Origin of the sequence: Bacteroides sp. K03 (genome assembly GCF_019734355.1) — a bacterium.
In the GTDB taxonomy this organism is placed as follows: Bacteria; Bacteroidota; Bacteroidia; order Bacteroidales; family Bacteroidaceae; genus Bacteroides; species Bacteroides nordii.
Map to the genome: position 1 here is coordinate 230,686 of NZ_JAASHC010000002.1, position 115,343 is coordinate 346,028.

Here is a 115,343-nt window from a genome sequence, read left to right on the forward strand (position 1 = left end):
TCTTTTTTATTCTTTCAAAATCACACTCTTTGGTATTCAATAAGACAAAACCGACCAAAGTGCCGGTATTTCTACCTTCTTCAGCATCTCCATATTTAACAACCTTCTGCGTCATGGATTCTAAGATGTCTTCTTCTTGTTTGTTCATATGCCTTAATTATAGATTTATATGCCTTAAAGCCCGGTTCAGCATAGAATACATATATTCTCTTTGCGAAGATACTGATTTTAAGTATAACAGATAATCAAATACTATAAAATCTACGGTAAATGGCCTCTTTATCACAAAAACTCATCCTGAACTCTAAAATAACACTAAATAAATGACAACGAAAGAGAAAACAGTTGTATCTTTAAGAGCCTGTAAAGATGGTTATACATAAACATCAGAGAGCGTACTTGAAAACAGAAAGGAGAGTAAAAGTATGGCATTAAATTTTGATTTTGTATTAAGATTGTTAGTAGCCGGTATATTGGGTGCCATCATCGGACTGGACAGAGAGTATCGTGCCAAAGAAGCAGGTTATCGTACCCACTTTCTTGTATCGCTGGGCAGCGCTTTGATAATGATTGTTTCTCAATATGGCTTTCAGGATATTATAAAAGAGAGTAGTGTTACTCTGGATCCAAGTCGTGTAGCAGCACAGGTAGTCAGTGGAATTGGTTTTATCGGTGCCGGTACCATTATTTTTCAGAAGCAAATAGTGCGGGGGCTGACCACTGCCGCCGGATTATGGGCTACAGCAGGAATCGGTCTGGCTGTAGGTGCAGGTATGTATGTGATAGGAATTGCTGCAATGTTGCTAACACTCGTCGGGCTCGAAGCACTGAGTTATATATTCAAAAGTGTAGGCATGAAAAGCTCCATGATCACTTTCTCTACAGAAAACAAGAATATACTAAAGTTAATTGCAGATAAGTTCAACTCCAAAGATTACCGGATTGTATCCTATCAGATGGATACCATAGGACACGGAGAAGCATCTCTCTACCAAGTGACAATGGTAATAAAATCGAAACGTAACTATGACGAAGGACATCTGTTGTCACTTATACAGGAATTTCCGGAAGTGACAGTAGAAAGAATAGAGTAAAACTACTTTTGCTTTTCTGTCAGATACTTCCAGTAACGTACCGGCATATCTTGTTTGTGCTTCCTCGGGTTGAGCCGTTCTTTTATCGTAATAGATTTAAAATAAGTTTTCCATAGCTGCTGAAAAAGTTTTTCATCCTTATCCATCAGGCTCTCGTCCAACATACCGGTAATGAGATGGGAAGCACTACTATCATCATCAAAAGTAATCTCTTCTACGGTTTTCAGGTCATAATAAAAACCGTAACGGCGCTTCATATCATAGATCAACCACTTCTGATCGGCAAAACGATCTCTGAAGTGCTCTATGGTAAGTGGTAACGCATTATGCTGAGGTTCAAAAGCAGCAAAAAAAGTACCATCCACAGCCTTCTGAAAACGAACGAACTGAAGCATACGTAGCCGCTCCCAATCTACCTTTTTCCATATTTTTGCAAGTTCCAGTACATCCGGGTCTCCAAAATTAGTTTCAATGGAACGGGGTGCATCAATTGCTTTACGAATATAGCGGAACAGCAACATGTCTACCTCCGGAAGTTCTGAAAGCCAGCACCAGGTAATAGATGACAGAGCAGAAACCGAGAGTTTCTTTTGTAATCCACGCCACACACGTCCGGATTTCTCTTCATCGGTATGTACAGTAAAAGATTCATTATAAAACAGAGGTAAAGTATCTCCTTCGGACAGTAACATATCCGGAAAAGTTTTACGATAATAAGCATCAAAAACAGCTGTCAGTAAACCTTCAAAAGTTTTATCATATATAAATAAATTCATAGGCCGGTTTGTAATCAGAGTTAATCAGAAAAAGTAAATGTCAGTTGATTCTCATCTATCTTCTTCCTGGGTTTGGGAAGCAACAGGCTACGCACAGTATGTGGGGTCATTTCATTGACAGTCTTCATCGGAAGCTCACTACAAGTAATAAAATACTGCGCCTTCTTCATCACTACACCTATCTTTTTAAGCTGATAGAATCCTAACTTTGAATAACGCCGCGAAGCAATAATCAACTTTGCAGACTTTACTCCAATGCCCGGTACACGAAGTATCATTTCATAATCTGCCCTGTTTATGTCTATCGGAAACTGTTCGGGATGACGCAATGCCCACGAAAGCTTCGGATCTATTTCAAGATCAAGATCAGGATAAGCATCATCTACAATTTCATCAACTTTAAACTGATAAAATCGCATTAACCAGTCTGCCTGATACAACCGGTTTTCACGGACAAGAGGTGGTTGTTTCAAAGCCGGCAAACGGGTATCATAGGTATTGACGGAAACATAACCGGAATAATAAACCCGTTTCATGGTGGGACGCTGATACAAAGCAGAAGAGAGGAAGAGAATGTCTTTATCTGTTTCAGCAGTAGCTCCAACTATCATCTGTGTACTCTGACCTGCCGGGGCAAAACGAGGAGCATACCTGAATTTCTTCCGTTCTTCGCTACTCTCCAATACCCCCTGTTGAATATACAACATAGGAGCAAATACACTCTTATGGTCTTTCTCCGGAGCAAGCAACTTTAAATTCTCTTCTTTAGGTATTTCAACATTCACACTCAAACGATCAGCATAACGTCCGGCTTCAGTCACCAGTTCACGACTGGCTCCGGGGATACTTTTCAAATGGATATATCCATTGAATCGATGCACTTCACGCAGGTCTTTGGCTACCCGTACCAGACGTTCCATCGTATAATCGGGATTGCGTACAACCCCCGAACTAAGAAATAAACCCTCTATATAATTACGGCGATAAAACTCAATGGTCAAGTCAACCAACTCAGAAACAGAAAGAGTAGCACGTGGCAAGTCATTACTACGCCGGTTGATACAATAGGCACAATCATAAATACAATAATTGGTAAGCATTACCTTCAATAAAGAGATGCATCGCCCGTCTTCGGCAAAACTATGGCATATCCCCCACCCTCCTACAGTATTACCAAGCATTCCCGGTTTGTTGGCACGCACTGTTCCACTGGAAGCACAAGACACATCATATTTGGCAGACTCCGCCAATATCCTCAGCTTTTCGAGTACGTTTGCATTCATAATCAGTACAATTTTTGCATCTTTTCTATTTCAGCCTTCATCAAATCACGCAAACTTTGAGGTTCAAGAACCTCCACCGTCGATCCTTTAGACAACAACTCCTGAATAAAATCATAAGTATGCGATATATACATTTCAAAATCAGTATAAGTATCTGTCGTTATTATCTCTTGCTGACTGGGATGCAAAGGTAGGTTACGCAGATAAGGAGCCTGCTCGGCAACAACCCGCAAAACAGTACGTTGCGGTTGTTGTGCCTCATCACGAATGATACCGAAACAATTCTGAAAATAATCCTGTGGAGTGAATTTCCGGGGAAAGCGGAACGTATCATTCCCTGTCCTTACCGACTTAATCCTATCTAAAGAATAAGAACGGAAAGCTTCATACTTCCGGTTGACTCCTATCAGATACCAGCGATGACGGAACAGTTTCAGGAAGTAAGGTTCCAGACAAACCTCTTTCGGTTGCCCCCAGTTATAAGCCTGATACTCCATGTGAAGCACAAACCCTGCCCTCATAGCATCTATTATGACATCCATATATTGCAGTCCCAAAGGAGCCTCCTCAAAAACAATCCGGTTCTTCATATCCACATTTTCCTGCAAAATATTGTTTAATGAAAAGCTGTTGAGCAACCACATTTTGAGCTTATCTCCCAACATTCCCTCGGCATCAGCTATATAATAAGTATTTGTACACTTATCACATTCTATATTAATGTCGAACATCTCTTCGATAGCCTGCCGGTGATTATGAAAAGTACGCAAAGGAATATCCGTACGAGTACTATCTCCTGCCCGCCAGCGACGATTGATCTCAGCAAACGTAATGCGCCCGCTCCGATAGATCGTATCTACCAGCCAGATGAGTTTATTGAATTGTTGCTTAGCCATATCTGCTTTTATTTATATCTGCTGCAAAATTAAAGATAGTTTGTGCCAAAAATAAGCATAATAAAGAGAAGATATAGTGAAATAACTAAAAAAGAGTTGAATGATACAAGTGAAACACACCACTATTTTGTTATATACTATATGAAAAGTATGAAAACAATCGTTATAACTATACTGCTCTTCATGGGCTGTTCGCTGACAGGTAATGCACAGAGCGTGCAGGGTACTAAACTCAAAAAACAGGAGAATAACAATATGAAAGATCAAAAGGAAATATATTTTGCCGGTGGTTGTTTCTGGGGTACAGAACATTTTCTGAAACAAATCAGGGGTGTAGAGAGCACTCAGGCAGGTTATGCAAACGGAAATATTGCCAACCCCACATACCAACAGGTGTGTAGCGGAAATACCAATTTCGCCGAAACGGTAAAGGTAACCTATAATCCACAGGAAGTAGAGCTTCCTTTACTAATAGATTTATACTTTAAAACAATAGACCCCACCAGTGTCAACCGGCAGGGAAACGATCGCGGATCACAGTATCGTACAGGTATTTATTACACGGATAAAGCTGATCTGCCGATTATACAAACTGCTGTAGAAGCATTGGCAAAGAACTATTCAAAGCCACTCGCTATTGAAATAAAACCATTATCCAACTTTTATCAGGCAGAAGATTATCACCAGGATTATCTGGATAAAAATCTGGGAGGGTATTGCCATATCGACCCGGCTTTGTTTGGACTGGCCAAAAAAGCGAATGCTCCCAAAACGACAGCAAAACCTGTTTACAAGAAACCGGATGACGCCACACTTCGTGCCAAGCTCACCAACGAGCAATATGTCGTAACACAAAAAAGTGCTACCGAGCCAGCCTTTCATAATGAATATTGGGATGAGAAACGACCCGGTATCTATGTAGATATCACTACCGGAGAACCATTGTTTATATCTACTGATAAATTTGATTCAGGATGTGGTTGGCCCAGTTTCACAAAACCAATAGATAAAACATTGGTGAAGGAAAACATGGATACCTCTCACGGCATGAGACGTATAGAGGTACGCAGCAAGACCGGAGATGCACATTTAGGACATGTTTTCACAGACGGTCCTGCAGATAAAGGAGGGCTACGTTATTGTATCAACAGTGCTTCCCTGCGTTTCATCCCCAAAGAAAAGATGAAAGAAGAAGGGTATGGCGAATATCTGAAACTGCTTCCCGCAAGGGAAGGTACGGCAAGCGGTGGTTAATTGAAACACAGATAAACGCAGATTTCCGCAAAGAAACAAATATAGAAGAGAAAATAATTGCCTTTTAATCTGCGTCAATTTGCGTTAATCCGCGTTTCGTCAGATCGGATTACTCCATGCGACTCTGTGGTGAATTTCAGTCATAAACGCCCTATACCAACAGCTATAAAATAAAAAAGCCAGTCCTCACAAGGTCTGGCTTCGCATTTCTCTTTATTCAAAAAATTACTTTTTTGATTCTTCCAAAGACACTTTACGGAATTCTTTCATTGCTTTTTCAATTTCCAATGAAGCCTTACGTGCACGTGTTCCAGCAGCTTTATTACCGTTTTCGATCTGTGCATTTGCATCCTTGTTGAAATCAGCTACAAGAGCTGCGATTTTTTCTACTAATTCTTTCATGATCCTTTTTATATTTTCTTCGTTAATAATGATTGGCAAAAATACATTCTTTCCCGAAATAAACACATAAAAACAATATTTTTTTTGAAATAATCCGCGAAAAATCATCTAAAAAAGGCGGTTTCGGCTTTTTTCTTTACTTTTGCAGCCATGAAACCACTTACAGATACCGAATACATACATATTTTAATAGCTGAGGGAGAGCACCAGCAACAGGATTTTAAATTTGAAATTTCGGATGCCCGCAAAATAGCCAGAACATTGTCGGCCTTTTCCAATACCGATGGCGGGCGTTTACTCATCGGCGTTAAGGACAATGGAAAAATAGCCGGTGTACGTTCAGACGAAGAGAAATATATGATAGAAGCAGCGGCTCAACTCTACTGTCTGCCCGAAGTTCACTACTCCATGCAAACATTTCATGCCGAAGGACGTTCTATATTAGTGGTACAAATAGATGAAAGTGCCCAAAAGCCGGTATATGCAAAAGATGAAACCGGCAAACCACTGGCTTATATTCGTATAAAAGATGAAAATATACTGGCTACTCCGGTACATCTGCGTGTATGGGAACAAAGTGATAATCCGGTAGGAGAACTGATACAATACACCGAACGGGAGCAACTGTTGCTTGATCTGCTCGAAGCGAACACCTCACTTTCATTAAATCGATACTGCCGCCTGGCAAATATCCCGCGTCGTGCTGCCGAACATTTGCTGGCTAAATTTATCCGGTTTGATATAATAGAACCGATATTTGAGAATCATAAATTTTACTTCAGACTGAAATAGATAAGATGAAAGATATAGAAAAGGATATTGAATGTTGGTAGACGGTTTAATTACGAATTTTAAGTGATGAATGATGTAATAGTTGGTGTAAATCAACTTATTTAGTACTTTTGCAATCGCAAACCCGAATTCATAATTCAAAATTTATAATTAATATATATGAGCATATTTGCTAACTTATTCAAGAAAAAAGCCGAAGCCGACGGAAAGGCTGTAGGTAATGTAGAAGATTTCGTGTCATTGACACGCGTATATTTCCAATCGGTAATTGCTGTAAGTCTTGGTATCACCAATATTCGTTTTCTCCCGGATGTAGCGCAATTCAAACGCCTGTTCAAAATACCCACTCAGGGAGGAAAACTGGGATTAGGCGAAAAAGCAGCAGCCCGTAAAATGTTAATGGAAGATTATGGAATCAGCGAATCATTTTTCAAAGAAATCGATTCTTCAATAAAAAAGAACTGCCGTACACAAAACGACATACAGGCCTATTTATTTATGTATCAGGGTTTCTCTAATGACCTGATGATGTTAATGGGTAACCTTATGCAGTGGAAATTCCGTATGCCGTCTGTATTTAAAAAGACGCTTCGCAACATGACAGCAAAAACCGTGCACGATGTGTGTACCAAAACGGTGTGGAAAGCAGATGACGTACACAAAACAGCAACTTCCGTACGACAGTACAAAGAACGTCTCGGCTACTCCGAACAATGGATGACAGAATATGTCTATAACATTATCTTATTGGCCAAGAAAGAGCCTAAACGTAAGAACGAAGATGTCAAAGCATAAATGTTACGAAACAAAAAATAATCGTAAAAGAATGCAGCTATAGAAAAGCGGAAGTCACGTACTTCCGCTTTTTTTTGTATATTTATGCCTAATAATGCGCCAATAAATGACTCGTTTCGTTAAATATACCGATTTATCCGGGAATATTTAGCGTAGATGTTTGGTGCATGTACATTGACATATTGACCACCAATAAAAGAAAAATCGCTTATGAAACAAAAGAAAATGCTAACCCTCACTCTTTCACAACTGAAACAACTATACCAACAGGAGTTACCGGAACTCTGCCAACTGGCCGGTCAAAGTATTAACGATAAAGACTTTAGAAACAGCCTCGAAAGATTCCTGTCACTCCATCCGCAAGCTGAAAGCAACCCGGGTAAGCAAATTCGACTCCTTATCAATTACGACGGAACAAATATCCACGAACTCTCCACAGGACAGGACATGCCTGTACAGACTCTTTCAGTACTCCACCAGTTTCTCATCGGGCAACTGGAAAATACAGATCTGACAACAGACTTATTCATAGACTTATTCTATCTCTTCAAAAGACTGGATACTCCCGAAATGCCCCTCCCCTCTCCACAACGGATAAAAAGCCGTACCGAACGCTGGGTCACCGGACTGGATGAAGAAGTCATGGAACTCCGTGCACAAAACAAAGAACGAATGCTGCACGTACTGATACAGAAGATTGAAAACCGTAAATCCGGTTCCACCCGTTTCAAATTTGACGAAGGACTGAGCTATGACGAGAAGTATCAACTCGTCAGCCAATGGTGGAACGACTTCCGTTTTCACTTGTCAATGGCCATAAAAAGCCCTTCCGAATTAAACCGCCTACTGGGAAATTCACTTTCCAGCGAAACGATGTATCTGCTTTCGCGTGCACGTAAAAAAGGAATGCCCTTCTTTGCTACTCCTTATTACCTATCACTACTTGATATTACCGGAGACGGATACAATGACGAAGCAATCCGCAGTTATATTCTTTATTCCCCCCGTCTGGTAGAGACATATGGCAATATCCGTGCCTGGGAAAAAGAAGACATAGTAGAAGCCGGAAAGCCCAATGCAGCCGGATGGTTACTTCCGGACGGGCACAATATTCATCGCCGTTATCCGGAAGTTGCTATCCTGATACCGGATACCATGGGACGGGCTTGCGGCGGATTGTGTGCTTCTTGCCAGCGTATGTACGATTTCCAGAGCGAGCGTCTGAATTTTGAATTCGACAGCCTGCGCCCCAAAGAATCCTGGGATAAAAAGCTACGCCGCCTGATGAGTTATTTCGAAGAAGACACGCAACTGCGTGATATCCTTATCACAGGTGGAGATGCACTAATGAGCCAAAACAAAACATTACGAAACATTCTGGAAGCTGTATACCGGATGGCCGCCCGCAAACGGAAAGCTAATCAGGAACGTCCGGAGGGAGAAAAGTATGCCGAACTACAACGTGTACGTCTCGGTTCGCGCTTGCCAGCCTATCTTCCGATGCGTATCAATGACGAGCTCGTTGAGATTCTTCGTGAGTTTAAAGAAAAGGCTTCAGCTATTGGTGTGAAGCAATTCATCATCCAAACACACTTCCAGACACCATTGGAGGTCACTCCGGAAGCACGGGAAGCCATCAGCAAGATACTTTCTGCCGGGTGGCTTATCACCAACCAGTTAGTTTATACCGTAGCAGCTTCCCGGCGAGGACATACAACAAGACTGCGTCAGATACTCAACTCCCTTGGAGTCGTTTGTTATTATACCTTCTCAGTGAAAGGCTTCAATGAAAACTACGCTGTATTTACCCCCAACAGCCGCTCCTTGCAGGAACAGCATGAAGAAAAGATATACGGTCAGCTGACACCGGAGCAAGCTACAGAACTGTACACCCTACTCGAAAAAGGAGAAGACACAGCAACTCGTATCCGTCGCTTCATGAGGAAACACCACCTGCCTTTCCTGGCTACCGACCGAAGTGTACTCAACCTCCCTGCCATAGGCAAGAGTATGACGTTCAACATGGTAGGTCTTACTGAAGACGGAAAACGTATTCTCCGCTTCGACCATGACCGCACACGCCACCATAGTCCGATCATCGATAAAATGGGAGAAATTTATATTGTAGAAAATAAATCGCTTGCCGCTTATCTGAGACAATTGGGTAAGATGGGAGAAGATCCCGAAGACTACGCCAGCATATGGAGCTACACAGAAGGTGAAACAGAGCCCCGGTTTAGTTTATACGAATATCCGGAGTTTGAGTTTCAAACCACTGACAGAATGAGTAATCTGGAAGTAGAAGGATAAGCTACCCAACTACAAAAATAAAAAACCTCCGGAGCAATGGGCTCCGAAGGTTATCCACTATAAATGGCAATATTCTTTCATAGTCATAACAAACTAACTTACCAATTACGCCCGGTATCCCACCAAAGACGCGTACCTCCATTGTCTTCTCCGCCCAACGCATCCACTAACTTACGGTATTGTTCTCCGTCCTCCGTCTCTAATGAACCGGGAAAGTTCAGACGACGAACCATTGTTTCCGTATCAATACAATGATTCCGGCTATTATTAAATCTTACAGGGAAAAGACGCGGATAACCTGTCCGACGCTGTTCTGCCCATGCCTCACAACCTTCGGGAAACATAGCCAACCATTTTTGAGTAATGATCTTTTCCAGTTTAACCTCCCGATCTGCACTTTCTATCCAGCGTGGAGACACCTGACAACGAGCCTTTATATTATTATCGGGATCATACGTATCAACAAAATCAGCAGCCCGATTATCACTGTTCAGATAATCGTCTGTCGCAGTCAGATTGTACTGGCGGAAAGAGGAAGCCACTCCTTGCTTATAGCATTCTCCCGCATCCTCTGATGTCCAGCCACGCAATGCCGCCTCCGCACGAAGAAACCACACCTCGGCGGCAGTCATTAAAACCGCATCTGTAGACTGATCTACCGCCAGCTTCGACAAAGTGTTATAACGATTGTGGGCAAAACAAGTCCCCTGACGAATGCCGCGATACTCTCCCTTTAAATCCGGAGCCGTACAATGTTCAAAATAAAATTCCCGCCGGGGGTCACCGTAACCATTCATTATAGATTCTATAGAGGCATTCATATAAGTTTCATTCCACACACGGTTGAGTTCACCAAGTGGATTGGAGTATCCACTACCGGTAGAGACAGACGCCAATTCGGTAGCATACTCAAAAACGCCATACGCATTATCTAAAGCTTTCAAGAACTCCGAGCGGGCTTTCAACGGACTCACCACAGCTAAACGCATGGCAAGCCTCATCCGCAAAGAGTTGGCAAACTTAATCCAGGAGCAATATTTCCCATCAAGCAGAATATCAAAACGGGCAAACTCTGCAGCTTCCGGCATTCGTTCTATGTAATCAGAAAGAACGGTAACCGCCGTATCCAGTTCATGGAAGAACTCATCATATACTTCCTCCTGCGTATCGGGCTGATAATTGTTTTCCGGATTCGCAAAATTGGTATATACTACAGGGCCATAATAATCTGTCACACGATGCATCACCTCTACTTTCAGAATCTTTGTAATGCCAAAGAATGCCGGCTGCCCTGTACGGGTATGGATTTCCGACTGATAAATCTGAGGAAAGATATAAGCATACGTATGTCCCCACATCGCACTATTCCAACCGTCCTGCATATTATAATCGGAATTATGGCTACCTCCATTCAGTGGCTTGGCATCGTGCATATATCCACAGAACATATCAGCATTAAGATTCTGCGTCAATTGAAAGGGCCAGTTCTTGCCTTTGCCATAATCATAATTAAAATAAATACCCTGCTGAATAATGCCCAGACGAATACCATGGTCATTGTTATCCGCTTTCAAATCTTCATCGGTAATGCCTGCCAAATCGGTATTGTACTCTCTGAATTGGGAAGTACAGGATATCAGTATCGACCCTATAAACAAAAACAGAAGAATCATATTCTTTTTCATCATTTTACCCCTCCCCTGCTTTAAAATTCACATTTAATACTGAATCCCCAACTACGTGTCGTGGGCATTCCATAGACTTCGATTCCCTGGTTATCATTTCCGGTAGAAAGTACCAGATCGGGATCAAAAGGCGCTTTCTTGTAAATAAAAAAAAGATTGCGCCCTACAAAAGAGAGCTGTATATCTTTGAAAACTTTCGTTTTAGCTATCCAGCCGGCAGGCAACTGATAGTTTAGAGAAAGTTCTCGCAGACGCACGTTTGTGGCATCATACATATAGTATTCCGTCACACCCGCACGTCCGCCAACTACGTTCTTGTAGAATCCCTTTACATTCTCTACACGATGTCCCTCCAGCACGATATATCCATCGTCCCTGGCGTCGGCCGTAGTTTTGGAAACTCCATACATATCCATATCGGCCTGGGTTTGTGAAAGAATATCTCCACCATACCGGCAGTCTATCAAAAAATAAAGGCTGACCCCTTTGTAAGAAAGAGTATGGCTCCACCCCATCGAAAAGAGAGGATTGGCATTGCCTACCTTCACCGTATTTCCGTCTCCCTCAACCTGAGGCAATCCTTTATTTTCGCCCCCGGCCTCGTAAACGATATTTCCACTGCCATCACGAACAAAAGCTTTTCCGTAAATATCGCCGATAGAACCACCTTTCACTAACTTCATGGCATAACTCGACGAAAAACTGGTAGGACCGTAAACAAACTCCTTTAACTGTTCATGCAGTTCGATAATCCGGTTCTTATTGGAAGAGAAATTGAGTGTTGTTTTCCAGATGAAGTCCCGCTTCATCACAGGTGCGGCATCCAGTGTCAGCTCCCAGCCCTCATTCTGTATATTACCGGCATTGACATACCGATAGGCATATTTATCTCCGGATAAAGCCGGCAGCTTGAAGAATTGATTGCGAGTATTGGTACGGTAATAAGTGGCATTAATGCCCAGACGATTACTAAGGAAACGCCACTCGGTACCTACTTCCACAGAGTATGTCATTTCAGGCTCCATCTCTTTAAAAGGAGCCGCATCACTGGCCTGCACTTCACCGCCGGCAGTAACGTGTGAAACCGGATTAGTGATAAACAGTGGGATATCATTACCCACTTTACTGTATGTACCGCGCACTTTACCAAAAGAAACCCATTCCGGCAAAGCTATCAGTTTATTCAGAATAAGAGAAGCACCAACAGAAGGATAGAAAAACCCCGTCCGCTCATGCTGGGTGTAAGCTAAAGTAGAAGCCCAGTCATTACGGGCGGTCACATCTACAAAAAGGCTTTCTCTGTATCCCACCTGTGCTGTAGCAAATACCGACTGCAACTGCCTGTGAGCATCAATCTTCTGATCGAGGCTGGCCGAACCGTTCATAATAATATTGGCCAGATTAAAGACATTGGGAAATTTCAAGGAAGCCGTCTTAGAGTCGTAACGGACAGAATTTACGATCTTGTCATTAATGCTGGCACCCATAGCGGCATCCAGTGAGATGTCACCCCACTTCTTCTTTGCCGTTGCCATCACATCTCCATAAAGCAGTACCTCCTGATAATCCATTTCAATATAGCGACCATTCACTCCCGCCAATGCCGGAGCTGTAGAAGCATAAAACTTCTGCCGTAATTTGTCATTTGCATAATCCATAGTACCACGTGCCTGGATATCGAGCCAATCATTCACCTTCACACGAGCGGACAAAGACGTAATGATTCTGGAACGGGTGTCTTTACTCTGGATACGATTGACAATCCAATAAGGGTTTTGCTCAAAATCTTCAAAAGACGTATGCCAATTCTGTACATTGAGCTTACGATCTTCATCATATACTTCAAAATGATCTTTATAATAAGACAGATCTTCGCCACGAGGAAAGCGATACAATCCCACCAGGGGATTCATATAAAAGCCTCCGGTAACAGGTTTATTCTTTACTACCTGACGCATCACATTCACACTGCCATCCAGTTTCAACCGGCCATTGAACAAAGAGGAGGTTTCTCGGAAATTCAGATTGTGTTTAGAAAGCTGATTTTTATCTATAATGCCCCTTCCGCTGGTATTGGCATAAGAGAAATAATTTTGTAACTTCTCGTTTCCATGGCTCACAGATATAGAAGTAATGGAAGTAAAACCGGTACGAAAGAAATTCTTCAGGTTGTCCCGATCCGGCAGTTCGGCCCTTGCTCCCCAACTATCTACATCATCACTCACCCCATAGCGGTTTTGCATTTCAGGAAGACTAAAAGCATTATCAACGGTCAGGCTGGTAGAGAAAGATACTTTATGAACTCCAGACTCGCTCCCTTTTTTAGTGGTTATCAATATTACCCCATTAGCAGCCTGGCTACCATACAAAGCTGCAGCCGGAGCACCTTTCAGAATCGTTATACTCTCTACATCCTCAAGATTCAGATTAGAAATGCCGTCGCCTCCGTCACGATTGCCGGCATTGGCTGTACCTCCAATAGCCGAATAGGCTTGTTCGGAAGTAGAGTTTAGCATCGGAACACCATCTATTACATATAAAGGCTGATTATCACTGACTACAGAACGTATACCACGAATACTGACCTTAGCTGATGCACCCGGTCCTGAGGAATTCTTACTAATTTGCACACCTGCTGCTTTTCCTGCCAGTGCAGTAATCATATTAGGGTCCTTCACCCGGTTCAGTTCATCACTTTTGAGCTGCATAGCCGAATATGAGAGAGAAGATTCCTTCTTTTCAATGCCAAGTGCAGTGACAATAATAGGATCAAGCATCACGGCATCTTCTTTGAGTAGTATCTCAAATTCAGTTTGTCCCCGTACAGGCACCTCCTTAGTCTCACATCCCATAAAGGAAATTTGCAGAACAGCATCCTGTTCTACTACTAAAGAAAATTCACCCTCTGCATTAGTAATGGTTCCGTCGGGCTCCCCTTTCACTTTTACAGTAGCTCCAATCAAAATTTCCCCTTTAGAATCGACGACGTGTCCTTTTATCTTTTTTCTTGAAGAAAACTGGTCTGTGTGTTTATCATATTCTATATTAATAGCATTACACTCTTCTATTCCCAAAGGGGGTAAGAGTATTAAAAATAAGTATAAAAGAGTCCTTCTAGTAAGTAATATGTTCATTTCAAATAGATTGTGCTTATACAAAAGTACACAATAAATTCTAAAAAAATATTTTTTAGGTAACGTTTAAACAAAAGAGTTCTCAGAAATAGGTATTATCACTATTTTTGTTGCAAATAAACTGTAAATATGGAAATAGAGATAGAAAATCATCCCCTGGAACCGTTTTTACCTCCGCATGCAAAATTGTTAATGCTGGGCAGTTTTCCGCCACAAAAGAAAAGATGGTCTATGGATTTTTATTATCCAAATTTAAATAATGATATGTGGAGAATTGTGGGACTCCTGTTCTTTGACAACAAAGATCATTTTCTGAATGAGTCAAAGAATGCTTTTTGTCGTGAACAAATCATTGATTTTCTCAATAAAAAGGGGATTGCCTTATTCGATACAGCTTCTGCCATACGACGTTTGCAGGATAATGCTTCCGACAAATTCTTAGAGGTTGTTCAGTCTACTGACATAGCTGCTATGCTCCGACAATTACCGGAATGCAAAGCCATCGTAACCACCGGGCAAAAAGCCACAGATACCCTTCGCATGCAATTCAATGTAGAGGAACCCAAAGTAGGCGACTTTTCTGAGTTTGTGTTTGAAAACCGCCCGATACGGCTCTACCGGATGCCCTCTTCTTCCCGTGCTTACCCATTAGCATTGGATAAGAAAGCAACTGCTTACCGTATCATGTACCAAGATTTACAAATGCTTTAGAATAATAGAAATATGAAACCAATCTTTTTGCAATACCCAGCGTGTAGCACTTGCCAAAAGGCAAAAAAGTGGCTGACTGAAAATAATATTGAGTACACCAACCGTCTCATCGTAGAAAACAACCCCACCGTAGAAGAGCTGAAAGCATGGATTCCACTTAGTGAACTACCGGTAAAAAAGTTTTTCAACACCAGCGGACTGGTTTATAAAGAGCTGAACCTCAAAGAGAAGCTTACCACAATGAGCGAAGAAGAACAGATAGCCCTGCTGGCTACCAATGGTAAACTGGTGAAACGCCCATTGGTGGTGACTGATAATTTTGTATTAGTAGGATTCAAACCCGACGAATGGGAAAAACTAAAATAGTTGAAAACTTCTTTGCAGAAATACTTGCAGATTCGGAAGATTATTCTACCTTTGCACCCGCAAACACGGGAGTAGCTCAGTTGGTAGAGCACCGGTCTCCAAAACCGGGTGTCGGGAGTTCGAGCCTCTCCTCCCGTGCAGATGAAAAATCCACTTAAATAATGTATTTAAGTGGATTTTTCTTTAGAATTTAATATTCAGTGTTACTTCTTTATTTCCCACTAACCAGTCAGGCCCGTCTTCTACAAGACGTATTGCTTCTTTATCAGCAGAAGCACATAGGCTGTTCTTTATTTTTATATTGACCGGGCGCCCCTTTTTATCTACATGGAAAGTCAGTACCACTTCCCCTTTTACCTTTGCGCATTCTTCATCTGTTGGACGGATCCTATTCTTTTTCAGGTACTTCTTATATGCTTTGAACCCTATCACAGGAACAGGCTCCGGCATGGTCAACGGCTCAACGCGTACTACCGAACCTGTGAGATTCTTTTTCCTTTCAGTACCATAGCCCACTACCACTACTTCGTTTAATGCCTCTTTGCTTTCATTCATGGCAATCAATATTTCTTTGCCGGTATCTGCAGGAAGAGTTATCGGTTCATAACCGATATAGTTGACCGCAATCTCTTTGTTTCCGTCTGTATCTAATGTGAAGTTTCCATTTACATCCGAAACCGTACCCTTACCGGTTCCTTTTACAAGAATATTAGCTCCCATAAGAGGTTCTCCGTTTTCATCAGTCACACGTCCTTTTATCCCACCGACCTTTAGGCCTTCTACCCTATCCTGCAACTTCCGGGCAAGATTATTATCGTCTGCAGCGATTGTAGTATCAGCCAGTTTTAATTCTTCTGAAAGGGCCACACTCATCTCTACTTCTACCGCAGATTGCTCTTTCACTTCGGGAGCAATGGTTTTGGCAGTAACTGCAGGTTTCACTCTTCGTTCCTGACTGATGAGTGGTCTCATCGAATCCTTTTTCAGTGTCTTCGCCAACTTCACCTCTGCTTCAGCAGGTATCTGTGAAGGTGTTTGTAAAATAGTATCCCGTTGCAATTGTTCCAGAGCCATGAGAGTTTCTTCCGGTAATTTATCTTTTTGGAACAGAAAATAACCACCCAAACAAACACCTAACAGGAGACTGGCAGCCACACTCCAGGCTAAAGCATGATTCTGCTTCCTTTTCACCCTCATTGTAATCCGGCGGCGAAGTAACTCTATCTGTTGCTCCTGACTTTCCCCTGCGCCGTCGTAACCATCCATAGCGTCGGCAAGAAAAGGATCTCGCATCGCTTCCTTTTGCAGGCGATGAGCTTCCCGCCCTTTACGGGTTCCTCGTATGTAGTCTAATAGCTTCATTGGGTCTGGTTCTTTATACAAATCTTTAAATTACGTTTTCCATTCTGGATATGGCTTTTCACGTTATTCAGTGTAAAGCCTGTTTGCTCTACAATATCGGCATAAGACATTTCTTCCATAAAAAAATGCATGATGCTGATACGCTGAAATTCGGGAAGCTTTTCAAGACAATGCTTCAGGGCATTCAGTTGTTCTTCCGAAGTATCTTCTTCAGATAAAAGATGCAGAAATTCATCAGATTCCACAAGGTTAATCGTATAATCGAGAGGAATTTCTTTATTTTCTTTTCTCAGTATTTGTAGACAGTGGTTCTTTGCTACCCGATATAGCCAGGGTTTGAAAACCTTTATTTCATAATGGGGTATTTTAGGAAGCAGATCTTCAAAAAGTTGCATTACTGCATCCTGTGCACGTGCTTCGTCGGTCAGATACTTGAGACAAAGACCATATAATAACGGAATATATCGGTTGTAAAGTTCACCAAAATATTCTGTTTTACCAGACGTGGCATACTGATGTAATAGCTCTTCGTCGGTCAGTTTTAATATGTTCTTTTTAAAAAACAGGACTTCTTTTTGGGCAAAGTTAAAAAAAATAAGTAAACGTAGGGATATATGGAAGGATTAAGTAATCAATCCACCACAGAGCACACTGAGTAATTATATAGTTCATTTTAAATAATTAAGCCCCTGCATACTCTGCAGTGAAATACAAAAAAAGGCTACCGAAATATCCGATAGCCTTCTTACCCTATTCGTTATCCTTTTACCAAACAATCACCTTTTCTGTTATTGTTTCATTAGCTAATGTAATCTTTACAAGATAAATCCCTTTCGGCAGATTTACAGTTGTATTATTCAATGATACTGATTCTGAATATACATTACCTCCATCCATGGAATAAACATTGATTATACCGTTCAGATCACTGGCAGCAGTAATACGGATGGCGTCTCCCTCGCTCATAACCTTTACAGAGGTCTTCTCCGGTTCGTTTGTTATTCCGGTTCCTGCACCAAAAATAGCAAACGGGCCACCTACTTTAGCATTATCAACCGCTTGTACTCCCCATGTATACTCGCCAGTCAGTCCTGTTACCTTATATAACACTCTCTTGCTGATTAATCCGGAAACTTCGGCTACTTTCAACCGTCCGGTAGTAATATCAGCCGGAATTGTCATTCTGATAACATCTCCCTGTTTGATATACAAATTATATTTCAGAGCACTGGCCGGAGTTACATCATCAGCCGGGGCATCCCATGAGAACATTACAATGCCATTGGAACCCGACACTGCTTTCAAATTGGTAGGTGCACCGGGAGCCTTATTTGCAGTAATTCCTTCGCCTAAATTATTCTTCATCAGGCGGGTATGTGATCCTCCCGCATCGCCATAACCCACAAGAAATGCATCCAAATTACCATCATTGTCAAAATCTACCAGATTGGCTGTTCCACCCCTCTGTGCTTTTGCACCAGCATACACTAACGGAGAAGCAGTAAACATAGGAGCATCCAGTTTGCCTCCATTGTTCAAATAAACCATATCAGTCTCCTCTGTAGCATTCATATACAGGATATCGCTAAAACCGTCATTGTTAACATCGCCTGCATCGACAGAAAGCGCCTGTCTGCTATTTGGCAACCCCGTTGTAGCAGCACCATATTTGGTAAATCCTCCTACAGAATTGATATACACGTCACCGCGCCAGTTCCAGCTCACAGCTTCGTCCCATCTAACTCCGGGAACCATAAAATCCTGTTTTCCATCATTATTATAATCAATCCAGACAGGATTGCCTTCTTCTATACCTTCAAATTCAATGGGTTCGGCAAAAGTTCCATCACCATTGTTTTTGTAGACTGCACCATTATAACTGCCATGATAACCATAGTCGGCATCATACTTGTCAACGTCAATTCCTTCACCCGAAACAATCAGATCCAAGAATCCATCACCATCATAGTCAGCCCAGGCAGCCCCACCACCAGATAACTGAACAAAGGGTTTAGCCGCACTGCTACCCATTTTGTTTTTTACCGGCTTGTCAATACGTTCAAAATTCTCCCCATTTACATTTCTGTATAAGTATGAGATTCCGGTATTCTTGTCACCTTCGCTTGTACGCCCCTGAATATAAAGATCCGTCCAGCCGTCACCGTCATAATCAGCAGCTACTACATATCGGTTAGAACGATTTTCCTTTCCGTTATTAATCAAAGGGAATAGCCCTGTAAAGACCTCTTCAAAACCGGCATCTCCTCCTTTATTTTTCCATAAACCAGCATAGTATTCTCCATTACTTTTCTTTCCGGCCAGAAACAAATCCAGATTTCCATCATTATTATAGTCGAACCAGGTGGCACTGGATGTCCTCAAACCCGGAAAATTATGCGCAACTTGCTCAAATTGCTTTCCATCTTTATTTTTATAAAGTAATGTTTGCTCTCCTTGTGAAGTTACACCGGCTATAATCACATCCAGAAAACCATCGTTGTTATAATCTCCCCAGGCAGCAGCAGCTTCATACACCATAGGAATACTCTCTGTTCCACCGTCTACTACAACAGGATTAATGATCTCAGAAAATGAAGCATGTTTCACCTGAGCAAAAGCAGAGGTACAGGCAAGTCCGACCAACGCACATGTGCATCTAAAAATTTCTACGTTTTTCATAATACATTTGTTTTTCATTAATAGATAAAAGTTGTCGAGGCCAATGCAGCTTCTGTCTTCACAGAAACTACATATACTCCTCTATTGAAGCCCGAAATATCTATCTGCTCAGAATAAGAACCATCCTTAAAATTCTTCGCAAATAAAACCTGTCCGGAGATATTGTTTATTTTCACTGCCTCAATTATTTTCTTTGTCTTTACATGAAGCGTATCGGATTCTTTCTCCACATACACAGTGAGAGGATTCTCCTGATTGACCTTTGCAATACCCGAACCGGAGGAATGGAGCAAGCGAATGGCAAAACCGCCTCCTTTGGCCATGTTGATAGAAAGTTTAGTATCTTTAGTGATTTCCATCTTTTCACAAACATACTCTTTGGGCTGTTCACCCGATGCAGGAACATCCTTAAAGATGTCAGCCTGATAAGAGGCACCAGCTTCCAGAAAACTGAAATCAATTTCTACCGTTCTTGGAGTCCAGTCGGTCATACCACCTACATACCAGTCTTTTCCCTTTTGTTTAGCCATCAGAATATAATCTCCCAATTTGGCATCCAATGGTACTGTTTTATCCCAGATTGTAGGAACTGTTGACAAGAAACTAAGTATATCCGGATATTTATTGTATTCTGTTGGAGAGTCACATAAATATCCCACCCACTGGTCATAGATGACATACATTGACAGTTCGTGAGCTCTGGTACCCATACTCATTGGTGGAGTGTTGTCCTTGTCAATAGGTTTGAACTCCTCCTGAGTTACATTTCTCATAGACCCCGGAGTATAATCTTCGGGACCAGCCAATGAACGTATAAAAGGAAATTGTGTATGATATTCAGGCGTCAGAGTGCTTTCCCAGAAATTACACTCAGCACCACGGACAGCCTCAAAATTCAGGATGTTGGGATAAGTACGATTGATCCCGGTTGGAACCGGACAACCATGGAACAGGGCAACCATTTGATTGTCTGCCAGGCGTTGTGCAAACTCCCGTCCCCAACGCATAGCAATCTGATCACTGCGTTCAAAGAAATCGATCTTTGCTCCGGAAACACCATAGTCTTTCATCTTCTTAATCCAATCCTGCGGATTCTCTCTAACACAACTTGCCCATGTCCAAACCAAAATTTTCACATTCTTCTGTTTTGCATAAAGGCATAATGTACGTATATAATCTTCAGACCAACCGGCATCAAGTGTCATATATTCAATACCATGCTGAGAAGCCCAATCAACATAATATTTATATAATTGAAAAGACAGATTCTTATTTCCTGATGGAAAATCGACTCCTTCTAAAACGGCTTTGTGCCACCATTCCCAAGCACTTTTACCCGGCTGTATCCAAGAAGTATCCGTCAAACGGCAAGGTTCTGCCAACATATACACCAATTCATTGTTAAGCAGAGATTTGTCATCATCAGAAACAATAATAACTCTCCAGGGGAATGTGCGGCTTCCTTCTGTTTTTGCAATATAGTTTTCTCTTGAAATAACCAGATGATTAGAATACCAGTAGCTGGAATTTGAAGGATCAGAATCCATAACCTCTTTAGGGTATTGAGCCCACTTTCCACGCATAGAATTCACGCCGTTTTGCTCCATATACAATCCCGGATAATCATATGTATCAGATTCCGTTACAACAATCTTGTAAGGAGTATCAGGATACGAAAACAGTACGGGAGATACAGAAAAGCGATTGTTCGTGATATCAGTCGGTGCATTATAAGTTTTATAGAGCCGTTCAAAGTTTCTATATCCCTGATGAATCTGGTGTACTTTCCCCTGCTGGTCTTTTTCTCCGGAATAATTAGTATCGCACTCCGGGAAATAGATTGTCGGGGTTGAAGTAAAATTGAACACAGCATCTTCACTATTGATAATAATCTCTCCACCCAGACGGGTGATAAAACGATATGCTATCCCCTCATCGTAAGCTCTCACCAAAAGGTCATAGTTTTCATTAAATGATATTAACAGCTCATTATAAGCCTCTCTCAGAGTTTTATTTTTTCCGGCTACAACATCAATTGTTTGATCCACATGATTGGTCGTTGTACTTTTTACCGTTCCTCCTCCCACAATTGTCCCGTTAGAAAGATTCAACCCTATAGACGAAGGGGATATCAACTGCTTATCGCCATGCCATACCTCATAGGTCGTACCATTATCTACCCGTAGCTTTATTTTCAACGTGCCGTTAGGCGAGGTCGTTTCATATTCTTCTGCCTGCACACCGAATGTGCAAAAGAACAAAAGCAATAAAGATAAAATTGATTTTTTATTCATACTATTTTATGCATTAAATGGTCATTAATTATAGATTCTAATATCCCGGATTCTGATCCTCTTCGCTGATATCTTCATTGTTTTTAATCTCTGTATCCGGTATAGGATAGCGCATATGGAAATCTTTGATTGTTCCCGACATCTTAGCCCAAGGATTGCGTTCTTTGATTAACTCTACAAATTTACCGGTACGAATCAAATCCATTCGTCTCCATCCTTCAAAACAAAGTTCGCGGATACGTTCATTCATAATCTGTGTGCGGAATTCATCCTGACCATAGCTCCAAGCCATTTCATTAGGTAAAGTTCCACCCCAAGCACGGGCTCGTACCTGATTTACAATCGTATTTGCCTGTCCGGTTTCTCCAAGTTCATTTAGACATTCGGCATAACACAACAAAACATCAGCATAACGCAACACAATAAAATTCTTGCCGGAATACCATTCGTTAGCCAAATTCCCGTTGAACTGGTCCGTACGTTCGTCTTCATACTTCTTGATATGTGGATCTAATTCGTCAGCTCCCCACGAAACCTCAGTAGGTGTAATGCCCAGATAGGTAAAATCATAGCGTATACTTTCATCTCTGCGCAAATCACCTTCTTCCCAAATACCTCCTTCGGATTTTGATTTATAAGCATATTCTGTAGGTAATGCCACATCATAGCCGGCAAAATAACACCCCTCGCCAAATGTAGCAACTACTGTACGAGACCCCATATCAAACTGCCAATGATTAATACGGTTCACATTGTCATAATCTAACTCAAAGATCGATTCAGGTGAATTGAACTCTAATTTCTCATCGAAAAGATTTGCAAAATCAGGATCCAGCTGATAACGGTTCATCATTGCTTCAAAACTCTCTTTCGCCAGTTTGAAATCTCTCATTCCTGTCTCTAGGGGAACTGACATGTACGCTTTACCCAACATGGCATAGGCTGCGCCGGAAGTCGCACGTGTTTTATCACCGGATTCTGTATACTTTTCTTTCAAGGATGTTGAAGCAAACGTAAAATCATCAAAGATTTGCTTCCAGACCTTTTCCAATGGTTGGCGGGCTGAATTTTCCATCTTTGCAATATCAACTACCGGAATTTCTCCCCAATACATAGTAAGTTCCATCATCACCATAGCCCGTATGAAACAAGACTCACCCTTCAGACGCTTAATTCTGTCTAAAGTATCTTCATCCTGAGTTGTTTCGGACAATACATCAAGCGCATAAATCGCATTAGCGGCAGAAATAACAATCGGCCATCTTCTTGACCACATCTTATCTACCTGTGTAGACATCGAATTGAGTAAACCGTTGTAAAGATCCAGACTTGCCTGTGCAGCATCATCCATCTGCACGATACCCTGCTTGCTCTCATCCAAGCCTAAAAGTGAGAAAGTCAGTCCTTCGCGCCCGGATTTCGAGTCACGAAATGCTGTATACAAACCATCTACAGTTGGTGCTATATTTTCCAGATTAGAAAAAGCCTCCTGCTCTGTCAAGGATGTTTTAGGCTCCTGATTCAGGAAATCGGAACAAGAAAACATTGTTAAAGAACCTGCCAATATCCAGGCCGTTGCCAATTTATTTATTTTTATTACGTTTTTCATAACTAAACTATATTTTAAATACCTGTGTGAAGACTATTTACAATGAAACACTCAAGCCAAAAACAAACATTCTTGTAGGAGGATACCAATCTCCGGTTTCCGGATCATAACCTTTATAAGAGGTCCAGCAGAACACATTGGAAATGGTTGAATAAACCCGTAAATTTCCAATCTTCATCTTTTCCACAATTGTCTTAGGGAATGTATATGCTAAACTCAATGTAGACAAACGTAAGTATGAAGCATTCTGTACGGAGAAATCCATCTGACTGGCGGAGAATGTGTTATAGTACATTGTTTCGGTATCCGTAGGGTCATTATAGATAGGACGGGGGAATTTTGCATCTGTGTTTTCCGGACTCCAACGATCAACCAAATCAACAGAAGCAACTCCTGTACCCCGGCTTGTGATTAATGATTCATAGTAAGGACTTAGTTTCTTGGCTCCGTAAGAGTAGTTGAAGACAGCATTCAGCGTAATTCCTTTATAAGATAAGTCTGTAGAAAAACCGCCATAAAACTTAGGATCAGGAGAACCTACAATCACACGGTCTTTATCATCAATCACTTTATCGTCATTCACATCCAGCGGATAGAGATCTCCGGGATTAACCTGACGTCCTGAGAAATCAATATTCTTCAAACGATCCATATCTATCACCTGAGCAATACCACCAGTTCTCCAGATGTAGATTGTATTACGGGATTCACCTAAGAACAGATTACCCTCTTTCTGCATGTTACGATTATCATCAATTTTGTAAATAGCATCATTGTTTCCATAAAGCTGCGTAACCTTGTTCTTATCAGCAGAAATATTTGCAGAAAAATTCCACAAGAAATCTCTGGTTTCAATCAATTTAGCATTCATTGAAAACTCAATACCCTTATTTTCAATAGCTCCGATATTTTCTACAGCCGAGCTAAAGCCAGAAGTTAATGGCAGGGAACGTGTCATCAGCAAATCCTTATTCTTTATCACGAATGCATCCAATGATGCAGTAATACGTCCGTTCAAGAATCCCATATCCACTCCCACATTAAACTGTCTCTGAGATTCCCAGGTAATATCTTTTGTTCCCCGGCGTCCTTTAGGTACATAAGTTACTTTGCCATCTTCTAATTTGGCATCGTAAAGTGTATAAAATGCAAAATCATCAATATTCTGATTACCTACCAAACCATATCCCAAACGTAGTTTCAACTGGCTAAGCACATCTTGTTCCTTCATAAAGTTCTCCTCTGCTATATTCCATGCTGCAGAGAAAGAAGGGAACAGCCCCCAGCGTTTACCTTCGGCAAACTTAGAAGAACCGTCATAACGGGCCGTTGCAGTCAGATAATACTTACTTGCATAATTATAATTGGCACGTACTACATATGACATCAAGGTAGATGTAACAAAGTCAGATCCGATAGAACGTTCGTCTGTTTTATAGGAAGATCCTATATTATAATAAGAGAACTTATCAGTACCAAAACCTTTACCGGTTGCATACGTATAATCACGATTCGTTTGAGTAGCACTGGTACTAAAGAGAGCATTAATCTTATGTTCGCCAAATGCACGGTCATAAGAGATAGAGTTATCCCATTGCCAAGTCATTCTTTGATCACGTGTATGTTCGGCCTGACCATCTTGTGAATAACGAATAGATTCCTGAATATCCTTCGGAGTGTATTTGAAACGATCTTCCTGAAAATAGTCAATAGAGAATGAAGTACGAATATTCAGTCCTTTAATAGGATTGATATTCAAGAAATTAGTAGAAGATAACCGATTACGTCTACGGTTATTTTCTATTTTTAAGGTACGAATCGGATTGAAGTAATTGTCATCCTGTACTCCACCATAGTTCAACGTATAAATCTCAGAATTAATAGGTAACATCGGATTCGCACCACGAGCTTTATCATAAACACCATCATCTGAGAAAATATCAGAATCAGTATGTGTAAATGCTGTATTGGTACCAACTTTTAACCAGGATTTTATCGCATAATCTGAATTAATACGTCCACTATATCTTTTATCTCCAAGATTTTCAACCATTCCGGTTTTATTAGAATAGCCTAAACTAAAATAATAAGCACCTTTTTCGGAAGCTCCGCTAAAGCTCAATGCATGATTTTGTTCTACACCAGTACGGGTCACCGCATCCAGCCAATTATAATTATCATTATTATTATAAGCATCAAACTCATATTGAGCAAAAACATATCCTCCTGATCCGTCTTTTGAATAAGGTTTCATTACCCGATTATTCAGAAATGCATTGATTTCATCTTCAGTTGCTCCCGGATGACGTGCAGTAAAGGAGTTCATCGCTGCATCTTTTCTCAACTCAAAAAGGTCTTTTGTTCCCATAGTCTTGGGAAGTTTAGCATCTGTCTGAAAACCGACCCAACCATCATAAGTAACTTTTCCGATACCGTTTTTACCTTTTTTAGTTGTAACTAAAATCACACCGTTGGAAGCACGAGAACCATACAGGGCCGTAGCAGATGCATCTTTCAATACCTCAATAGAAGCAACGTCATTCAAGTTGACTGAATTAAACCCACCTCCGAAGTTATCCATAACCTGGCCATCTATTACATAGATAGGGTCAGTACTTCCATTAATAGTATTAATACCACGGATTTTAATCGTTGCGTCATCACCAGGTTTAGCAGCATTGGAAATAAATACACCAGCAACACGTCCTTGCAATGCCTGATTAATGTTAGTAACCGGTTTCTCTTCCAATACTTTGGCGCTCACACTTGAGACAGCACCAGTCAAATCACTCTTCTTCAGAATAGTACCAACCACTACTACTTCTTCCAAATCCTGAGCATCTGCTTTCAAAGAGACATTTATTAATGATCTGTTTTTTACAGCAACCTCTTTCGTTTCATATCCAAGGTAACTGAATACCAATGTAGCATCAGCTGCTACGGAAAGTGAATACTTTCCATCCAGGTCTGTAATAGTACCTTGAGTAGTACCTTTTACAGAAACACTTGCTCCCATTAGCACTTCAGAATCAGGAAATCCTGTAACAGTCCCTTCAACTGTCACTTTTTGAGCAGCTAATAGAGTACAACAAAATAACAGGGAGAAAAACCAAATTAATCTGTTTCTTTTCATAATACATTAAGATTAATAATTAAATGAATTTTATATTAATATCCTGTCATCGGCTACCAAACAAATACATAGCCAATAAATAGAATTAGATCAGACTGTTATCAAATCGTAGTTTTATACTTTGCTGTTTCTCAATAAACTATTGATAACATAAAATCTATTTCACATATGCAAAATTAGGCGAACGCATAGGAGTACACAATGGAGAAATATACTATAAACATGGACAATCTTACGATAAATAAAAAAAAGAAAGTATAAGTATTCTCAACTCTATAAATAGATGTAATATATGGGCTCATCAAGCATTCGCGTCCATCCAAGAAATCTTTTTTAGAAATAAATTAAAAAAAAGAAGAAGACATTTATGGAATCTTTCCACTAATAGTATCTATAGAGTAAAACATCGGATTTATGTATCACATTAAAACAATAAAATGTATGAAAACAAATCAATTAAAAGCAATGATGCTGGGATTGCTGATAGCAATCATTTCTTTGGGAACAGTAAATGCACAGACACTCACAGTAAAGGGTAAAGTGACCGACGCCGCAGACGGTTTTGGCATTACAGGATGCACGGTACTGGTAAAAGGAACTACGCGTAGTACAATAACCAATGTAGACGGCGAATATACAATCCGTGCTAATAAAGGTGAAAAGCTGATATTCTCCTACATTGGTTATGAAACACAAACAGTGAAAGTTACTTCTGAACGGCTGAATATCACCATGCAGGCAAATAGTCAGATACTTGAAGAGTGTGTTGTAGTAGGTTATGGCATGCAAAAACAGGTAAGCATGTGTGGTGCTGTATCGAACATTATGCCTGGAATAATGACAAGAAGGGCCTATGCCTACGATATGAATACGGAAGAATATAAAAACATTGAAGAAAACGGTTTCAAAAAAGTAAACGAAAATCCATTATCAACTTTTTCTATCGATGTAGATGCCGCCTCTTACAGTAATATGCGCCGTTATCTAAACAGAGGTGAACTACCGCCTGCTGATGCTATCCGCACAGAAGAGTTAATAAACTATTTCTCGTATAATTATCCCCAACCTACGAGTAAAGATCCGGTAAAAATCACTACTGAGGTAGGTTCTTGCCCATGGAATAAAAATCACCGCTTAGTACGCATCGGGTTAAAAGCTAAAGAAATTCCTACCGAAAAGCTTCCGGTATCCAATCTCGTTTTCTTAATTGATGTATCGGGATCCATGTACGGACCACAGCGGCTGGGATTAGTTCAGTCTTCTCTCAAACTATTAGTAAACAATTTGCGCGATGCAGATAGAGTGGCTATCGTTGTTTATTCCGGTTCAGCAGGAGAGCGTTTGCCGTCAACCAGCGGAAGTGATAAGCAGAAAATCCGTGAAGCGATTGATGAATTGACTGCCGGAGGTTCTACAGCCGGAGGCGAAGGTATAAAACTTGCGTATAAAATTGCGAAAAAGAATTTTGTGAAGGGAGGAAACAATCGTATTATACTTTGTACGGACGGCGATTTTAATGTAGGGTTATCTTCTAACGAAGGTCTGGAAAATCTGATTGAACAGGAAAGAAAAAGTGGTGTATACCTCACTGTTTTAGGTTACGGCATGGGTAACTATAAAGATAGTAAAATGCAGATACTTGCTGAAAAAGGAAATGGGAATCATGCCTATATTGATAATCTGCAAGAAGCCAACAGGGTATTGGTAAATGAGTTTGGAGCTACTATGCATACAGTAGCCAAAGATGTAAAATTACAAATAGAATTTAATCCATCTCAAGTGCAAGCATACCGCCTCATCGGTTACGAGAGCCGCCTATTGAAAGATGAAGATTTTAATAATGACGCAAAAGATGCCGGTGAAATGGGAGCCGGACATTCAGTAACTGCTTTTTATGAAGTAGTACCCGTAGGTGTGGAAAGTAATTTCGTGAACAAGGTGGATGATTTGAAGTATCAGAAGAAGGTAAAACCTGCTCTCCAGCCAACAACTGGTTCAAAAGAACTACTTACAGTCAAATTGCGCTATAAAGCACCGGACGAAGATATCAGCAAGAAATTAGAACTCCCACTTGTTGATAATAAGGGAAACAATGTATCCTCTGATTTCCGTTTTGCTACGGCAGTAGCCATGTTCGGGCAGTTACTTCGCGATTCTGACTTTAAAGGAGATGCAACATATGCACAGGTTATCGCAATGGCAAAAACAGCATTGGATAATGATGAAAGAGGGTATCGAAGGGAATTCCTCAGACTGGTAGAAACAGCAGATGGATTGAAACAATAAAGTATCAATAAGAGCGAACGCAGATTAACGCTAATTTTCGCAAATTTAATCTTTGCGTAAATTAGCGTTAATCTGCGTTTCTAAAGTTACATATTAATAACTTTATGAGACTTTTAAGTCATCTACTTCCTTGTCAAATAAGCTCATAACTACTACTCTGAATAGGCATATCAAGATTATGTAATACTTTTTCCAGAAGAATACCTTCACGATTATCGTACTCGTAACCAAATGTAGCACGGATACCCTGAAGGATAAATTGTGTAGCACGATCAAGAGCAATAGGCAGGCTGTCACCTTGTAATAAAGCTCCAGTAATAACACTGGTGAAAGTATCTCCCGTTCCCGGATAATGGGCCGGTAGATAAGGACAGGTTATTTTCCAAAAACGATTCCCGGAACGATTATAGGCATATACAGACGTCTTATGGATATCGTTCAGCACAGGGACGCTGGTAATAATCACTACCTCCGGTCCCTGATCTGAAAGTTGACGGAGATAAGATTTCAGCTCTTCATCTGTATTCTGTTCTTTATATGGTAAATCGAGCAAATAAAATAATTCAGTAAGATTAGGAGTGATGACATCAGCTTTAGTTATCAGCTGGCGCATCTCCTTTATCATAGAATCATGAAAGTTGGCATACAGTTTACCATTGTCACCCAAAACAGGATCTACTACCACAAGACTCTCCGGTTGACGAAAATCGTCAATGAAGTCCGACACAATTTGTATCTGAAGCGGAGAGCCGAGATATCCTGTATAAAAAGCATCAAACTGCATACCCAGTTTTTTCCATTCGGAGATAATCTTAGGCATCTCTTCCGTCAAATCAAGGAATGAGAAACTGGGATATTGTGTATGACTTGATAATACAGCCGTAGGCAACGGACATACCTGAAAACCCATAGACGAAAGAATGGGAATAACAATTGTAAGAGATACCCTTCCAACTCCCGAAAGGTCATGAACAGCAACTACTTTCTTTACTTTATTTGCATACATAGATACTAATTTTTCAATGTGCTAATATGCCAATGTGCCAATTGGCCGCGCTATCAACAGACGATAAATCATGCCGCATTGCACATTGGTACATTATTTAAGAATAACCAGCACATCTCTTGCCCCATGTGCTCCCATCACCAAAGCCTGCTCTATATCAGCTGTTTTGGAAGGGCCGGAGATAAATGTACCGAATTCATATTTTTCATTTTTTACTATTTCATAAGCCTCATGCATATTGCTGACAATCCGGTTACGATCAAGAATTATCACCAGTTTTTCTGCTATGAAGTAAAGGGCTTTATACTTTACTGTCTGGGGTATCCATACAGCAGCATTTTCAGCAACACCCAATTCTCCTGCTACTACAGCTATGTCCGTACCATCCAGATCTTGTGCACGATCTAATTCATCAGGATTGAATGTAGCACAAGTCACTTCATCTAAATCCGAAGCAATACGTGTAGCCTCAGGATAGGTTCGGCGGATGACAGCATTGACATCTTCTTCTTTTCCCAGAAGCATCGCCTCACCACCTACTGCACGAGTCATTTCACAAAATTCAGTTACCACATCAGGATAGACCGTTGTCTTTATTTGCCACTCCGGATAGTCAAAACGCTTTTGCGTATTCTTGCGAATATTGGCTAATATTTCTTCTCTGCTACTCATTTCGTATCCTCCTTTCCTTGTACTTTATTCTTCTTCCACATCTCATTGAATGACTCACCGGCAAATTTCGGAAGTTCACGCCCTTTCCCCCATGCATCGAGATTATTATACTTGATGAAACGTGGTAAATGATTGACCACCGGAGCTGCCCACAAAGCTGCATTAAACAACACAGGCCGATCCATCAATGCCTTCATTCCGCCAGACATGATCTTCTTTCCGGTATCCGCTTTTCCAATTTTATCGAGTATCTGACGCCATTTATAAATTTGCTCGGCAAGATCTACTTTTACCGGACAAACATCAGAACAAGACATACAGAGTGAACAGGCCGAAAGATTATCATAATACTTCTCCGGATTGTGTGCCATCCCCAGATTGATACCGATAGGACCGGGAATAAAATACGTATACGAATAACCACCACTACGACGGTATACCGGACAAGTATTCATACAAGCACCACAACGAATACAGTTCAATGTCTTGATATGATCGGGATGGGCAAGAATCTCACTACGTCCATTATCCACAATGATAATATGATATTCACCCCCTTCACGAGGTTTACGATAATGCGAAGTATAAGTAGTCACAGGCTGTCCGGTAGCCGAACGAGCCAATAACCGGGTAAATACTCCCAATGACTCCATATCAGGAACTATCTTTTCAAGACCGAATGCAGCAATATTCAGTGTAGGACAAGAGGTTCCCATATCAGCATTCCCCTCGTTAGTACATACCACAATATCTCCGGTAGAAGCTACGGCGAAGTTGGCTCCTGTCATGGCAGCCTCCGCATTCAGAAATATATTTCGCAGATTCTTACGCGCAGCATGTGTCAGATAAGTAGGGTCAAAATTGCCTTTCTCCGTCCCCATCTCCTTCTCAAAGAGCTCACCTACCTGTTCACGTTTAATATGAATGGCAGGCAACACGATATGACTCGGTGGCAAATGCATCAATTGCAGAATACGTTCACCAAGATCGGATTCCACAACATCAATACCTCTCTCTATAAGGAAAGGGTTGAGTTCGCACTCTTCGGCAAGCATGGATTTACTTTTCACAAAACGGTGTACCCCATGACTATTAAGAATCTCATAAACAATAGCACAGTATTCATCGGCATCTTTCGCCCAATGAACGATAGCACCATTGGCAGTCGCATTCTTCTCAAACTCTACCAGAAGCTCGTCAAGGTGGCTATTAGAATAAAGTTTCAGCTCACATGCCTTTTCCCGCAAATCTTCCCACTCGGGGACCTCTTTGCTCATCTTATCTCGTTTGGCACGAACCATCCAAAGGGTTTCATTGTGCCACGCTGCCATTACAGGATTCTCTAAGAATTTCTCGGCAGCCTTTGCATGTTTGGTACTCATAATTGCGACGCTAAGATTTCTACTACGTGAATAATTTTAACAGGCAGTTTATCACGTTCGATAACGCCTTGCATATGCATCAGACAAGAACTATCGGCTCCGGTAATATATTCCGCTCCGGTTTCCATATGGTGCCTTATCTTATCACGGCCCATACAGACAGATACGGCCTGCTCTTCGACAGCAAACATACCACCGAAACCACAGCATTCATCTACATGACTGGGCTCAAAGATTTCTATTCCTTCAACCAGCTGAAGGAGATCGCGCAGTTTATTAAAGTAAGGAATATTCAGCTCGCTCGGAGCAGATAACATGAGTTCGCGCACACCATGACAACTATTATGGATACTCACTTTATGCGGAAAACGGGCTTTCAGTTTTTCGGGCTTAATCACATCATGAATAAAAGCACAAAGATCATAAATTTTGCCAGCACTTTCACACTGATGCCCTTCCTTCGCCAGGATACCCGGATGATTCAATTTGACAAAAGCCACACAACTCCCGGAAGGACCTACAATGTAATCGTACTGTTTAAACAGATCATCAAAACGAAGCGCCAGTTTAGAGGCTTCGTCCTCAAACCCCGCATTTGCCATCGGTTGTCCACAGCATGTCTGATCTAACGGATAATCAACATCTACCCCCAAACTCTTCAGAAGTTTATACGATGCCACCCCCACATCAGGATAAATAGCATTAATGTAACAAGGAATAAATAAACCTACTTTCATAATTAGTCAGTTATTAGTTATGAGCTATGAATTACGAGCCGATAACTTGTAACTCATGGCTACTGAATATCTATCAGTTTGTGCGTTTGCAGGCTTAGTCTCCATTTGGGATGTCGCATCACGCAGTCCACCGTCAATGCGGTGTTACTACAAGAACAAGGTTGGAGGAAAAAATGTTCGGCGGGAAGTAACTCATAAACGTCAATATTTTGTCCTTCATAGACAACTTTCACTTCATCTATCTTGTTTAAGCTTAATTTTACACCCTGCTTGGGCGAACAAGTTATCCAGTCGATAGAATCCGGCAGCGGACGAGTACCATTCGTTTCAATACAAACGTACTTCCCTGCCTGATGTAAAAGATCAATAAAATTATCATCAATCCACAGAGAAGGTTCACCTCCGGTAAGTATCACCATAACTGCCGGATATCTTTTCACTTCAGCTATGATTTCTTCATCCGTCATCATCGTACCTTCTTCATGGCGGGTATCACAAAAGCTACACTTCAAATTGCATCCGGAGAAACGGACAAAAACAGCAGGGGTACCTGTATGATACCCCTCACCTTGCAGACTATAAAAAATTTCATTAATCTTTCTCATAGATAGCCGTGTTTGATTCAGATTCCTGTACTTCTACCTTAAAACAATGCGGAACTCGTTCACAAACCCAACGGGCTATATTCTCAGCGGTAGTATTAAAAGGAAGTACTTCATTCAGATTCTGGTGATCCAGCTTTTCTTTTACAGCCTTCTTGATATGGCTAAAATCCACTACCATCCCATCGGCATTGAGTTCCGCAGAGCGACAGTAGACTGTGATAACCCAATTGTGACCATGAAGATTCTCACATTTGCTGCTGTATGAAAGGTTCAGGCTGTGCGCAGCCGACACTTCCAGGCGTTTAATTACTGTATACATCGTCATATATATTTAAAAAGTCCTGCATCTAATGTCACCTCGATGCAGGGGCAAAGGTAATACAAAATCATATTTCCATTCTGCAAACATCGTTATTTTTTCTACATTTGCAGAATGAAAACTATCTGTATCATTTTAGGAACTGTATCACTGGCACTGGGCATTCTGGGTATTTTTCTACCACTGCTCCCCACAACCCCTTTCCTGTTGCTTACTGCGGCACTCTATTTCAAAGGGTCACCACGTTTGTATCAATGGTTACTGAATCAGAAACACCTCGGCCCTTATATTCGTAATTTTCGCGAAAACAAGGCAATACCGTTACGGGCAAAAATCATCTCATTACTACTAATGTGGGGCACTATGCTTTATTGCATCTTTTTCCTCATCCCATTGGTATGGGTTAAGATACTACTATTTCTGATTGCTTCAGGAGTTACCTATCATATACTTTCTTTCAAAACATTAAAGAAATGAGATAATCCGGTACGGGCATCAGCCAGTTTGTCTTCCCAATGTTTTACAGAGTTCTGTCCAATCACGTCCGATACATATTTCACTGAAATAAAAGGGATCTCTTTGGAAGTACAAACAAACGCCTGTGCATAGGCTTCCATATCAACCACATCTCCTTCAATATCGGTCAATTCGGTAAGAAAACTATCACCGGTATTACAGGTAGCCGATTCAGTCCAATGCCGACAGAAACCTTTCTGCTCAAGCAATGCAGAGGTATCCAACTCATAACTTAATCCCAATCCTGCAAGTTTATGCATATCCCGATCAATGAAATGGCGGCAAACAAATACATCTCCTACCTGATGATTGATTGTCCCTGCTGTACCCATATTTATCACAATATCCGGCTCTACCTGACGAATTGCTTCGGCCAGATGAAAAGCTGCTTTTACTTTACCAATACCGGTACGCACATAATACACTTCCACATCGGGCCATTTAATCTCCGCAAATTCGCCTTGTACGGCGTAGGTTACTAATATTTTCAACATACTATATTTATTTTCTTTATTTTGTCATATAACACTTCTTTTCATTAAGTTAGCAGATACATGAGAAAAGAACCTGTTTAACTAAAAATAGAACAGTACGAAATTTGAATTATCTATTTTACAGGCTCATAATTAATCTCAGCTTCTTCATCCGTCCGTTCTACCTTTATAATCACAGGTCGTAGCCCATCATTGCACGAACAAATAGCAACTCCTTCTTTAGTTACCCAGTCTCCATAATAAAAGATACCGGAACCATGTGCCAAAGCAAATACATATTGATAAATTGCTTTCCACGCCTCATCACAAAAACCTTCGGGCTTAGCATAATCCGCATAAAACACTTGTCCTTCCTTCATCATCGGACATTTTGTAAAATCCGGACCGGCATATTCTTTAGCCAGTTCTTCATTAAGAGTTGTTTTTAAAATCGTTATCTTACAGCGTTTCATATTTATTCCCATTTACTATTGTATTCTACATAGAGAAAAACAGTTCGTTATTTCCACAAAGATAGTGAAATTAATTTCTTATTTTAGAAATTATAATTTTAACAATCAGATAAAAGGCATTATAAATAAAAAACAGTTTATCACACATCGGATAACGGATATATCCGAATGCATCATTCTTTTGATTGAAATTTCTGAATAAATACTTCATTCTATTGCAATGTATTTTCTTTTCGCTATATTTGCAGTGATGCTTAAATAAAGTATCATTTTTATTCAGTTTAGTGTTCACCTAAAAGCTGCAATTTTTTAAATGAATACACCTGAGCTGAACAGGGATTCGTATGTTGTTTTACAACGATATGCGCACCCGTTCAGTATAAGTGTATTCGGGTTGTTTGCAGCACCCAAGGTGGACTATATTGGATTGGGTGCGTTTTTTTATGCCCCAATTAAAACTTTAAAAGAAGTATATATGGGGCACATTTTTTATTTATCTAAAGAAAAGTACTATACTGTTGGTACGACAGTTACACTGTTGTTCATTATATTCTCACCATTATTGCTTTCATGTGGATACACATTGAGCAACAAGACGACATAATTTCAAACTTACACATGAAAATCTCAGAGAGGGAACGTTCCAGATTAACTGACAAAGATGCAATTCGAGCAATGTGCTGGAAAGAATTATTCGACAGAATAGACAATTCTCAGAAACAAACAATACCATGAAAAAAAGGATTTATGATAATGAGTACCCATGTCCCTGCTCTGCAAAAAAAGATATGGAAACGTCTGAAGATGTTTATACATTTCTACAAAATCTCTATGAAAGATTAGACACTTTTGATTGGAACAAATTCGGCCTTGCAGATTTAGAATGCGCATATTGTTTACTACAGTTCGCCGTAAAACTGGCAGAATCTGACAGGCAAAAATATAATAAGAATAAAATATCCATTCTAACAAATACAAAAAATAATGTTACAGAAAAATTTCTGGAACTAATACTTGATCGCATTCGTCTATTTATAAAGGACACATAAAGAATTATCTCAATTTAATCTGATCCTAACCTATCTTTAGAGAAATCGCCGTTCACTCACGTTATTTCAAGTTGTGAGGAACGGCGATTGTTTTTTAGTACATTGTTATATCAGAATGCTTCACGCTTGTGCATGTCTCATATTACGTAGTTAGTTTCCATTTCCTCCCACTTACTTTTAATATTCTCTTCTCCATCAAAATAACCTAATTGAATATCCTTATCAAATATCTCTCCCGATGGAACAAGATATATCTTATTTGAGTCCGGATATTCACACACATCGTATCCCAAGAAAGTTCGTATATCCAAATAAACGCAAGGTTCTGTAGTGTGATTATACAGTTGATGCGCCCCTGTTTCACCCTTTTCAAAAAACACAAGATCTCCCTTGTTCACAACTTCCAGACCTTTAGGAGTTCTCAAAGTAGCAGCACCCGAAATTATCATAAATAACTCTTCTGCAAATCTATGATAATGATATGCCGAACAATATTGCCCGGGATTTAACCGGCGCAAATCAAAGTTTAAATTTTGAGGTTCTACTCCTTTACTCATCCTGGAGATATCAGTAAATAATCTGAAGTTATCTATTCTGTTTTCATTCTCTTTAAACTCTCTCTCGGTTGATTTCAGAATTGTTGCCATAAGTTATTTCTTTATTAAATTATTAATCTGTATGTGGGGATTAATTCAAATCTGAAAATAATAAACTATTACATTAATAACTATATTGTATCAGTACAACTTCCGTTAGAAATTATTTACTTTATAATATAGCTCTTCAACGCCTCCACATACTCTTCAAAAGCATCTACCCCTTGCGGCGTAATTTTACAGATAGTACACGGCATCTTCCCTTTAAAAGTCTTTGTCACTTCCACATAACCCGCTTTGTTCAGTTTATCAATCTGCACACTCAGATTCCCTGCCGTAGCTCCTGTCTGCTGACGGATATAGACAAAGTCCGCTTCCTCTACAGAAATAAGCAACGACATCACCGCCAGGCGAAGTTCGGAATGGAGTAACGGATTCAGTTCTTTAAACATTGTTTCTCTTTGCTTTATGATTGACAATATGTCCCGGAATGATCATCACCACTACAATAGCAAGGGCAAAAGCAAAAACCTGAGGTAAAGGACCTTCTACGATGGTGTTAATATTAAAAAGCATACCCAAAGAAATAGCGATACCAAAAGCGGCACAGTTATAGAATGACTTTTCCTGAATGACAGAGCCTGTTATGCCTGCACCAACGGATAACACAAGTAACAGCAGAGGTAATATAGCAATGTTGTTTCCATAATTCAAGGCCAACAGAGCAATAATGGCACAAGTTCCCCCCACTATTTGCCATACATTAGAAATCACTTTATCGACATAACTCATAGTTCTTTTCCCATCTCTCCGGGACATCCACCAGATATACAAACATCCTATTACCGGAATGACACTTCCAAGCCAGAACCAACTCTGACTTCCTGTGAAATAAAGTAATACAAAAATTGCAATAGAAACGGCAAGCGTTAAATATCCCCAGAACAAAAAGGAGTTACCACTTCCTACTACCAAACCTTTTTTACTATTTTGAATCATCTGTGCTATCAGCGCCAGGCTCTCTTGTTCATTCAATTTCTTATCTTCCATTTTTCTTAACTATTTATTTCAGCCGTTTGCTACTCAACAATGCATATAAAGAAACAAGCAACAAAGGTAAATGATACATTCCTAAATAAAAACCCGCAGGGGAAGCAAATTGCCCTATATTATAAACTCCGATAATGAGTCCTACCATTGCTGTCACCCTGTAAGTAGTCATATTAATTCGGGGACGACATAGCGTAAGCAATGTCAGAAACACAGGAGTCATTGGGCAAAAAGCCAGCGATGCATAGCCCGAAAAGAGATAGGCCGGATTAAAATCCGGTTTCACATTCAACAAATCCATAGGAAACCATAAGCAGAAAAAAGCTACAGGAATCAGCCATGATGTTCTCCAATTGAGATTGGAAAAATCATACTCATTCTCCCCCTTCCAGCAATCCCGAAACCAGACAAAAGCAACAAATGACATCATTACCAGATTAACCGTTACCACGCTGACTCCATATTTATTGGTAATGGCTATGCTCTGAATAACTGCATACAACAAATAACAGGCCCCCACATAAGCCGAGAAAAAACGCCCGATTCTATTTCTAAAAAACAGCAAGGCTACAATCAATGCAAGTGCCATCCACTGAAATATAAAGGAATAAGGATAAAAGCGGTTTATCAAAGCATGTCCCAGTGTAGTAAAAATAATCTGCCCCATCTCTTCAAAGCGAAAACCTTTAGTGGCTATCGGCATTAATATAAACTGCAAGACTATCAGTACCAGAAAGAATTTCCAGGAAGTGCAAAAACGCTCGAAACGTGTCGAAGTATCTTTCATAATCATTTCCCCTTCTTATTTCCTTATATTTGTACTGTAATTTATCATATGTCCGGGAATAATCATCATAAAGATGAAAGCAGGAGCAAAAGCAAGTATCTGATTTACACCTGTTACCCAAATGCATCCCAAAGAAGATAGCACCCCCAGCAGACCACCTATCAGTGCTATTTTAGAGTGTATCAGCATTCCGGTCAATATCACTCCCATTCCCATAAGCAAAAGAATAATAAACAAAATAGGAAGAGGATAGACAATAGAAACACAAGATACCAAAAAACCAGCACTCCCAAATACAATCCAGATATAGCTTACAACCCGATCTATATAAGTCTTTACAGCCGATTCATTCTTTCTGCTCACCCAAAGAGTGCCAGGAAATCCGATAGCCGGCAAAAGAAACCATAAATATTGCCACTCATACTTTCCGGTCGACGCAACCATATACCATACCAGTAATGAAATAATCACTGTTCCATACCCCCATATCAAAAAAGGAGTACCACCGTCCTTTTCAACTCTTGTCCGCGTGTTTTGAATCATTTGAGAAATAAGCTCTAAACTTTCTTTCTCATTCAGTTTTTTGTTTTCCATATATCTTATGTCCTTTAAATTATTCAACTACCTGTTGTACTCAAAACTATAATATAAGGCTACGATAACCATAGCACACCAAACTCCCAATATTTTCAAAATAATGTCTTCCATCGTATTTTCTGATTTAATAAACGAATTAAATACATTGCATCAAAGATTTAAATCCGATGCAAACATAAGTAGTTTATTTTATAAACCAAACTATTTAATAAATTAATTTATAGAAATATTAGTTCATCCAATTTCAGTAACAATAAAGAGGGCGATTAAGTATAGGTTTAAACTACACTCAATAACATACTTTATTAGCAACTGTATACCAGTTTATTACAAGTATAGCTCGTGTAGTAAGAAAGTAAAACACCCGGATGTTATACACTACAACATGGGGATGTTTTCAATAAGAACATCCCCATGTTTTGATAGCAGACTTCAGAAGTTAATGATAGCAGGATATAAAGAACGAACCACTAAAAAGTATGCACTTTGTCTCTACTTAACTCCGATAGTAAACATCCATCTAATAGCTATTTTCGCCCCAAACGACTAATTTCTGCAGAAAAGTTTTTGTAATCTCAGACTTAATTGTATTTTTGTGTACAATTTTGGTGTAGTAATGACAGAAGAAGCAAAAAAGCTATTAAGTACCTTTGAAGCGAGACTACGGCATTTAATCTATCTTCACGATGAATTAAAGCGTGAAAATGCTGAACTTAAGCAACTTCTCGAAGAGGAGAAGAAAGAAAATGAAAGGATACTGGCTGAATATAAAGAATTGGAAACAAGCTACACGAACCTAAAAACAGCTACGGCAATCAGCCTTAACGGCAGCGATGTAAAAGAGACAAAGCTGCGATTGTCTAAATTAGTGCGTGAAGTCGACAAATGCATCGCTCTGTTGAATGAATAAAAGAAGAGATGTATGAACGATAAAATAAAGATAAACCTGCAAATTGCAGACTCATATTATCCTATCACAATCAATCGTGACGAGGAAGAATTGATGAGAGAAGCAGCCAAACAGGTAAATATCAAGCTCAATGCTTATCGGGAGCATTACAAAAGCCTGGAACCTGAGAAATTAATAGCTATGGTAGCCTATCAGTTTTCACAGGAGAATATAAAACTAAGGCAACGTAACGATACCGGTCCGTATACAGAGAAGATAGAAGAATTGACGGAAATGCTCGAAGAGTATTTCAAGGGTGAGTGAAAACACGCCCTATCAACAAATTTATAGAAAACCCACGCACTGCAAGATACTCGGGAGAAAGAATTTCCTCGTATTTGCGGTGCGTTTTTATTTATACTTAAATTAAATTACAATGTTAGTAACAATAGTAGCATCCATTGCTTGCTTCATCGTAGGTGGCATATTGTCATACGTATTATTCCGATACGGACTAAAGGCCAAATACGATAACGTCTTGAAAGAGGCGGAAACCGAAGCGGAAGTGATAAAGAAAAACAAATTGCTGGAAGTTAAGGAGAAATTCCTCAACAAAAAGGCAGATCTGGAAAAAGAAGTAGCGCAACGTAACCAAAAAATTCAGCAGGCTGAAAATAAACTGAAACAGCGCGAAATGGTATTAAGTCAACGTCAGGAAGAGATTCAGCGTAAGAAAGCAGAAGCTGACGCCGTAAGAGAAAATCTGGAAGCTCAACTGGGAATTGTTGATAAGAAGAAAGAAGAACTGGACAAACTGCAACATCAGGAGATAGAAAAGCTGGAAGCACTTTCCGGTTTGTCTGCCGAAGAAGCAAAAGAACGCCTGGTAGAATCTTTGAAAGAAGAGGCCAAAACACAGGCACAGTCCTATATCAATGATATCATGGACGATGCCAAGCTGACAGCCAGTAAAGAAGCAAAACGCATTGTGATACAGTCTATTCAGAGGGTAGCTACGGAAACAGCTATTGAAAACTCTGTAACCGTATTCCACATTGAATCTGACGAAATCAAAGGACGTATTATCGGTCGCGAAGGACGTAATATCCGTGCACTGGAAGCTGCTACAGGTGTAGAAATCGTAGTAGATGATACTCCGGAAGCAATCGTTCTTTCTGCATTTGACCCTGTACGTCGTGAGATAGCCCGCCTTGCTTTGCACCAGTTGGTAACCGACGGACGTATCCATCCTGCACGTATTGAAGAGGTAGTATCCAAAGTACGCAAACAGGTTGAAGAAGAAATCATCGAAACCGGTAAACGTACCACTATTGACCTCGGTATCCACGGATTACATCCGGAATTGATCCGTATCATCGGTAAGATGAAATACCGCTCTTCTTATGGTCAGAACTTGCTGCAACACGCTCGCGAAACTGCGAATCTCTGTGCTGTAATGGCATCGGAACTGGGCTTGAACCCCAAAAAAGCAAAACGTGCCGGACTATTGCACGATATAGGTAAAGTGCCTGATGAAGAACCAGAATTGCCACACGCATTACTTGGTATGAAGTTAGCCGAGAAATTCAAAGAGAAACCGGATATCTGCAATGCTATCGGTGCTCACCATGACGAAACGGAAATGACAAGCTTGCTCGCTCCGATCGTACAGGTGTGTGATGCTATCTCCGGTGCACGTCCGGGAGCACGCCGCGAAATTGTAGAAGCGTACATCAAACGTCTCAACGACCTGGAGCAATTGGCTATGGCCTATCCGGGAGTTACAAAAACTTATGCCATCCAAGCGGGACGCGAACTTCGCGTTATCGTAGGTGCAGATAAGATTGACGATAAGCAAACAGAAAGCCTGTCGGGTGAAATTGCGAAGAAGATACAGGACGAAATGACTTATCCGGGACAGGTGAAGATTACCGTAATCCGTGAAACACGTGCGGTTAGCTTTGCTAAATAAAAAAACGAATAAAGAAGAATATCAAGATAAGGGCGAAGCAATTCGCCCTTTTTTAATAACGTTTTCCTGCTATGAGAAAGTATAAATTCGAAATATGTACCAACTCGGTAGAGAGTTGCCTGGCTGCACAGCAAGGTGGAGCAGACCGCGTAGAGTTGTGTGCCGGAATACCGGAAGGAGGAACAACGCCTTCGTATGGTGAAATTGTTGTTGCACGGGAACTATTGCATATCAAACTCCACGTAATAATCCGTCCTCGGGGAGGTGATTTTCTCTATTCACCCTTAGAAGTGAAAACGATGTTGAGGGATATAGAAATGGTAAAGAAAACAGGTGCAGATGGTATTGTATTGGGCTGTCTGACACCAGACGGAGAAGTTGACATGCCTTTAATGAAGGAGTTGGTAGCAGCTGCTGACGGGTTATCGGTTACCTTTCACCGGGCTTTCGATGTATGCCGTAATCCACAGAAAGCATTGGAAGAAATTATAGAATCAGGTTGTAACCGCATACTGACTTCCGGACAACAAGCAACCGCAGAAGCCGGGATTCCTTTATTAAAAGAGCTCCGGAGACAAGCTGCCGGACGGATTATCCTACTTGCCGGCTGTGGTGTAAACGAAAAAAACATAGCACGTATTGCCTCAGAAACAGGAATTGAAGAATTCCACTTCTCGGCACGGGAAACAGTGATCAGTGGCATGCAATACCAAAACCCTACCGTTTCAATGGGAGGAACAGTACAAATTGACGAATACACCAAACAGATAACTACCGCAGAAAGGGTGGAAAAGACGATAAAAGCAGTGAGTAGTGATAAGTGATAAGTGATTAGTACCATGGCAATACGATGGCGCAGTTTACTTATCACTACTCGCTTATCACTAATCACTAACTACTAATCACTTATCACTAATCACTCCCCCCCTATCTTACAAGTATGGTATAATCGTTATATAGATACCAGTTATGATAGCAGAGGTGATGACGCCGGAGATATTGGCTCCTAAAGCATCACCAAGAATAAAAGAGTTAGGATTGTCTTTACTTACTATCTTCTGTGCTACTTTTGCAGTTGTCGGCACACAACTTACAGCAGCAATACCAATCACCGGATTATAATTACCCTTTTTGATAAAGTACATAACATACCCTCCCAAGATGCCTCCTATGCCAGAGAAAAGCAGGGCGATAACACCTAAAACCAGCAATTTCAGAATCTTTGGATCAAGTAACAAATGGGCATCACAAAGTACCCCCAGTAACAATCCAAGCATAAAAGTAGAACCATACAGTAACGGGCCACTCACAAAGTCATAAATATGCTTCATCCCGGACTCACGCACAGCCACACCTATAAATAAAGAGAAAAACAAAGGAGATGCTACCGGAAATAAGAAACACAACACTGCGCACAGAATAGCAGAGAAAGCCAGTTTTACTTTTGCATCGTAATTTTTAGGGGCCTTCTTTGTAGTCATCTTAATAGCACGCAGACGTTTGGGAACCATTAGTTTTACTAAATAAGGATACCCACCATACGTCAACCCCAAATAGAGATAAGCTACTACTGTGATAGGAACAAACAGATGCTTTGCCAGTGCCAGTGAAGTAAAGAGCACCATTGGTCCGTCTGCTCCGCCAACCATAGCTACCGAAGCACTCTCTTTAAGCGTCAGTCCCAAAGCAGAAGCAATAGGAACGGTTAGGAAAGTACCCAGCTCAGCACACAATGCCAGAAATATACTTGCAAATGGTTTCTGGAGCAGAAAACCTACATCAAGCAACGTACCGATACCCATAAACACAAAACAGGCTATCAATCCATTACTGAAAGTCAATGTATAAACCGGTTGCAAAAAGTCAATCTGCATGGTATTCATCAACTCATCTGTATCTGAGAGCATCGGATCGAGAAATAAGTTTCCCAATGTACCGTCCGGCATTATCAGCGTACCACAGTTGATAGCTACCATTCCCAATCCCATCGGTATCATTACCATCGGTTCCAGCACACCTTTCCAGCCCAGATAAATAAGCAGAAAACCTAAAGCGACAAGAAACACACGGGCACTTGCGAGTAGCCAGCCACTCTCCATCATTGTTCCCACTCCTTGGAACAAGCTCATAAAGTCTATATTTTCCATGATATGATAAGTTTATTATTTGGTATTGGCAGATGATTTCTTACTGTTATCTTTATGCTGTTGGAGCATTTCTTCTCGTTTTTCAAGATAAACGATGTGGGTATCTTCAGGGTAATAATACTCCAACAGATTATCATCGGATGCACCCGGACTTACCCCATGATAATATCCGTGGTAACGAATGATATCCCGATTAATACCACGACTGTAATCTTCCCGTTTATCGCCCGAACCATCCTGTTCAGCTATGGCATTGTGCCACAACAAACGCTCCACATTCTGACGTACTTTCTTTAAACGCCGCAATCGTTGGAGTTCTACCTGATGAGAGCTATAGAAATCGAGTGAATCGGCTGCACTTGCAATAAGTTTTATCACTGCAGCTACCAAAAAGCCTATGACGAACGTAAGTCCCATCATGGCAAAAGTGGCTAATAATAATTTTAACATAGTAATATATTTTAAGTTATTAGTTCGTTTCAAAGTAAAGAAGAGGCGCCCAATGGTAAACCATTATTTAGACACACATGAAATTCTTTTAATTCCATTGGGCTTTCCTCATTCATCCACATAAAGGCAATCGGCTGATGCACTGCCTGAATCACTTCGGTTACATCTTGTCCTTATATGATGCTTATCCCGTTATCACAACGGAACTACAATATCTTTTATCCCCGGATACCAATTAATATTCGGGAGGTATATCATTCAATTCTGCTTTCGTGAATACCGGGCCGTCCTTACAAACATAAAGTTTCCCGACATTACAACGTCCGCACTTACCTACACCACACTTCATTCTGTTTTCCAAGGTGGTATAAATATTCTCGTCTTTAAAACCTAACTTCTCCAATACCGGAAAAGTGAATTTAATCATCACCGGAGGACCACAGACAATAGCCACCGTATTCTCACTATCGGGAGCTGCTGCTTCCAGAACCGAAGGAACGAAACCAATCTTACCTTTCCAGTCGGATGTTTCGCCTCCCGGATCAACCGTAGTAATCAGATTGACATCCGGACGACTCTCCCACTCCTTCAGTTCTTCTTTATATACCAGATCGTTGACAGACTTTGCACCATAAACAATCGTAATATCTTTAAAATTCTCCCGTGTATCCAAAGCATTCCAGATGACACAACGCATAGGAGGAAGTGCAATACCACCGGCTACGAACAACAGATTCTTACCCTTCCATTCATCTATGGGGAATGTATTTCCGAAAGGTCCCCGAAAGCCCACCGTTACTCCTTCTTCAAGTTTAGATAACCCGGTAGTCACCCTTCCCGCCTGGCGGAAAGTACATTCTATATATCCCTCACGCGTAGGAGAAGAGGCAATACAAAAGGTAGACTCTCCTTCACCAAAAGCAGAATACTCACCAAACTGTCCGGCTTTGAAGTGAAAGTTTCGCCCTTCCTCTTCATTCTTAAATCTCAACCGGAAAGTTTTGACTCCCGGAGCTTCCCGGGTTATCTTTTCCACCACCATCAAGTGTGGAAGATATATGTTTGACTGCTCATTCATGATTGGCAATAGAAATTAAATGTTCAAGTATATTCATATCTACAGGACAGGCACGGGAACAACGTCCACACCCTGTACAACCTGTTTCGTGTATCCTCTCGGGCATATAAGAAAACTTGTGTAATATCCGCTGACGCCAACGGGTACTTTGCGTAGGACGCGGATTATGCCCGGAGGTATGTTGTGTAAAGAGAGAAAAGCCACATGAATCCCAACAACGGATACGTCTGCCGGATGATCCTTTGGCATCTTCCTGAATATCAAAACAGGCACAAGTAGGACATACAAAAGCGCAGGCTCCGCATCCTAAACAACGTTCCGACTGTTGTTTCCAAACCGGACTATCAAAGGCATCAGTAAGTTTCTCACGAATTACTTCGGGAGTGAAATGTGTTGTAACGGTAGCTAAATATTTATCTTTATCGATATCACCGGCAGGTTCAAATTCTACAATATAGAGTTTTGCCAGTGCCTTTCCTTTCATTGTCAATATCTCCACAAAAGCACTTCCATCAGGCAGGAGTGTTACCTGTATATCACTTCCGTTGGTATTTCCCGGTCCTCCGTTCACCGAAGTACAAAAACAGGACTCATCACAACGGGAGCAACTAAAGCTGATCAGCGTAGTTTTAGCACGCCGTGCATTATAAAGTTTATCTTTATAATCCCAATTAAATATCCCGGAAAGCGGGGCAAAGCCGGCAGCATCACAAGGACGGATTTTCCATAACACCGTTTCAGGGAGAGCATCGGGATTAGAATCTTTCAGCGTAGTATCTTTGCCTTCTTTATGATAAGAGAACAACACTTCGGCTGTCGGAAAAACAACCCGTTTTACCGATTGAGTAGTCTGTACATAGTCTGTTGCCACCTCATCCGGTGAAGTAATTTGCCGGAAGTCTATTTTATCTCCGTGCTGTACGGGAGCGAGTACACGCATTCCTTTTTTCAACATCTGGTTCAGCCACTGTTCAAGGCTATTCTTACTTATATGTAGATTTTCCATGACTGCAATTTAATGTATAAAGTTCTCCTTATCCCCCACATTGAATGTAGAGAGTACATTCCCATTCTGAGCAGTTTGTCCGGGAGTAAGTCCGAACTCACTTCCGATATCCTCCATCATCTTATGAGTCAGAAGATGTATCGGAATACCTACCGGACAGGCTTCACCACAAGCACCACAACCAGTACAACGTCCGGCAAGGTGCATAGCACGATTTATCTGCCATTCAAAATTCCCTATCGGAGCAGCCCAGGGTTGAATCCATTGAGGACAATTCACCTCAACAATACAACGTGTACAATAACACAAAGGACAGGCTGCCCGGCAGGCATAGCATTTGAAACATTGAGAAAGTTCCTGCATCCAGAAAGCCCAACGTTCCTCACGGGTCATCCCCTCCAGTTTGAGAATCATTTCCTGTTCCTTCTGTTCCATTGCATATTGAAACTGAACCAGGTATTCGCTCATTGCATCAAAACCTGAAAATTCGATCACTTCCCCCTTCTGATTCACCGTAAGAAAAACAAAATTATCTTCTTTCAACTGGTGTTCTACTGAGAGTTGAACAATACTGCGCAATACCGGAATAGTGGCTACTACTGCTACTTTTCCGGTTCCCAACAGTTCCGGTTTAGTCAGATATACAGCCAGGTTATTTATGCAACGACTATCATAGATGAGGCGTTGTGCATCTTCGGCACTTTCACAAAAAAAAGGACGGGGTTTCTTATTTCCCTCTTCATAACCTATCACTTTGGTTACAATACCTTCGGACAGCAATGCTGCCGCTTTTTCAGTTAACGCACTCATTGATAGTCTCCTCTCCCAAATAGTTTGTAACTTTCTGATACTCTTCATAAGGTCCCAGTTCACGTATTTCTGCTACTGTACTATTCACCAGGTCCGCCCACTTGGCTCCTTCGGCAGCCGACACCCAGGAATAACGGATACGACGTACATCAATGCCCAGAAAATCCAACAATCCACGGAATACAATCCAGCGACGACGGGCATGGAAGTTACCGGAAGTATAGTGGCAATCATTAGGATGACAACCGGAGACGATAATTCCATCGGCACCTCCTGCAAAGGCTTTCAGCAGCAGCATAAAGTCAATGCGTCCCGTACATGGGAAACGTACTATTTCCACATTTGTGGCATATTTCAAACGGCTTGTTCCCGCGAGGTCTGCTCCGGCGTACGTACACCAGTTGCAGACAAAGGCAACAATCCGGGGTTCAAATTCAGTTTTATTTTCGTTCATAGCCTGTTCTTTTTTAGTTTTGCAGCAATGCCATCACTTCGGCATAAACCTGTTCATTGGAATACCCTTGTATATCTATTGATTTGGAGCGGCAGAAAGCAACACATGTTCCGCATCCCTGACAAAGACCGGGATTGACCCGCGCCACTGTCTTAATCACATTGCCTCCACGGTCTTTTATCTCTTCACGCTCAATGGCTTGATAAGGACAGGCAGTCTGGCACATGAAACATCCTACACAAGTGCTGAACATCGGCGGTGCCGTACGATTGACCACTGCAATCAACGGTTCACGAACCAGATTGGCTTGTGAGAACAATCCGGCAACCTTAGCGGCGGCTCCTGATGCCATTCCTACTGTTTCGGGAATGTCTTTCGGTGCCTGACAAGCTCCGGCAAGAAAAATACCTGCCGTATTTGTTTCCACCGGTTTTAATTTGGGATGTGCTTCGGCAAAGAACTTGTAAGGATCATAAGAGACATGCAGCTTCTGCGCCAACTCCTCAGCACCTTTATTGGCAACTCCGGCTGTGGCAAGTACTACCATATCGGCTTCTATCTCCACAGGCGAAGCTCCCAGCAAAGTGTCTACTCCTTTTACAATCAATTTACCATTTTTCTCATAAATGCGCGAAACACGTCCACGTACATAGTTCACCCCATCTTCTTCGATGGCGCGGCGTACAAACTCTTCATAGTTTTTACCTCCGGCACGAATATCCATGTAGAACACATAAGACTCGCCCTCATGCACTTTGTGCTGATAAAGCATGGCATGTTTAGCCGTGTACATACAGCAGATTTTAGAACAATAAGGGATTCCTTTGGCCGGGTCACGCGAACCGGCACAGGCCACAAATACTATTTTCTTAGGAATCTGTCCGTCAGAAGGGCGACGTATTTCCCCCAATGTAGGACCGGATGCCGAAGCCAGACGCTCAAACTGAATACCTGAAATCACATCCTTATATTTTCCATAACCATATTCCGGAAAGAAGTCCGTATTTAATACATTGAATCCGGTGGTCACTACCACTGCTCCCACTTCTTCGGTGATGATACGGTCTTCCTGATCAAAACGGATAGCACCGGTAGGACATAGCTTCTCACAAACCCCACACTTCCCGGTGCGATAGTGTGTACAATGCGCTCTGTCAATAACCGGTTTATTGGGTACTGCCTGAGGGAAAGGGACATAAATAGCAGTACGCATACCCAAACCTGCATTAAATTCACTTGGAATCTTCCTGGTGGGACATTTAGTAGTACAAAGCCCGCAGCCGGTACATAGTTTTTCGTCGATACTCTTTGCTTTCAACCGGATACTCGCTTTGAAGTTTCCAATGAATCCTTCTAAAGAGTCCAGTTCGGCGTATGTATAAAGAATGATATTGGGATGTTGCGCAACTTCCACCATCCGGGGGGTAAGGATACATTGAGAGCAATCCAGTGTCGGAAAGGTTTCGGAGAGTTGCGACATATGCCCACCAATAGAAGGTTCTTTTTCCACCAGAATCACCTGATGTCCGCAGTTGGCTATATCCAGACTGGCCTGTATACCGGCAATACCACCCCCAATAACCAATGCTTTCTTTGTGATAGGCACCTGAATAGGGGTCAGCGGATGATTGCGCTTTACTTTCTCCACCAGGCTCTTTACTATATCGATGGCTTTATGAGTGGTATTCTCCCCTTTCTCGTGTACCCATGAACAGTGTTCACGTATATTAGCTATTTCACAGAGGTAAGGATTCAACCCTGCTTCTGTACAAGCTCTGCGAAATGTAGGTTCGTGCATACGCGGTGAACAAGCTCCTACCACAACACCGTCCAGCCCATATTCCTTAATCGCTTGTTTGATCAGTGTCTGTCCCGGATCGGAACACATATATTTATAATCAATAGCATAAGCTACTCCATCCATCTTTGCAGCTGCTTCGGCCACCTTTTCACAATCTACCGTAGCACTGATATTCTCGCCACAATGGCATATAAAAACTCCTATTTTTGACATACTTCTGCTTCCTTTAGATTGACGGTGATAAAATGGCGGTTCAAACCCAACTCAGCGGCAGTAAGGCCGATAGCCAGCCCGATAGCCTGAGTGATATACAGAACAGGAATATCAACCGGCTTTTTAAGATAACTATTAATGGCAGGACGCCGCATATCCAAATTGGAATGACACATCGGGCAAGCTACAATCACAGCTTCTGCCCCTCTGTCGTCCGCATCTTTCAGTATATTACCAGAAAGACGTCCGACAAGATCTGTACGAGAAACCGACAAACCAGCTCCACAACATTCGGTCTTAAAAGCCCAGTCCAGAGGGATAGCACCAATCAGAGACATTAATTTGTCCATACTCTGAGGATCTTCCAGACGATCAAAATTCAAAATCTTATGAGGACGTACCAACAAGCAACCATAATAACAGGCTACATTGTGGGCAAACGGATGTACAACTTTATCAGGAAGTGTACCCAACATATATTTCTCTATCATCTGAATGACATTGAGTATCTTTACAGTACCCAGATAAGTCATACCGATAATTTCCAAAACTCTCTCTTTCAGTGTTTCATCACTTGCCAGTTCATGCTGGACTACACTCAAGCGGTTATAACAGGAAGCACATGGAACAACTATTTCATCCAGCCCCTGCAATTCAGCCAATGCCAGCACCCGGGCAGGCAAAGAAAGAGCAAGCTCCTTATCCATAGAGTGAGCCGCTGTTGCACCACAACAGTTCCAATCTTTTATCTCTACCAACTCAAGTCCGAAAGCCTTTGCCAGTGCTTTGACCGATTCATTATATTCCCGTGAAGTGCCTGTAAGCGAACATCCCGGATAAAAACCTGTTCTCATAGTCTGCATATTATCTGGACTTTTCAATGGTTCGTGCAAATATCTTTTTGATTCTTCCGGTATCTTTTATTGAATCAGGAAGCATATGTAACTTTCCTTTCATCAACATAGAAGGAACTACATTCAGGTCTTGTGTCAAACGGAAAGTACGGACCTTGAATCCAACCACTAATCCTACTTCGTACAACCTCCCCGTATACTTCACCGAATCAAGAAAAGCGGAATAAAAAGCAACCACTGGTTTTGCTTCTTTATTAATAGCTCTCGTTTTACGGGCCTCTTCGCGCAGATAGTCCATAACTTTGGGGATGTCAACTTCTTTAGGACATCTGGCAATACAATTTTCACAGTTTAAGCAAATCCAAATGGCATTGGAACTCAAAACGCGACGATCGTTCGCCTCGTTCTTTGTTTGCAACAGTCGTATGATGTAGCTGGGGGCATAGTCCATATCCTGAGCCAGTACACACCCGGCAGTACACTTACCGCATTGATAGCAATAAGATACTTTCACACCATTTTTCTGCTCCAAACCATTGGAAATACATTTTTTGTTTTCCATGTGGGCATGAATAAAAATAGGTAATAAAAAAATAGATTATCGAAATCGCAGAGAAACTGAGAAAGTATAGAAATTACTTACTCTGCAAATGGATAGAATAGTGAATTGACTAAATAAGAATATGAGCTAGCGTATAGATATAGTATCCACACGAATACTTCATGCAACTGGTACTGCAAGGTAAATTCCTGTACTTGTTCTCGGGTAACTGAACACTGAGTGCACTAAGAATCTGTATAACAGAAGTTGGCTTATTAAATTTCAAAAGTTTAAACGGTGCCACATTCCTTGAACCGGAGAGGCTGGAAAGAATCCCGTCACAAACCTTATAATCAGATGATTCATCATGAAATACAGAATGCGTATCTCTGACACAATCATTATCTGTTCTGGAAGATAGAATGCAAGCAGACTTTACAGATTGAGAGGTATCACCTACCCGGACTTCAATTTCATTCTGAAGTCCGGATAATTCTTGTCCGGGAGCGATGGTCAGTCCCAATACAAAAAATATACCTATCAATATGTAAAATGCATACTTTATCATAATCGCTGCAAACGTAATAATTATTTTTAATGAAAAACACACTCTACACAAATAATTAACTATTATTGCAACTTGTCTTTCCTATAAACCATGCACCACCTTCATCAATTGTTCTCCCAATCCAATAGTATATCCCTGAGACACAAAGACTACCCTGTCAAATGTATCGGCGATGATAAATATCGGCAATGTTTCGGAATTCGACAATTTCATAGATTCCGCAATTTGCTTTTGAATACTTCCGTTCACATCCACCCCATAAAGGATAGTAGAAGGTAATCCTGGGAATTCTGCCGGATGAAACTTTTTATACTGTTCTTCATCGGGGAAAAGAAATACCATTTTACGTCCCCACTTCTCGAAATCGCTACCCAATGCAGCAATATCTTTCAGAGCATGATTGGTGGGCTCCTGCCCTGCGCCCAGTATACCCACAACAAAGTAACCACGTCCACAGGCTTGCAAGATACTTTGCATATCACTACCCTCTACCGGACGATACATAGACTCAGAATTAAAATTACCGATAACCTGCACCTGAGTTTCACTTTGCCGCATTGTCAAAGCAGTCGTTGTCACCTGGTCTTTCTCTACATTGAAGAAAGAGAGATTAGCAAGTACAGAGCCATTGGCAAGGCGGGTCCCGGTGGTAAGCATATAATAACCGGCATCCAGTCGTGTACCGTTCTTCAACAGATTTTCCCAGGAAGTAGTACCTTCATCATAGTTCAACAGATGAAAAGTACCCTCTTTAAAACGTGACAGTGTAAAATGAGAGTAATACTTGGGATTATCGAGTGAGCGGATAGGCCGATAAGTGGCTTTTACAACACCCGAAGGTGCCAGGGTCTGTTCGGCCACCTCAAAATCCACATCGAAGGTTTCTCCATTCTTCAATCTGTTATTAGCAAAATCTTTATACTGTATTTTCCCCGTCACCTCGTCTATCCAGGCAGGAATGCCTAAAGCACGTGCCAAGGCTACAAAGAAAATATCCCTGGATTTTTCATCAGCTACCGATGCTTTCCATACACCTGCAGGCGACATAGGAATACGTTGTGAATTCAACTCATTATTAATAGCAATATTCTTTTTGCACCAAGCTACCAATGCTTGTGGATTTTTTCGATAGTGTTCCACTTCATCAGCCGAAACAGCTTTCTGGAAAAACTCCTTATAAGGAGTCAGCATTTCATTTGCTATCCGCGGATTGAGAATAGAATAATAATAATCTCCGCAATACCCGGCAACGGAATGGCGGAAATGATCTTCCAGAACTTCCGGTGTTACATCGCGCAAATCCTTATCCGATACCAACCTGAGCAAACTAAGTGCAAGCTCTGCCTTCTTCTCTTTGGCAGCAACCGAAAGAAAATCGGTCAGCGTTTGATGATTACCCCTCGAAGCAACCAACAGACGAGATACAGACTCAGCATTCATAGCATACTCACGGGCAAATGCCACTCCTTGCTCTTCTGTGGTAAAGGTAGCCACATATGCATTACGAATAGAATCCTCCTGTGCCATACGACGATTGTTTTCTGCCCGCTGTTCCGGAGTTACTTCAGGCAAATCCGTACCTTCGGCAGGAGGAACAATATCCAGTGTCAGTGAATACGTCTCACCCGGTTTCTTATCAAGGACAAGCGTCAGTTCACTCTCTTTTCCAAAAGATAGTTTACTGAATCCGAAATTATCTCCTTTTGAAGCCCACACCAGCATATCTCCTTTACCCGCTGTCAACGAAACCCGGCCGGTGTCATCTGTATACTTGGTAGCTACTGAGTAGAACTCGGCATAATTGTATACCTTAAACTCCACCTTAGCCTCCGACACAGGATTACCCCCGGCATCTACCACCGTAACAACTGCTTTTGCCGTAGGGGCATAGTTCTCAATAACATTAATTTCAGTATAGTTGGGTGTTTCATACATGATTTCTTCTGCTCCTTTATAACGTCCAAATACTTTTGTATGCATCAGCATCCCCCGGCTGGCAGGTGCGTTAAACCATCCCAGATTCAAGACAGGCTCCGGTTCGCAAGCTCCGAAAAAATACCATTTACCATCTGCCCAAGCCTCTACCCAGGCATGATTATCATCTGTGTGTGCCCAACGCGGAGTATATACCTGCCGGGCAGGAATCCCCACCGCCCGAAGTGCAGCTACGGTAAAGGTAGATTCTTCACCACAACGTCCGTAAGCCGTCTTGACAGAAGCTAACGGTGAACTGGTACGGGCATCACTTGGACGATAAACTACCTTCTCATGGCACCAGTGATTTACTTCAAGAATAGCATCCTGCATCGAAAGTTTTTTAATGCGTTCTTTCAGCTCACCATAAAACACACTACGGGAATTATCCAGGTTCTCATTATTCACCCGGACAGGAAGTACAAAATGACGAAAAACATCTTCTGGGATCTTCTTTCCCCAGGGCATTTCTTGCCGGGCCTGTTCAGACAAACGGATATTTTCCAGATAATAGTCTCCCGAATAGTCAGTGATATCTCCTATAGGCATATAAGCATACAAAAACATCAACGCTTCCCGTTCCGCAGTAGTCAACGTAGAATCATTAAAGATAGCAAACAAGTTACCCAAAGGAAGTTGCAATTGTTTTATTCCGAAATCAGCTTTCACCTGATTACGATATGCTTCCTCCTTCAAGAAATGAGTTTCACCACAGGATAATAAGAAAACAGCCAACAACAGGCACGAGAAAAAGTGAATCGATGTTTTCATTTTATTTCTATATTATATAATAAGGTACAATCAAAATCTGCTCAGCTGGAATAGTATCATAGAGCACAAAGTTATGTAATATATTTGTAATATCCACTTGTCATTTCGGCCTCTTTCAAGAAAAAAGAGGGTAAAAAGCATAATTTTTATGTTGCACAACATGTTTTTCGTGAACTTTTCGTATCTTTGCAGTGTTAATAGAGAAAACAAGATATAAAACCGCTCTTCAAAACGTGGAGGGCAAAAAAAGATGAAGATTATGAAAAAGAATGCAAATGAAAAAATTATGATGTTGCAGTATCGTATTAAACGTTATCATGCAATGGGAAACGGAACAATGTGCCAGACTTTGAATGGCCAACTTCAAAAACTGCTTTCAAAGCAGATTGCCATGTAATAAACACACCACTATATTATATGTAACAAAAGCGGAGAGTCTGAAAAGGTTCTCCGCTTTCTTTTTATCTACACAATTCATTTATGCGCAAGAGTTTATTGCAAACTGATCTGTACCGTAACAGATTTTATCCCCAGTCACTAAACTCAAAACTAAGCTGCTCCCACACTCCGTGCTGTTCTTCTATTTCATCTTTCGGATTGGAAACAGAAAGCCCTATCAACCGAATGGGGTGATGTTCATAATCCACCTCTTTTAATAACTGTTTTGCTAAGGGAAGAATCTTATCCAAATTTATCAGTTCATTAACCTGGGTGATACTACGCGTTATCTGACTAAAATCATGAAACTTAATCTTTAACGTCAATGTATTTCCTTTAAATTCCTTTCGGTGTAACCTCTCTACCAGCTCCACAGCCACATGATACAGTTCAATAATAACTGAAGAGCGTAAAGAGATATCTTTCTCTAATGTTCGTTCGCAACCAATCGATTTACGGATGCGAATAGCTTCCACCGGGCGAAGGTCTATTCCGCGGGCAAAATCATAATACAATGTACCAACCTTACCAAACTGCCGGATAAGCATTTCCACCGAACATGTGCGTAACTGTAATCCATTATGAATACCCAAAGAATGCATTTTTTTTGCTGTCACCGGCCCTACTCCCCAAAATGATTCAATAGGTAGAGTACCTATAAAATCCATAGCCTGATCCGGATGAATGGTACACAACCCGTCGGGCTTACGATAATCCGAAGCAATCTTTGCCAAAAACTTATTGTAAGACACACCGGCAGAAGCTACCAGGTTCAATTCTTCCCGAATACGTTTTTTTATTTCACAAGCTATGTCTACAGCAAGCCGGATCCCTTGTTTGTTCTCCGTCACATCCAGGAAAGCCTCATCCAGTGAAAGTGGTTCAATGATGTCTGTATAATCATGAAATATTTCATGTATCTGACGTGATACAGATTTATACACTTCCATTCGTCCGGGAACAAAGATCAAGTGCGGACACAAACGTTTGGCCTTCTGCGATGCCATGGCCGAATGTACTCCATAACGACGAGCCTCATAACTGGCAGCCGCCACTACACCCCGCTCTTCCGAATGCCCCACAGCAAGCGGTTTACCACGCAGTTCCGGATTATCCCGCTGCTCTACGGAAGCATAAAATGCATCCATGTCAATATGAATTATTTTTCGTTCCACAGTCTTCAGTTTCGAAGATCAAATATAAGAAAATCCGCATATATCCTAATAGGATTTACACGGATTTTCATTTCACTAACCTCCGGTTATAAACTATTCACAAACTTTTTGGGCGATTCTCCGTAATACTTCTTAAAAACCTCCCGGAAGTATTTCGGATCACTAAATCCTGTAAGATCTGCTACCTCGGCTACCGTATATTTTTTACTCATCAATAGAATCAAAGCTTTATTCAGCTTCACCGTACGAATATAGTCGGCCGGTGCCTGATGAGTGATCGATTTGATCCTGGTATAAAAACCGGATCGGCTCATATTCATCTCAGCACTAAGTACATCCACATTAAAATCGGGATTGGAAAGATTCTCCTCTACGAGCCTCCGTACTTTATCAAGAAAATTTTGTTCATCTCCGGAGAAAGCATCTTCAAGATCGGATTTAGCCTCATCTTTACCGCCAAGCACTAATGTTATATATCTTTTTCTTATAATCCGACGATTAAATATCAAGTTGTTTATCTCTACCCGCAGGCGAGATATATCGAGAGGCAACGCCAAACAACAATCTGCCACTCTTTGAGAATCATCTTCCACATTCACAGGATCTTTGAATAGAATAACAGGAATATGAGCAGTTTTCACATCAGATTTTATTTGAAGACAAAGTTTTTCTCCCGAAATCATATCAAAAGCCTCAGCCAAAAGTACAACCTCCGGTCGTTCTTTACGCATTACATCACAGATCGACTCTGCTTTAGATACCGTATGAACATTGTATTCTTCTGATAACACCTGTATTAAGAACGAACTGAACTCTCGATTTTCTTCCACCAACAGGATAGAATGCTTCTCTCGATTTTCTCTTTCTGAAAACTTCCCGCGAACGGTGTCTCTTAACAAAAAAGCCTCCTCATCCGGATGTTTTTTATAAGTAGAAAACGAAGTTCTGAATAATGAAGTAACTGACAATGAATGCTGCACACTTGAGAATTTTCTGAAAACGATAGGGAAAGTAAGCATGACAGATGCTTTTTTATTTTTGTTTGAACAGAAAAGAATTTTTCCTTTATGTAATTGTATTAATCTGCGGATTAGTAACCAACTTATTACGCCAAATGAGTAAGTTTCCGCCCCTTTTTTGTGATATAGCATTTTTTTTTAATACAGTCATTATCTGTAAATTCTAATTTAATTTTCCAGTTTCGCAAAGTATATACAGTAACTATTTCGATACTTTCTCCCTCATTCATACAATCAACTATCATTTCTAATAGTCCCTGTAATATTGCCGTCATCTTTTCTTTATCAATCCAAACATGTACAAAACCGGGGGTTCCTTCCCAATGCAGTTTTATTTTTTTCTGCTTTACAGAAGAAGATATGGATTCTATTGTTTCACCCAAGTAAGTATTCAACTCTGTTTCAAGTAAAGAGAGGCGCCGGGAATGAGAAGTTATACGCCCAACAGTAACTAAATTAGTAAACATACTATCAATACCTTTGATCTGTTGCAAAATATTTTTAAGAGTATCCGAAGAGTACTTCCGACATAGATTTTCCAATGGATTTTTAATCAATGTCAATGGCATGCACACATCACGGGCGGCACTAACAAAGACTTTCACTGTTTCCCGGGATAAGTTTCTCTGTCTCCATACCAACCAAACATAAACAAACAGAAAGCCCAATAACACGATCAATATGCCGTAGCATAAAAAAGCCCCTCTCGTTTGCCACAAGGGGGGATGTATGATGACCCGCATATTTCTTTGTGAAATCGGATTACCATTCTGCGCGGATACTGCCCGCACAGATACCAGATGTTCTCCCGGAGTTAGATTAGAAAAAGAAATAAGATTTTTTCGGGTAAGTGGAGTCCACTCCCGATTATTTAATTTCCATGAATACAAAATCAAATCAGATGCATCATAATTTATAGCAGCAGCTGTAAATGAGAATGTATTTTGATCATAACTCAAATTCAGCACTTTCGTATAATTCAGAGCATGGTTTAGGGGAGTATTCTTCGTGGTAGTAGTAATCAGTTGATGTAAAATACTAAAATTATCCAGATACAGATATGGATGAATGCTATTCAACGAAAATGATGCCTGCTTATCAAACCGGAATGCTCCCATAGAGGTGCCCAACATAAAAATTCCGTCCTCCAAAGAGCTTCCGGAAGTAAGATAGTCAATTCCCCCCAACAGTAAATGAAATTCCTTATTCGCCGGATTAAAATTATATAGTTCTTTTCCGGTTCCTATCAGCATACAATCTCCATCCGGTACAATCAAGGAAATGTCCCGAATGTATTCACTGGCATAAATTTCAGTCTGATCTTCTTCCTGATTTATAACTAATAATCCCTTCCCTCCTGTACCAATATAGAGTTTACCATATTTATCCTGATAGAGTGAACGGATAAAAGGTTGTGAAGACACTGGTAATTTAATTTTTTTCCACTCCTGTGTTTTCCCATTTAGTAAATATAATCCACAATCAGTACCTATCCATACATCTGTTTCGTCTTTTGGAAAAATTACATTAGCAGATATTGCATCAGCAAATTTATCTCCTATTTCCATTTCACCTTTACGAATCAGAAACAATCCATGCATATAGTTGGCTACACAAATATCTCCCGATGGCAATTCGCAAAGCGAGGTATATAGCTTACAAGGTAAGTTTGATGCCACCTCCTGCCACCGACTGGTTTCAGGAGAAAAACAACAAACGCCCTTATCTGTAGCAAACCAGATGTGCCCTCCCGAATCCTTCAGCACAGCATTTACCCTGTCATTAATCAGTGACTGACTATTTCCGGCAATGTGTCTGAACCATTTATATCTTTCCTGACCAGGTGGCGTATACATCGTTATTCCATCCGGAAAATCAGCAACCCATAGGCGTTGGTATTCATCCACATACAAATCGGCAATTCGATTACTGCGGATACTCATTTCTTTTCCAATATCAGTATCAAGAAAAGGAGTGATCCGATAATTTTCCATATTCATTTGAAAAACCCCTACTCCATCGGTAGCAATCAGAAGATTATCCTCTCCCAATAACTTCATGTTATTTACCCGAAAATCCTTCCAGCTTTTATGAGAACAGAGTAATTCACCATTATTGCAATCAAAAATATTTATCCCTTGCGACCGGTCAACAATGACAAGACTATGCCACTTGGGAGAGTAGAACAGATTATATATCTGCTTACAGTGCCCTCCCGACAGTTCCTGAGAAATATTTGTAATACTCTCATCCAACAAAGAAAAAGAAAAAACGCCCCGATCAGAGCTGAGATAATATTGACTATTCCCCACAGGCAATATTCCTGTTATATACCCCAAAGTGTGCTGTATCCGACGTACGGCCTTGGTAGGTAAATAGCAGACATACAATTCATTTTTACTACAAAACCAAAAATTATCCAAACTGTCAAGAGTCAGAAACGTGAAATTTCCTTCTATCTGCTTCCGAAAGTCAAAATAGCCTTCAAAACGGTCGTCTATCCTGTTATAAGACAATAAATAGCCATTTCGGGTAACTACCCACAACTCTTTTTTACTATCAGTAAAAAGTTCACTATTAACTGAATAAAAGTCAATCGAGTCATTATCAGCATGTAAATCATAGTGTTTCAAAGAAGTGCCATCATAGCGATTTATCCCGTTATAAGTCAAAAACCACATGTATCCGCACACGTCTTGCTGAATTCGGAAAATAGACCGGTTATCTGTATCTCCATTTCCTGATACGTGTTTACAGATGCCGGCATTACACACTAAGCCGTACATCATTATAGCAATAAATAATGCATATTTCATTTTTTTATAAAATTTAAATTGAAAGAAAGTAGTTTGTAAAAATCAGAAACTATTCAGCAGACTTTAAAAAGAAGTAATGCTGCCCTATTCACAGCGTGAGTAGGTGATCTTATTTTACGTGCTCCTTCACGATTCAAGCCCTGCCCCTTCATGGTATAGGAATTAAACAAAATACTATTTATATTCTTATATCAATCTTATTGATCAGACATTGAGTATAATGGAGATGAGGGAAACGTACAAAATCAATCCGACTGATATAACAACGAATGACACATTCAAATTGTTTAGCAGACTCTACAAATATTGAAAAATAGAAAGGAAAAGAGTAATTATACAAACTAAAAGAACAATATAAAGATCAAGAAAAGAGAAAATGAAGTATACAAGAGTGAAGCATTCACGACAAGAAAACAGATATAAAAATAAAAAAAGTTCTCCCATACCTTTGAATCTCAAAAAAATGAGTAATTTTGCATGCCATAAAAATAAAAATTCTTATGGCAATCTACGTAGAAGAAGTTTCCAGAACTTTTGGTGAATACTTACTTATTCCCGGTCTTACTACCAAGCAGTGTGTACCCTCTAATGTTTCATTGAGAACACCGTTGGTAAAACACAATGTGGGTGCACAATCGGCAATCGAGTTGAATATCCCTTTTGTTTCAGCAATCATGCAATCTGTATCTGGTCCTGAATTGGCTATTGAGCTGGCACGTAACGGAGGCCTTTCTTTTATCTTTGGTTCACAACCCATTGCCAGCCAGGCAGAAATGGTGCGAAAAGTGAAAAAGTTTAAAGCTGGTTTTGTAACAAGCGATTCAAACCTGACACCGGAACATACGTTGGACGATGTACTCCGTCTGCTTGCACAAACAGGGCATTCTACTATTGGGATTACAGACGATGGTACCCCGAATGGCAAACTATTAGGCCTTGTTACCAGTCGTGACTATCGTATATCAAGAGATGCACGTGACAAAAAGATCAAAGATTTCATGACCCCTTTTGAAAAACTGATTGTAGGTGAAGTAGGGCTTACATTAAGCGAAGCCAATCAGATAATCTGGGATCACAAACTCAACACCCTTCCTATCATTGATAAAGAACAACATCTGGCTTATTTCGTTTTCCGTAAAGACTATGACAGTCATAAAGAAAATCCCAATGAAGTATCCAGCCCGGACAAAAAACTGTTGGTAGGTGCCGGAATCAATAGCCGTGATTACATGGAACGTGTTCCCGCTCTGATAGAAGCCGGTGTAGATGTACTTTGCATCGACTCTTCAGATGGTTACTCGGAATGGCAATATGAAACTTTGAAATGGATCAAAACAAAATATGGCAACAAGGTACTGGTTGGTGCCGGTAATGTTGTTGATAAAGAAGGTTTCCGTTATCTGGTAGAAGCCGGAGCCGATTTCATAAAAGTAGGCATTGGCGGAGGTTCTATCTGTATCACCCGCGAACAGAAAGGTATTGGACGTGGACAAGCAACCGCTTTGCAGGATGTAGCCAAAGCACGTGACGAATACAAAGCTCAAACGGGTATCTATGTGCCTATTTGCAGTGATGGTGGCCTGGTACAAGATTATCATATGGTGCTTGCTTTGGCTATGGGAGCTGACTTCCTGATGATGGGACGTTATTTTGCCCGTTTTGACGAATCTCCTACTAAAAAGCTATGTATCAAAAACAGTTATGTAAAAGAGTACTGGGGTGAAGGCTCCAATCGTGCACAAAACTGGCAACGGTATGATATGGGTGGAACGGAGTCATTGAAATTCGAAGAGGGTGTAGACAGTTACGTACCTTATGCAGGCAAGATGAAAGACAACCTTGCTGTAACTTTGGGCAAAATTAAAGCAACCATGTGTAGCTGTGGTGCTGTCAATATCCCGGAATTGCAACAAAATGCCAAGATTACCATGGTTTCATCAACAAGCATTACCGAAGGTGGTGCACATGATGTGATTCTGAAAGAAAAAGGGTAATAATTATTATCTATCATATACACCCCGAAAGTTCATTCAACAAATACGCAGTTTGTTAATAGTGTTAATGCATTTTTTAACACTTTGGATTTACTTTACAAAAATGTACATTTTAGTCTGTCAAGAATGTACAATGTAGTATAGCAAAAGTGTACAATTAACATTCGCATAAGTGTACACTCTTGCTTACCTTTAAACAGGATATGTATATTAGCTATAATTCAAGCGATTACATAAGAATAAATATTCATATACTATCTTACATCTCTTTTTTTAAAATCTTGTACTTACTTTTTTGACAACCACGTATTTGTTGGATGAACATAAAAAAGAAACCACCCTTAAAAGAGTGGTTTCTTTTTTTGTGTGGAGCTGGAGGGAGTCGAACCCTCGTCCAAACGAGGAAATCATAAGCTTTCTACATGCTTATCTTTGCCTAATTTTTCGTGTAACGGCAGAACCAAAGCCATCAACCATTACCTTATCCTCTTAAGTTTCACCCAAAACGCGAGGCCGCTTCAGGCTATCCCCGATGTAACTGCACCACTGAACCGGAATGCTTCGGAGCAACAGCTTCCGAGTGATGTCTCGTCCTGGCACCTGGTGCCTGGATTAAGCTAATCTACTATGATTCGATTAAGCAGCAAGAGCGTAATTAGTTTCGCCAGATAAAATTTTGAGGACTGAGATTTAAGTGCCAATCAACGACGCACTGCATGCTTACTCACTATTTCTGCCCGCTGTCAAATCCAGTCAACCCCAGATATAGTTCTGCAAAGATAGAAAATCTTTCGTGACATTGTGTCATGTATTCACAAATATTATCAATCATTCTACACTACTTCCTAAAAGTAATAAACAAAAGTACCTCTCCGGATCATTTTTCTCCTGTTTTCGGACTATTTTACCCCTTCCTTATCATAAACATACACTATCTTTGACCCTCAGAATATTATTAATAAAACCACATACCATGAAAAGACTTATCATTGCGACTCTGCTCTTGGGAAGTACTCCGATACTTTCGGCACAAAAAACAATGAAGTTACCTGCCGTATACAAACCTGTAAAAACCGAAATGTATAAAAAAGGCTGGATAGATTTTAATAAAAACGGCATTAAAGATGTATACGAAGATCCCACTGCTCCCATCGATGCACGTATTGAAGACTTACTCAGTCAGATGAACCTGAACGAGAAAACCTGCCAAATGGTGACCCTCTATGGATACAAACGGGTACTGAAAGATGCATTACCCACTCCCGAATGGAAACAAATGTTATGGAAGGATGGTATGGGAGCTATCGACGAACATCTCAATGGATTCCAGCAATGGGGATTACCCCCCTCGGATAATGAGAACGTATGGCCTGCTTCGCGTCATGCCTGGGCTTTAAACGAAGTACAACGTTTCTTTATCGAAGAAACCCGATTGGGTATTCCCGTAGATTTCACCAATGAGGGAATTCGCGGAGTAGAAAGTTACAAGGCAACCAATTTTCCTACCCAATTGGGATTAGGACATACCTGGAACCGTAAACTCATCCATCAGGTAGGACTCATCACCGGTCGGGAAGCACGCATGCTGGGATATACCAATGTATACGCTCCCATACTCGATGTAGGACGTGACCAGCGTTGGGGACGCTATGAAGAGGTATATGGAGAATCGCCCTATCTCGTAGCCGAACTGGGTATCGAAATGGTAAAAGGCATGCAACACAACTATCAGGTAGCCGCTACGGGAAAGCACTTTATCGCTTACAGCAACAACAAGGGTGCCCGTGAAGGTATGGCACGTGTAGATCCGCAAATGTCTCCGCGCGAAGTAGAAATGATACACGTTTATCCCTTCAAACGGGTCATTCAGGAAGCCGGATTGCTGGGTGTGATGAGTTCGTATAACGACTATGACGGACTCCCTGTTCAAAGCAGTTACTACTGGCTGATGACGCGCTTGCGCGGACAAATGGGTTTCCGCGGATATGTGGTTTCCGACAGTGATGCAGTAGAATACCTCTATACAAAACACGGTACTGCCAAAGATATGAAAGAAGCTGTGCGCCAAAGCGTTGAAGCGGGACTGAACGTGCGTTGTACCTTCCGCTCTCCGGATTCATACGTACTTCCTTTACGGGAACTGGTGCAAGAAGGCGGACTAAGTGAAGAGATTATCAATGACCGTGTACGTGATATTCTGCGGGTAAAATTCCTCGTCGGACTTTTTGATACTCCCTATCAGACAGATTTGAAAGGAGCAGATGAAGAAGTAGAGAAAGAAGAAAATGAAATCGTAGCTTTGCAGGCATCCCGCGAGTCGATTGTACTACTAAAAAATGACAAGAACACACTTCCATTGGATGTAGCTTCTATCAGGAAGATAGCTGTCTGCGGCCCCAATGCAGACGAAACAGCCTATGCACTGACTCATTACGGACCATTAGCAGTGGATGTAACTACCGTGCTCAGCGGTATCCGTCAAAAAGTAGACGGAAAAGCCGAGGTACTCTACACCAAAGGTTGTGAATTGGTAGATGCCAACTGGCCGGAGTCAGAAATCATTGATTATCCGTTGACAAACGACGAACAGAACGAAATAGACAAAGCAGTGGCACAAGCCAAAGAGGCAGATGTAGCAGTGGTGGTACTGGGTGGCGGACAACGGACCTGCGGAGAAAATAAATCCCGCAGCAGTCTTGATCTTCCGGGACGTCAGCTTGACCTGCTGAAAGCAGTACAGGCTACAGGCAAACCAGTTGTACTGATACTTATCAACGGACGTCCGCTCTCTGTAAACTGGGCAGATAAATTTGTACCTGCCATTATAGAAGCCTGGTATCCGGGATCGAAAGGAGGAACGGCAGTAGCCGATGTACTGTTTGGTGATTATAATCCGGGTGGTAAGCTTACAGTCACTTTCCCGAAAAGTGTAGGCCAGATACCTTTTAACTTCCCCTGCAAACCTTCTTCGCAAATTGACGGTGGTAAGAATCCCGGACCGAAAGGTAATATGTCGCGTGTGAACGGTGCCCTTTATCCATTTGGGTATGGGCTGAGTTATACTACATTTGAATATTCGGATATCAGTATTTCTCCCAAAATCATTACTCCCAACCAAAAGGTGCAAGTGCGTTGTAAAATAACCAATACCGGAAAACGTGCCGGAGATGAAGTGGTGCAACTTTATGTACGCGATATCCTGAGTAGCGTCACTACCTACGAAAAAAATCTTGAAGGATTTGAACGTATTCATCTGCAACCGGGCGAAACGAAAGAAGTATCGTTCACTCTCGACCGCAAAGCACTGGAACTTCTCAACGCCAAAAACGATTGGGTAGTAGAACCGGGAGACTTCAGTATCATGCTGGGTGCTTCTTCGGAAGATATTCGGTTAAGTGATATCCTGACTGTAAAAGAGTATGGTGCCATAGAGACAGGACAAACAAAAACAGCCGACCCTGTCAGTGCCAGTACTAACGGAGAAATGAAGAATAATGTACTTGATAACAATTTATCCACTGTCTGGGAAGGAAATAAAGGAGATTATATTACCTTTGCTCTTGAGAACGGAGCCAAAGTAGACGGAGTTTCCATAGCCTTCAGCCGCGCCAACGGACTACCAGCCGAATTTGAAATTCAGCTCTCGGGTGGCGGAGGGCAATTCCTTACCGTATACTCAGGCACTGTAAAAGAGTATAACAAACTGCTTCCTTTCCGTTTCAAGGGAACCACCGCAAGCGACCTGCGTATCGTACTGGGCAGTGACCGCGTGGGTATCTCAGAAGTGAAACTGGAGCAGTTGAAAAAGAAATAAATTATGTTCAGATTGGTTATCGGCCTGTGTGCCGCCAGTATGCTGTCATCCGCCTGTACTACCCGCAATGCATCTCAACAACGGGCAGAACATGAATTGACTATGCTGGTGGGTACTTATACATCAGGTAGCAGTAAAGGCATTTATACATTTCGTTTCAATGAAGAGAGCGGCGTGGCAACTCCACTTAGTGAAATAGAAGTATCAAACCCCTCCTATCTCACCCTCTCACCCGACAATCGATTTGTATACGCTGTCAGCGAAGAGAACGACACAACAGCTTCTATCAATGCTTTTGCCTTTGACAAAGAGAAGGGTACATTGACCCTTTTGAACAAACAAAGAACAAAAGGAGAAGATCCATGCTACGTAGCTACCGATGGGAAAAAAGTGCTTACTGCCAATTACAGTGGTGGCACAATGTCTGTTTTCCCTATCCGGTATGATGGTTCTTTGGAATCAGTCGATACGCTGTTTCAAGGTACAGCTTCAGGACCGGACCTGGACAGGCAGGCTACTCCACATATTCATTGTACGCTCTTCTCTCCGGATGGTAATTATATTTTTGCTACAGACTTCAGTGCCGACCGTATATTACGTTATGCGGTACATTCAAAAGAGGAGTTGCCACGACCTCTGTCCGAGGCTGTAAACATTCAGCCCGGATCTGGTCCAAGACACCTGATATTCAGTAAAGACGGAAAGTATGCTTATTTAATAAACGAATTGTCCGGAAAAGTAATTGCTTTCACTTATTCGGACGGGAGACTGAATGAAATACAAACAATTGTAGCAGATACCATACAGGCAAGAGGTAGTGCAGATATCCACCTGAGTCCGGATGGAAGGTATTTATATGCGAGCAACAGACTGAAAGAGGATGGAATTGCCATCTTTGAAGTGAATCCGGAAAAAGGCACACTGGCTAAAGTTGGTTATCAGCTAACAGGCCTTCATCCACGTCATTTTAATATAACTCCTAACGGAAAGTTTTTGTTGGTAGCCTGCCGGGATAGTAATATGATCCAGGTTTTCGAAAGAGACACAGTAAGCGGATTACTTAAAAATACCGGTAAGGATATAAAGATGAGCAAACCTGTATGTATTCAGTTTGCTAAGAATAAATAAGTATGGACATGAAGCTGTTCACCACGGAGGACACGGAGAGCACAGAGATATTATTTTCTCTGATGAAACGCGGATGATCACAGATGAACGCAGATTAAAAGACTGCAGTTCTTTGTTTTATCGTTATTTCCCTTTGTGGGAATCTGCGATCATCTGCGTTTTAAAAGATTTAAACTCCGTGTCCTCTGCTACCTCTGTGGTGAAATACCATACAGAAATGAATCTATTTAAACAAGCTAAATTGTATTTGCGTAAATCTGCGTTTCCGAAGACACCCATTAAAAGTCCTATCAGACTTTTAACACCCTCACTAAAAACAGTTGAGCCTGTTTCAACCCATTACTTTTTGGCTATTGCTTTCACCAATATTCCATTTCCTTTTTTTGCACATTGAACGCACTCTTTACGTAAAGTACCTTCTTTCAAATTAAAAATGAGATCCGGATTAAAATGTTGTCCGTTAATTCGGGTTTCAAAATGCAAATGCTCTGTCGTAGCCCGTCCTGTACGTCCGGTCAAAGCCACTGGTTGCCCGGCTAATACCCTATCTCCACTCTGCACCAGATTCTTCACATTATGACTATAAATGGTCTCAAGTCCGTTCGAATGCCGAATCACCACTACATTTCCATAAGCAGCATAAGGTTTTGACATTCGCACAACTCCGCAAAAAGCAGCACGTATCGTATCGCCGGCACACGTTTTTAAGTCCGCTCCACTATGTCCTCTCCGGGTTCCATACGGAGAAATAACCTTTGCACCAGGCAATGGAAAAGCGTATTCATTCTCTGTCAGAGTGTCTAAATGCAACAAGAGACTCTCATCCTTAGTAAATAATCCCGGTGTCGCTACCCGGATATGATTGATCTCCATACTTGAAAAGTGTGGTTTCTCGGGTAAATCTACATTATTTACTATAGAAAAAAGAGTGCATAATAGCCAAATCAATGTGTTTTCCATGCTTTCGATAATTATTCAAAGAAAAATAGTTGCGCACTATCACAACCGGCATATTTTTTTAATAATTCCTGTATCATATCAGCCGCTTCAGCCAATCCGTCCACACCACTATATCCATTGACTATTGCAAGGATATGAGTAGTATCCAATCCCATCTTTGTTCGTTCATTATCACTGGTAGGCGTACCTATGCCTCCTATTTCATCCCTGTATACGGGTAATCCTTCAATATTCAGCACACCTCTGCCAATACCTTCAAAAGGTTCATTTGCTTTTCCGATCCCCAATTCCAATGTTGTCCCCTTTATTTTATCGGCATCAAAACCACCAATGGAATAACCGGTACGAAGCGACACCAGATTAATCAAATCAACCAGCGTATCTATCTGATACAATGGAATACCACGCATTAAACGTCTGCGCAAAGCCTCAGCCGAAGGACGGTAACGTCCCGGATCTTTACCACAACGTTTATATGCCTCACGTGTAGCAGCAATAGCTGGCTGCAACTTAATATCTTCCATCCGTGTAGTCGAAGTCAATTCTTTAGTAAAAGCATTTATCTCCTCCCAAAGTCCTTTACAGTAAGCTGTGTTTTTGACTTCTGCATAGACTGCTACTCCCGCAAAACCGGGACATGCTTCTTTTATTTCTCCAGATACTGTTATCATAAAAAAATTATAGAATTATAGAGCTATGGAAGAGGTGAGGATTATAAAGTTATAGGGTCATAGGTATGAAGACTATAAAAGCTAAAAACATAACTCTATAACTTTATAACCTATCACTCTATGGCTCTGTTACTCTCTTCATTATTCCCGATAAAATACGCCCTGAGGTGATGCCCAACCTTCGTGCCGAAAAGAATTCATCATGATGAATATAAGTACAAATGCCCGATACTTCGATCTGGCAACCGGGGACACCAAAGTCAAGCAATTGCTGGCGATTGGCCTCCCACAGATCGATATGATATTTTCCCGTCTCCGCCTTACGATAAGAGATACGTGACATATCAAAACCATTCAACCGAAAGGTATCATATACCTCATCACCGACTTCAAAGGATTCCAACGAAATACCAGGACCGATGCAGGCCACAACCTCCGAACCTTCCGTTCCATAAACCGTCCGCATCTGTTCCAGTGTATGACCAACGATAAAATTCACCGTCCCCCGCCACCCGGCATGAACGGCAGCTGCCACCTGATGCTGCCTGTCATATAGCAATATAGGAACACAATCTGCCGTAGAAACGCAAATACAACAACCTTCCTCACGAGTTATCAGGGCATCAATACCTTCCAGACGCATACATCTATCCTCTTCAGAAAGAGCAAGAAAGGCTTCATCTACCACCAGATTCTTCGTTCCATGTGTCTGGTGTGGGATAATCAATTCATGAGGCTTCTCCGGCATTGCTTCAAACAAGATCTCCTGATTCCGGCGGACACATGCCATCTCGTCACCAGCAAAAGGCGAGCAATTGAATGTAGCATATGTCCCCTCACTGCACCCGCCTATACGGGTGGTTACAAAATGAAAAATGTCGGAATACACATCCAATGATGCATATCCCAACATTCTTTTATCTTTTGTAAGTGAAATCATTTCTCTTCCCAATCCTCTTCTTCGTATTCATAATCCAGATCATCGTCATCATCGCCGTCCTCATACTCATATTCAAGATCTTCATCCTCTCCCATGGCTTTGAGTTCTTCCTGCAAGCGACTTACATCCTTAGGACGATGTACAATAGCCTCTATCTTATTGCTTTCTTTATTCAACTCTTCCCACAGGATATCTTTCAATGCTGAAATTCCCAAACCAGAAACAGAAGAAATAAACAAATGCGGAATCCCCTGAGGCAACGTAGGTTCTATCTCATCCATCAACTCCTGATCGAGCATATCACTTTTTGTAATAGCGAGTACACGCTGCTTATCAAGCATTTCCGGATTAAAGGTACTCAGTTCATTCAGCAGTATTTCATATTCCTTACGGATATCATCACTATCTGCCGGGACCATGAATAACAAAAGAGAGTTGCGCTCAATATGACGCAGGAATCGCAATCCAAGTCCCTTACCTTCACTGGCACCTTCAATAATTCCGGGGATATCGGCCATCACGAACGATTTCCCGTCGCGATAAGAAACAATACCTAAATTGGGTTCCAGTGTAGTAAACGGATAGTCGGCTATTTTGGGCTTAGCAGCAGAAACAGCAGACAATAGTGTAGACTTACCCGCATTGGGGAACCCCACTAACCCCACATCAGCCAAAAGTTTCAACTCCATGATTACCGTCATTTCCTGCATCGGCTCACCGGGTTGTGCAAAGCGGGGTGCCTGTCGGGTAGCCGTTCTGAAATGCCAGTTTCCTTGTCCACCGCGTCCACCTTTCAACAAGATAACTTCCTGTCCATGTTCGGTCACATCACAGATATACTCTCCTGTTTCAGCATTGTATACCACTGTTCCACAAGGCACTTCAATTATTTTGTCTACACCGTCCTTACCAAAACTCTTGTTTTTACTACCGGATTCTCCATGAGTAGCCATCGCATGACGGTCATACTTCAGATGGAGCAACGTCCAGTAGTTACGGTTACCTCGCAAAATAACATGGCCTCCTCTTCCGCCATCGCCCCCATCAGGACCACCGTTAGGAACATATTTCTCGCGCCTCATGTGCGTAGAGCCTCTTCCGCCCTTACCTGAGCGACAGTATATCTTTACGTAATCAACAAAATTCGATTCAGCCATAATATTTAGTAGTTAGAATTTAGTAGTTAAGTAGTAAGTAGAAGATGGATTTAGTAATATTTCAGCAGACCTTGACAATAAGCATTCAGCATTCTACTCACTTCAGAAGCCAACCCCAGGAGTACTGTTTTATCTTCTTCTGAAATATATCCCAGGTCTTTGGAAAGAATAACGAAGTTTCTTGTTTCCTCCAATGAGCCTTGTGATATGTTGTAAAAGTGTAATTTATCTTTCTGCCCTACTCTTACAAATCCTTCTGCAATGTTAGCAGTAATAGAAGCAGAGGCACGTCGCATTTGATTAACCAATCCGAACATCTCTTCTTTAGGAAAGCCTTTAGTCACCCGATAAATATTTAAAACATATTTATGAGCTTTTTGCCATACTAAAAGATCTTCAGATGATTACGCCAGCATTCCTACTTAACTACTTACTACTCACTACTTAACTACTCTAATTATTTATAATGTATCTACCGCCTTACATATTTCCTCAAAAATACCATCCATTGAGCCAAGCCCATTGATGTGTTGGTATTTTCCTTCACCTTTATAGAATTCTTTCAAGGGTGAAGTCTGAGTATTATATACTACAAGACGTTTTTTGATTGTTTCTTCGTTGTCATCGGCACGTCCTGAATCCTTTCCGCGTTTGATAAGGCGAGTCATCAACTCATCTTCGGGAACATCCAGGTCAAGCATTACAGAAATATCCTGTCCACGTTCTTTCAACATTACTTTCAACGCTTCTGCTTGCGGAATAGTTCTTGGGAAACCATCAAAAATAACTCCCTTACTATCCTCAAAACTATCAAAAACGCTGGCCAGAATGTCTACCATCAGTGCGTCGGGAATCAGTTGTCCCTGATCAATATAACTTTTAGCAGTCTTGCCCAACTCTGTACCATTTTTAATTTCTGCACGCAAAACATCTCCGGTAGAGATGTGATTGATACCATACTTTTCTACAATACGTTCACTCTGTGTTCCCTTTCCTGAACCGGGAGCACCGAAAATTACAATGTTCAACATCTTTTTTACCTATAAATTAGTTTGTATTTGAATTTAGTCTACCACAGTATAAATGTCCGGATAGTTTCGCCCGAAACCGTCATAATCGAGTCCGTAACCAACAATAAAATCGTTCGGTATTTCCATTGCTACATATTCGATATTCAAATCCACTTTCAGTTTGTCGGGCTTCACCAGCAGAGAAGCAATATGTATAGTCTCCGGATTTCGGGTACCCAATGTCTCGAGCAAACGCTGCATCGTAAAGCCTGTATCTACAATATCTTCTACGATAACTACCGTGCGGCCGGCAATGTCTTCGTTCAGACCGATCACTTCTTTGATAACTCCCGTTGAAGTGATTCCCTGATAAGAAGCCAGTTTCACGAAAGAAATCTCGCAAGGGATAGTGATATGTTTCAACAGATCGGCAGTAAACATGAACGAACCGTTCAGCACACTGAGGAACAAAGGGTTCTTACCTGCCAGGTCCCGGTTAATTTCGTTCGCTACACGAATTACTTCTTTTTGAATATCCTGTTCTTTAATGGAAACAGTGAACAATTTGTCTTTTATCTGAATGGTGTCCATAACCGATTATTTAAAAAAGTTGGATGCAAAAATACAATTTTTATTCCACTCCATGCATCATCTTTTGCAATTTCTTCGAGAGAAGGAACAGAATAAGGGACGCAATGCCCGACATAATGACGAACACCATAAAGAAGTCGTACATATTTGCAATCTGATATCCAAAGAGTGTTTTTACTTTACCTGCCTCGGGGTAAAGCCCGGCAAGCATCCCGGCAAATTTATTGGCAGTAGCAGTAGAAAGATACCAGATTCCCATCATAAGGGAGGCAAAACGAATCGGAGTCAGTTTATTTACCATCGACAAGCCAATGGGCGACAAAGCTATCTCACCCATTGTATGAATAAAATAAAGCCCTGTCAGCCAGATGATACTTACTTTCACACCCGGTTGGGCATCTTTCACTCCAAAGCAAATAAAGAGGTATCCCAAAGATAAAAGTAACAGACCAATAGCTTGCTTGGTAGGTGAAGAAGGCTCCATATTCCGTTTGTTGAGAAAAGCCCAGACGCCCGGCATTATATAGGCAAGTATTACCACAAAAAACGGATTGAAAGACTGAAACCAGGAAGCCGGCATCTCCCAACCTAAGATATCACGATTCGTCTGGTCGGCAGCAAAGAGAGTTAAGGAAGCACCGGCCTGTTCATAAGCTGCCCAAAAGAAGATGACGAAGAATGCTACAATGTAAATTACAAAAATACGGCTACGTTCGATCTTTGTTAATGAACCATCCAATAAAATGGTGGTAGGAAACACGATGCAAGCGGTGAATATACCGATACTGACCCATTCGTCGCCAAACCAAAGATAAAAGAGACTGCCCAATACTAGTGTAAGAAGCACTAATAGAAAAATATTCCGCCTTTTCTGGCTCCGGCTTAATTGCGGATGAGCTATTTTTTCTTCAGTATCCATCTTTTTCTCCTTCTTCGCGTCCGGAATTATACCCAGCGGTTCACCGTCAGGAGATATCAAATACTTGTTCTTCTGCGTTTCAAACAAAAGGATAGTAAATACAATCATACATGCAGCAATCAGAAAACCCCATTTAAAATCTTCCGGATTACCGGTATCTCCAAAATAGCCACAAACCAAAGGAGCAATAAAAGAGCCCACATTCACTCCCATATAAAAAATGGTATAGCCTGCATCAAGACGCTTATCTCCCGGTTTATAAAGTTGTCCTACCAATGACGATACAGTAGGTTTGAATGAACCATTTCCTAATATAAGAAAGGTCAGGCCACCATACATCAACCAATGTGACAGTTCCGCTTTATCGAGCATGGAGGCACTCAGAAACATCATTAACTGTCCTACCCCCATCATTACAGCACCCCAAAAAACAGAACGGCGTATCCCCCAATACTTATCGGCTATATATCCGCCAATCAACGGAGTTAAATATACCAATCCGGTATAGCTACCATAAATGGATGCTGCTGCTTCGGTATCAAAAAGTAGAGCCTGAGTTAAAAAAAGAATAAAAATAGCACGCATACCGTAATAGCTGAAACGTTCTGCTGTGCTTGTTGCAAAGATTAAATAAAGGCCCTTTGGATGCCCTTGTAATGCTCCCATAAGTAGAGTGTTTAGTAGTTTATGGGACGCAAAGGTACGAAAAAGTACTTTTATTCCGTAAAAAATATGCAACTAAAGGTGAAAGAAACAATGTGTTTCATCCTGTTTCATTACTATGAGAATTTTGTTTCAACCTATTGAGAATTTACTCTCAACCTATTGAGAAAAGTTTCTCGACGTATTGAGAATTTTTTCTCAATGCATTGAAACAACTACAAAAAAAAGTATTGTATGAAATCTTTCGGGTTACTTAAGTAGCCGAAAGGAGCAAAGGATTCATACTAAAACAAGTTTTAATCGGACAAATAATTACTATCTTTGCGAGTCAGAAAATTAAAGAAACAAATCATGAAAATATTTCCAAGTAACACTATCAAGAAGCTGGATGCTTATACCATTGAGCATGAACCCATTCAGTCAATCCAACTGATGGAGCGTGCAGCCAATGCACTAACAGAAGCCATCACTAACCGCTGGGATAACGAAACCCCGGTTACTGTATTTGCCGGACCTGGCAATAATGGAGGAGACGCCCTTGCCGTAGCCCGTATGATGGCAGAAAAAGGGTATAAAGTAGAAGTTTTCCTTTTCAACACCAAAGGAGAACTTTCACCCGATTGCCAGGCCAATAAAGAACTGGTAGAGATCATGGACGAAATAACCTTCCACGAAGTAAGTACGCAATTCGCTCCACCGCCCTTGACGGATGAACATCTGGTTATCGACGGTTTATTTGGTTCCGGATTGAACAAGCCTCTCAGCGGAGGGTTTGCAGCAGTAGTCAAATACATTAACTCTTCACCTGCTACTGTAGCATCCATTGATATTCCTTCGGGACTGATGGGAGAAGAGAATACATTTAATGTCCGGGCCAACATCATCCGGGCCGATGTTACCTTCAGCCTGCAACTGCCTAAACTTGCTTTTCTTTTTGCTGAAAATGCTGAATTCATCGGAGAATGGGAGTTACTTGACATCAACCTGAGCCAGGAAGGCATCGAGGAGTTAGATACCAACTATGAAATGTTGGAAGTGGAGGATATACGGTCTATTATCAAACCCCGAAAGAGATTTTCGCACAAAGGAAACTTTGGTCATGCACTATTGATAGCCGGTTCACGCGGAATGGCAGGAGCATCGATACTGTCGGCTCGTGCATGTTTACGCTCGGGGGTAGGTTTACTCACTGTGCATGCTCCTATTTGCAACAATAACATTTTACAGACAGCGGTTCCCGAAGCAATAGTGGAGCAAGACGCCAGTGAGACTTGTTTTGCCATACCAACAGATACGGATGACTATCAGGCAGTAGGCGTAGGACCGGGATTGGGACGAAACGAAGAAACAGAAGCTGCACTGCTGGAACAATTGAATGGCTGCCAGACTCCTTTGGTAGTAGATGCGGATGCACTGAACATATTGGCCAATCATCGCCATGCACTGACCAACCTACCCAAAGGTTCAATCCTTACTCCTCATCCCAAAGAGTTGGAACGCCTGGTAGGTAAATGCCAGGATTCTTATGAACGCCTGACCAAAGCAATAGAGCTTGCCCGTACCGCCAAAGTACATATTGTATTAAAAGGTGCCTATTCTGCTATCATCACTCCAACCGGAAAATGTTTCTTTAACCCCACCGGCAATCCGGGAATGGCTACTGCCGGAAGCGGAGATGTGTTGACAGGCATCATTCTGGCATTACTCGCTCAGGGTTATACGGCAGAAGAAGCTGCCAAGACCGGAACATTCGTCCATGGACTTGCCGGTGACTTCGCTCGTAAAAAGTTAGGTACAATTGGGCTTACAGCAGGAGATATCGTCAACAATCTGCCTATGGCATGGAGACTTGTAAGCGAATAAAGGTTAAGAACTTATGAATTTCCGAATAAGTTCATTAACTTTGTTTTCTAAACCAGTTAAAAATAGACAGAAATGAAAAAACTAATCATATTGACAGGACTGTTGGCTGCCACCACTATGATATCTGCTCAAACAGATGTTGTGGCTGGTGTAATGCGAGGCAAAGATTACGGAGTAACCTATGCACTTCCCAAAACACAGATAGAGCTCGAAGTCAAAGTTAATAAAACAACATATACACCGGGAGAATTTGGTAAATATGCAGATCGCTACCTGCGGCTAAACAACATATCTGTTGATCCGAAAGAATATTGGGAATTAACAAGCGTAAAAGTAAAACCGGTAGGTATACCCGATAAAGAGAATGTATATTTCGTAAAGATGAAAGATAAAACCGTAGCTCCGTTAATTGAACTGACAGAGGATGGAATTATCAAATCAATCAATGTACCTATCGAGGGAAAAAAGACTCTGCCTGCCAAGACAATTGTACCTGCACAGAAAAAGGTTAATCCAAGAGATTTCCTCACAGAAGAGATCTTAATGGCCAACTCAACAGCTAAAATGGCAGAACTCGTGGCAAAAGAAATCTACAACATCCGTGAAAGTAAAAATGCGCTGGTACGCGGACAAGCAGACAACATGCCCAAAGACGGAGCACAACTCAAACTGATGCTTGACAATCTGGAAGAGCAGGAGCGGGCTATGACAGAAATGTTCTCTGGCACATACAATAGAGAAGAGAAAATATATACGATTCGCCTGAATCCCGCAAAGGAGATGAATAATGAAGTAGCTTTCCGATTCTCAAAGAAACTGGGCGTGGTAGCCAACAATGACCTTGCAGGCGAACCGGTTTATATTACCCTGAAAAATCTGAAAACAGTTAATATTCCACAGGACGACGGTAAGAAAAAGGTAGATGGTGTGGCCTACAACGTACCAGGCAAAGCTTCTATTTTACTGACTCAGGGAAAAGATGTGTTATTTGAAGATGAAGTGCCTGTTACTCAATTCGGAACAGTAGAATATCTGGCACCTACATTATTCAACAAAAACTCAACGATTAAAGTAACATTCAATCCGGTTACCGGTGGTCTGGTTAAAGTTGACAGGGAAGAAGGGAAATAAACGACTATTATTCATTCTCTAAATAACTTATAATATGGGTGGCGAAGGACATATGCTCGACATGATCCGTCGATTGAAAGAAGGCAGAGACTCTGCCAACTTACGCAGAGCGCGAACCAACGAGAGGATGAAACGCTTACAAACGAAAACACCCTATCCCCTACCCGACACGACTCCTGAGGAAATGGGACGTATCATCCGGCAATCCAAAGAAAAGAAAGAAGCCGATGACCGTTACTTTGTGTTCGGAACTCTCATTATCATCGGGGTTCTATTGGCATGCGCCGTTATATTATGGGCTATTTTTATTCGTTAATTGTCAGTTTGACAAATCCATCTTTTTGTAACTGAGAAAAATAAGCAAGTATCCGAGACTCGTAGTTCTCTTCATGGTTGAAGTGATCTGCGAGTTTTTCTATTATCTCACGTATCGTACTTTTGCCATCTATTTGCTCCCACACGGCAGTACCATGTTCTTCAAGATGTACATGAATATCAGAGGGCATTCCTTTGGGTAGTAAAAAACGTTGCATCCATTCATACTTAAACCGGGGAAAAGCGATGACAATAGTGCCATCGCTTTCCTTTTTGGTTGTAATGTGTGCACTGCGGAAGGGAATAACCTCCAACAAGTTGATCTTTTCTTTCGCAGCCATACATTTATTTCTTTATATTGGGTAATTCCAAACCATATCCCTTCTTTTTATCAACTACCTTTAACAAGAAAGCGACAAACAAAGACAAGGTGGCTAAACCTGTAAAAATACACATCGGGATTGTATAGTCATACTCGTTAGCATTTCCACTTGTTCCCACTACACAATAGGTATCAAGTACCCAACCAATAAGAGTAGGAATACCCCACAGACCTATATTCTGTATAAAGAAAATAAGAGCATATGCCGTTCCTAACTGATTTACAGGGAATATTTTTGCCACAGAAGGCCACATGGCCGAAGGTACCAGAGAAAAAGCAATGCCCAGAATAATCATCAAAACAATTGCTACAAGCCAATTATCAATGCTGGGAATTGCATAAATAAAGTGAACACAAATCAACATAGCTGCACCCAACATCATAATAGAAGCAGCTTTTCCACGTTTATCAACCAGACCACCAAAAACCGGAGTCAGTATCAATGCTCCCAAAGCAGGCAGGCCCACAATAGAACCAGCCACGCTTTCATCAATCCCATATTTACCAATCATCAGCTCGGATGCAAACTTCTGGAACGGAAAAACACAAGAATAGAACAGCACGCACAACAATGCAATCAACCAAAATCCCGGATTGGTAAGAATGTGCTTTACATCTTTAAAGGAGAACTTGTCCTCATCTCCATCCTCAGTAGAAGCCTCTACTTGCTTATCCAGCTTTTTGTCCATCATAGAGAAGGCAAAAAAGGCAACTAACCCTCCTATAAGTAATACAAAACCAATCAACAGAGGAGTATCAATACTAAAATTACGTGCCAAAGGTATAGCTACAGAATAAGCAGCCTGGGAACCGATACGTGCCAAGGCAACCTGTACCCCCATAGCAGTGGCCATCTCCTTTCCACGAAACCATTTAGCTATAATTTTAGAAACAGTAATACCGGCTACTTCAGCTCCCACTCCAAAAATAGAGTAACCGGCAGAAGCGACAAATACCCCGGTTTTATATCCAAATATAAGTGATTCATCTCCAGCCAGAGCTGTAATAGCATAGTATTCCAATCCCGTACCTACTACCATCAGGATAGCTGCCAACTTTCCGGTGAAACGAATACCAAAGCGATCCAGAATCAATCCTCCCCAAATCAGCATCAGCAAGAATACATTCAGGAAGCTGTATGCTCCCGTGAAAAAGCCAAACTCCGTACTGGTCCATGCCAAATCTGATTCCAACATGTTTTTCAATGGCGCCATTACATCATTCACATAATAGGCTGCCATCATAGTAAAGGCAACAATGGCTAATGCTCCCCAACGGGTAGCCACAGAGTCATTCAATTTCTTTTTTAATTGTTCCGTCATAGTTCTATTTTATTAACAAAAAAAGGCTACAAATCCCCTGGATTTATAGCCTCTTCTCTTTTTCTTTAACTTTCCATCTGTAATTATTCTGCCACAGGAGTTTCTGTTGCAGGTGCAGTCGGTGTTTCTGCAGCAGGTGCTTCAGTAGCAGGTGCAGCTGTACCCGAAGGCAGGTTATACGGATTTGTTTTTTCTTCTTGCTGAGCTTGTTCCAAAATTACATCCTGTCCTCTGGATGCATTAGTAGGGACAACATAAGCTGTAGCAATACTCATTATAACCATGAATGCTGCCAATCCCCAAGTAGCTTTTTCCAAAAAATCTGTAGTTTTGCGAACGCCCATTATTGCATTGGATGATGAGAAGCCGGATGCAAGACCACCACCTTTAGAATTTTGAATCAGTACAATAAAGCACATCAATATGGCTGCAATGACCATTAAGATAACGAATAATAAGTACATTTTTTGTTATTTTGATTTAGCGTTAATAATCAGTTTCTCTAAAAATCTTATTTGATCTGCAAAGTAAGCATTTTTTTTTGGATATTTCAAACTTAATTTTTTAATAATTTCAAGAGCTTTGGAATATCTTTGCTGTTTAACATAGATTTTAGCCAATGTTTCTGTGAAACAGCTATCATCCTCCTCTTCTTCTTCGGTACTCAATTCTTCGGAAGAAGATTGTTCCGGAGATTCTTCTCCTGATAAATTTCCATCTGGCAAAGGTTGTAACTTAAGAGCCGGTTCACTCTCACTTTTTTCAATAAACCCATCAATCAGTTCAAAGCCACGAAGTTTGGGTGCTTCGGTTTCATCATCGGTAGAAATACCATCATCCTGTAGTAAATAAGCCGTATAGTCCGTCGTATAATCCAGGCTGGTCTGAGAAGTTACTTCTTCCGGTACAGTAGACAAAAAAGCATCTATCAACGCTAAAGTGCGATCAAGATTCGGCTCTATTTCCGGCAATTCATCTACAGAGGTTGTTTTCTTTTTACGGGATTGCAATATATACTTATCTCCTTCTATGAGGTAGAAAAGTGAGCGTCGGTCGGCCACATAAAGAGTTGCTTTACGTAATTCGGCCCCGAATGTAATGTCGTGTAATAAATACAAATTCTTTAAATATAGTAACCACAGCGTTTGAAAATAAGGATAGCGTGTAAGCATCGTCCGAAGCTCATACAACGTATCCTTATTCAGCATCTCGGGGTGCTGAATCCATTGTTGAAGGTTAGCAGAAGTCATTCAAATTACCAATTTGCCACTGTCGCATTAAATATCTGATCAGTTATCTCTTTCGTTATTTCAGCAATCGTTGCATCCGGTATATTCGGTAATAATGAATTCGGATCGAGGTCGGAACGGAAAGCCGAAAATTGTTGTTCGAAGTCTTCTGCATGATTGGTATTATTCACAAAACGAACATTAACTGTAACAGTTACTTTTGCTTTTGAAGAAAACCCATCAGCCGAAACAGCTTCATTATACACATTTATACCTGTTATTTCTCCTTCAATCTGCAAATCAGCATTGGCATTTCTCACCAATTGCAAACGAGTCTGACGAGTAAAAATATCTTTTAAATCGTCATTAAACTTATTTGCCAAAGGCTGATAAACATAAGCAGATTTTATCGGAAAATCAGCAATTGAGATTGTCTTTACTTTATCATAATTAATAGACGCCCCATTAAACTTATAAGAGACTGTACACGCCAGAAGTATTACCGGCAAAGCCAGTAATAACATCCATTGTGGTATTTTTTTATTCCAATCCATATTCTTTTATTTTTCTGTAGAGGGTGCGTTCCGAAATATTCAAATCCTGAGCTGCACTTTTTCTCTTCCCATGATGTTTATCCAGGGCTTTACGTATCATTTCTTTCTCCACTTCATCCAAAGAAAGAGACTCTTCCACATACTCTTCCGTATCTTGTATATCATCATCTACCGGGCAGGGAGCCTTCACCGTATGAATGATTGTAGGCATTGTTGAAGGTGGCGTAGGTGCCACAATGGGCACACTTCCCTTCTCTGCCATCAAATTGTGAACCATCTTCTTCAATTCAGATACTTCCTGTCTCATATCAAACAAAACCGAATAAAGAATCTCACGTTCACTCTCAAACCCTTTATTATCTTTTATTCCGAACAAAGCCGGCAGACGTTGCGTGTTCTGAGCCGGGAGATATGTTTGCAAAATAGCTGCGTTAATCTCACGATTGGTTTCTATAATCGAAATCTGTTCTGTTATATTCTTTAGCTGGCGCACATTTCCCGGCCATGGATAAGCTAGTAACACCTGTTTGGCATCTTCTGTCAGCTGAATAGCAGGCATACGATACTTCTCGGCAAAATCACTGGCAAACTTACGGAATAGTAACAACACATCTTCACCACGTTCACGCAAAGGAGGTATCTGAATAGGAACCGTATTGAGACGATAGTACAGATCTTCGCGAAAACGTCCGTCCGCAATAGCCTGTGTCAGATTAACATTAGTAGCAGCAACGATACGTACATCCGTCTTCTGTACTTTTGATGAACCTACCTTGATAAACTCTCCGCTCTCAAGTACACGAAGCAAACGAGCCTGAGTTGGTAAAGGCAATTCCCCTACTTCATCCAGAAATATTGTTCCACCATCAGCTTCGCCAAAGTATCCCTTTCGTTCGCCAATTGCTCCCGTAAAAGCTCCTTTTTCATGTCCAAACAGTTCTGAATCAATTGTGCCCTCAGGAATAGCACCACAGTTTACTGCAATGTATTGCCCATGTTTGCGACGGCTATACTGATGAATAATCTGCGGAAAGCTCTCCTTTCCCACACCACTTTCTCCGGTTATCAACACGGACAAGTCAGTGGGTGCAACCTGGATGGCAACATCAATGGCGCGCGACAAAGCCTCTGTATTACCAATAATACCGAACCTAAGTTTTACTTGTTGAATTTCCGCTTTCGTCATAATCGCACTATAAATTCCTTCTTGTGTTTTTGTTTATACATCATCATCCACAGTGTCAAGCTTCAACTTATCACTGTCATCACGTTTCTCGTAATATTGTTTTCTCAACGGATTAACATGAGCTTCTTTATCACGCAGGCGATTGCGGAACACATCTATTGCCACATAGATTGCCTGACGGAAAGAGTCTTCACAAGCCAGTCCTTTTCCGGCAATATCATATGCTGTTCCATGAGCTGGCGAAGTACGTACTACCTGAAGTCCGGCCGTATAGTTTACCCCTTCATCCATAGCCAATGCCTTGAATGGTGCCAATCCCTGGTCATGATACATAGCCAGCACACCATCAAAATGAGTAAAGTTACCCGATCCCATAAATCCGTCAGCCGGATAAGGACCGTAGCAAAGTATTCCTTTAGCAGCCATTTCCTGAATTGCCGGGATAATAATCTCTTGCTCTTCGGTACCAAGTAACCCCTCATCTCCTGCATGAGGATTCAGAGCCAGTACAGCAATACGTGGTGCACCAATACCAAAATCCTGCTTCAGGGAGCGATTAAAAATAGCAATTTTCTCCTGAATAAGTTCTTTAGTAATGGTTGAAGCAATATCACGTACGGGAATATGCCCTGTTACCAGTGCCACCCGAAAGTCGTCCTTCATCAGGATCATCAATGATTTACTTCCATCACCCAGTCTCTCCTCAATATATTCGGTATGTCCGGGAAATGAAAATCCTTCCGACTGAATGGTATGTTTATTGATCGGAGCCGTCACGATGACGTCAATCAATCCTTCTCTAAATTCTTCAATAGCCTTCTCTAAAGCACCGAGTGCAGCTTTTCCTGCTTCCGGATCCGGTTTAGAGAATTCCACTTTCACTTCGTCGTCCGTACAGTTTACTACACTCAAACGATTGAAAGCTGCCTCAGAAGCAGAATTAACAATACTAAAGTTAGTAGGTAAATCCAATGATTTACGATGATAAGCTGCCACTTTAGGGGAACCGTAAATAATTGGAGTACACAACTCCAGCATAACAGGATCGGCAAAAGTTTTCAATATCACTTCATAGCCTACGCCATTGATATCTCCTTGCGTAATACCAACCCTTATTTTACTATCTTCCATGTGTCGTTATTTATTAGTTTGTTCTTCTCTGGCCACACCCATCGGAATCTCTCCCTGGGTCTTTTCTGTAGGAAGCTTCAATGTATACAATGATGCTTCGAGCATACGTACCAGATTACGTTTTAATTTATTAGGTGAATATACAAATACTTCTGCTGTTACAATGCGCTGATTGGCTTTGTCCAAACGGGTATGAGACACAAACGGACCACCCATAAAGTCGCCCTTCATACGCCAAAGTCCACGGGCTTCCATGGTGTAATCTCCATGCACATCGATAGGACGGACATCCACTGTTATAGAATCCGTAGACATATACATGCCTTCTTTAGCTCCCGGAATATTAGCTTTCATCACAGAGTCACGCTTATGAATAAAATATTCTTTAGTAAAAGTATCCTTATCAGTATAAGGATAAGAATAGATCACAAAGTTCTGATCTCCGGTAGCCGTATTAGTAGATGCCCAGAAAAAATCTTCCCCTTCTTTAGAAGAAGATAATTCAGACGGAAGCCAAATATCACAATCAAATTTACTGCCTACTTTGGTAGAGATGTAATCATTGTGTTTATTATGAAGCTGGGAAATTTGACGATTCATCTCAGCACGTGTGAAGAAGTCGATAATCTGTTGTTTGTTTTCCTCTACAAACTTTTCAAACTCCTGCTCATTGGGAGCCTGAATAGTCAAAATAAGCTGAGGAGCAGCATATACATCCTTTGCATACTTAAATGCCGGTTTGGTATATATATCACGCACATCCACTATAATAATGTTGCGTATTAATTTTAATGTAGAATCATAGTCTCTCGGAGAGGTATACATAATCCTGAATGAACGTTCAGACTGCGGTAATCCCGGAACATCCGTATCAAGCACATCAAACAAAGCTCTTCCCGCAGGACGCTCCCACAAGGCATGATCAACTACTACAAGAATCTCATATGCACGACCACTGGAGGTCGGAGTAAACACACCCTTCTTGCCGTTACAAGAAGAAAAAGTCAATGCTACAAGAGCCATACTGATAAAAAACAGATACTTCTTCATATTGATCATTTTTAATGTTTTTACAAAACTACGATAAGTTCGTATATTTTCATCGGATAAGTTAATAATTTATATTAATTCTTGTTATTCCCCTCCCGCTTTGCAGTAGACAACATACCACAAGCCGCAAAAATGTCTTCACCGCGCGAAGCACGAATCGTAGAAAAAACACCATGTGAAGTCAGATAATCACGGAATGTTACCATTGTCTCCATATCCGTTCCTTCCAGATCTACTCCCGGAATAGCATGAAAACGAATCAGGTTTATTCTACAATCTACCCCACGGAGCAATTTCACAAGTTCTTTGGCGTATATCATCGAATCGTTGACGCCTTTAAAAACAATATATTCAAATGAAAGTCTGCGTTGTTTGCTAAAATCATAGTTCTTTAACAAATCTACAATTTCAGTAATAGAAAAAGCACGCTCTGCAGGCATTAAGTCTAAACGCTGCGAGGGAATCGGAGAATGTAAACTAATAGCCAGATGACAATCACTCTCCTCTATGAAACGCTGCAAACCTTTACGCAAACCGATAGAAGAAAGTGTTATTCGCTTAGGACTCCAACCATAACCATAAGATGCAGTTAAAACTTCCAATACCTTTAACACTTCATCCAGATTATCCAAAGGCTCGCCCATTCCCATCAACACAACATTAGTCAGCTTATCCCGCTCGGGCAATGAACTGATCTGATTTAGTATCTGATTAGCAGTCAGGTTTGTAGTAAAACCTTGCTTACCAGTCATACAAAACTTACAATTCATCTTACAACCTACCTGAGAAGAAACACAAAGTGTTGCACGATCGTCATCAGGAATGTAGACTGCCTCTACAAAGTTCTTCTCACCTACCTGAAAAAGATACTTAATAGTCCCATCTACCGAATGCATTGCCTCAACAGGAGGCACCCCTCCTACTTCGTATTCTGCCCCAAGTGCTTCACGGTGTTTCAATGACAGATTTGTCATCTCATCAATAGAGTTTACCTTTTTATCATAAAGCCACGATGCAATCTGCTTAGCAGCAAACTTCGGCATTCCCAGGCCTCTCACCACCGACTGCAACTCATCAAGAGTCATTCCTAAAAGAGGATATTTGGACATATTCTGTACAATTCAATGTTTATTTATGCAAATGTAAGGAATTAAAGTTGATTTCAGAGCAGACTACCACCAAAAGTTAACGTAAAAAGGCTGTTCCCTATGCGGAAACAGCCTTTTCATATATAAGTCAGTTCTTCTTAGAAGAACAGATAACGTGTATCTTTCACCTCAGCCTTCAGATAGAGATCGTTCATCAAACGTCCCGCCAGGCGTGCATGCATATTTTCCAATGTAGCTTCTTCAGCTTTTACATCAAATGTTTCATTCAACTTGTCCTTAGCATACATCTGCAATACAAATACTCCTGCATTACCTTTAATCGGAGCACTCAACTTATTCAACTCAGCAACCGAAGCATAAGCACCTACTAAAGGTTCACTACTACGCAAAGCCGGTATATAAGCAGGAGCCGCAAAAGTTACATGTTTTACAGAGTCGCTCACAGCGTTAGCCATTGACTTATACTGATCAAAAGAAGTCGCATTGACAGCCTTCATATCATTCATGATCTTTTCGGCTTTCTTATCCTTTATTATTTCAGCTCTCAACTGATCCTGTACCTGTTTCAAAGAACGGTAACCTTCAGGAGTTATGCCAGCCAGTGCAACCACCAACATTCTGTCGCTCTCACCACATTCATACAAACCAGAAACTTCACCTGGCTTAGCTGCGAAAGCCCACTTCAAAGCTTCTTTTGTACCCTTAACTCCACCAATTCCATGCTCAGAGCTATACAGATCATTTCTTTCGAGTAATCTATAACCAGCTTCTTCAGCATTAGCCACCACTTTATCCAAAGAAGGATTAGCTGCGATAAACTGGCTGAAATCATTATAAGCTCTACTATAAGTTTCCTTGCTAAAGTCCACTGTACGTTTAATAACAGCCACTTTATATTTATCCTTAACGGCTTTCTTATTAGTAACCTGAAGAATAACATTAGCCTGTCCCAAAGGAAGATTGGTCATTTCGTTTACACCCAGATTATTAATAGTTGAGATAAATTTCAGATTATCACCATCAATCTGCGCATTTTCATAATTGGCAGATGAAACCCAGTTTGCTTCTCCGGTCTGACCATATTTCTTTGCTAAATCAACAAAGTTTGCACCACCTTTTATTGCATTATAGATACTATCAGCCAATGTTTTAGTCTTTGCAGCATCTTCAGCTACAACTTGAATCTGACGGAACTCTACAGAGTCGGCAGCTGCAGTTTTAGCAATAACTTTGAAAGAGTTGATTGTGTTATCACTACCATTATAGTAAGGACCATACACTTTATTCAGAACTGCAGAATCCATACGGGCTACTACATCTCTCGGGAAAGCAGTTTTGTTATAATACAAATCAACATAAGGTTTTTCTGAACCTGTCGAACGAATAAAAGTAGTATATTCACTTTCAGTATTTGCTAACTGCTGAGTATATTCGCCCACTTCTTTTTCGATAGCAGCTCTGTCTTCAGGACTTGCAGTTACCTGTACATCGATGTATTTAATGTCACGGGTTTCTACATACTGCTTGAACTGTTCTTTCTTCTTATTATACAGATCTTTCAACTCAGACTCTTTCACTGTTATTGTAGAATCAACAATAGAAGAATAAGGAACGGCAGCAAGCAACAAATCCATCTGATTTACTCTTGCATCAAAAGCATCCTGTGCTTCTACCGGATTAGAGAACAGTGATTTTGAGATCAATGCCTGATATTTCTCAGCAAGACGATTCTGTATCAGACTTTTTTCTACAAATGACCAGAACTTATACATTGAGTTATAATATTCAGCGTATTGTGCCGGCATTTGAGACTGATTCATTTTAGAATAATCTACCAGGAATTTTTTCAGCATATCTTTATCAAAAGCACCAGTCTGCGGATTACGAAACGGAGTCTGCTGTAAAAGCGGATGAACACCTGCGTCAATAATTGCCTGGATTTCAGCTTTTGAAACTGTAAGACCTAATTTTTTTGCTTCTTTTTCAAGAAGTTTATTATTTACGTATGTACGCCATACTTCATCTTTCACTTGATTGGTTTGCTCATCATTCAACGAATTCGTCCCACTGGAGAACTTAATTACGTCAGTATATTCTTCTACCAATGCCTGATAGTCCTGAGCGGAAAGTGCGTCCCCGTTCACCTCTCCTACGTCATGTGATTGGTGTGGCTGAAGAACTTTCCATGCGTCACCCGCAATGAAAGCAAACAACGCCAAGCCAATAACGATCACCAATAAAGGTCCTTTCGATCTAATGTTTTGTAATGTTGCCATTTTAATTAATACAGTTTATTTGTTTATTATTATTTTCGTCTCAGTTGTTTTAGCGCACGAAGATACAAAAAATGCTAATATACATCTATTTATTAGCAAAAAAAATGGAGGTCTACACCATTATTCCATCACTTTCAGCCGCACAAGCTCAATTTTAGTCGGTGTTACCTTAATAATTTTAAACTGATAACGCCCTACGGAAATTATTTCATGCAGTTTCGGGAAGCTTTGATACTGGCTCAGAATCAATCCACCAATAGTCAGATAGTCATCCGCTTCCGGTAAATCAAGATCAAAAGTTTCATTTACTTTTTCAATTTCCAAACGGCCGGAGAGCACATACTCCCCCTCTCCTATCTGCTTACAGATATACGATGTATTATCATGTTCATCTTCTATGTCACCAAAAATTTCCTCTACCAGATCTTCCAGAGAAACAATTCCGGCAGTACCTCCAAACTCATCCACTACCACAGCAATCGTTTTCTTTTGCTGCATAAAAAGTTTCATTAATTTGTGAGCAGCCATCGTCTCAGGCACAATAGGTACCTCCTTTACATTGTCCCGCCAATCCTTAGGGTTACGAAACATTTCTGAAGAATGGATATACCCGACTACGTTATCAATATTTCCGTCGTAAACAATAATTTTTGAAATTCCGGATTCTACAAAGCGATTTTTCAAATCTTCAAGTGAAGTAGATAAATCAACAGCCACTACCTCTGTACGTGGCACAATACAATCCCGGATTTTTATAGTTGAGAAATCAAGCGCATTCTGAAATATCTTCACCTCGGTATCCAGTTCATCACTATTATCAGCGTTATCAATACCGGATTGTACAAAGTAGTCCAAGTCAACTTTACCAAATGCTTTTGCTGATGCCTCCTTATTTATCTTCATTCCGAAAAGACGCAGAAACATATAAGAAAGTCCGGAAGAAAGTTTCGATATGGGATAAAGGATAATATAACAGATAAACAAAGGAACGGCACATACATTCAGTACCAGATTAGGGTTGATTTTAAACAATGTCTTAGGCAGGAATTCACCTGTCACCAAAATAATTAATGTTGAAATGATGGTTTGTACCAATACCATCAGAAAGTGGTTAGTGATAAACCCGGACAACAAATTATCTCCAATAATCTGTGCCATCAGAATACCATAAATGACCAATGCTACGTTGTTACCAACCAACATCGTAGAAATAAAATCATTTGGATTTTTGAAGAATACAGACAGAATTTTTGATGACAGCCCCCCTTTTCGCTCAAGCTCAAAACGTAGCTTGTCAACAGAGACGAACGCGATCTCCATGCCCGAAAAGAAGGCTGAGAAAGCCATAGTTATTAAAAGGTAAACAATAATACTCATACTTATCTTACAGAATCCGTTGATGCTTTTTGTTCTTCTTCATCTACGTAAAAAATACCTCCCATATTTCTTATCTGATAGATGGTCATTTGCTGATTAGAATCAAAACCATACCCGGTAATAATCCGATCGGGCTGTTCTATACGTATAAACCGATCCGAATAAACCTTCTCGGTGGCCTGATTCCAATACAACAGTTCTGTATTAAACCGTTCTCCCTTTCGGTTTTTAATATCGACATTTCCCATCAGCTTCCAAAGTTTTTGCTTATCATAGAAATAAGCAGTATCAGCTTTTATACTGGCATCTACATTAAATAAAGAATCAAACTGTTCAAGATAGACACCTTTTTCAAATGCCCAGTAAGAAGGTCTTTTACGATCGTACATCAACCATTCCTCGGCCTCCATACGATAGCGTGTCACACCCGAATCCGAAATATAGGTTACAACCCCTAAAGTTGCCATCGAAGGCAAAGAATCCCGTTCCGTTATAGCCTCACCAAGCTCTTTCTTCTTCCCTCCGCAGGAAGAAAATAAAAGAAGCATAACAATTGTCCCCAGGACAATTGTTATGCTCATGTTTTTACTAAATAAAAAGTTACTTTTTTCTTGTAACATATTATATTATCTGATCGTTGTAGTCTCTCCGATCCATCCGCCAATTGTGATACGGTCGCCAGCTTTATAACCTAACATGAACAGGTCTTTAGCTTCCGGAGTATAAGCAGAGTATGAAGAAATCAACTTATTAGCTTCTTCAGCCACACTTGGATCTACTGCTTTAGCTCTTTGCAATTTATCAATGGCAGCAAAGAAAGTACATTTATTCAATGCCGGTTCATCATTCCATTTATAATTACCAGCATATAACTGAGCAATCAGGATATAAGGAGCACCATAGTTTTCATTGAAACTGATAGCTTTCTGGGCATAGCTTCTTGCCTGCGAAATCTTCTTAGCTGATGCCAATACACTGGCAGCCTTATATGCCGACTCTGCTTTCTTTACATTATCAGTTTCATAAGATATAGCTTCATCGAAGAATTTAACGGAACCGTCAATATCTCCTTTTTTGAATGCCATAGCAGCACAACCGATAGCAGCATCAGCACTTGGTTCCAGTTTGTAAGCATATAAAGATGCCTGAAGATATGCATCACTATCTTTACAGCCCATCATAGCCATCACTTTAATTACCTCTTTCAAAGCTTCCAGATTTCCCTGATTAGCTTCTACTTTAGGAGCATATATCTCTTGCAATGACTCACAAGTAGCAGCTCCACTATTTATGAACTGTGCATCCAGACCTTCTCTAACAGATCTCAAAGCAGCCTTAATGTTCTCTTTCTCAGTTTTAGCAATTGCTTCATCCGTATACTGAGTGTCAAGTAAGTAATCCTTAATAAACTGTTCTTTATGAGAAGGATCTGCTTTCAACTTTTGCAAAGACATATCCAGGAAGAAATGCATCACATTAGGAGAAGCATCAGCTTTAGCTCCTTCAAGAGACTGTTTAAACCATTCATAAGCCTGATTTACATCCGGAGATGGCGCAAACTGAATGTAGGCCAATGCCTTATCACCCAATGCATCTTCTACCGAAGGAACTCCCTTCATTCTTGTCTGGAAATCGGGAATATACTTCATACGCACATCATGCGTATGCATCAAATCATCAAAATACTTCTTATATTCAGGACTATTCCTATCAGTCATTTTGGACATCAAACCCTCCAAAATTGTAAAACCGTCCTTAAAAGTATAATAGCGAAGTGTAGGACAGGTTTCCAACACTATTTTCCACGGCGCATAGGCATCTTTAAAGTTACCTGCTTTTACAGCTTCATGTGATACACTACTGTTGGGGATACAGATGCTATCGTTCTGTGCCGCAACAGAGGTTGCACCCGCCGAAAGGAACAACACAGCCACAAGCGTTTTAATCTTCATTGTATCTAAATTTTAGTTGTTATATAATTAGTCTATTTCAATATTAATCAACCTTACGTTTGAAGAACCAACGTTCATTAAACGTGATTCCAATGCTGAATCTCAAAATATTTTCATTCAACATACCAGTCTGCAAACCCTCTACACGCACATACTGCGCTGTTAGACTAACGATAGAACGTGAGCGTGGAATAGGTAAACCCAAACCAGCTGTAACACCATACTCACGTGAAGCCCTTTCACCAGCTTCTGTCTTGTAATAAGGAGTAGTATAATAACCTCCTAAACGATATTTCACATGTCCAAAATAAGTTTTTCCAAGTTTCGAAGGCAAATATTCAGCGCCTACCGAAATTTTTGTACGATCACAAAATGCATTAGGTTGATTCATATAAGTCACATCCCCCCACTTTTGCAAGCTGTAATCAATTCCCACCGTCAGGCGGTCATCATATTTATAAGTAATACCAGCTCCAAAACTATTCGGTAATCCGAATGTTGCAATCGTATCTTTAGTAGTTATTACGCTCGTATTGGTTTGCACATAAGTATCATTATTCAAATTATGCTTCGGAGAAAACACAGCTCCCAATGTTACTAAATGTTTCTTACCAATAGGTTGTGTATATTGTATACCAAAATCCAGTTTATAATCACGAACCGACATTCCGGTCGACTCTACATACGAATTGGAAACTGTTTGCCCGTCTACATCCGTATAAGAAGGATATACCATAGCCAAGGTACGTGTTATGTCTCCCCAAAAATAAGAAACATTAGCACCAATACTTAAGTTATTAAGTACCTTCACACCCAAACCGGCATATAATTGATGCAAACCTCCATCACCTAACAACTGCTTTGTGTAACTCGGACTGGCAGATGTCTCCGAATATCCCTGTGACACATTATAACCGACATTTGAGAACGGCAGTAATCCGATGCTCATTGCCAGTCTTCTATGCAACCGAAATTGCATCGCAATATAATCAAAGCTCGAATTTTTTACATTCAACTTCAAAGCGCCATCACTGATATTAGCATTTTGCATACTCACTCCTCCTTCAAATAAGAATGTCAGTGAGTCAATAGCAGTATATGAAGCAGGATTCAACGGATTAATTTGTGAACCATCGCGCAATCCAAAGGCAATCCCTCCCATTGCTTTACTATTTCCGAAATTCTGATTGACTAAATCGCCATAGCCATATCGTGTATAAGGAGAGTTTGTATTATTTTGAGCGACTGCCACTCCTGCAAAAGTCGTGAGCAAAAGCGCACAAAGTGTCTGTTTAAATCCTACCATTATTATAGTTTAAAATTCTATTTAATCCTTTCAACACTAAAAATCTATCTGCAAAGATGACACTTTTTACGTTCGTATCAAAAGAAAAATCATCTCCGCCCGTTAAAAAAACCAAAACTTCAGGATATTTATGTTTCATAGCCGTAATATAACCTGATATTTCATATTCAATACCTTTCCATACTCCGGCACGCATAGCAGTCTCTGTATCCTTCCCCAAAGCCGGCGTACATCCCTGTGGACTAACTAATGGCAAACGTCCCGTAAACTGATGAAGTGCCTTAAAACGCATCTGCAACCCCGGAGAGATATTCCCACCATGGTATTGCCCCAGAGAATCAATAAATTCGTAAGTAATACAAGTCCCCGCATCAATCACCAGAATATCCCTTCCCGGAAATTGTTCATTAGCAGCCACCACAGCAGCCATCCGGTCATACCCCAGTGTCTCGGGTGTTTCGTATAAATTGATTACCGGAAGCGGAGTATCTTTATCCAGCCAAAGCAAAGGTACAGAAAGCTTACTTATTTGTTCGGAAACACGCTCATTCAGATTAATGACAGTTGCAACAATACCTCTGTCAATTGGATATTCAGTACAAATACGCTCCAGACAATCCAGCGATTCATTAGAATCATAGATAACATTTACCATTGTAGCCCCCTCAAAGAGTGCCACTTTAGCTACCGTATTTCCTATATCGATAATTAAATTCACTGTTTTTATCGTTTTGAGCGTGCAAAGATACAGATAAAAATTCAAGCACACTGCACACACATATAAAAAAACTCCCGGCAAGTTCTCTTTCACAGAACCGCCGGGAGCTTTCTCCACTCAATTATCGTCTTTTATTTCAGAACGTCATTGCCTGACCACCAATTACTCCTGCAATAGCACTGGCTACTGCAATAATCACTTTCAGAATCGTACTCCAAACCGTCTTTTTCATAGATCTCTTTTTAATTATTAGTTATTACATAAAAGCTTCAAACACCGCGCAGCCAACTTTCAACTTTCAATTTTCAACTCTCAACTAAACCGACGGATCCTCACCTTCTCCCTCATTTCCTCCGCCATTGTTATCAATGCCTTTCTTCATCAAGTCAGCATGTGCAAATGACAATCCCTGAGTCAGTGCACGGGTAGTACCCACAGCTATCGGACGGAAATATTCAGGAGTAAACTGACACTGTACCGATGTGATCTGATTAGGATTCACCTTATCTTCTGTTTCTACCCCTTTGCCTTGCGAACGGACCTTCATTGTAAAAGTCCCCAGCCCTTCAAGGCGTACCGTATAGCAATCCAACAGATATCTACGCATCACCGAAAGCAAGTTCCGCACCACATTCTGCACATCACCCGGTGTCAGTGAAGCCTTTTCGGCAATCTCCTCTGCCAAGGTTTGTGTATTAATCCTTTTCTTCATCTTCACCAAAGACGGATGCCATGTTTTCACTCCGGCTTTATTGGCTTTACTGGTTTGTATTCCCTTATAAAATAAAGGCATAAATCCCTCCTCTTTTTAATGTTACTAATCGTTTTTTCATTCACGTTTTGTTGATCAACATTGCAAAGATGGAGGTTTATTCTAAGCCCTCAAAGCAAAAAAGAGTCTGCTGAATGATTCATAACACACTGATTTTGTATTCTGTTATTTATCAACAAACTACAAGTCTTCGAAATCATAAAAATAAAAGTAGCCAGGCATTTCCACAAACAGGAAAGCCTGGCTAGCTAACAACTACATTTGAGATGAAAAGAATGCAGTATTATAATTCAAAAAAAGGATCTACAAAACTTTAATAAAAAAAGCCCTCCTTGTAAATAAACCACGCCTGATTTAAAAAGGAGGGCTACACAAACAAACAATAATATTAAGCTGAATTATCATGATTCACATCAGAATAATCCGGCACTCCTTACGTCATCTTTTGTAGTAAGGAAGAAAGCATTGAACGAATCCAATGTTTGGGTTTATACAGTCGTCTTCTGTTTCCAGGCAAAATAGGGAATACAAAAGAACAAGAAAAGTCCCTTTAACAAGTTCAAAAAAGTCCTCATCAAAAGCTTATTTTTTACAAGGGCATCTAACAAATATTTATCTGTCTCATACTCTTAATTCGAAAAATAACGATTAAGAATTTCATGTTTTATCAGTCTTCTGTGGTCAGAATAAGTATGTGTAGAAAGTCCATATTTCTTTTATGAGTGTCTTCATCAATAAGCTCGCAACACAATTTCGAAGGCCTCACTATACTCCTGTCCCCACTGACCACCTCTCATCGCAGCAAGACCAGTGATGTATTCTGCTGAACGTGGATGTGGATATGGACGCATCACGCCACGATACATTGAGAGAGCCTTCACCTTAGCATCAACGCCTTCCTTGCCTACCTCTATATAGCAGTTAGGATTGAATGTTGTCATTGCATTGTTGATCTTCCACTCCGTACAACTAGGAATCTCCATATACCTACCAGAACTCCTGCACACGCTTCACTTCTGGTCTGCGTTGGAATAGACGGATAACCTCCTGACACGCTATAGAAGTCTATAGGTGGTTATTGTTAGTATCCGCAGGATGATGAGTGATGTCGCCTTTGGGTGTAAAGGGGTGGCAAGCAAACGGGTCAACTCCATCCAAATGAAACCTATAAATTCGGTAGTTACCGTTCCGTTCCTTCGTCGTTTGATTTCATCAGGGGGAAGATGATCATTACTAAAACATACAGCTGAATGACCCATTCCATAAAAGACTAAACCTTTTCATCATTTCCCTGCAATAAGGCTTTTTGAAAGCGAGCCCTCATATGAGCCATACAGCACATATTAATTGGACACTTACGAATCAATTCAGACAAACCTCCGTATTCTCTTTATCCAATTTCTCATACACAGAATTATTCGACTTAAACTCAGGCACCACCTGTTTCATCAACCTCACCGTATCTTCAATCTTCACCGCGAGTGCCAACTCAGCCAGTTTATCATAAGAGGCAAGTATCTCATCCCGTTTGTATTCCCTCACTTTGGCTATACGTATTTTATAATGATCCGTCGGAACCGTATTCTCCTCATTACTCAAAACCTCTTCATAAAGCTTCTCACCGGGACGCAAACCAGTAAACTTTATTTTAATATCTTCACCCGGAATGTATCCTGCAAGGCGAATCATTTTCTCTGCCAAATCTACAATCTTCACCGGTTCACCCATATCGAAAACAAATATCTGATTACCGGTACTCATTGTGGCAGCCTCCATTACCAAACGGCAGGCCTCGGGAATAGTCATAAAGAAACGGGTAATTTGGGGATCAGTAACGGTAACGGGGCCGCCTTCCTGTATCTGTTTTCTAAAATATGGAATCACACTGCCATTACTGCCAAGTACATTGCCAAAACGGGTAGTTACAAACGTCGTTTTTCCTTTCACCTGGCCATGTTCCATAGCAAGCCCTAAACTTTGTACATAAATCTCAGCCAGACGTTTGGAAGCTCCCATCACATTGGTTGGATTGACAGCCTTATCGGTGGAAATCATCACCATCTTCTCAACGCAATATTGTACACAGAAGTCGGCAACCAACCGGGAACCAACCACATTGACCCGGACCGCTTCACAAGGATTCTCTTCCATCAAAGGGACATGTTTGTAGGCAGCCGCATGAAATACGACTTGTGGACGGAACCTCTCAAAAGCCATCTGAAGACGTTCTTTCTGACGGACATCACCAATGAAAGGAACAAATGTCAGTTCGGGGAAAAAGCGTTCTAATTCCAGACGGAGTTCGTGCATGGGAGTCTCAGCATTATCAAAAAGAACCAATTGCTTAATTCCGAAGGTAGCCAACTGTCGGCATAATTCACTACCAATACTACCGGCAGCTCCTGTCACCAGAATGGTTTTACCCGTAAAATTCTTAATAATTTCCAGCATGTTGATCTCTATCTCATCACGCCCCAATAAATCCTCTATCCGGATTTCTCTGATGACAGTTTTCTTCAAACCATCCCCCAAAACATCGATAGGCGGAGAAACATAGTTTTTCACATTATTATCCTGACAGAATTTCACCAAATGCCCCTGTTCCTTCTGAGCCTCTTCATACGAGGGAAAAATAATGCCATTAATATTGTACTTTTCTACAAAGCATACAAAGTTGGATTCATCTGCAAAATAATAGACCGGTGACTCTGACAAAGAGTAGGATTTGAGATTTTTATCCGGATTCACAAAACCGACTACATGAAAATGCTTACTCGTGTACATCCGTTTCTTGAGCGCAACGCTTTTATCACCGGTACCATATACCAACACTCTTGCTTTTCTGGAAGTAAACTGCAACACAGCAATATCATAGATCAAGATAAGCACTACGCGGGCACCCACTAAGATCCCTGTAGTTGTCAACAAATCGATAAAACAGCATACATACAGATACTTCTCCGGTAACCATGAACCAGTCAGAATGGCAACAATCAACAACGATAATTCTTTCAGCAGGATGGCTGTCTCAATTTTACCAACACTCTTTATCGATGCATGACGTATAATATTTCTGCTGACTCTCAGAAAATGAAAAATAAGAAAACTGATGATACCCGAACAAACCGAGATGGTTATGATGACGTCTTTTTCAATATTAGTGATAAAACTATTAACAAAAAGCAAAGTGATACATGTACCTGCGACAGACAACACCGTATCGGTAAACAAAACAGCCCGATAATTTACAAATCTCTTCCTTTCGGACAGATTATCGAAAATCTTAGAAATAATACTTTTCACAATATTTTTTTTATGTTAGTTAGCGTCCAATTTTGACGTGTAGCCCAAGGAAAGCCCCTGTATCTTGACCTAAAACGTTTCTCAAACATGCTGTAAGACCGTTGGTCATAGCTGAACAAACGCACCAGACGTAAATCTTTAGACATCACCACCCTCCGGTTCACAATTTTTCTGACTGACATGCACACCGTTGCTCATACGGATATCCATCAATATACGAAGTTCGGTATGCGGAAGAACCGGAGAATCTCCTGTCGGATTCTGATTCAAAACCGGTACAGATGTTTCCACCGAATCCACCTCCGCGGGAGGGGTACCTAGGACTTGGACAGGCATTATCTTTTTTCGGGTATCATTGTAACATTTTTCAAACAGGTTATAAGGTACTTTGTTGGACAAACAAAATTGCTCTATGGAGATTCCATTCGGACCACCTTCTAATTTATAGCGCCAAAACAGACGTTCAAATTCATTGTAACTATAAATAAACTTTTCTTTTTGATTTAACGAAAGCAAAGTTCGAAGGTTTGCAGCGGGTAAGCAATACGTCATTTTTGGACTCTAACAGAAGTATTCATTTTACGACAGACTAACTCTGAAAGGCTGACAATGCCTTTACGCATATAAGTAGCAACTTCAGGAGAGAGAAGAATCGCTCTTGGGAATACCGGTAACCGTTAGCGGGTTTAAACGGATTTCTTCCATTTCGAATTCACGAAGACGTTTCTTGTTGTCACGATACCATTTAATGAAGTTGCAATACTCAACACCTTCGTATACAATAGGCATTGATCGAAATCTTCCAAGGAGCAGTATCTGTTTGATAACGGAGTAAAAACTCACTGTAAAATTCACTCATATTCATTCTTTCTCAATTTTTAAGTAAAACCCAAACGGAGCCATATCAAGAGCCATACAATGAGCGCTTACGGACATTGGATTGTTTTATTATCTAAAATCCGCAATTTCATCACCAAATTTTCCTGCACTTTTACGTATAATATCAAGACCATGCGTCTTTTTAATACCATGATATGTATTAGGAAGCTTAACGGCCCTTCCCAACTGATAAGTTAGTGATATCTTGAAAACCACATCATTTGGTTGATATAGATGAGAAATGTCATCAATATGGTTAAACCTGCAATTATTCATTGTCTTTATTCCCAATCCTGCTGAGTTATATCCATAACCAAAGATGTTTTTCGCAGTGCTATTCGCAATTGCATATTGCATCAACCCACCGCCCAACGAATGACCATACACATTAATTGGAAAATCTTTAAATTTATGTCTTCTATCACGACTATCTGATACCGATTGGACTATATCAAGAGCCAGTGTGTAAATTTTATCAGACCCAAAGAAGAACTGTCTTAGATCCGTAATCAAGTTATGAATATCTTCCGTACCTGCAAATCCAACATATATAGCCTTATTGTCATCTTCGTTCCTGTATGCCACATAGGTATTCAGATTCCCTGACAAATGTTGCTTTCCACAAATATCTATACCGCCTTTGCTCTCAAAGTCCAAATTATAACGTTCCAAATAAACGTTAGTAAATATTCGATTTGCAATATCTGCAGATTTAGCAGGAATCGTATAAGCCAAATCCACATATTTTATACCATCAAGGAGTGTATCCATTGCTTGTGTTGCCTTTTTCCGATTTGTTTCTCCCAAAATACGAGGTATGTGAAAACTCTGACAACCACTCAAAACAGATATATAATCTACAAAATGGAACTTAGTCGCAAGTGAATCTGTGATGTCCAACAAACGCAAAGTTCCAAATAATCCGTAATCTATACCATCATTATATTAGGGTCTTTTCTTTTGAGAACAAACTAACTGCGGTATTAGAATACCTCCAGTCTCCGTAGGTTGTCATTTCAATCGATTGCCACATGTGCATCATGGAGTTGTGAAAGCTCAAAAATCCTAAGGCCGTGACGTTGTGCAGTCTTCCTAAAAATTCAGCAATACGATGGAACAACAAGTTTTGAAGATTCTTTCTGTCATAATTGGACAGTGAATCATAAGGGACATAGTTTCCGTCTATAGAGAAACACTCACCTAAAACATAAAGAATCTCAGATACCTCATCAGCATATCGCTTCTTCGTTCGATCATCAAGTCCCTGTTGAAATCTTTCTATCAAATTCTCAACACTATCATGAATAAATCTATTATCATGTTCATCAAGAGAATAGAATTTCTCCTCATCAATAGACTAAATCTCATTTAGGAATATATCCAAATTCTGAAAATGACGTCTAAGTTGCTCAAGAAAACAATGAGAATGATAAGATAGTATAGATAATCCATATAGTATAAAAGTAATGTCAATGGTAAACAGGTACACACATAACAGTTGCAGCAACTAAAGTGTTTACATCAAGCCTCCATTGGTGTCGTGTTAACTTCTGTATGAGAACTCTGGCTACTTTCGTTGACCATATTATTCAAGCCCTAAACGCCGAATCATTTTCTTCACGTTATTAGGCCAAAGATCTTTTTGATTAACCTTTATCCCAAAAGTATCTGATGAAATTACGGTATTCAACACCTTCAGAAATACAATAGGCATTGATCGAAATCTGCCGGGGAGCAGCATCCGTTTGATAACGGAATAAAAAATCACTGTAAAATTCATTCATGTTCATTCTTTCTCGATTTTTAAGTTCGAGGCAAAGATAATGGACTAACAAAAACAAGACAAGAGCCATACAGTGAGTGCTTACTTATCATTGGCAAATTCTAAATTTTCACTTTTCATTTTCAAGCGAAGTTAGATATTCTTCATGTAGATGGTAATATCTCTTTTTGAAGATTACATAAACACTAGCAAACGCCACAAACGAACAAATCAGGTAAATCCAGTGACATACGATAGTATTAGGGCATATGAATAAAAAAACTAAGGAAACAACTAACTGCATAGCCATATAAATGAGTGAGACCTTCACATGTCCAATCTTTAATTCATTAGCCATCAACTGGAATGCATGCTTGCGATGAGCCTTTCCAAGGTTCTCATGTAGCATAATACGATGCATAATCGTCAAGCAACCATCAATACCATAAATTAAAAGGAAAATCAAATATGTAATATCTTCAGTCTGCATAATCAATTTACCAATAGCAAACAACATGATAAAGGCAATGCCAATACTACCGACATCACCTGCAAAACACTTGGCTCTACCTTTGGAGTGGAAATTGAAAATACAGAAAACGACTATACCTATGATAACGGTCATGAGCAATGAGTTTTCAATAAATCCTCCGCCATTATCTATGTTAGTAAGATTCTGATTGACTAATGCTAAAGGTGCCAATACTGCCAAGGAGTAACCTGCTGTTATACCGTTTACACCATCCATAAAATTGATAATATTAGTTGCTCCCACACATACGATCAATGCAATGATAACTACCCACCAATATTGCCATTGCAATATTCCAAGTGAATAAAACATCAATCCCATCGAAAGAAACTGTACTACGAGACGGAAACTATCTGGCAGGGAATGAATATCATCAATAAAGCTCACACCTGCAACTAGTACCAAGCCTATAATGAAAGGTAGGTAATTACCGAAGCAGAAACCTTCTACAACAGTGAAACCACCTGCAACTATACTAATAGTCCATACAATAACCGAAATAGCAAAGATGATACCGCCACCTCTCAATACAATTGAGGAATGGCTTGAACGCTCATTTGGCTTGTCAATGATATTAAACTTGTCTGCAATCTTAAAGTACACAAGTTCCGCAACAAGCAATACCACGAAGATAATACCATAAATCAATATTGTATCCATATTCTATTTCAAAGAATCAGCAACGCATTTCAAACTATCTTCCAATGATACCAATTGATAATCAAAGTCGTGCTTGCTCATCTCTGGATCATAATAGTAAGTAGCAAACATCTTATTAATCGGTTGCAAGACGAAACTTCCTAACCATACCAAAGGGTTAAACAACTTTGTAATCCAGACCTTATGTCCGGATTCTTTTGCAAAAAAACGAATAATCTCAACAGTATCACTCTGCTCTCGGTTTTGAGGATAGAAGGTTCCTTCCATCTGGCGAATAATAACTTGCTTTACGAATTCTGCAAGATTATCTATATAAAGCATGCTTCTCTTATTATGCCATTCTGGGAATAATGGAGTTTTTGATGCTAAAGTTGCCAAACGAGGGAAGTTTCCTTTTGCATTAGGACCATATATCATAGGTGGTCGAAGAATACATACTTTAAATAATGGGCTTTCCAGCTCGTGTAATCCCTTTTCCGCCTGAAGTTTGCTATCCCCATAAAAACCATTCGGATGCTCACGAGTATCAAAAGTAAGCTTTTCAGCCTTCAACGATTGGCTTTCGTGAAATACGATCTGACTGCTCATGAAGATGAACTGCTTTACCCCAGCCTCCTTAGCATGTTTAGCAACCTCGATAGTCAAATCCCGATTGACCTTATAATACAATGCTTCCATCTTAGAATCCGCATTCACATGTGCAATACCAGCCACATGATAAACAACATCATAATGGGAATAATCAGTATTCTTCCAATTATCACCCATTGTATCTACGGCATCGATTTCAAAATTATACGATGTAGAAAGGATATATTTCCGCACGCTCTCACCAACATAGCTACCAGCGCCTGTAATTAAAACCTTTATCATAATAATGTTTAATAAACTTACAAATAACCATTCATTTTGCGCCAACAATAATGTCAAAACTTCCAAAATGGAGTCCAAAGCACTTCCGAAGGATAATATTGAAGAAATGAAGAAAGCCGTTTCATCTTCATCCAAACCCGTTTCGGAGCTGGATAATTATCAAGATTGTGCATTCTTACATCTCCTCGACCAAAATCCCTAGATAATAATATTTAACACAATAAATACCTGCTTTGATATCAGAGTTACATAAGAGATATTTATCATCAATATCAAATATTTCTTTTTGAGCACACATAACTGCTACTGAGAAGCATAATAGCCCCATATTCTTCAATATTTTGACCATTTGGAAACGATCAAATGAAAAAAGATGTAGTAATCAAGAAATTGTTTCAATCCAACTCCTTCGTGAAAGATATGCTTATAGATATGCATAAGAGAATATACAACATTGAATCCAACACTTAGATATACATATCCAAGATTCTTATCAAATAATTGAAATTGAGTTTTACCCTCTCCTTGAAAATATTCTTTGTATTTTTAAAACGAAATGAATTATGTGTATAACTAGGAATGAAATGGATCTCAGTAGTAGCATCGTTAAACATCAGCACATCGGTATGATGTATCACTATGTCTTTTATTTTGTAATATTTGATTGAGAAACGATAAAATTTCCTTTCTTGATCCCTCAACCCATAAATCTATATCTCCAGACTGCCTTCTAAGAGAATTTGGATAAAGTTGAGCGACACCTTGGCCTTTTAGAAGGCAACTTCTGAAATTTCCATCATCAAAAAATGCGGATAACATCAGCAGCGCGCTGATCTAACTTTTTATTCTGTTCCTCTATTATTTTGGTATAACCATACCATTTCACTATAAAAATCGAAAAACATTCAGAATCTACTACTTGTGGTATTTGTTGAGTATCTATCAATTTTTAAAACCAGTAAAAGGAAGATAATAAGTGAATGTTTCTGAGCAATCTCAAAAGGTTCATGCCATTCTGATTCGGTAGGAATACGTGATAATTTGGGAATCTTTCCTATTGAAAACTTGGAAAAGTTCTTTTAAAAGCTCCATCAATTATTATTTATTATGCTGATATGCTCTTTTTCTTTCGTCCAAGTACATTTTTGGTACTGCACATAAAAAATTACCTACACGACTGAGCTGCTTTTTTGGTTCTTTAAAGATTCGCTCTAACCAGATGAAACGTAATCCTACAATTTCTTTTTTATTATTATGTAAATCTCCTGTATAGAAATTGAATGCTGCACCTATACCGAATAAAACCCCTTGTTCAATATAGGGAAATATTTTGGATATAAAAATCTCTTGCTTTGGCGCACCAAGACTTACCCACACGATATCAGGCTTCAATTCATTTATTTGTTTGGCAATTGAGGGATAATCAAAATCCTCAACTGAAACAAATGGAACATCTACATGTTCTAAACTCAGTGAGAGTCCCTTTTCTGCAACCTTAGACTTTATCTGATCAACTTTTGAAGCTTTATTCCCCAGGAGTACATGCTTATAAGGCCGTTCTATATAGTATTCAAATAATTCAGGTCCATTGAAAGCTGAATAATGGGTACCATAGATAGAATTAGCCATCTTAGAGATAGAACTACCGTCACATGTATTAATATTTGCTCCCGTGACAATTTCCCTGTATTTGAGGTCCTTTTGTGCAATAGTAATAACATTAGCGTCCACAACGCAAACATACGCCTTTTGTTTTTTTTTGATGTAGTCCTCAACAGTCTTACAGAAGACCCTAGAGTCAAATTCTATGTGAATATTAAAAATGTTCATAAACAATCAGTCTTTATGATGCATCAAAAAATCTTTTTGTACTTCCTTATATATTTCGACACTTCTACTGTATACATTATTCATCGAAAATCTTTCATCAAATGTAGTCATGCCATTTTTTATTAGTTTTTTTCTAAGGCTTTCATCTTGATAAACTTCTTCTATCTTTGAAGCCAAATCTTCAATATCACCAACCTTATGAATTTTAACTGTTTCTCGCTTATTATTTAATGAAGGAATATAACCTGCATTTGATGCCACAACAGGTAGCCCCATTCCAATGGCTTCACGAATAGTATTTGGCATTAAATCAATTCGAGTTGGAAGAACTGCCATAATCGCGCTTGCAGCTAACGCATATACATCATCATGATCTTCAACAAACCCGGAAAAAGTTAATAAATTACTAGCTTGATATTCATCTGCTATTGAACATAAATACGACTTGTATGAATCTGTACATTTACCGATAATTAATGTTTTTAATTTCAATCCTTTAGAGCATAGTAGAGAAATTGCCTTAACCAAATCTTCAACTCCTTTATCAGATGTAACCCGCCCATAAAATGAAATATCATATTTCTTGTTAATATGACTGGCCATAATTTTCGGTCTCCTAGTAATATTTCCACCACTCAAAAATCGTTTCTGCCCATTTTCAAAAGGCTTGAATTCAGGCATATCTGGAAGATTAGGAGAAACAACCAAATAGTTAGCAGAAGTGTTCAACTCTTTCTCAATTCTCCTCCTAATATTCTGAAATTTTTGATCTAAACGTAATGGTCGATCCTCTGCTAGATATGCGTATCCTTGTATGGTGATGAGTATTGGATATCTATCTAATAAAGGAATTACTCCTGCCGAATAATCTGGATTCTCAGTACCATACACATGAACGACATCGGGAACAATTCGATCCACAATTTTTGGGACCTCATTAAATGTTGTTTTGAAATTTGTTAATACGTTTGCGGCTCTCTCCGCAATCTTATAAGGTTCATCATGGTTTAATTTACATCTGACAATTGGAGCAATAATGGTGGAAAGTAAAGATGGAGAATAATGAAAGAAATGAAAATATATACCATCTTTTTGACATTCAAAATTCGTATTTGAAGTATAATTTGGAGCAACTACATGTAATTCAACGTCATTTTTTTTCTTATATAAATTAATATACTCCTGAATCCAAGGAGAAAGCTCTCTAAAATAATGCTTCAAACCAAGCATTTCTTCAGTTTCCTTACTCCAATAATGACAAATTAGTGCTACTTTAATCATGTTTATTATAAACCTTTACATTTTCTCTTGAAAAAAGTTAGTAAATGGGCTAAAATATTTTTTATCCCACACCTTCTTTTTTGAATTTTCCAGAACAAAGAAGAAGTATATCTTCGATTTGGGCTGACAAAACAAGGGTGTTTAATTTCGCCAGGCAATTCATGAGATGGAATCATTAAATAACTTGCTGAAGCTGGCACATGAGTACCAGAATCAAACCCAATATATTTGATTTGGTTGTAGACTGGAATAATTGAAAGATATGAGTTTTTATACCTAGCATAAAACCATTGAGTATCCCATGAATGCTTTTTCTCTTCTTCAATGTTTAAAAATCGTTTTTTAAAATGATAATTATAATGCCATCCTAAAGTTTTAGACCCAATGATATCATAGGATTTCCCTTCAGCATAGAATCTATTAAAATCTGACATTTCCATATCAAATTGAAGCCAACGATTTTTCCAAGTCGCCCAACCTAAAGAATTACCTAATAAAGAAAATAAATAATCGTAGCCATGAAAAAAATCACTATCTTGTAGAGGAGACCAACCTGAAATCATGCCAATTCGGTTGTCTGCAGCATATAACTCGAGCATCTCGTCACAAAATGTAAAAAACGAATGACACGGGAGACAATCATCTTCTAGGACGATTAAACGATCACAATGTTCAAATGCCCATGATATTGCCGTAGATGGAGCATAACCACAACCAAGATTTCTTTCTAGATAACGTGTATGAACAATACAATCCCAATCTACCATCTTAGAAATACCTTTTACCTGCTCAGTACCGATCCTATCAGACTCATTACCGTCTCGAGGACCATCAACTGCGATAAATAGAATAGGAGGTTTTGCCAGTCTTACGCGATCAAAAACCGTTCTCAAAGTATCAAATCGATTGAAAGCAATAAGTAATACCGGTGTTTTCATCTCTATTTATATTTTTTGTAGCAACTAGGCCAGAACCATGGAAAAAAGAAATGCGTCCAATTAGTAATAAATGTTATACAAGCAAGAAATAGTCCATAATGTTTTCTTTTAAAATAAAACATTTCAAATGGATTATTACCAACGGGACTCAAAAAATTATTCCATCTCTTAACAAAAGAATGAGTTGGATCCATCCAAACGACAGTTTTTTCATGAAGATTGCACTCCCCAAAAACACCTATACCAGTATAAACAGGAATTCCATGTTCTTTTGCTCTAAAACCATAATCGGTATCACCTGCTGCATGTCTATAATATGGATCATTAGTACCAAGTGCTTTGTAAACAGAACGAGGTACCAATACTATATTCCCATTTATAGCATCGCAAACCTGATGTGTACTCAAGTCCACATTCAGTCTATAATTGGACCAGCCTCCATAAGTGATTTTTGAAGGATTACCTACTTCGCATGTTGAGCCTACGATAATCGCTCTATCATGATATATACTTGAATCAACTAGTAATCTCGAAATGGCATCTTGTTTTATAAATGTATCATCATTAAGCCAAAGATAATAATCATAATCATTTTTTAAAGCTTCGCACCAAGCCACATACATTCCCCGATTCCAAAATAGGCTTCCATCTCCACTAATTATTTTGACATCAGGGAATAGCTTAGATATTGCTTCTGGAGTTCCATCTGTGCACCCATCATCAGTTAGATAAACATCAATATGAAAAGTATCCCTGTCATATTGTTGATTATTCAAGTCCGTAAGACATCTAATAGTAGTATCTTTACGGTTAAAAACTGTCATTAATATTGCAATAGTTCTCATCCTTTTATATACATAAAATTCCTATTAGAAGGATAAATTAAGAATATCACTATCCAAAAGAATGGATAATTCAAAAAATACTCACCATTGAGTAACATAATATAGATTACAAGAAAAACCAATTTAAAATATGACTTTTCTGAAGGAGCATTTCTGTATATGGTAATAAAAAACATAAGCATCAATGGAATACCAAAAGAGTTAATAACGCCTGTGAAACCGTTACCAGCTCCTGCCATTAACTCACCAATACCTGGATATTTTTGATCCATAATGAATCCATTTCCAATAATAGGATGCCTGGCAATATTTAATAGGTCGATTTGAGCTGAACCCATACGTGTCCAAGAAATATCCCCATTACTCATTGACATAGCATTATTATATTCACTTACAATTTTACCTCCCATAAAGTCTAAAGAATTGAACATCCACATAGAAATGCATATGATAGACACTATTGAAACAACCCTTAAAAATGGATTTTTGACATTTTTGAAAAGTACAAGAAAAATAAAAACACCAAATGTCAAATATCCAGTTGTACTCATAGTCGAAAGAAGAGCAAGAAACAAAATAAAACTCTCTTTTTTATATGTTTTATAAAATTGCTGAATAGAATTTGTATATAATAGAGGAACTAAAAGAATATATCCTTGAAAAGCGCCAGGCTCCCAGAACATACCTGCATTTCGCATATCGATAAATTGTGATCTAGGTATATAATTATATAATACTAAAGAGACATAGCGATCAAATCTGATACCACTAAATTCAATTCCTATATAATTTATAAAAAATAGTGGTAGCGAAATTAGGGATAGCAAGACCATGACACGCATGTATACATATCTAAATTTAACCCCTAAGATTGATGCAACCAAAAAACAAGAATAAATTTTTGATAAGAAGTTAATATCAGCAGGTATAGAAACTAGTTCTCCTACAGCAGCTTGGCAGATAAAAACAAAAACAAATCCCATCATCCAACGAAAAAGGAAATTATCAGAGATTTTCTTTTTCGTTGATAAAGAAATAATTACTAAGATAACTGATACTATGATATATAACCAATCACTTGTAAATACAGTAATTGGATTGCCACTTATTACTAAGAACAATAAAACTACTACATAATCTAGAGTTGTAATATTACTATTTTCAATACGCATTGATTCCGCTCGTGTTTAATGATGTTTAAAAACAAACTGCTTAACCTTTTGTCTTTCTAAAGAATCAAGCAGTAAGAAATAACCACCTCCTAATGATAATAGTGTAGAAACTATCCCTACAACAAAAAATCTCAAATAACCATATTGTAACATATTAGTTATAACAAGTAATATACAACTTGTAATACAAATTAACAAAATACTTGGAAATAACAAAGTTCGGAGAAAATTATTAAGATCGTAATTATACAATTTATGGGCATAAACTAGATTAACAATACATTGCCCCATACTAATGATCATATTAATATATAGAGCAGAGTAAAAACTAAATCCAATCTTAAACGATGCCCAAACCAAAACAATATTAACCATATACAATATCGAAACGAAAATTTGTTGCTTTCGTATGTGTCCTGTTGCATGAACACCCTGATAATGAAAATAAGTAAAAGATTGAATATTTATATATACTAATACTAAAGTGACTAACTCAGGAGAATACTGTGGTGGAGTTTTTAGCCAAAAAGTTAATAAAAAATCAGATTCAAATATTACAGGAAACGACAAAGTTATTAACAACAAGAAAGTCATTTTTGTACCTGTATTTATAATTCTGTGCATTGTCTTTAAATCACCAGCCCCATAAGAAGACATCATCTGAGGAACAACAGCTAATTTAAAATTGGTTATAAAGCCATTAACAATATTTGAAACTTGAACAGCAATAGCATAAGCTGCGTTAATTGCAAGCCCAAAGAACAAATTGATAAGAAAAACCAATCCCTGCACTTTTGCTAGTTGAGCTAAAACTGTTATCACAAGCATTGAAATAAAGTCTAGCATTTTTTTTACTAGTATAGAATCCCATAAAGGCTTAGTACAAGATTCATCAAATTTGTAAGCTAGCCATGTTAGACTTCCAATATATGCTACTGTTACTCCGAGGTTCAAAAAAGACAAAGTAATTAATTTGTCATAAGAGATCGTTACAAGTAAATATAATACCAATAATCGTAGAATAGCAATTGCTATTTCGATTGAAGCCATCTTAGTAAACATTTCACGAGCACGAAGTAATGCAGCATGAGGAACATTTAAAATATTTAATATCAAAGAGACTACTGATATCTGAAACACCATCTGTGCTGCCCACATTCTACTATCGGGAATATTCATTTTAGATAGAAAGAAAACCGCAAAGATTTCAGCTACAATAAAAGTAAATATTGCAACGATTATATGCAAGCTAAGACCAACACCAAATACTTTTTTTAAGTTGCTTTCATTATCTTGACCAATCTCTATACTAAAATATCTTTGAACTGCAGTACCCATTGAACCGTTAAGGAAGGTAAGCATTGATACTACACTTCCTACAAGATTGTTAAGTCCATAATCTTCAACACCTAACTGTTCAAGAGTTATTCGTGCTGTAAAAAAAGAAATCACCATAGTAAATCCAAGTCTCAAATACAAGGCTATGGTATTCTTTGCTATTTTTCCTTTATCTACTTGAAATGCCATATTATTCTTTAGAAAGAAAGTTGTCAGGAATAGGCAAATTTTCTCTTTTATTAGCAATGATAGCCCTATATATATCTACCCAATGACGCATTTCCGTTGTATTATTCAATATTTCTTTAACAGTAATAGCTGCGTTTTGCAAAATTTTGTTAGCAAAACTATCGTCTTCCATTAATAAAAACATATTTTCTGCCATGGCAGAATAATCACCCTTTTCAGATAATATTACACTTTCACGAAATTCGTTAAGCGTCGGAGTTCCTGGAGTAATTGTTGTAACAACAGGAATTCCATTAGCCATAGCTTCGCGGATTGTACCAGAAATATAATCGATCTTTAATGGAAGAACCGCAAAACGGGCTTTTCTAACAAGTTTGATTACATCATCATGAGTCTTTTGCTTACCAGCAAAAGTAACACTCCCCTCAACACCGAAGATTCTTAATCTGTCAACAAGCTTATTATAAATGCTCAAATTATATTCACCAACCATCAATAAAGTCGCATTGGGTTTTTGTTTTGTCAACAAACAAAATGCCTCTACAGCCCAGTCTCCTGCTTTTTCTAGTTCCTTCGAAAAATATACAAAATCAAAATCTTTTTTGCATGGATTAAGATTAATTGGTTCTGATAAAGCTAAGGTAGTATTAAGAACAACTTTATCTTTATCAATCACTTCATGCACAAGTTTCACGTACTTCGAAGCTTTATTTCCGACATAATCAGATCTTCTCAATACTTTTATCTCTGCATCTGCTTTTTGTTTATATACATTTTCATTCAAAATATAATTTCTCTTAAAATCTCGATCATTAACAAAAGTTTGCAACTGAGTAATAATTGGAAATTTATGAGGAATTTTTAATATTGATAATGCATAATGTGCATTTTCAGCACCAATTAGATGAATAATATCTGGGTTAATCCTAAGTATTATGTCAGAGATTCTCTTACTATTTTTATTATACTGACAGTAATGATTATTATTAATTTTACGAAGAATCATCTCTTTCGTTGAACGAAACTCATTGTTAATGAAATAGTATTTTATGCCTTCTATTTCAAAGCGGGCAACACTAGTATTCAAATAATTAAATGGAGCAATTACATGTAATTCAACATCACCAAAAGATTTAAACTCTTCAATTCCATTCGTTATCCATTGTCCTAAATCGGAATGAGATACAGTTATATTTTCTCCATGAAACCACTTAACAAAAGATTCAAAAACGTTAGGCTTAAAATGTAATTTTGCTCTAATTTTCTCATTAGAGAATTCAGTAATCCATACGACTTTTATTTTTGGTACCATTTATTCTCTTACCATCTTTAGATATTCATCCCAATTTCCCATATCTTGATAATCATTTTGGCTGATTGGATAAACACCAACTCTCCTTCCATTTTCCTTTAAAGCTTCCATTAAGTGCGTAATATGAAAGAAATCATTTGGTATCAAATCAAACACCGTAGGTTCAAGAATATAGAGTCCAGTATTAATCTGGAATGACAAGGTCGGTTTCTCTTCAATAGACTCCAACAATCCATTCTCACCAGTAATTATTGTACCATAAGGAATTGAAAGTGTTTTGATTGCAGCTATAACTGTCAATTCATTCTTATTTTGTTTATGGTAATTTAGTATTTGAGCATAATCCTCATTGATAAGAATATCACAATTAGATACGAAAAATGTGCTATGTATTTTATCCTTTAGCAGAACTAAACTACCCGCGGTACCCATAGGTTTTTCCTCCTGGAAATAGCTAACATTATAATCAGGATTCTTAATAAAATCAAAATAGTTTTTTATTGTATCTGCCTTATAATTGACTGATAAATAGAAGTCATGACAATTATAATCGACAAACTTGTCCATAATAGTTTCAATTATGGTCTTTTCACCTATTGGAATTAAGGGCTTAGGGTAGATATTAGTTAAAGGGGCTAAACGAGTTCCTTTTCCACCTGCCATAATAATGACAGGGATAGACAAAGATTCTTTATCATTTTTTTTTCCAAAGAAATCTTTCCAGAAATACACCTCAACCAAATTACCAGATTCATCAAGAACCGGCATACATTCGGCACGGAGACGCTCCATTTTTTCTTTTATAGAATCTATTATCTCTTTGTTTGATGCATATATTTTATTCTGATCTAAAATGGCAGAAACAGGCTGAGTTAAGTCAATGCTTTTTAATATAGCTCTTTGTACATCCCCAATAGTTAATAATCCATCAAACTTCTCATCATTAAACACAAAGAGTATCTTAGTTTTTTCTGAATCCATTCGTCTTAAACTCTTAATAATAGATGTTTCGGACGAAATAATACGATTTCTAATATCTTGCTTCATAACGTTTATTTTATTATGGAATTCCGCGAATCTTTGTTATCAATCACATGAGCCGGATTTCCTAAAATCACAGCACCTAAAACTGAATTGTCTATTAATACGTTTGAGGAACATCCAACTAAAGTATAAGGAGCTAACTTAACTCTGTTTCGAATAGTAGAATTCAAACCAATGAATGAATTGTGTCCAATTATCACATTACCACCAACAACGCATCCCGAAGCAACAAAGCAATTTGATTCAATTGTAATATGGTGCGTAAGGGATACATTAGAATAAATTATGCAAGACGACCCGATTGAAACATATGGTCCAACATATGTGCCAGGCATAATAATACATCCTTCACCAATATCATCAGAATAAATATTTGCATTTTTTGAAATATAGGAGAACAAAGTAATGCCGTCATTTTTTAATTCTTCATTTACACGTTCTCTAATACAATTCATTTTTCCATAACCAATTGTATTTAATACTACGAAATCCTCTTCCTTATATTTATCTTTAAGTTTTTCTTGTGCAATAATAGGGAGACCATAAAGAGTATTTTCTTTTATAAACTCTTTTTTTGTAGAAAAACCTATTACATCATAAATACCTTCCCGACTAATTAATTCAGCAATTACAACAGAAAAAGGTGTAGTACCCATGATAATAATTTTTATCATTTCCATATAATAGATTTTGTTTCAGTATTATTACTAACAGTTATATTGAGATTATGACGAATTTCATTTACTCGCAAATCTAACTGATCAAAATCATTAGCCTCTAAAATAAAGAAATATCTTGAGGTTTTATCTATTGAAGCACCAATAGTTTTGCCTAAATATAAACTATCTAAATTATTATGATGAACAAATGATAATGACTTAACTTTATCAACACCAGAGATTGAATTAATAACGCCCTCAGGTAAAAAGAAAGCTATATAACATGCAACCCTGTTAAAATAAGAATAATTAGGAGTATTAACAACACGTTGCGTAGCTATGTCAATGATAAAGTCAGTAGAATTAAAACCTGTCATTAATGGAATAATGTCAGATGAAATATATACACCTCCTCCACGTGCAGCTATTTCAATCAAATAAACTTCATCTCCATCAATAATATATTCTCCGTGAGTCAACCCTCTATTTAGTCCAAAACCTTTTACAATTTTCTTATTTAGATCTAAAGTTTTTTTCAAAATAGAAGAACGATTGCGAGAAGGAAATACTCTTTCACAAGCAGAAAATGCATCAGGAATATTAAAATAATGAGTATCCCCACACACAAGGTTTTCTACAATTCCATCACAAGCAAAAGCCTCAATAACCAGCTCTTCACCAGTAATAAATTCTTCTATAAGGATAGCTTCTCCACGTGAATACCGAATAGCCTCCGCAAACTTAGACTTTAATTCTTCTAGTGTATCAACTTTATAAACACCTTTACTACCTTGATTGTTAATAGGTTTGATGATTGCTGGTCGAGACAAACTTGTATAGAATGACAACGCTTCCTCAAGAGTGTCTACAAGCGCATATTTAATGGTATTAATGCCAAGTTCTTTGCATTTTTCACGCATTAAATATTTATCTGTGAACAAGCATGCTGTATCATAGCCTATGCTCGGAAGACCAAGAACATCACACACATATGCTATTGTACGTACAGGTAAATCTGTCTGATCCGTAACAACTCCTTTAACACTGAATTTCTTTGCAATTTCCAGTGTAACATCCTTATCACAAAAATCAGCAACAACCCTATCCTTAACAAGGAGCATTCCTGGTTCATCATCATGAAGAGATACAACCACAGGATTGAAGCCCCGTGATTGTATCTTTTCTATTAATGGAACTTGTAAAGCACCTGCACCTAAAACTAATATATTATCCATATATTTCCTTTATACCTGCTTCCACAGTATCACAGATAAAATCAACCTGTTCCATAGACAGAGCTGCATACATTGGAAGTGTCACCTCATTATCTGTTACATATTCAGTCTGTGGTAATACCGCTGCTAACTCCTTATATGTAGAAAAACGATGAGCAGCAGGATAGTGAACTGATGTCTGAATACCTGCAGCATGAATAAATTCACGAAGAGCATTGCGTTTTTCCTTCGTCGAATCAAGAATAACAATTGGGAATATATAGTTTGAAACAAATTCAGTATTGTCTGCGAAAGGTACAACAATGCGAGGGTTCTTGGTCAAACGGTCTACATAACGCTTACGTACAGCAATACGTGTTTCAAGGTCGCCTGGCAACTTCTTCAACTGCTCAATAGCAATAGCAGCACGGATGTCATCCATACGGAAGTTGTATCCAAGACAAGTGATATCATATTCTGTAGCATGACCACTGGCACGCTGATATGACATAGTACTCATACCATGAGAGCGGATAAGACGTGCTTTTTGCGCCATTTCCTCGTTGTTAGTAATGAACATGCCTCCTTCTCCTGTAGAGATGTTCTTGTTTGAGAAGAAACTAAATGAGGCACAGTCACCGATAGTACCAAGCTTCTTTCCCTTATACTCAGAAAGAGGTCCATGACAAGCATCCTCAATAACCTTGAGGTTGTGCTTCTTAGCAATGTCCATAATAGCATCCATATCAGCAGGGAATCCAGCCATATGTACAACGATTATACCCTTAGTACGAGGTGTAATCTTTGCCTCGATATCCTTTGGGTCAATATTGATATGTTCAGGACCAACAATATCAGCAAATACAGGTGTTGCTCCTACATAACGAATACAGTTACAAGATGCTGCAAATGTTAGTGATGGACAAATGACCTCATCACCAGGACCAAAGCCACAAACCATACAGCAAACATGGAGAGAGTCTGTACAGTTAGACATTGATACAGCATACTTTACGTGCCACTGGTCAATGAACATTTGTTCGAGTTCAGCATTTTTTGGGCCAGTAGAGATCCAACCTGATTTAATAGTGCCATAAGCTGCCTGAGCTTCCTTCTCATCGAAGTTCAGATTAAACAATGAAATTTTGTAAGACATAATAAACTTTTATTTAAATTTTCTATCCTTTTTATAAAGGTATTCCCATAGAGAGCTGTCTACTATCATACCATTTTCCAACAATTTGATTAACTCTATCTGACTAACCTCATAGATTCCAATGTCTTCTGAAGGCTATCGATTATAGTCCATTGTCTTCTTAGCCTCTTCTGCTATAAAACAATAACAATAATTTGTCATCGCACTCGCATTTGGAGCGTTCCGACTTAGAAACGTCCAATTCTCAGAAGTATATCCTGTTTTTTCTAATAGTTCTCGCTTTGCTGCTTCAATTGGTTCTTCATTTAGTTCAACAATTCCTGCACAAATCTCAAAATAAACGCTATCTATTCCATGACGATATTATTTTTCTATGAGATATTGTCCAGTTTTAGTACAAACTATTACTACCACCCAATTTGGATACTCTAGAACATAATAATCATCAAGTTGGATTCCAGAGGGAAGTTTAACAATATCTTTACGGACTGTAAGCCAGCGAGACGTAAATAGATAATCTTTCCTACACGTCTCCCACTTCATGATTTACATTTTCTGATCAAGGTTTTTTCCTTTCTCTTCATGTTCAAAATTTGGAATAAATGTCTTTATGGCTTCTACTACTTGAGCCTTGGTGAAGTCGGCATCTGTAAATAGTTTTTCAAGTTCAACGAAGAATTGATTCACCTCATCCATGTTACGACGTGTTGTCTGTTCAACAACACCAAGAGCGAAGA

Annotated in this window: 106 protein-coding genes, 1 tRNA gene, 1 other RNA gene and 2 pseudogenes (2 of these 110 only partly in view); 22 read left to right on the top strand and 88 right to left on the bottom strand. The window is 39.8% G+C overall.

All coding sequences use genetic code 11. The annotated features are described in order from the left end of the window. Positions 1–148, bottom strand: partial view of a DUF4261 domain-containing protein gene (locus tag HCG69_RS02055; protein WP_221648660.1) — the 5' portion only. 668 nt of this gene lie to the left of the window's left edge; only the first 148 of its 816 coding nucleotides appear in the window; its start codon is at positions 146–148; the stop codon falls past the left edge of the window. A gap of 277 nt (positions 149–425) precedes the next feature. On the opposite strand from HCG69_RS02055, the gene HCG69_RS02060 reads away from it, so the two are divergent. Next, positions 426–1,094, top strand: coding sequence for an MgtC/SapB family protein (locus tag HCG69_RS02060; RefSeq protein ID WP_195351169.1), 669 nt, complete (start codon positions 426–428; stop codon positions 1,092–1,094). 2 nt (positions 1,095–1,096) lie between these two features. Here HCG69_RS02060 and HCG69_RS02065 read toward each other — a convergent pair whose 3' ends face one another. From HCG69_RS02065 to HCG69_RS02075, 3 genes are read right to left on the bottom strand one after another with little or no spacing between them, the layout of a single operon-like run. After that, entirely contained in the window at positions 1,097–1,870 is a 774-nt protein-coding gene (locus tag HCG69_RS02065) for a TIGR03915 family putative DNA repair protein (RefSeq protein WP_221648661.1), read from the bottom strand. Between the two features lie 20 nt (positions 1,871–1,890). Next, positions 1,891–3,153 (bottom strand): putative DNA modification/repair radical SAM protein, encoded by a 1,263-nt coding sequence (locus HCG69_RS02070; RefSeq protein WP_221648662.1) that lies wholly within the window; start codon positions 3,151–3,153, stop codon positions 1,891–1,893. Positions 3,154–3,155: 2 nt separating this feature from the next. Continuing rightward, positions 3,156–4,049, bottom strand: coding sequence for a YafY family protein (locus HCG69_RS02075; RefSeq protein WP_221648663.1), 894 nt, complete (start codon positions 4,047–4,049; stop codon positions 3,156–3,158). A gap of 150 nt (positions 4,050–4,199) precedes the next feature. Between HCG69_RS02075 and msrB the strand changes: the two genes are divergently transcribed. Then, positions 4,200–5,303, top strand: a complete 1,104-nt coding sequence (gene msrB, locus HCG69_RS02080) for a peptide-methionine (R)-S-oxide reductase MsrB (RefSeq protein WP_370634103.1) — start codon at positions 4,200–4,202, stop codon at positions 5,301–5,303. A 225-nt stretch (positions 5,304–5,528) separates the two neighbouring features. Here msrB and HCG69_RS02085 read toward each other — a convergent pair whose 3' ends face one another. Beyond that, complete coding sequence (locus HCG69_RS02085; RefSeq protein WP_002562150.1) at positions 5,529–5,705, bottom strand: histone H1; 177 nt, start codon at positions 5,703–5,705, stop codon at positions 5,529–5,531. A gap of 150 nt (positions 5,706–5,855) precedes the next feature. Here HCG69_RS02085 and HCG69_RS02090 point away from each other — a divergent pair, with 150 nt between their 5' ends. The 3 genes from HCG69_RS02090 to HCG69_RS02100 all read left to right on the top strand — a co-directional run bounded on the left by HCG69_RS02090 (position 5,856) and on the right by HCG69_RS02100 (position 9,602). Then, positions 5,856–6,497 carry a helix-turn-helix domain-containing protein gene (locus tag HCG69_RS02090; protein ID WP_195450231.1) on the top strand — a complete coding sequence of 214 codons (642 nt, stop codon included), beginning with the start codon at positions 5,856–5,858 and terminating at the stop codon, positions 6,495–6,497. 159 nt (positions 6,498–6,656) lie between these two features. After that, positions 6,657–7,292 (top strand): hypothetical protein, encoded by a 636-nt coding sequence (locus HCG69_RS02095; protein ID WP_002562153.1) that lies wholly within the window; start codon positions 6,657–6,659, stop codon positions 7,290–7,292. Between the two features lie 210 nt (positions 7,293–7,502). Beyond that, positions 7,503–9,602, top strand: a complete 2,100-nt coding sequence (locus tag HCG69_RS02100) for a KamA family radical SAM protein (RefSeq protein ID WP_221648664.1) — start codon at positions 7,503–7,505, stop codon at positions 9,600–9,602. Between the two features lie 98 nt (positions 9,603–9,700). On the opposite strand, the gene HCG69_RS02105 is transcribed toward HCG69_RS02100, so the two are convergent. Next, entirely contained in the window at positions 9,701–11,287 is a 1,587-nt protein-coding gene (locus HCG69_RS02105; protein WP_221648747.1) for a SusD/RagB family nutrient-binding outer membrane lipoprotein, read from the bottom strand. Positions 11,288–11,307: 20 nt separating this feature from the next. Next, positions 11,308–14,415: a SusC/RagA family TonB-linked outer membrane protein gene (locus HCG69_RS02110; RefSeq protein ID WP_370634107.1), complete on the bottom strand. Its 3,108-nt coding sequence runs from the start codon at positions 14,413–14,415 to the stop codon at positions 11,308–11,310. 135 nt (positions 14,416–14,550) lie between these two features. On the opposite strand from HCG69_RS02110, the gene HCG69_RS02115 reads away from it, so the two are divergent. The 3 genes from HCG69_RS02115 to HCG69_RS02125 all read left to right on the top strand — a co-directional run bounded on the left by HCG69_RS02115 (position 14,551) and on the right by HCG69_RS02125 (position 15,636). After that, positions 14,551–15,132 (top strand): uracil-DNA glycosylase family protein, encoded by a 582-nt coding sequence (locus HCG69_RS02115; RefSeq protein WP_221648666.1) that lies wholly within the window; start codon positions 14,551–14,553, stop codon positions 15,130–15,132. A gap of 12 nt (positions 15,133–15,144) precedes the next feature. After that, positions 15,145–15,498, top strand: a complete 354-nt coding sequence (locus tag HCG69_RS02120) for an arsenate reductase family protein (protein WP_221648667.1) — start codon at positions 15,145–15,147, stop codon at positions 15,496–15,498. Between the two features lie 65 nt (positions 15,499–15,563). Then, positions 15,564–15,636: transfer RNA gene (locus HCG69_RS02125), tRNA-Trp, on the top strand. A gap of 45 nt (positions 15,637–15,681) precedes the next feature. Here HCG69_RS02125 and HCG69_RS02130 read toward each other — a convergent pair. The 6 genes from HCG69_RS02130 to HCG69_RS02155 form a co-directional block, all read right to left on the bottom strand. Beyond that, positions 15,682–16,860: an energy transducer TonB gene (locus HCG69_RS02130; RefSeq protein WP_221648668.1), complete on the bottom strand. Its 1,179-nt coding sequence runs from the start codon at positions 16,858–16,860 to the stop codon at positions 15,682–15,684. Beyond that, positions 16,857–17,426, bottom strand: coding sequence for an RNA polymerase sigma factor (locus HCG69_RS02135; protein WP_221648748.1), 570 nt, complete (start codon positions 17,424–17,426; stop codon positions 16,857–16,859). The genes HCG69_RS02130 and HCG69_RS02135 overlap by 4 nt, the downstream gene beginning before the upstream one ends. Before the next feature lie 199 nt (positions 17,427–17,625). Continuing rightward, positions 17,626–19,539 (bottom strand): FG-GAP-like repeat-containing protein, encoded by a 1,914-nt coding sequence (locus tag HCG69_RS02140; protein ID WP_221648669.1) that lies wholly within the window; start codon positions 19,537–19,539, stop codon positions 17,626–17,628. Between the two features lie 17 nt (positions 19,540–19,556). Then, complete coding sequence (locus tag HCG69_RS02145) at positions 19,557–21,833, bottom strand: glycoside hydrolase family 97 protein (RefSeq protein WP_221648670.1); 2,277 nt, start codon at positions 21,831–21,833, stop codon at positions 19,557–19,559. Between the two features lie 37 nt (positions 21,834–21,870). Continuing rightward, positions 21,871–23,442, bottom strand: a complete 1,572-nt coding sequence (locus tag HCG69_RS02150; protein ID WP_221648671.1) for a RagB/SusD family nutrient uptake outer membrane protein — start codon at positions 23,440–23,442, stop codon at positions 21,871–21,873. A gap of 37 nt (positions 23,443–23,479) precedes the next feature. After that, entirely contained in the window at positions 23,480–26,575 is a 3,096-nt protein-coding gene (locus HCG69_RS02155; protein ID WP_221648672.1) for a TonB-dependent receptor, read from the bottom strand. Positions 26,576–27,016: 441 nt separating this feature from the next. On the opposite strand from HCG69_RS02155, the gene HCG69_RS02160 reads away from it, so the two are divergent. After that, positions 27,017–28,861: a VWA domain-containing protein gene (locus HCG69_RS02160; RefSeq protein ID WP_221648673.1), complete on the top strand. Its 1,845-nt coding sequence runs from the start codon at positions 27,017–27,019 to the stop codon at positions 28,859–28,861. Between the two features lie 133 nt (positions 28,862–28,994). Here HCG69_RS02160 and HCG69_RS02165 read toward each other — a convergent pair whose 3' ends face one another. From HCG69_RS02165 to HCG69_RS02190, 6 genes are all read right to left on the bottom strand, one after another. Next, positions 28,995–29,867 carry a pyridoxamine kinase gene (locus HCG69_RS02165; RefSeq protein ID WP_221648674.1) on the bottom strand — a complete coding sequence of 291 codons (873 nt, stop codon included), beginning with the start codon at positions 29,865–29,867 and terminating at the stop codon, positions 28,995–28,997. Positions 29,868–29,960: 93 nt separating this feature from the next. Then, on the bottom strand, positions 29,961–30,539 hold the full coding sequence (locus tag HCG69_RS02170) for an LUD domain-containing protein (RefSeq protein ID WP_007484505.1): 579 nt from the start codon (positions 30,537–30,539) through the stop codon (positions 29,961–29,963). Beyond that, positions 30,536–31,921 carry a lactate utilization protein B gene (locus HCG69_RS02175; protein ID WP_221648675.1) on the bottom strand — a complete coding sequence of 462 codons (1,386 nt, stop codon included), beginning with the start codon at positions 31,919–31,921 and terminating at the stop codon, positions 30,536–30,538. Before HCG69_RS02175 ends, HCG69_RS02170 begins: the two co-directional genes overlap by 4 nt. Beyond that, a complete protein-coding gene (locus tag HCG69_RS02180) occupies positions 31,918–32,658 on the bottom strand; it encodes a (Fe-S)-binding protein (protein WP_221648676.1) in 741 nt (246 codons plus the stop codon). Before HCG69_RS02180 ends, HCG69_RS02175 begins: the two co-directional genes overlap by 4 nt. A gap of 59 nt (positions 32,659–32,717) precedes the next feature. Next, positions 32,718–33,263, bottom strand: coding sequence for a radical SAM protein (locus HCG69_RS02185; protein WP_221648677.1), 546 nt, complete (start codon positions 33,261–33,263; stop codon positions 32,718–32,720). Beyond that, positions 33,250–33,582, bottom strand: a complete 333-nt coding sequence (locus tag HCG69_RS02190) for a 6-carboxytetrahydropterin synthase (RefSeq protein WP_221648678.1) — start codon at positions 33,580–33,582, stop codon at positions 33,250–33,252. The genes HCG69_RS02185 and HCG69_RS02190 overlap by 14 nt, the downstream gene beginning before the upstream one ends. Positions 33,583–33,696: 114 nt before the next feature. Between HCG69_RS02190 and HCG69_RS02195 the strand changes: the two genes are divergently transcribed. Continuing rightward, positions 33,697–34,059 carry a YbaN family protein gene (locus tag HCG69_RS02195; RefSeq protein ID WP_221648679.1) on the top strand — a complete coding sequence of 121 codons (363 nt, stop codon included), beginning with the start codon at positions 33,697–33,699 and terminating at the stop codon, positions 34,057–34,059. Here the strand turns inward: HCG69_RS02195 and HCG69_RS02200 are convergent. Together HCG69_RS02200 and HCG69_RS02205 are read right to left on the bottom strand one after the other, a co-directional pair. Beyond that, positions 34,026–34,592, bottom strand: coding sequence for a nucleosidase (locus HCG69_RS02200; protein ID WP_221648680.1), 567 nt, complete (start codon positions 34,590–34,592; stop codon positions 34,026–34,028). The genes HCG69_RS02195 and HCG69_RS02200 overlap by 34 nt on opposite strands. Positions 34,593–34,705: 113 nt before the next feature. Further along, positions 34,706–35,044: a TIGR04076 family protein gene (locus HCG69_RS02205; RefSeq protein WP_221648681.1), complete on the bottom strand. Its 339-nt coding sequence runs from the start codon at positions 35,042–35,044 to the stop codon at positions 34,706–34,708. Between the two features lie 731 nt (positions 35,045–35,775). Between HCG69_RS02205 and HCG69_RS02210 the strand changes: the two genes are divergently transcribed. Beyond that, a complete protein-coding gene (locus HCG69_RS02210; RefSeq protein ID WP_221648682.1) occupies positions 35,776–36,093 on the top strand; it encodes a hypothetical protein in 318 nt (105 codons plus the stop codon). A 137-nt stretch (positions 36,094–36,230) separates the two neighbouring features. Here HCG69_RS02210 and HCG69_RS02215 read toward each other — a convergent pair whose 3' ends face one another. From HCG69_RS02215 to HCG69_RS02235, 5 genes are all read right to left on the bottom strand, one after another. Further along, entirely contained in the window at positions 36,231–36,740 is a 510-nt protein-coding gene (locus tag HCG69_RS02215; protein WP_221648683.1) for a cupin domain-containing protein, read from the bottom strand. A 116-nt stretch (positions 36,741–36,856) separates the two neighbouring features. Further along, entirely contained in the window at positions 36,857–37,141 is a 285-nt protein-coding gene (locus HCG69_RS02220) for a transcriptional regulator (protein WP_002559717.1), read from the bottom strand. Then, the gene (locus HCG69_RS02225) at positions 37,134–37,739 is read right to left on the bottom strand and encodes a hypothetical protein (RefSeq protein ID WP_002559716.1); all 606 of its coding nucleotides are present in this window, start codon (positions 37,737–37,739) and stop codon (positions 37,134–37,136) included. Before HCG69_RS02225 ends, HCG69_RS02220 begins: the two co-directional genes overlap by 8 nt. A 13-nt stretch (positions 37,740–37,752) precedes the next feature. Continuing rightward, on the bottom strand, positions 37,753–38,532 hold the full coding sequence (locus HCG69_RS02230) for a hypothetical protein (RefSeq protein ID WP_221648684.1): 780 nt from the start codon (positions 38,530–38,532) through the stop codon (positions 37,753–37,755). Positions 38,533–38,541: 9 nt separating this feature from the next. Continuing rightward, entirely contained in the window at positions 38,542–39,120 is a 579-nt protein-coding gene (locus HCG69_RS02235; protein ID WP_221648685.1) for a hypothetical protein, read from the bottom strand. Positions 39,121–39,739: 619 nt separating this feature from the next. On the opposite strand from HCG69_RS02235, the gene HCG69_RS02240 reads away from it, so the two are divergent. From HCG69_RS02240 to HCG69_RS02255, 4 genes are all read left to right on the top strand, one after another. Beyond that, on the top strand, positions 39,740–40,033 hold the full coding sequence (locus tag HCG69_RS02240; protein WP_221648686.1) for a hypothetical protein: 294 nt from the start codon (positions 39,740–39,742) through the stop codon (positions 40,031–40,033). Positions 40,034–40,045: 12 nt separating this feature from the next. Next, positions 40,046–40,336 carry a cell division protein ZapA gene (locus HCG69_RS02245; protein ID WP_221648687.1) on the top strand — a complete coding sequence of 97 codons (291 nt, stop codon included), beginning with the start codon at positions 40,046–40,048 and terminating at the stop codon, positions 40,334–40,336. Positions 40,337–40,448: 112 nt separating this feature from the next. Further along, complete coding sequence (gene rny, locus HCG69_RS02250; protein WP_002559711.1) at positions 40,449–41,984, top strand: ribonuclease Y; 1,536 nt, start codon at positions 40,449–40,451, stop codon at positions 41,982–41,984. Between the two features lie 71 nt (positions 41,985–42,055). Beyond that, positions 42,056–42,808: a copper homeostasis protein CutC gene (locus tag HCG69_RS02255; protein ID WP_221648688.1), complete on the top strand. Its 753-nt coding sequence runs from the start codon at positions 42,056–42,058 to the stop codon at positions 42,806–42,808. 108 nt (positions 42,809–42,916) lie between these two features. Here HCG69_RS02255 and HCG69_RS02260 read toward each other — a convergent pair whose 3' ends face one another. The 11 genes from HCG69_RS02260 to HCG69_RS02310 all read right to left on the bottom strand — a co-directional run bounded on the left by HCG69_RS02260 (position 42,917) and on the right by HCG69_RS02310 (position 54,651). Then, entirely contained in the window at positions 42,917–44,131 is a 1,215-nt protein-coding gene (locus HCG69_RS02260) for a sodium ion-translocating decarboxylase subunit beta (protein WP_221648689.1), read from the bottom strand. 15 nt (positions 44,132–44,146) lie between these two features. Then, positions 44,147–44,581: a LapA family protein gene (locus HCG69_RS02265; protein ID WP_221648690.1), complete on the bottom strand. Its 435-nt coding sequence runs from the start codon at positions 44,579–44,581 to the stop codon at positions 44,147–44,149. 235 nt (positions 44,582–44,816) lie between these two features. Beyond that, entirely contained in the window at positions 44,817–45,659 is an 843-nt protein-coding gene (locus tag HCG69_RS02270) for an FAD/NAD(P)-binding protein (RefSeq protein ID WP_221648691.1), read from the bottom strand. After that, on the bottom strand, positions 45,652–46,665 hold the full coding sequence (locus HCG69_RS02275; RefSeq protein ID WP_221648692.1) for a 4Fe-4S dicluster domain-containing protein: 1,014 nt from the start codon (positions 46,663–46,665) through the stop codon (positions 45,652–45,654). Before HCG69_RS02275 ends, HCG69_RS02270 begins: the two co-directional genes overlap by 8 nt. A gap of 9 nt (positions 46,666–46,674) precedes the next feature. Next, on the bottom strand, positions 46,675–47,475 hold the full coding sequence (locus HCG69_RS02280) for a 4Fe-4S binding protein (RefSeq protein ID WP_221648693.1): 801 nt from the start codon (positions 47,473–47,475) through the stop codon (positions 46,675–46,677). Continuing rightward, positions 47,459–47,929 (bottom strand): hydrogenase iron-sulfur subunit, encoded by a 471-nt coding sequence (locus tag HCG69_RS02285; RefSeq protein WP_221648694.1) that lies wholly within the window; start codon positions 47,927–47,929, stop codon positions 47,459–47,461. Before HCG69_RS02285 ends, HCG69_RS02280 begins: the two co-directional genes overlap by 17 nt. A 13-nt stretch (positions 47,930–47,942) precedes the next feature. After that, complete coding sequence (locus HCG69_RS02290) at positions 47,943–49,943, bottom strand: CoB--CoM heterodisulfide reductase iron-sulfur subunit A family protein (protein WP_221648695.1); 2,001 nt, start codon at positions 49,941–49,943, stop codon at positions 47,943–47,945. Then, the gene (locus HCG69_RS02295) at positions 49,931–50,797 is read right to left on the bottom strand and encodes a CoB--CoM heterodisulfide reductase iron-sulfur subunit B family protein (RefSeq protein WP_221648696.1); all 867 of its coding nucleotides are present in this window, start codon (positions 50,795–50,797) and stop codon (positions 49,931–49,933) included. Before HCG69_RS02295 ends, HCG69_RS02290 begins: the two co-directional genes overlap by 13 nt. Before the next feature lie 10 nt (positions 50,798–50,807). Further along, a complete protein-coding gene (locus HCG69_RS02300; RefSeq protein ID WP_221648697.1) occupies positions 50,808–51,359 on the bottom strand; it encodes a 4Fe-4S dicluster domain-containing protein in 552 nt (183 codons plus the stop codon). A 109-nt stretch (positions 51,360–51,468) separates the two neighbouring features. Next, entirely contained in the window at positions 51,469–51,906 is a 438-nt protein-coding gene (locus tag HCG69_RS02305) for a hypothetical protein (protein ID WP_221648698.1), read from the bottom strand. A gap of 81 nt (positions 51,907–51,987) precedes the next feature. After that, positions 51,988–54,651 carry a transglutaminase family protein gene (locus HCG69_RS02310; protein WP_221648699.1) on the bottom strand — a complete coding sequence of 888 codons (2,664 nt, stop codon included), beginning with the start codon at positions 54,649–54,651 and terminating at the stop codon, positions 51,988–51,990. A gap of 259 nt (positions 54,652–54,910) precedes the next feature. Here HCG69_RS02310 and HCG69_RS02315 point away from each other — a divergent pair, with 259 nt between their 5' ends. Next, the gene (locus HCG69_RS02315) at positions 54,911–55,048 is read left to right on the top strand and encodes a hypothetical protein (RefSeq protein ID WP_002559705.1); all 138 of its coding nucleotides are present in this window, start codon (positions 54,911–54,913) and stop codon (positions 55,046–55,048) included. 127 nt (positions 55,049–55,175) lie between these two features. Here HCG69_RS02315 and dinB read toward each other — a convergent pair whose 3' ends face one another. The 3 genes from dinB to HCG69_RS02330 all read right to left on the bottom strand — a co-directional run bounded on the left by dinB (position 55,176) and on the right by HCG69_RS02330 (position 60,099). Then, positions 55,176–56,264: a DNA polymerase IV gene (gene dinB, locus HCG69_RS02320; protein ID WP_221648700.1), complete on the bottom strand. Its 1,089-nt coding sequence runs from the start codon at positions 56,262–56,264 to the stop codon at positions 55,176–55,178. Between the two features lie 86 nt (positions 56,265–56,350). Then, complete coding sequence (locus tag HCG69_RS02325; protein ID WP_255585307.1) at positions 56,351–57,283, bottom strand: DNA-binding response regulator; 933 nt, start codon at positions 57,281–57,283, stop codon at positions 56,351–56,353. Between the two features lie 86 nt (positions 57,284–57,369). Further along, entirely contained in the window at positions 57,370–60,099 is a 2,730-nt protein-coding gene (locus HCG69_RS02330) for a two-component regulator propeller domain-containing protein (protein ID WP_221648702.1), read from the bottom strand. A gap of 500 nt (positions 60,100–60,599) precedes the next feature. Between HCG69_RS02330 and HCG69_RS02335 the strand changes: the two genes are divergently transcribed. Next, positions 60,600–62,093, top strand: coding sequence for an IMP dehydrogenase (locus HCG69_RS02335; RefSeq protein ID WP_196039932.1), 1,494 nt, complete (start codon positions 60,600–60,602; stop codon positions 62,091–62,093). A gap of 364 nt (positions 62,094–62,457) precedes the next feature. Here the strand turns inward: HCG69_RS02335 and ssrA are convergent. Beyond that, positions 62,458–62,854, bottom strand: a transfer-messenger RNA (tmRNA) gene (gene ssrA / locus HCG69_RS02340). 212 nt (positions 62,855–63,066) lie between these two features. Here ssrA and HCG69_RS02345 point away from each other — a divergent pair. Together HCG69_RS02345 and HCG69_RS02350 are read left to right on the top strand one after the other, a co-directional pair. Further along, complete coding sequence (locus HCG69_RS02345; RefSeq protein ID WP_221648703.1) at positions 63,067–65,907, top strand: beta-glucosidase; 2,841 nt, start codon at positions 63,067–63,069, stop codon at positions 65,905–65,907. Between the two features lie 3 nt (positions 65,908–65,910). Continuing rightward, positions 65,911–67,035, top strand: coding sequence for a lactonase family protein (locus HCG69_RS02350; protein ID WP_221648704.1), 1,125 nt, complete (start codon positions 65,911–65,913; stop codon positions 67,033–67,035). A 339-nt stretch (positions 67,036–67,374) separates the two neighbouring features. Here HCG69_RS02350 and HCG69_RS02355 read toward each other — a convergent pair whose 3' ends face one another. From HCG69_RS02355 to HCG69_RS02390, 8 genes and pseudogenes are all read right to left on the bottom strand, one after another. Further along, positions 67,375–67,995 carry a M23 family metallopeptidase gene (locus tag HCG69_RS02355; protein WP_221648705.1) on the bottom strand — a complete coding sequence of 207 codons (621 nt, stop codon included), beginning with the start codon at positions 67,993–67,995 and terminating at the stop codon, positions 67,375–67,377. An 11-nt stretch (positions 67,996–68,006) separates the two neighbouring features. Beyond that, entirely contained in the window at positions 68,007–68,666 is a 660-nt protein-coding gene (locus HCG69_RS02360; protein WP_221648706.1) for a B3/4 domain-containing protein, read from the bottom strand. A gap of 118 nt (positions 68,667–68,784) precedes the next feature. Then, complete coding sequence (pgeF, locus tag HCG69_RS02365) at positions 68,785–69,606, bottom strand: peptidoglycan editing factor PgeF (protein WP_221648707.1); 822 nt, start codon at positions 69,604–69,606, stop codon at positions 68,785–68,787. Beyond that, positions 69,603–70,763 (bottom strand): GTPase ObgE, encoded by a 1,161-nt coding sequence (gene obgE, locus HCG69_RS02370; protein WP_002559659.1) that lies wholly within the window; start codon positions 70,761–70,763, stop codon positions 69,603–69,605. The genes pgeF and obgE overlap by 4 nt, the downstream gene beginning before the upstream one ends. A 50-nt stretch (positions 70,764–70,813) precedes the next feature. Next, positions 70,814–71,167 (bottom strand): annotated as a pseudogene (locus tag HCG69_RS02375) (four helix bundle protein); the annotation flags it as partial. Positions 71,168–71,224: 57 nt separating this feature from the next. Continuing rightward, positions 71,225–71,794, bottom strand: a complete 570-nt coding sequence (locus HCG69_RS02380) for an adenylate kinase (RefSeq protein WP_221648708.1) — start codon at positions 71,792–71,794, stop codon at positions 71,225–71,227. Positions 71,795–71,827: 33 nt separating this feature from the next. Further along, the gene (gene hpt / locus HCG69_RS02385; protein ID WP_221648709.1) at positions 71,828–72,364 is read right to left on the bottom strand and encodes a hypoxanthine phosphoribosyltransferase; all 537 of its coding nucleotides are present in this window, start codon (positions 72,362–72,364) and stop codon (positions 71,828–71,830) included. Positions 72,365–72,404: 40 nt separating this feature from the next. Beyond that, positions 72,405–73,949, bottom strand: a complete 1,545-nt coding sequence (locus tag HCG69_RS02390) for a peptide MFS transporter (protein WP_221648710.1) — start codon at positions 73,947–73,949, stop codon at positions 72,405–72,407. Positions 73,950–74,297: 348 nt separating this feature from the next. Between HCG69_RS02390 and HCG69_RS02395 the strand changes: the two genes are divergently transcribed. The 3 genes from HCG69_RS02395 to HCG69_RS02405 all read left to right on the top strand — a co-directional run bounded on the left by HCG69_RS02395 (position 74,298) and on the right by HCG69_RS02405 (position 77,256). Further along, a complete protein-coding gene (locus HCG69_RS02395; protein ID WP_221648711.1) occupies positions 74,298–75,809 on the top strand; it encodes an NAD(P)H-hydrate dehydratase in 1,512 nt (503 codons plus the stop codon). Between the two features lie 72 nt (positions 75,810–75,881). After that, on the top strand, positions 75,882–76,940 hold the full coding sequence (locus tag HCG69_RS02400) for a DUF4831 family protein (RefSeq protein WP_221648712.1): 1,059 nt from the start codon (positions 75,882–75,884) through the stop codon (positions 76,938–76,940). A gap of 34 nt (positions 76,941–76,974) precedes the next feature. After that, a complete protein-coding gene (locus HCG69_RS02405; protein ID WP_221648713.1) occupies positions 76,975–77,256 on the top strand; it encodes a hypothetical protein in 282 nt (93 codons plus the stop codon). Here HCG69_RS02405 and HCG69_RS02410 read toward each other — a convergent pair. The 39 genes and pseudogenes from HCG69_RS02410 to HCG69_RS02600 form a co-directional block, all read right to left on the bottom strand. Then, positions 77,246–77,596, bottom strand: a complete 351-nt coding sequence (locus HCG69_RS02410; protein ID WP_221648714.1) for a PqqD family protein — start codon at positions 77,594–77,596, stop codon at positions 77,246–77,248. The genes HCG69_RS02405 and HCG69_RS02410 overlap by 11 nt on opposite strands. Before the next feature lie 4 nt (positions 77,597–77,600). After that, positions 77,601–78,959 carry an MFS transporter gene (locus tag HCG69_RS02415; protein ID WP_221648715.1) on the bottom strand — a complete coding sequence of 453 codons (1,359 nt, stop codon included), beginning with the start codon at positions 78,957–78,959 and terminating at the stop codon, positions 77,601–77,603. Between the two features lie 83 nt (positions 78,960–79,042). Continuing rightward, positions 79,043–79,423, bottom strand: coding sequence for a preprotein translocase subunit SecG (gene secG, locus HCG69_RS02420; RefSeq protein WP_007484465.1), 381 nt, complete (start codon positions 79,421–79,423; stop codon positions 79,043–79,045). Positions 79,424–79,429: 6 nt separating this feature from the next. After that, a complete protein-coding gene (locus HCG69_RS02425; protein WP_221648716.1) occupies positions 79,430–80,209 on the bottom strand; it encodes a tetratricopeptide repeat protein in 780 nt (259 codons plus the stop codon). A gap of 5 nt (positions 80,210–80,214) precedes the next feature. Next, positions 80,215–80,742, bottom strand: a complete 528-nt coding sequence (locus HCG69_RS02430; RefSeq protein WP_025867397.1) for an LptE family protein — start codon at positions 80,740–80,742, stop codon at positions 80,215–80,217. Next, entirely contained in the window at positions 80,729–81,928 is a 1,200-nt protein-coding gene (locus tag HCG69_RS02435) for a sigma-54-dependent Fis family transcriptional regulator (protein ID WP_221648717.1), read from the bottom strand. The genes HCG69_RS02430 and HCG69_RS02435 overlap by 14 nt, the downstream gene beginning before the upstream one ends. A 33-nt stretch (positions 81,929–81,961) precedes the next feature. Further along, positions 81,962–83,059: a 4-hydroxythreonine-4-phosphate dehydrogenase PdxA gene (gene pdxA, locus HCG69_RS02440; protein ID WP_221648718.1), complete on the bottom strand. Its 1,098-nt coding sequence runs from the start codon at positions 83,057–83,059 to the stop codon at positions 81,962–81,964. Between the two features lie 6 nt (positions 83,060–83,065). Beyond that, entirely contained in the window at positions 83,066–84,109 is a 1,044-nt protein-coding gene (locus HCG69_RS02445) for a DUF4837 family protein (protein WP_002559644.1), read from the bottom strand. Positions 84,110–84,183: 74 nt separating this feature from the next. Further along, positions 84,184–85,218 (bottom strand): 23S rRNA (adenine(2503)-C(2))-methyltransferase RlmN, encoded by a 1,035-nt coding sequence (rlmN, locus tag HCG69_RS02450; protein WP_002559643.1) that lies wholly within the window; start codon positions 85,216–85,218, stop codon positions 84,184–84,186. A 137-nt stretch (positions 85,219–85,355) separates the two neighbouring features. Next, positions 85,356–87,494 carry a peptidylprolyl isomerase gene (locus HCG69_RS02455; protein ID WP_002559642.1) on the bottom strand — a complete coding sequence of 713 codons (2,139 nt, stop codon included), beginning with the start codon at positions 87,492–87,494 and terminating at the stop codon, positions 85,356–85,358. Between the two features lie 120 nt (positions 87,495–87,614). Next, positions 87,615–88,871 (bottom strand): hemolysin family protein, encoded by a 1,257-nt coding sequence (locus HCG69_RS02460; RefSeq protein ID WP_221648719.1) that lies wholly within the window; start codon positions 88,869–88,871, stop codon positions 87,615–87,617. Positions 88,872–88,873: 2 nt separating this feature from the next. Next, positions 88,874–89,452 carry an LPS export ABC transporter periplasmic protein LptC gene (lptC, locus tag HCG69_RS02465; RefSeq protein WP_195450047.1) on the bottom strand — a complete coding sequence of 193 codons (579 nt, stop codon included), beginning with the start codon at positions 89,450–89,452 and terminating at the stop codon, positions 88,874–88,876. A gap of 45 nt (positions 89,453–89,497) precedes the next feature. After that, positions 89,498–90,823 (bottom strand): M48 family metallopeptidase, encoded by a 1,326-nt coding sequence (locus HCG69_RS02470; protein ID WP_221648720.1) that lies wholly within the window; start codon positions 90,821–90,823, stop codon positions 89,498–89,500. A 43-nt stretch (positions 90,824–90,866) separates the two neighbouring features. Beyond that, positions 90,867–92,129 carry a hypothetical protein gene (locus HCG69_RS02475; RefSeq protein ID WP_221648721.1) on the bottom strand — a complete coding sequence of 421 codons (1,263 nt, stop codon included), beginning with the start codon at positions 92,127–92,129 and terminating at the stop codon, positions 90,867–90,869. Further along, positions 92,116–92,847 (bottom strand): type III pantothenate kinase, encoded by a 732-nt coding sequence (locus HCG69_RS02480; RefSeq protein WP_221648722.1) that lies wholly within the window; start codon positions 92,845–92,847, stop codon positions 92,116–92,118. The genes HCG69_RS02475 and HCG69_RS02480 overlap by 14 nt, the downstream gene beginning before the upstream one ends. Before the next feature lie 136 nt (positions 92,848–92,983). Next, positions 92,984–93,079: a smalltalk protein gene (locus HCG69_RS02485; protein ID WP_002559636.1), complete on the bottom strand. Its 96-nt coding sequence runs from the start codon at positions 93,077–93,079 to the stop codon at positions 92,984–92,986. 84 nt (positions 93,080–93,163) lie between these two features. Further along, entirely contained in the window at positions 93,164–93,640 is a 477-nt protein-coding gene (locus HCG69_RS02490; protein ID WP_195450049.1) for an HU family DNA-binding protein, read from the bottom strand. Positions 93,641–94,350: 710 nt separating this feature from the next. Beyond that, a pseudogene (locus HCG69_RS02495) lies at positions 94,351–94,726 on the bottom strand (PIG-L family deacetylase); the annotation flags it as partial. A 255-nt stretch (positions 94,727–94,981) separates the two neighbouring features. After that, positions 94,982–96,922, bottom strand: coding sequence for a nucleoside-diphosphate sugar epimerase/dehydratase (locus HCG69_RS02500; protein WP_221648723.1), 1,941 nt, complete (start codon positions 96,920–96,922; stop codon positions 94,982–94,984). 138 nt (positions 96,923–97,060) lie between these two features. Continuing rightward, on the bottom strand, positions 97,061–97,408 hold the full coding sequence (locus HCG69_RS02505) for a hypothetical protein (RefSeq protein WP_221648749.1): 348 nt from the start codon (positions 97,406–97,408) through the stop codon (positions 97,061–97,063). Between the two features lie 150 nt (positions 97,409–97,558). Further along, complete coding sequence (locus HCG69_RS02510) at positions 97,559–97,711, bottom strand: hypothetical protein (RefSeq protein WP_221648724.1); 153 nt, start codon at positions 97,709–97,711, stop codon at positions 97,559–97,561. A gap of 159 nt (positions 97,712–97,870) precedes the next feature. Further along, entirely contained in the window at positions 97,871–98,572 is a 702-nt protein-coding gene (locus HCG69_RS02515) for a hypothetical protein (RefSeq protein WP_221648725.1), read from the bottom strand. 875 nt (positions 98,573–99,447) lie between these two features. Further along, positions 99,448–99,585 carry a hypothetical protein gene (locus tag HCG69_RS02520; RefSeq protein ID WP_221648726.1) on the bottom strand — a complete coding sequence of 46 codons (138 nt, stop codon included), beginning with the start codon at positions 99,583–99,585 and terminating at the stop codon, positions 99,448–99,450. Positions 99,586–99,693: 108 nt separating this feature from the next. After that, on the bottom strand, positions 99,694–100,755 hold the full coding sequence (locus HCG69_RS02525; RefSeq protein ID WP_221648727.1) for a glycosyltransferase family 4 protein: 1,062 nt from the start codon (positions 100,753–100,755) through the stop codon (positions 99,694–99,696). A gap of 3 nt (positions 100,756–100,758) precedes the next feature. Continuing rightward, entirely contained in the window at positions 100,759–101,628 is an 870-nt protein-coding gene (locus HCG69_RS02530) for an NAD-dependent epimerase/dehydratase family protein (RefSeq protein ID WP_221648728.1), read from the bottom strand. Positions 101,629–102,234: 606 nt separating this feature from the next. Beyond that, complete coding sequence (locus HCG69_RS02535) at positions 102,235–102,447, bottom strand: nucleotidyltransferase family protein (protein ID WP_195450278.1); 213 nt, start codon at positions 102,445–102,447, stop codon at positions 102,235–102,237. A gap of 279 nt (positions 102,448–102,726) precedes the next feature. Next, entirely contained in the window at positions 102,727–103,458 is a 732-nt protein-coding gene (locus HCG69_RS02540) for a WecB/TagA/CpsF family glycosyltransferase (protein ID WP_221648729.1), read from the bottom strand. 6 nt (positions 103,459–103,464) lie between these two features. After that, positions 103,465–104,739 carry a glycosyltransferase family 4 protein gene (locus HCG69_RS02545; protein ID WP_221648730.1) on the bottom strand — a complete coding sequence of 425 codons (1,275 nt, stop codon included), beginning with the start codon at positions 104,737–104,739 and terminating at the stop codon, positions 103,465–103,467. 5 nt (positions 104,740–104,744) lie between these two features. Further along, positions 104,745–105,677 carry a nucleotide-diphospho-sugar transferase gene (locus HCG69_RS02550; protein ID WP_195450281.1) on the bottom strand — a complete coding sequence of 311 codons (933 nt, stop codon included), beginning with the start codon at positions 105,675–105,677 and terminating at the stop codon, positions 104,745–104,747. Between the two features lie 2 nt (positions 105,678–105,679). Continuing rightward, positions 105,680–106,522, bottom strand: a complete 843-nt coding sequence (locus HCG69_RS02555) for a glycosyltransferase family 2 protein (protein ID WP_221648731.1) — start codon at positions 106,520–106,522, stop codon at positions 105,680–105,682. Next, positions 106,519–107,694, bottom strand: coding sequence for a hypothetical protein (locus HCG69_RS02560; protein ID WP_221648732.1), 1,176 nt, complete (start codon positions 107,692–107,694; stop codon positions 106,519–106,521). The genes HCG69_RS02555 and HCG69_RS02560 overlap by 4 nt, the downstream gene beginning before the upstream one ends. Before the next feature lie 15 nt (positions 107,695–107,709). Then, a complete protein-coding gene (locus HCG69_RS02565) occupies positions 107,710–109,221 on the bottom strand; it encodes a lipopolysaccharide biosynthesis protein (protein ID WP_195450284.1) in 1,512 nt (503 codons plus the stop codon). Position 109,222: 1 nt separating this feature from the next. Beyond that, a complete protein-coding gene (locus HCG69_RS02570) occupies positions 109,223–110,533 on the bottom strand; it encodes a glycosyltransferase family 4 protein (RefSeq protein ID WP_221648733.1) in 1,311 nt (436 codons plus the stop codon). After that, the gene (locus HCG69_RS02575) at positions 110,534–111,580 is read right to left on the bottom strand and encodes a nucleotidyltransferase family protein (protein WP_221648734.1); all 1,047 of its coding nucleotides are present in this window, start codon (positions 111,578–111,580) and stop codon (positions 110,534–110,536) included. It abuts the gene before it with no gap. Between the two features lie 5 nt (positions 111,581–111,585). Continuing rightward, on the bottom strand, positions 111,586–112,257 hold the full coding sequence (locus tag HCG69_RS02580) for a hypothetical protein (RefSeq protein WP_195450287.1): 672 nt from the start codon (positions 112,255–112,257) through the stop codon (positions 111,586–111,588). Further along, positions 112,248–113,471 (bottom strand): acetyl-CoA carboxylase biotin carboxylase subunit family protein, encoded by a 1,224-nt coding sequence (locus HCG69_RS02585; RefSeq protein ID WP_221648735.1) that lies wholly within the window; start codon positions 113,469–113,471, stop codon positions 112,248–112,250. Before HCG69_RS02585 ends, HCG69_RS02580 begins: the two co-directional genes overlap by 10 nt. Continuing rightward, the gene (locus tag HCG69_RS02590) at positions 113,464–114,606 is read right to left on the bottom strand and encodes a DegT/DnrJ/EryC1/StrS aminotransferase family protein (protein ID WP_221648736.1); all 1,143 of its coding nucleotides are present in this window, start codon (positions 114,604–114,606) and stop codon (positions 113,464–113,466) included. The genes HCG69_RS02585 and HCG69_RS02590 overlap by 8 nt, the downstream gene beginning before the upstream one ends. Positions 114,607–114,741: 135 nt before the next feature. Then, entirely contained in the window at positions 114,742–114,957 is a 216-nt protein-coding gene (locus HCG69_RS20825; protein WP_221648750.1) for an NUDIX hydrolase, read from the bottom strand. Positions 114,958–115,152: 195 nt separating this feature from the next. Further along, positions 115,153–115,343, bottom strand: the final stretch of a protein-coding gene (locus HCG69_RS02600) for a UDP-N-acetylglucosamine 4,6-dehydratase (protein ID WP_221648737.1). It continues 1,018 nt past the right edge of the window; only the last 191 of its 1,209 coding nucleotides appear in the window; the start codon falls outside the window, past its right edge — the gene reads right to left on this strand; the stop codon is at positions 115,153–115,155.

Bases quoted from the DNA above. Each gene is read 5' to 3' on its own strand.
- HCG69_RS02580 (WP_195450287.1), bottom strand. From the start codon at position 112,257: ATGGAAATGATAAAAATTATTATCATGGGTACTACACCTTTTTCTGTT.
- HCG69_RS02285 (WP_221648694.1), bottom strand. From the start codon at position 47,929: ATGAACGAAAATAAAACTGAATTTGAACCCCGGATTGTTGCCTTTGTC.
- HCG69_RS02415 (WP_221648715.1), bottom strand. From the start codon at position 78,959: ATGACGGAACAATTAAAAAAGAAATTGAATGACTCTGTGGCTACCCGT.
- HCG69_RS02230 (WP_221648684.1), bottom strand. From the start codon at position 38,532: ATGATTATGAAAGATACTTCGACACGTTTCGAGCGTTTTTGCACTTCC.
- HCG69_RS02425 (WP_221648716.1), bottom strand. From the start codon at position 80,209: ATGACTTCTGCTAACCTTCAACAATGGATTCAGCACCCCGAGATGCTG.
- HCG69_RS02490 (WP_195450049.1), bottom strand. From the start codon at position 93,640: ATGCCTTTATTTTATAAGGGAATACAAACCAGTAAAGCCAATAAAGCC.
- HCG69_RS02405 (WP_221648713.1), top strand. From the start codon at position 76,975: ATGGGTGGCGAAGGACATATGCTCGACATGATCCGTCGATTGAAAGAA.
- HCG69_RS02455 (WP_002559642.1), bottom strand. From the start codon at position 87,494: ATGGCAACATTACAAAACATTAGATCGAAAGGACCTTTATTGGTGATC.
- HCG69_RS02185 (WP_221648677.1), bottom strand. From the start codon at position 33,263: ATGAGAAAGATTAATGAAATTTTTTATAGTCTGCAAGGTGAGGGGTAT.
- rny (WP_002559711.1), top strand. From the start codon at position 40,449: ATGTTAGTAACAATAGTAGCATCCATTGCTTGCTTCATCGTAGGTGGC.
- HCG69_RS02060 (WP_195351169.1), top strand. From the start codon at position 426: ATGGCATTAAATTTTGATTTTGTATTAAGATTGTTAGTAGCCGGTATA.
- HCG69_RS02245 (WP_221648687.1), top strand. From the start codon at position 40,046: ATGAACGATAAAATAAAGATAAACCTGCAAATTGCAGACTCATATTAT.
- HCG69_RS02150 (WP_221648671.1), bottom strand. From the start codon at position 23,442: ATGAAAAACGTAATAAAAATAAATAAATTGGCAACGGCCTGGATATTG.
- HCG69_RS02315 (WP_002559705.1), top strand. From the start codon at position 54,911: ATGAAAAAGAATGCAAATGAAAAAATTATGATGTTGCAGTATCGTATT.
- HCG69_RS02255 (WP_221648688.1), top strand. From the start codon at position 42,056: ATGAGAAAGTATAAATTCGAAATATGTACCAACTCGGTAGAGAGTTGC.
- HCG69_RS02335 (WP_196039932.1), top strand. From the start codon at position 60,600: ATGGCAATCTACGTAGAAGAAGTTTCCAGAACTTTTGGTGAATACTTA.
- HCG69_RS02165 (WP_221648674.1), bottom strand. From the start codon at position 29,867: ATGTATGCAAATAAAGTAAAGAAAGTAGTTGCTGTTCATGACCTTTCG.
- HCG69_RS02215 (WP_221648683.1), bottom strand. From the start codon at position 36,740: ATGGCAACAATTCTGAAATCAACCGAGAGAGAGTTTAAAGAGAATGAA.
- HCG69_RS02395 (WP_221648711.1), top strand. From the start codon at position 74,298: ATGAAAATATTTCCAAGTAACACTATCAAGAAGCTGGATGCTTATACC.
- pgeF (WP_221648707.1), bottom strand. From the start codon at position 69,606: ATGATTTCACTTACAAAAGATAAAAGAATGTTGGGATATGCATCATTG.
- HCG69_RS02095 (WP_002562153.1), top strand. From the start codon at position 6,657: ATGAGCATATTTGCTAACTTATTCAAGAAAAAAGCCGAAGCCGACGGA.
- HCG69_RS02130 (WP_221648668.1), bottom strand. From the start codon at position 16,860: ATGAAGCTATTAGACTACATACGAGGAACCCGTAAAGGGCGGGAAGCT.
- HCG69_RS02565 (WP_195450284.1), bottom strand. From the start codon at position 109,221: ATGGCATTTCAAGTAGATAAAGGAAAAATAGCAAAGAATACCATAGCC.
- secG (WP_007484465.1), bottom strand. From the start codon at position 79,423: ATGTACTTATTATTCGTTATCTTAATGGTCATTGCAGCCATATTGATG.
- HCG69_RS02145 (WP_221648670.1), bottom strand. From the start codon at position 21,833: ATGAATAAAAAATCAATTTTATCTTTATTGCTTTTGTTCTTTTGCACA.
- HCG69_RS02535 (WP_195450278.1), bottom strand. From the start codon at position 102,447: ATGTTATCCGCATTTTTTGATGATGGAAATTTCAGAAGTTGCCTTCTA.
- HCG69_RS02430 (WP_025867397.1), bottom strand. From the start codon at position 80,742: ATGGATTGGAATAAAAAAATACCACAATGGATGTTATTACTGGCTTTG.
- HCG69_RS02360 (WP_221648706.1), bottom strand. From the start codon at position 68,666: ATGATAACAGTATCTGGAGAAATAAAAGAAGCATGTCCCGGTTTTGCG.
- HCG69_RS02270 (WP_221648691.1), bottom strand. From the start codon at position 45,659: ATGAATGAGCAGTCAAACATATATCTTCCACACTTGATGGTGGTGGAA.
- HCG69_RS02330 (WP_221648702.1), bottom strand. From the start codon at position 60,099: ATGAAATATGCATTATTTATTGCTATAATGATGTACGGCTTAGTGTGT.
- HCG69_RS02510 (WP_221648724.1), bottom strand. From the start codon at position 97,711: ATGCCTATTGTATACGAAGGTGTTGAGTATTGCAACTTCATTAAATGG.
- hpt (WP_221648709.1), bottom strand. From the start codon at position 72,364: ATGGACACCATTCAGATAAAAGACAAATTGTTCACTGTTTCCATTAAA.
- HCG69_RS02300 (WP_221648697.1), bottom strand. From the start codon at position 51,359: ATGGAAAACAAAAAATGTATTTCCAATGGTTTGGAGCAGAAAAATGGT.
- HCG69_RS02530 (WP_221648728.1), bottom strand. From the start codon at position 101,628: ATGATAAAGGTTTTAATTACAGGCGCTGGTAGCTATGTTGGTGAGAGC.
- rlmN (WP_002559643.1), bottom strand. From the start codon at position 85,218: ATGTCCAAATATCCTCTTTTAGGAATGACTCTTGATGAGTTGCAGTCG.
- HCG69_RS02305 (WP_221648698.1), bottom strand. From the start codon at position 51,906: ATGATAAAGTATGCATTTTACATATTGATAGGTATATTTTTTGTATTG.
- HCG69_RS02205 (WP_221648681.1), bottom strand. From the start codon at position 35,044: ATGAAACGCTGTAAGATAACGATTTTAAAAACAACTCTTAATGAAGAA.
- lptC (WP_195450047.1), bottom strand. From the start codon at position 89,452: ATGAGCATAACAATTGTCCTGGGGACAATTGTTATGCTTCTTTTATTT.
- HCG69_RS02075 (WP_221648663.1), bottom strand. From the start codon at position 4,049: ATGGCTAAGCAACAATTCAATAAACTCATCTGGCTGGTAGATACGATC.
- HCG69_RS02085 (WP_002562150.1), bottom strand. From the start codon at position 5,705: ATGAAAGAATTAGTAGAAAAAATCGCAGCTCTTGTAGCTGATTTCAAC.
- HCG69_RS02115 (WP_221648666.1), top strand. From the start codon at position 14,551: ATGGAAATAGAGATAGAAAATCATCCCCTGGAACCGTTTTTACCTCCG.
- HCG69_RS02390 (WP_221648710.1), bottom strand. From the start codon at position 73,949: ATGGGAGCATTACAAGGGCATCCAAAGGGCCTTTATTTAATCTTTGCA.
- HCG69_RS02325 (WP_255585307.1), bottom strand. From the start codon at position 57,283: ATGCTTACTTTCCCTATCGTTTTCAGAAAATTCTCAAGTGTGCAGCAT.
- HCG69_RS02525 (WP_221648727.1), bottom strand. From the start codon at position 100,755: ATGGATACAATATTGATTTATGGTATTATCTTCGTGGTATTGCTTGTT.
- HCG69_RS02585 (WP_221648735.1), bottom strand. From the start codon at position 113,471: ATGGATAATATATTAGTTTTAGGTGCAGGTGCTTTACAAGTTCCATTA.
- HCG69_RS02295 (WP_221648696.1), bottom strand. From the start codon at position 50,797: ATGAGAACAGGTTTTTATCCGGGATGTTCGCTTACAGGCACTTCACGG.
- HCG69_RS02460 (WP_221648719.1), bottom strand. From the start codon at position 88,871: ATGAGTATTATTGTTTACCTTTTAATAACTATGGCTTTCTCAGCCTTC.
- HCG69_RS02105 (WP_221648747.1), bottom strand. From the start codon at position 11,287: ATGAAAAAGAATATGATTCTTCTGTTTTTGTTTATAGGGTCGATACTG.
- HCG69_RS02100 (WP_221648664.1), top strand. From the start codon at position 7,503: ATGAAACAAAAGAAAATGCTAACCCTCACTCTTTCACAACTGAAACAA.
- HCG69_RS02065 (WP_221648661.1), bottom strand. From the start codon at position 1,870: ATGAATTTATTTATATATGATAAAACTTTTGAAGGTTTACTGACAGCT.
- HCG69_RS02475 (WP_221648721.1), bottom strand. From the start codon at position 92,129: ATGGTAGGATTTAAACAGACACTTTGTGCGCTTTTGCTCACGACTTTT.
- HCG69_RS02225 (WP_002559716.1), bottom strand. From the start codon at position 37,739: ATGGAAGATAAGAAATTGAATGAACAAGAGAGCCTGGCGCTGATAGCA.
- HCG69_RS02485 (WP_002559636.1), bottom strand. From the start codon at position 93,079: ATGAAAAAGACGGTTTGGAGTACGATTCTGAAAGTGATTATTGCAGTA.
- HCG69_RS02260 (WP_221648689.1), bottom strand. From the start codon at position 44,131: ATGGAAAATATAGACTTTATGAGCTTGTTCCAAGGAGTGGGAACAATG.
- HCG69_RS02195 (WP_221648679.1), top strand. From the start codon at position 33,697: ATGAAAACTATCTGTATCATTTTAGGAACTGTATCACTGGCACTGGGC.
- msrB (WP_370634103.1), top strand. From the start codon at position 4,200: ATGAAAACAATCGTTATAACTATACTGCTCTTCATGGGCTGTTCGCTG.
- HCG69_RS02350 (WP_221648704.1), top strand. From the start codon at position 65,911: ATGTTCAGATTGGTTATCGGCCTGTGTGCCGCCAGTATGCTGTCATCC.
- HCG69_RS02235 (WP_221648685.1), bottom strand. From the start codon at position 39,120: ATGGAAAACAAAAAACTGAATGAGAAAGAAAGTTTAGAGCTTATTTCT.
- HCG69_RS02275 (WP_221648692.1), bottom strand. From the start codon at position 46,665: ATGGAAAATCTACATATAAGTAAGAATAGCCTTGAACAGTGGCTGAAC.
- HCG69_RS02240 (WP_221648686.1), top strand. From the start codon at position 39,740: ATGACAGAAGAAGCAAAAAAGCTATTAAGTACCTTTGAAGCGAGACTA.
- HCG69_RS02590 (WP_221648736.1), bottom strand. From the start codon at position 114,606: ATGTCTTACAAAATTTCATTGTTTAATCTGAACTTCGATGAGAAGGAA.
- HCG69_RS02220 (WP_002559717.1), bottom strand. From the start codon at position 37,141: ATGTTTAAAGAACTGAATCCGTTACTCCATTCCGAACTTCGCCTGGCG.
- HCG69_RS02435 (WP_221648717.1), bottom strand. From the start codon at position 81,928: ATGACGAAAGCGGAAATTCAACAAGTAAAACTTAGGTTCGGTATTATT.
- HCG69_RS02540 (WP_221648729.1), bottom strand. From the start codon at position 103,458: ATGAACATTTTTAATATTCACATAGAATTTGACTCTAGGGTCTTCTGT.
- HCG69_RS02545 (WP_221648730.1), bottom strand. From the start codon at position 104,739: ATGATTAAAGTAGCACTAATTTGTCATTATTGGAGTAAGGAAACTGAA.
- HCG69_RS02290 (WP_221648695.1), bottom strand. From the start codon at position 49,943: ATGTCAAAAATAGGAGTTTTTATATGCCATTGTGGCGAGAATATCAGT.
- HCG69_RS02560 (WP_221648732.1), bottom strand. From the start codon at position 107,694: ATGCGTATTGAAAATAGTAATATTACAACTCTAGATTATGTAGTAGTT.
- HCG69_RS02140 (WP_221648669.1), bottom strand. From the start codon at position 19,539: ATGAAAAACGTAGAAATTTTTAGATGCACATGTGCGTTGGTCGGACTT.
- HCG69_RS02470 (WP_221648720.1), bottom strand. From the start codon at position 90,823: ATGAAGATTAAAACGCTTGTGGCTGTGTTGTTCCTTTCGGCGGGTGCA.
- HCG69_RS02090 (WP_195450231.1), top strand. From the start codon at position 5,856: ATGAAACCACTTACAGATACCGAATACATACATATTTTAATAGCTGAG.
- HCG69_RS02570 (WP_221648733.1), bottom strand. From the start codon at position 110,533: ATGGTACCAAAAATAAAAGTCGTATGGATTACTGAATTCTCTAATGAG.
- HCG69_RS02515 (WP_221648725.1), bottom strand. From the start codon at position 98,572: ATGGATACACTCCTTGATGGTATAAAATATGTGGATTTGGCTTATACG.
- pdxA (WP_221648718.1), bottom strand. From the start codon at position 83,059: ATGGAAGATAGTAAAATAAGGGTTGGTATTACGCAAGGAGATATCAAT.
- HCG69_RS02520 (WP_221648726.1), bottom strand. From the start codon at position 99,585: ATGAATGAATTTTACAGTGATTTTTTATTCCGTTATCAAACGGATGCT.
- HCG69_RS02155 (WP_221648672.1), bottom strand. From the start codon at position 26,575: ATGAAAAGAAACAGATTAATTTGGTTTTTCTCCCTGTTATTTTGTTGT.
- HCG69_RS02170 (WP_007484505.1), bottom strand. From the start codon at position 30,539: ATGAGTAGCAGAGAAGAAATATTAGCCAATATTCGCAAGAATACGCAA.
- HCG69_RS02175 (WP_221648675.1), bottom strand. From the start codon at position 31,921: ATGAGTACCAAACATGCAAAGGCTGCCGAGAAATTCTTAGAGAATCCT.
- HCG69_RS02355 (WP_221648705.1), bottom strand. From the start codon at position 67,995: ATGGAAAACACATTGATTTGGCTATTATGCACTCTTTTTTCTATAGTA.
- obgE (WP_002559659.1), bottom strand. From the start codon at position 70,763: ATGGCTGAATCGAATTTTGTTGATTACGTAAAGATATACTGTCGCTCA.
- HCG69_RS02555 (WP_221648731.1), bottom strand. From the start codon at position 106,522: ATGAGAACTATTGCAATATTAATGACAGTTTTTAACCGTAAAGATACT.
- HCG69_RS02120 (WP_221648667.1), top strand. From the start codon at position 15,145: ATGAAACCAATCTTTTTGCAATACCCAGCGTGTAGCACTTGCCAAAAG.
- HCG69_RS02180 (WP_221648676.1), bottom strand. From the start codon at position 32,658: ATGAAAGTAGGTTTATTTATTCCTTGTTACATTAATGCTATTTATCCT.
- HCG69_RS02400 (WP_221648712.1), top strand. From the start codon at position 75,882: ATGAAAAAACTAATCATATTGACAGGACTGTTGGCTGCCACCACTATG.
- HCG69_RS02550 (WP_195450281.1), bottom strand. From the start codon at position 105,677: ATGAAAACACCGGTATTACTTATTGCTTTCAATCGATTTGATACTTTG.
- HCG69_RS02410 (WP_221648714.1), bottom strand. From the start codon at position 77,596: ATGGCTGCGAAAGAAAAGATCAACTTGTTGGAGGTTATTCCCTTCCGC.
- HCG69_RS02265 (WP_221648690.1), bottom strand. From the start codon at position 44,581: ATGTTAAAATTATTATTAGCCACTTTTGCCATGATGGGACTTACGTTC.
- HCG69_RS02160 (WP_221648673.1), top strand. From the start codon at position 27,017: ATGAAAACAAATCAATTAAAAGCAATGATGCTGGGATTGCTGATAGCA.
- HCG69_RS02200 (WP_221648680.1), bottom strand. From the start codon at position 34,592: ATGTTGAAAATATTAGTAACCTACGCCGTACAAGGCGAATTTGCGGAG.
- HCG69_RS02210 (WP_221648682.1), top strand. From the start codon at position 35,776: ATGAAAAAAAGGATTTATGATAATGAGTACCCATGTCCCTGCTCTGCA.
- HCG69_RS02190 (WP_221648678.1), bottom strand. From the start codon at position 33,582: ATGTATACAGTAATTAAACGCCTGGAAGTGTCGGCTGCGCACAGCCTG.
- HCG69_RS02575 (WP_221648734.1), bottom strand. From the start codon at position 111,580: ATGAAGCAAGATATTAGAAATCGTATTATTTCGTCCGAAACATCTATT.
- HCG69_RS02445 (WP_002559644.1), bottom strand. From the start codon at position 84,109: ATGAAGAAGTATCTGTTTTTTATCAGTATGGCTCTTGTAGCATTGACT.
- HCG69_RS02310 (WP_221648699.1), bottom strand. From the start codon at position 54,651: ATGAAAACATCGATTCACTTTTTCTCGTGCCTGTTGTTGGCTGTTTTC.
- HCG69_RS02070 (WP_221648662.1), bottom strand. From the start codon at position 3,153: ATGAATGCAAACGTACTCGAAAAGCTGAGGATATTGGCGGAGTCTGCC.
- HCG69_RS02345 (WP_221648703.1), top strand. From the start codon at position 63,067: ATGAAAAGACTTATCATTGCGACTCTGCTCTTGGGAAGTACTCCGATA.
- HCG69_RS02380 (WP_221648708.1), bottom strand. From the start codon at position 71,794: ATGTTGAACATTGTAATTTTCGGTGCTCCCGGTTCAGGAAAGGGAACA.
- HCG69_RS02280 (WP_221648693.1), bottom strand. From the start codon at position 47,475: ATGAGTGCGTTAACTGAAAAAGCGGCAGCATTGCTGTCCGAAGGTATT.